Origin of the sequence: uncultured Aquimarina sp. (assembly GCF_947492115.1) — a bacterium.
In the GTDB taxonomy this organism is placed as follows: domain Bacteria; phylum Bacteroidota; class Bacteroidia; order Flavobacteriales; family Flavobacteriaceae; genus Aquimarina.
Genome location: NZ_CANLMM010000008.1, coordinates 1 through 115,343 on the forward strand (window position 1 = coordinate 1; position 115,343 = coordinate 115,343).

Annotated in this window: 97 protein-coding genes and 1 tRNA gene (1 of these 98 running past the window's edge); 51 read left to right on the forward strand and 47 right to left on the reverse strand. The window is 32.9% G+C overall.

The annotated features are described in order from the left end of the window. The 9 genes from Q1A73_RS19850 to Q1A73_RS19890 all read left to right on the forward strand — a co-directional run. The coding region (locus Q1A73_RS19850) for a gliding motility-associated C-terminal domain-containing protein (RefSeq protein WP_299609198.1) at nucleotides 1-3,036 on the forward strand (3,036 nt) is incomplete at its 5' end. Between the two features lie 53 nt (nucleotides 3,037-3,089). Next, nucleotides 3,090-4,046, forward strand: a complete 957-nt coding sequence (locus tag Q1A73_RS19855) for a type IX secretion system membrane protein PorP/SprF (RefSeq protein WP_299609201.1) — start codon at nucleotides 3,090-3,092, stop codon at nucleotides 4,044-4,046. Between the two features lie 76 nt (nucleotides 4,047-4,122). After that, a complete protein-coding gene (locus Q1A73_RS19860; RefSeq protein ID WP_299609203.1) occupies nucleotides 4,123-6,081 on the forward strand; it encodes an OmpA family protein in 1,959 nt (652 codons plus the stop codon). 172 nt (nucleotides 6,082-6,253) lie between these two features. Beyond that, entirely contained in the window at nucleotides 6,254-6,772 is a 519-nt protein-coding gene (gene idi / locus Q1A73_RS19865) for an isopentenyl-diphosphate Delta-isomerase (RefSeq protein WP_299609205.1), read from the forward strand. Beyond that, nucleotides 6,769-7,179 carry a 6-carboxytetrahydropterin synthase gene (locus Q1A73_RS19870; RefSeq protein WP_299609207.1) on the forward strand — a complete coding sequence of 137 codons (411 nt, stop codon included), beginning with the start codon at nucleotides 6,769-6,771 and terminating at the stop codon, nucleotides 7,177-7,179. The genes idi and Q1A73_RS19870 overlap by 4 nt, the downstream gene beginning before the upstream one ends. A 6-nt stretch (nucleotides 7,180-7,185) precedes the next feature. Beyond that, nucleotides 7,186-7,647 carry a peroxiredoxin gene (locus Q1A73_RS19875; RefSeq protein WP_299609209.1) on the forward strand — a complete coding sequence of 154 codons (462 nt, stop codon included), beginning with the start codon at nucleotides 7,186-7,188 and terminating at the stop codon, nucleotides 7,645-7,647. Next, nucleotides 7,640-8,617 (forward strand): type I phosphomannose isomerase catalytic subunit, encoded by a 978-nt coding sequence (locus tag Q1A73_RS19880; protein ID WP_299609211.1) that lies wholly within the window; start codon nucleotides 7,640-7,642, stop codon nucleotides 8,615-8,617. Before Q1A73_RS19875 ends, Q1A73_RS19880 begins: the two co-directional genes overlap by 8 nt. A 57-nt stretch (nucleotides 8,618-8,674) precedes the next feature. After that, nucleotides 8,675-8,941: a hypothetical protein gene (locus Q1A73_RS19885; protein ID WP_299609213.1), complete on the forward strand. Its 267-nt coding sequence runs from the start codon at nucleotides 8,675-8,677 to the stop codon at nucleotides 8,939-8,941. Nucleotides 8,942-8,998: 57 nt separating this feature from the next. Continuing rightward, a tRNA-Thr gene (locus Q1A73_RS19890) sits at nucleotides 8,999-9,072 on the forward strand. A 294-nt stretch (nucleotides 9,073-9,366) separates the two neighbouring features. Here the strand turns inward: Q1A73_RS19890 and Q1A73_RS19895 are convergent. The 6 genes from Q1A73_RS19895 to Q1A73_RS19920 all read right to left on the reverse strand — a co-directional run bounded on the left by Q1A73_RS19895 (nucleotide 9,367) and on the right by Q1A73_RS19920 (nucleotide 15,591). Then, complete coding sequence (locus Q1A73_RS19895; RefSeq protein WP_299609216.1) at nucleotides 9,367-9,609, reverse strand: hypothetical protein; 243 nt, start codon at nucleotides 9,607-9,609, stop codon at nucleotides 9,367-9,369. A 124-nt stretch (nucleotides 9,610-9,733) separates the two neighbouring features. Next, the gene (locus tag Q1A73_RS19900; RefSeq protein ID WP_299609219.1) at nucleotides 9,734-10,471 is read right to left on the reverse strand and encodes a DUF4369 domain-containing protein; all 738 of its coding nucleotides are present in this window, start codon (nucleotides 10,469-10,471) and stop codon (nucleotides 9,734-9,736) included. A gap of 58 nt (nucleotides 10,472-10,529) precedes the next feature. Next, nucleotides 10,530-11,834: a DUF819 family protein gene (locus tag Q1A73_RS19905; protein ID WP_299609222.1), complete on the reverse strand. Its 1,305-nt coding sequence runs from the start codon at nucleotides 11,832-11,834 to the stop codon at nucleotides 10,530-10,532. Nucleotides 11,835-11,906: 72 nt separating this feature from the next. Beyond that, entirely contained in the window at nucleotides 11,907-13,802 is a 1,896-nt protein-coding gene (locus tag Q1A73_RS19910; RefSeq protein WP_299609224.1) for a peptidase M61, read from the reverse strand. Nucleotides 13,803-13,807: 5 nt separating this feature from the next. Then, entirely contained in the window at nucleotides 13,808-14,614 is an 807-nt protein-coding gene (locus Q1A73_RS19915) for a Cof-type HAD-IIB family hydrolase (protein WP_299609227.1), read from the reverse strand. 41 nt (nucleotides 14,615-14,655) lie between these two features. Continuing rightward, on the reverse strand, nucleotides 14,656-15,591 hold the full coding sequence (locus Q1A73_RS19920) for an alpha/beta hydrolase (protein WP_299609229.1): 936 nt from the start codon (nucleotides 15,589-15,591) through the stop codon (nucleotides 14,656-14,658). A gap of 153 nt (nucleotides 15,592-15,744) precedes the next feature. Between Q1A73_RS19920 and Q1A73_RS19925 the strand changes: the two genes are divergently transcribed. Further along, nucleotides 15,745-16,527, forward strand: a complete 783-nt coding sequence (locus tag Q1A73_RS19925; RefSeq protein WP_299609231.1) for a S1/P1 nuclease — start codon at nucleotides 15,745-15,747, stop codon at nucleotides 16,525-16,527. 4 nt (nucleotides 16,528-16,531) lie between these two features. On the opposite strand, the gene Q1A73_RS19930 is transcribed toward Q1A73_RS19925, so the two are convergent. Beyond that, a complete protein-coding gene (locus tag Q1A73_RS19930; RefSeq protein WP_299609234.1) occupies nucleotides 16,532-17,395 on the reverse strand; it encodes an AraC family transcriptional regulator in 864 nt (287 codons plus the stop codon). Nucleotides 17,396-17,601: 206 nt separating this feature from the next. Here Q1A73_RS19930 and Q1A73_RS19935 point away from each other — a divergent pair, with 206 nt between their 5' ends. Further along, nucleotides 17,602-18,015, forward strand: a complete 414-nt coding sequence (locus Q1A73_RS19935; RefSeq protein WP_299609236.1) for a DoxX family membrane protein — start codon at nucleotides 17,602-17,604, stop codon at nucleotides 18,013-18,015. A gap of 44 nt (nucleotides 18,016-18,059) precedes the next feature. Here the strand turns inward: Q1A73_RS19935 and Q1A73_RS19940 are convergent, their stop codons facing one another. The 3 genes from Q1A73_RS19940 to Q1A73_RS19950 are packed head-to-tail and all read right to left on the reverse strand — an operon-like array spanning nucleotide 18,060 to nucleotide 19,483. Then, on the reverse strand, nucleotides 18,060-18,662 hold the full coding sequence (locus Q1A73_RS19940; protein ID WP_299609239.1) for an alpha-ketoglutarate-dependent dioxygenase AlkB: 603 nt from the start codon (nucleotides 18,660-18,662) through the stop codon (nucleotides 18,060-18,062). A 12-nt stretch (nucleotides 18,663-18,674) separates the two neighbouring features. Beyond that, on the reverse strand, nucleotides 18,675-19,022 hold the full coding sequence (locus tag Q1A73_RS19945; RefSeq protein WP_299609242.1) for a hypothetical protein: 348 nt from the start codon (nucleotides 19,020-19,022) through the stop codon (nucleotides 18,675-18,677). After that, nucleotides 19,022-19,483, reverse strand: coding sequence for a hypothetical protein (locus Q1A73_RS19950; protein WP_299609244.1), 462 nt, complete (start codon nucleotides 19,481-19,483; stop codon nucleotides 19,022-19,024). Before Q1A73_RS19950 ends, Q1A73_RS19945 begins: the two co-directional genes overlap by 1 nt. A 273-nt stretch (nucleotides 19,484-19,756) precedes the next feature. On the opposite strand from Q1A73_RS19950, the gene Q1A73_RS19955 reads away from it, so the two are divergent. Next, nucleotides 19,757-20,974, forward strand: coding sequence for a M12 family metallopeptidase (locus tag Q1A73_RS19955; RefSeq protein WP_299609247.1), 1,218 nt, complete (start codon nucleotides 19,757-19,759; stop codon nucleotides 20,972-20,974). A 77-nt stretch (nucleotides 20,975-21,051) separates the two neighbouring features. Here the strand turns inward: Q1A73_RS19955 and Q1A73_RS19960 are convergent, their stop codons facing one another. Beyond that, on the reverse strand, nucleotides 21,052-21,900 hold the full coding sequence (locus Q1A73_RS19960; protein ID WP_299609250.1) for a DUF6503 family protein: 849 nt from the start codon (nucleotides 21,898-21,900) through the stop codon (nucleotides 21,052-21,054). Between the two features lie 244 nt (nucleotides 21,901-22,144). Here Q1A73_RS19960 and Q1A73_RS19965 point away from each other — a divergent pair, with 244 nt between their 5' ends. Next, nucleotides 22,145-24,421 (forward strand): S9 family peptidase, encoded by a 2,277-nt coding sequence (locus tag Q1A73_RS19965; protein WP_299609662.1) that lies wholly within the window; start codon nucleotides 22,145-22,147, stop codon nucleotides 24,419-24,421. Between the two features lie 116 nt (nucleotides 24,422-24,537). Here the strand turns inward: Q1A73_RS19965 and Q1A73_RS19970 are convergent, their stop codons facing one another. Beyond that, nucleotides 24,538-27,813, reverse strand: a complete 3,276-nt coding sequence (locus Q1A73_RS19970; protein WP_299609253.1) for a DUF2723 domain-containing protein — start codon at nucleotides 27,811-27,813, stop codon at nucleotides 24,538-24,540. Nucleotides 27,814-28,332: 519 nt separating this feature from the next. Here Q1A73_RS19970 and Q1A73_RS19975 point away from each other — a divergent pair. After that, a complete protein-coding gene (locus tag Q1A73_RS19975) occupies nucleotides 28,333-28,683 on the forward strand; it encodes a hypothetical protein (RefSeq protein ID WP_299609256.1) in 351 nt (116 codons plus the stop codon). Between the two features lie 163 nt (nucleotides 28,684-28,846). Here Q1A73_RS19975 and Q1A73_RS19980 read toward each other — a convergent pair whose 3' ends face one another. Then, entirely contained in the window at nucleotides 28,847-29,833 is a 987-nt protein-coding gene (locus tag Q1A73_RS19980) for a response regulator transcription factor (protein WP_299609258.1), read from the reverse strand. Between the two features lie 138 nt (nucleotides 29,834-29,971). Beyond that, nucleotides 29,972-31,858, reverse strand: coding sequence for a molecular chaperone HtpG (htpG, locus tag Q1A73_RS19985; RefSeq protein ID WP_299609260.1), 1,887 nt, complete (start codon nucleotides 31,856-31,858; stop codon nucleotides 29,972-29,974). Nucleotides 31,859-32,112: 254 nt separating this feature from the next. On the opposite strand from htpG, the gene Q1A73_RS19990 reads away from it, so the two are divergent. From Q1A73_RS19990 to Q1A73_RS20000, 3 genes are all read left to right on the forward strand, one after another. After that, nucleotides 32,113-32,778 (forward strand): TetR family transcriptional regulator C-terminal domain-containing protein, encoded by a 666-nt coding sequence (locus Q1A73_RS19990; RefSeq protein WP_299609262.1) that lies wholly within the window; start codon nucleotides 32,113-32,115, stop codon nucleotides 32,776-32,778. Between the two features lie 36 nt (nucleotides 32,779-32,814). Beyond that, nucleotides 32,815-34,122 (forward strand): AarF/UbiB family protein, encoded by a 1,308-nt coding sequence (locus Q1A73_RS19995; protein ID WP_299609264.1) that lies wholly within the window; start codon nucleotides 32,815-32,817, stop codon nucleotides 34,120-34,122. 765 nt (nucleotides 34,123-34,887) lie between these two features. Further along, nucleotides 34,888-35,898: a beta-ketoacyl-ACP synthase III gene (locus tag Q1A73_RS20000; protein ID WP_299609266.1), complete on the forward strand. Its 1,011-nt coding sequence runs from the start codon at nucleotides 34,888-34,890 to the stop codon at nucleotides 35,896-35,898. A gap of 266 nt (nucleotides 35,899-36,164) precedes the next feature. Here the strand turns inward: Q1A73_RS20000 and Q1A73_RS20005 are convergent, their stop codons facing one another. Continuing rightward, on the reverse strand, nucleotides 36,165-38,585 hold the full coding sequence (locus tag Q1A73_RS20005) for a TonB-dependent receptor (RefSeq protein WP_299609269.1): 2,421 nt from the start codon (nucleotides 38,583-38,585) through the stop codon (nucleotides 36,165-36,167). A gap of 424 nt (nucleotides 38,586-39,009) precedes the next feature. On the opposite strand from Q1A73_RS20005, the gene Q1A73_RS20010 reads away from it, so the two are divergent. Continuing rightward, nucleotides 39,010-39,375 (forward strand): CoA-binding protein, encoded by a 366-nt coding sequence (locus Q1A73_RS20010; RefSeq protein ID WP_299609272.1) that lies wholly within the window; start codon nucleotides 39,010-39,012, stop codon nucleotides 39,373-39,375. Here the strand turns inward: Q1A73_RS20010 and Q1A73_RS20015 are convergent. Both Q1A73_RS20015 and Q1A73_RS20020 read right to left on the reverse strand, forming a co-directional pair. Further along, nucleotides 39,352-40,791 (reverse strand): sodium:solute symporter, encoded by a 1,440-nt coding sequence (locus Q1A73_RS20015; protein WP_299609274.1) that lies wholly within the window; start codon nucleotides 40,789-40,791, stop codon nucleotides 39,352-39,354. The two genes, Q1A73_RS20010 and Q1A73_RS20015, sit on opposite strands and share 24 nt — an antisense overlap. A gap of 69 nt (nucleotides 40,792-40,860) precedes the next feature. After that, nucleotides 40,861-41,547: an ABC transporter ATP-binding protein gene (locus Q1A73_RS20020; protein WP_299609276.1), complete on the reverse strand. Its 687-nt coding sequence runs from the start codon at nucleotides 41,545-41,547 to the stop codon at nucleotides 40,861-40,863. A 298-nt stretch (nucleotides 41,548-41,845) separates the two neighbouring features. Between Q1A73_RS20020 and Q1A73_RS20025 the strand changes: the two genes are divergently transcribed. Continuing rightward, complete coding sequence (locus tag Q1A73_RS20025) at nucleotides 41,846-42,430, forward strand: hypothetical protein (protein WP_299609279.1); 585 nt, start codon at nucleotides 41,846-41,848, stop codon at nucleotides 42,428-42,430. Here the strand turns inward: Q1A73_RS20025 and Q1A73_RS20030 are convergent. The 6 genes from Q1A73_RS20030 to Q1A73_RS20055 all read right to left on the reverse strand — a co-directional run bounded on the left by Q1A73_RS20030 (nucleotide 42,420) and on the right by Q1A73_RS20055 (nucleotide 51,140). Further along, nucleotides 42,420-42,911, reverse strand: coding sequence for a hypothetical protein (locus tag Q1A73_RS20030; RefSeq protein ID WP_299609281.1), 492 nt, complete (start codon nucleotides 42,909-42,911; stop codon nucleotides 42,420-42,422). The two genes, Q1A73_RS20025 and Q1A73_RS20030, sit on opposite strands and share 11 nt — an antisense overlap. 105 nt (nucleotides 42,912-43,016) lie before the next feature. After that, nucleotides 43,017-44,882: an ABC-F family ATP-binding cassette domain-containing protein gene (locus tag Q1A73_RS20035; protein ID WP_299609284.1), complete on the reverse strand. Its 1,866-nt coding sequence runs from the start codon at nucleotides 44,880-44,882 to the stop codon at nucleotides 43,017-43,019. A gap of 171 nt (nucleotides 44,883-45,053) precedes the next feature. After that, nucleotides 45,054-45,560, reverse strand: a complete 507-nt coding sequence (locus tag Q1A73_RS20040) for a hypothetical protein (RefSeq protein ID WP_299609287.1) — start codon at nucleotides 45,558-45,560, stop codon at nucleotides 45,054-45,056. A gap of 676 nt (nucleotides 45,561-46,236) precedes the next feature. After that, nucleotides 46,237-47,892 carry a T9SS type A sorting domain-containing protein gene (locus tag Q1A73_RS20045; RefSeq protein WP_299609290.1) on the reverse strand — a complete coding sequence of 552 codons (1,656 nt, stop codon included), beginning with the start codon at nucleotides 47,890-47,892 and terminating at the stop codon, nucleotides 46,237-46,239. Between the two features lie 476 nt (nucleotides 47,893-48,368). Further along, nucleotides 48,369-49,961, reverse strand: a complete 1,593-nt coding sequence (gene lnt, locus Q1A73_RS20050; protein WP_299609293.1) for an apolipoprotein N-acyltransferase — start codon at nucleotides 49,959-49,961, stop codon at nucleotides 48,369-48,371. Between the two features lie 90 nt (nucleotides 49,962-50,051). Continuing rightward, the gene (locus Q1A73_RS20055) at nucleotides 50,052-51,140 is read right to left on the reverse strand and encodes a PorV/PorQ family protein (protein ID WP_299609296.1); all 1,089 of its coding nucleotides are present in this window, start codon (nucleotides 51,138-51,140) and stop codon (nucleotides 50,052-50,054) included. 126 nt (nucleotides 51,141-51,266) lie between these two features. Here Q1A73_RS20055 and Q1A73_RS20060 point away from each other — a divergent pair, with 126 nt between their 5' ends. From Q1A73_RS20060 to Q1A73_RS20075, 4 genes are read left to right on the forward strand one after another with little or no spacing between them, the layout of a single operon-like run. Continuing rightward, nucleotides 51,267-52,025 carry a CDP-alcohol phosphatidyltransferase family protein gene (locus tag Q1A73_RS20060; RefSeq protein ID WP_299609299.1) on the forward strand — a complete coding sequence of 253 codons (759 nt, stop codon included), beginning with the start codon at nucleotides 51,267-51,269 and terminating at the stop codon, nucleotides 52,023-52,025. A 13-nt stretch (nucleotides 52,026-52,038) separates the two neighbouring features. After that, entirely contained in the window at nucleotides 52,039-52,584 is a 546-nt protein-coding gene (locus tag Q1A73_RS20065) for a hypothetical protein (RefSeq protein WP_299609301.1), read from the forward strand. Between the two features lie 13 nt (nucleotides 52,585-52,597). After that, nucleotides 52,598-55,069 carry a DUF3160 domain-containing protein gene (locus Q1A73_RS20070; protein WP_299609303.1) on the forward strand — a complete coding sequence of 824 codons (2,472 nt, stop codon included), beginning with the start codon at nucleotides 52,598-52,600 and terminating at the stop codon, nucleotides 55,067-55,069. Next, the gene (locus Q1A73_RS20075) at nucleotides 55,063-56,013 is read left to right on the forward strand and encodes a CapA family protein (protein ID WP_299609305.1); all 951 of its coding nucleotides are present in this window, start codon (nucleotides 55,063-55,065) and stop codon (nucleotides 56,011-56,013) included. Before Q1A73_RS20070 ends, Q1A73_RS20075 begins: the two co-directional genes overlap by 7 nt. Before the next feature lie 12 nt (nucleotides 56,014-56,025). Here Q1A73_RS20075 and lptB read toward each other — a convergent pair whose 3' ends face one another. The 4 genes from lptB to Q1A73_RS20095 all read right to left on the reverse strand — a co-directional run bounded on the left by lptB (nucleotide 56,026) and on the right by Q1A73_RS20095 (nucleotide 58,988). Further along, a complete protein-coding gene (gene lptB / locus Q1A73_RS20080) occupies nucleotides 56,026-56,772 on the reverse strand; it encodes an LPS export ABC transporter ATP-binding protein (RefSeq protein WP_299609308.1) in 747 nt (248 codons plus the stop codon). Between the two features lie 67 nt (nucleotides 56,773-56,839). Further along, entirely contained in the window at nucleotides 56,840-57,190 is a 351-nt protein-coding gene (locus Q1A73_RS20085) for a carboxymuconolactone decarboxylase family protein (RefSeq protein WP_299609310.1), read from the reverse strand. Continuing rightward, a complete protein-coding gene (tatC, locus tag Q1A73_RS20090; protein ID WP_299609312.1) occupies nucleotides 57,187-58,023 on the reverse strand; it encodes a twin-arginine translocase subunit TatC in 837 nt (278 codons plus the stop codon). Before tatC ends, Q1A73_RS20085 begins: the two co-directional genes overlap by 4 nt. Beyond that, nucleotides 58,023-58,988 (reverse strand): KpsF/GutQ family sugar-phosphate isomerase, encoded by a 966-nt coding sequence (locus tag Q1A73_RS20095; RefSeq protein WP_299609315.1) that lies wholly within the window; start codon nucleotides 58,986-58,988, stop codon nucleotides 58,023-58,025. Before Q1A73_RS20095 ends, tatC begins: the two co-directional genes overlap by 1 nt. Before the next feature lie 233 nt (nucleotides 58,989-59,221). Here Q1A73_RS20095 and Q1A73_RS20100 point away from each other — a divergent pair, with 233 nt between their 5' ends. Then, nucleotides 59,222-61,426: an ATP-dependent DNA helicase RecQ gene (locus Q1A73_RS20100; protein ID WP_299609317.1), complete on the forward strand. Its 2,205-nt coding sequence runs from the start codon at nucleotides 59,222-59,224 to the stop codon at nucleotides 61,424-61,426. 86 nt (nucleotides 61,427-61,512) lie between these two features. On the opposite strand, the gene Q1A73_RS20105 is transcribed toward Q1A73_RS20100, so the two are convergent. The 5 genes from Q1A73_RS20105 to Q1A73_RS20125 form a co-directional block, all read right to left on the reverse strand. Then, complete coding sequence (locus Q1A73_RS20105; RefSeq protein WP_299609319.1) at nucleotides 61,513-62,718, reverse strand: hypothetical protein; 1,206 nt, start codon at nucleotides 62,716-62,718, stop codon at nucleotides 61,513-61,515. A 349-nt stretch (nucleotides 62,719-63,067) separates the two neighbouring features. Next, nucleotides 63,068-63,277: a hypothetical protein gene (locus Q1A73_RS20110; RefSeq protein ID WP_299609322.1), complete on the reverse strand. Its 210-nt coding sequence runs from the start codon at nucleotides 63,275-63,277 to the stop codon at nucleotides 63,068-63,070. 163 nt (nucleotides 63,278-63,440) lie between these two features. Continuing rightward, nucleotides 63,441-66,164 (reverse strand): CHAT domain-containing protein, encoded by a 2,724-nt coding sequence (locus Q1A73_RS20115; RefSeq protein WP_299609325.1) that lies wholly within the window; start codon nucleotides 66,162-66,164, stop codon nucleotides 63,441-63,443. Continuing rightward, nucleotides 66,161-68,893, reverse strand: a complete 2,733-nt coding sequence (locus Q1A73_RS20120) for a CHAT domain-containing protein (RefSeq protein WP_299609327.1) — start codon at nucleotides 68,891-68,893, stop codon at nucleotides 66,161-66,163. Before Q1A73_RS20120 ends, Q1A73_RS20115 begins: the two co-directional genes overlap by 4 nt. 62 nt (nucleotides 68,894-68,955) lie before the next feature. Continuing rightward, a complete protein-coding gene (locus Q1A73_RS20125) occupies nucleotides 68,956-69,519 on the reverse strand; it encodes a hypothetical protein (protein WP_299609330.1) in 564 nt (187 codons plus the stop codon). Between the two features lie 101 nt (nucleotides 69,520-69,620). Here Q1A73_RS20125 and Q1A73_RS20130 point away from each other — a divergent pair, with 101 nt between their 5' ends. The 5 genes from Q1A73_RS20130 (at nucleotide 69,621) to Q1A73_RS20150 (ending at nucleotide 73,653) form a co-directional block, all read left to right on the forward strand. Beyond that, nucleotides 69,621-70,187, forward strand: a complete 567-nt coding sequence (locus Q1A73_RS20130) for an RNA polymerase sigma factor (protein ID WP_299609333.1) — start codon at nucleotides 69,621-69,623, stop codon at nucleotides 70,185-70,187. Continuing rightward, the gene (locus Q1A73_RS20135) at nucleotides 70,184-70,981 is read left to right on the forward strand and encodes a hypothetical protein (protein ID WP_299609336.1); all 798 of its coding nucleotides are present in this window, start codon (nucleotides 70,184-70,186) and stop codon (nucleotides 70,979-70,981) included. Before Q1A73_RS20130 ends, Q1A73_RS20135 begins: the two co-directional genes overlap by 4 nt. Nucleotides 70,982-71,128: 147 nt before the next feature. After that, nucleotides 71,129-72,061, forward strand: coding sequence for a peptidylprolyl isomerase (locus tag Q1A73_RS20140; RefSeq protein ID WP_299609338.1), 933 nt, complete (start codon nucleotides 71,129-71,131; stop codon nucleotides 72,059-72,061). A 339-nt stretch (nucleotides 72,062-72,400) separates the two neighbouring features. Next, nucleotides 72,401-73,126 (forward strand): hypothetical protein, encoded by a 726-nt coding sequence (locus tag Q1A73_RS20145; RefSeq protein ID WP_299609341.1) that lies wholly within the window; start codon nucleotides 72,401-72,403, stop codon nucleotides 73,124-73,126. 5 nt (nucleotides 73,127-73,131) lie between these two features. Next, nucleotides 73,132-73,653 carry a YfiT family bacillithiol transferase gene (locus tag Q1A73_RS20150; protein ID WP_299609343.1) on the forward strand — a complete coding sequence of 174 codons (522 nt, stop codon included), beginning with the start codon at nucleotides 73,132-73,134 and terminating at the stop codon, nucleotides 73,651-73,653. Nucleotides 73,654-73,663: 10 nt separating this feature from the next. Here Q1A73_RS20150 and Q1A73_RS20155 read toward each other — a convergent pair whose 3' ends face one another. After that, on the reverse strand, nucleotides 73,664-74,221 hold the full coding sequence (locus tag Q1A73_RS20155) for a thioredoxin family protein (protein WP_299609345.1): 558 nt from the start codon (nucleotides 74,219-74,221) through the stop codon (nucleotides 73,664-73,666). A gap of 91 nt (nucleotides 74,222-74,312) precedes the next feature. On the opposite strand from Q1A73_RS20155, the gene Q1A73_RS20160 reads away from it, so the two are divergent. Both Q1A73_RS20160 and Q1A73_RS20165 read left to right on the forward strand, forming a co-directional pair. Beyond that, the gene (locus Q1A73_RS20160; RefSeq protein ID WP_299609347.1) at nucleotides 74,313-74,777 is read left to right on the forward strand and encodes an Mpo1-like protein; all 465 of its coding nucleotides are present in this window, start codon (nucleotides 74,313-74,315) and stop codon (nucleotides 74,775-74,777) included. A gap of 1 nt (nucleotide 74,778) precedes the next feature. Beyond that, nucleotides 74,779-75,645, forward strand: coding sequence for an alpha/beta hydrolase (locus Q1A73_RS20165; RefSeq protein ID WP_299609349.1), 867 nt, complete (start codon nucleotides 74,779-74,781; stop codon nucleotides 75,643-75,645). A 148-nt stretch (nucleotides 75,646-75,793) separates the two neighbouring features. On the opposite strand, the gene Q1A73_RS20170 is transcribed toward Q1A73_RS20165, so the two are convergent. The 3 genes from Q1A73_RS20170 to Q1A73_RS20180 form a co-directional block, all read right to left on the reverse strand. Then, nucleotides 75,794-78,307: a M14 family metallopeptidase gene (locus Q1A73_RS20170; RefSeq protein ID WP_299609351.1), complete on the reverse strand. Its 2,514-nt coding sequence runs from the start codon at nucleotides 78,305-78,307 to the stop codon at nucleotides 75,794-75,796. A gap of 102 nt (nucleotides 78,308-78,409) precedes the next feature. Then, nucleotides 78,410-78,802, reverse strand: coding sequence for a PUR family DNA/RNA-binding protein (locus Q1A73_RS20175; RefSeq protein WP_299609354.1), 393 nt, complete (start codon nucleotides 78,800-78,802; stop codon nucleotides 78,410-78,412). Between the two features lie 78 nt (nucleotides 78,803-78,880). Continuing rightward, nucleotides 78,881-80,638: an ABC transporter ATP-binding protein gene (locus Q1A73_RS20180; RefSeq protein ID WP_299609357.1), complete on the reverse strand. Its 1,758-nt coding sequence runs from the start codon at nucleotides 80,636-80,638 to the stop codon at nucleotides 78,881-78,883. Nucleotides 80,639-80,778: 140 nt separating this feature from the next. On the opposite strand from Q1A73_RS20180, the gene Q1A73_RS20185 reads away from it, so the two are divergent. The 4 genes from Q1A73_RS20185 (at nucleotide 80,779) to yajC (ending at nucleotide 83,785) form a co-directional block, all read left to right on the forward strand. Continuing rightward, nucleotides 80,779-81,876 (forward strand): Glu/Leu/Phe/Val dehydrogenase, encoded by a 1,098-nt coding sequence (locus Q1A73_RS20185; protein WP_299609359.1) that lies wholly within the window; start codon nucleotides 80,779-80,781, stop codon nucleotides 81,874-81,876. Between the two features lie 163 nt (nucleotides 81,877-82,039). Further along, a complete protein-coding gene (gene nusB, locus Q1A73_RS20190) occupies nucleotides 82,040-82,951 on the forward strand; it encodes a transcription antitermination factor NusB (protein ID WP_299609362.1) in 912 nt (303 codons plus the stop codon). Nucleotides 82,952-83,000: 49 nt separating this feature from the next. After that, complete coding sequence (locus tag Q1A73_RS20195; RefSeq protein ID WP_219009918.1) at nucleotides 83,001-83,480, forward strand: DUF1573 domain-containing protein; 480 nt, start codon at nucleotides 83,001-83,003, stop codon at nucleotides 83,478-83,480. Between the two features lie 5 nt (nucleotides 83,481-83,485). Next, nucleotides 83,486-83,785: a preprotein translocase subunit YajC gene (gene yajC / locus Q1A73_RS20200; protein WP_299609368.1), complete on the forward strand. Its 300-nt coding sequence runs from the start codon at nucleotides 83,486-83,488 to the stop codon at nucleotides 83,783-83,785. 69 nt (nucleotides 83,786-83,854) lie between these two features. On the opposite strand, the gene Q1A73_RS20205 is transcribed toward yajC, so the two are convergent. The 4 genes from Q1A73_RS20205 to Q1A73_RS20220 all read right to left on the reverse strand — a co-directional run bounded on the left by Q1A73_RS20205 (nucleotide 83,855) and on the right by Q1A73_RS20220 (nucleotide 89,168). Further along, entirely contained in the window at nucleotides 83,855-84,733 is an 879-nt protein-coding gene (locus Q1A73_RS20205; protein ID WP_299609371.1) for a mechanosensitive ion channel domain-containing protein, read from the reverse strand. Nucleotides 84,734-84,859: 126 nt separating this feature from the next. Then, a complete protein-coding gene (gene pepT / locus Q1A73_RS20210; RefSeq protein ID WP_299609374.1) occupies nucleotides 84,860-86,098 on the reverse strand; it encodes a peptidase T in 1,239 nt (412 codons plus the stop codon). 149 nt (nucleotides 86,099-86,247) lie between these two features. Next, entirely contained in the window at nucleotides 86,248-86,997 is a 750-nt protein-coding gene (locus Q1A73_RS20215; RefSeq protein WP_299609377.1) for an HmuY family protein, read from the reverse strand. Nucleotides 86,998-87,008: 11 nt separating this feature from the next. Then, nucleotides 87,009-89,168, reverse strand: coding sequence for a TonB-dependent receptor (locus tag Q1A73_RS20220; protein WP_299609379.1), 2,160 nt, complete (start codon nucleotides 89,166-89,168; stop codon nucleotides 87,009-87,011). A gap of 116 nt (nucleotides 89,169-89,284) precedes the next feature. On the opposite strand from Q1A73_RS20220, the gene Q1A73_RS20225 reads away from it, so the two are divergent. The 5 genes from Q1A73_RS20225 (at nucleotide 89,285) to Q1A73_RS20245 (ending at nucleotide 95,586) form a co-directional block, all read left to right on the forward strand. Then, nucleotides 89,285-90,196, forward strand: coding sequence for a DUF6607 family protein (locus Q1A73_RS20225; protein WP_299609382.1), 912 nt, complete (start codon nucleotides 89,285-89,287; stop codon nucleotides 90,194-90,196). 1 nt (nucleotide 90,197) lies between these two features. Continuing rightward, a complete protein-coding gene (locus Q1A73_RS20230) occupies nucleotides 90,198-91,694 on the forward strand; it encodes an ankyrin repeat domain-containing protein (RefSeq protein ID WP_299609384.1) in 1,497 nt (498 codons plus the stop codon). A 45-nt stretch (nucleotides 91,695-91,739) separates the two neighbouring features. After that, the gene (locus Q1A73_RS20235; RefSeq protein WP_299609387.1) at nucleotides 91,740-92,228 is read left to right on the forward strand and encodes a DUF2271 domain-containing protein; all 489 of its coding nucleotides are present in this window, start codon (nucleotides 91,740-91,742) and stop codon (nucleotides 92,226-92,228) included. 12 nt (nucleotides 92,229-92,240) lie between these two features. Next, nucleotides 92,241-94,427 (forward strand): PepSY domain-containing protein, encoded by a 2,187-nt coding sequence (locus tag Q1A73_RS20240; protein WP_299609390.1) that lies wholly within the window; start codon nucleotides 92,241-92,243, stop codon nucleotides 94,425-94,427. A gap of 121 nt (nucleotides 94,428-94,548) precedes the next feature. Then, nucleotides 94,549-95,586, forward strand: coding sequence for a quinone-dependent dihydroorotate dehydrogenase (locus Q1A73_RS20245; protein WP_299609393.1), 1,038 nt, complete (start codon nucleotides 94,549-94,551; stop codon nucleotides 95,584-95,586). Between the two features lie 4 nt (nucleotides 95,587-95,590). On the opposite strand, the gene Q1A73_RS20250 is transcribed toward Q1A73_RS20245, so the two are convergent. Then, entirely contained in the window at nucleotides 95,591-96,505 is a 915-nt protein-coding gene (locus tag Q1A73_RS20250; protein ID WP_299609395.1) for a spondin domain-containing protein, read from the reverse strand. 134 nt (nucleotides 96,506-96,639) lie between these two features. Here Q1A73_RS20250 and Q1A73_RS20255 point away from each other — a divergent pair, with 134 nt between their 5' ends. From Q1A73_RS20255 to Q1A73_RS20290, 8 genes are all read left to right on the forward strand, one after another. Further along, complete coding sequence (locus Q1A73_RS20255; RefSeq protein WP_299609398.1) at nucleotides 96,640-97,266, forward strand: LysE family translocator; 627 nt, start codon at nucleotides 96,640-96,642, stop codon at nucleotides 97,264-97,266. Between the two features lie 49 nt (nucleotides 97,267-97,315). Then, nucleotides 97,316-98,182, forward strand: a complete 867-nt coding sequence (locus Q1A73_RS20260) for a hydroxymethylglutaryl-CoA lyase (RefSeq protein ID WP_299609400.1) — start codon at nucleotides 97,316-97,318, stop codon at nucleotides 98,180-98,182. Nucleotides 98,183-98,201: 19 nt separating this feature from the next. Further along, a complete protein-coding gene (locus Q1A73_RS20265; RefSeq protein ID WP_299609402.1) occupies nucleotides 98,202-98,660 on the forward strand; it encodes a heme-binding domain-containing protein in 459 nt (152 codons plus the stop codon). Nucleotides 98,661-98,819: 159 nt separating this feature from the next. Beyond that, nucleotides 98,820-100,052: a DUF4856 domain-containing protein gene (locus Q1A73_RS20270; RefSeq protein WP_299609405.1), complete on the forward strand. Its 1,233-nt coding sequence runs from the start codon at nucleotides 98,820-98,822 to the stop codon at nucleotides 100,050-100,052. Nucleotides 100,053-100,151: 99 nt separating this feature from the next. Then, nucleotides 100,152-101,267 (forward strand): imelysin family protein, encoded by a 1,116-nt coding sequence (locus tag Q1A73_RS20275; protein WP_299609408.1) that lies wholly within the window; start codon nucleotides 100,152-100,154, stop codon nucleotides 101,265-101,267. Nucleotides 101,268-101,285: 18 nt separating this feature from the next. Continuing rightward, on the forward strand, nucleotides 101,286-102,647 hold the full coding sequence (locus Q1A73_RS20280) for an HTTM domain-containing protein (RefSeq protein WP_299609411.1): 1,362 nt from the start codon (nucleotides 101,286-101,288) through the stop codon (nucleotides 102,645-102,647). Continuing rightward, complete coding sequence (locus Q1A73_RS20285) at nucleotides 102,628-105,099, forward strand: TonB-dependent receptor (RefSeq protein WP_299609414.1); 2,472 nt, start codon at nucleotides 102,628-102,630, stop codon at nucleotides 105,097-105,099. The genes Q1A73_RS20280 and Q1A73_RS20285 overlap by 20 nt, the downstream gene beginning before the upstream one ends. A gap of 96 nt (nucleotides 105,100-105,195) precedes the next feature. Beyond that, a complete protein-coding gene (locus tag Q1A73_RS20290; RefSeq protein WP_299609418.1) occupies nucleotides 105,196-105,708 on the forward strand; it encodes a PAS domain-containing protein in 513 nt (170 codons plus the stop codon). Between the two features lie 149 nt (nucleotides 105,709-105,857). Here Q1A73_RS20290 and Q1A73_RS20295 read toward each other — a convergent pair whose 3' ends face one another. Next, a complete protein-coding gene (locus tag Q1A73_RS20295) occupies nucleotides 105,858-109,106 on the reverse strand; it encodes a S41 family peptidase (RefSeq protein ID WP_299609420.1) in 3,249 nt (1,082 codons plus the stop codon). Between the two features lie 320 nt (nucleotides 109,107-109,426). Between Q1A73_RS20295 and Q1A73_RS20300 the strand changes: the two genes are divergently transcribed. Further along, nucleotides 109,427-109,759 carry a hypothetical protein gene (locus Q1A73_RS20300; protein ID WP_299609423.1) on the forward strand — a complete coding sequence of 111 codons (333 nt, stop codon included), beginning with the start codon at nucleotides 109,427-109,429 and terminating at the stop codon, nucleotides 109,757-109,759. Nucleotides 109,760-109,808: 49 nt separating this feature from the next. Here Q1A73_RS20300 and Q1A73_RS20305 read toward each other — a convergent pair whose 3' ends face one another. Together Q1A73_RS20305 and Q1A73_RS20310 are read right to left on the reverse strand one after the other, a co-directional pair. After that, nucleotides 109,809-111,416 carry a class I SAM-dependent methyltransferase gene (locus Q1A73_RS20305; protein ID WP_299609425.1) on the reverse strand — a complete coding sequence of 536 codons (1,608 nt, stop codon included), beginning with the start codon at nucleotides 111,414-111,416 and terminating at the stop codon, nucleotides 109,809-109,811. An 89-nt stretch (nucleotides 111,417-111,505) separates the two neighbouring features. After that, nucleotides 111,506-111,763, reverse strand: coding sequence for a DUF1456 family protein (locus Q1A73_RS20310; RefSeq protein WP_299609428.1), 258 nt, complete (start codon nucleotides 111,761-111,763; stop codon nucleotides 111,506-111,508). Between the two features lie 104 nt (nucleotides 111,764-111,867). Between Q1A73_RS20310 and Q1A73_RS20315 the strand changes: the two genes are divergently transcribed. Both Q1A73_RS20315 and Q1A73_RS20320 read left to right on the forward strand, forming a co-directional pair. Further along, complete coding sequence (locus Q1A73_RS20315) at nucleotides 111,868-112,269, forward strand: TerB family tellurite resistance protein (RefSeq protein ID WP_299609431.1); 402 nt, start codon at nucleotides 111,868-111,870, stop codon at nucleotides 112,267-112,269. A 209-nt stretch (nucleotides 112,270-112,478) separates the two neighbouring features. After that, nucleotides 112,479-112,910, forward strand: a complete 432-nt coding sequence (locus tag Q1A73_RS20320) for an Hsp20/alpha crystallin family protein (RefSeq protein ID WP_299609434.1) — start codon at nucleotides 112,479-112,481, stop codon at nucleotides 112,908-112,910. A gap of 70 nt (nucleotides 112,911-112,980) precedes the next feature. On the opposite strand, the gene Q1A73_RS20325 is transcribed toward Q1A73_RS20320, so the two are convergent. The 3 genes from Q1A73_RS20325 to Q1A73_RS20335 all read right to left on the reverse strand — a co-directional run. Next, nucleotides 112,981-113,451 carry a hypothetical protein gene (locus Q1A73_RS20325; protein ID WP_299609437.1) on the reverse strand — a complete coding sequence of 157 codons (471 nt, stop codon included), beginning with the start codon at nucleotides 113,449-113,451 and terminating at the stop codon, nucleotides 112,981-112,983. A 232-nt stretch (nucleotides 113,452-113,683) separates the two neighbouring features. Continuing rightward, nucleotides 113,684-114,319 carry a DUF2306 domain-containing protein gene (locus Q1A73_RS20330; RefSeq protein WP_299609439.1) on the reverse strand — a complete coding sequence of 212 codons (636 nt, stop codon included), beginning with the start codon at nucleotides 114,317-114,319 and terminating at the stop codon, nucleotides 113,684-113,686. 1 nt (nucleotide 114,320) lies between these two features. Continuing rightward, nucleotides 114,321-115,343, reverse strand: partial view of an aldehyde reductase gene (locus Q1A73_RS20335; protein WP_299609441.1) — the 3' portion only. It continues 3 nt past the right edge of the window; only the last 1,023 of its 1,026 coding nucleotides appear in the window; the start codon falls outside the window, past its right edge — the gene reads right to left on this strand; the stop codon is at nucleotides 114,321-114,323.

Sequence of the window (115,343 nt, forward strand, 5' to 3'; positions counted from 1 at the left end):
GGTAATGTTACATTAACCGATATTGAGATAGAGGATGCGAATGCAGATGCGGGAAGTATTGTAGGCAGTCCGATAGCAAGTTTATTACCAGGAGCAAGTCTAACGGTTACAGCAAATCAAACAATTACACAGGCAGATATTGATGCAGGCTTTATAGAGAACAGTGCTACAGCTACAGGAGATAGTCCAAGTGGTACGGATGATGTAACAGATGTATCTGATGCAGGCGATGAGAGTGTTGAGACACCAAATGGGGATGGAAGTACAGATTCAGATCCTACCAATGACCCAACAGTTACTACGATTACTGCTGATCCAAGTTTGAGTGTTATCAAGACAGTTAGAGTAGCAGGAAGCGCCTTGAATGATGTTATTGAGTATGATATTGTAGTGACTAATGCAGGAAATGTTACATTAACCGATATTGAGATCACTGATGATAATGCAGATGTGGGAAGTATTGTAGGCAGTCCGATAGCGAGTTTAGCCCCAGGTGCTAGTGTAACAATTACAGCAAATCAAACGATTACCCAAGCAGATATCGATGCAGGATTTATTGAGAACAGTGCTACAGCTACAGGAGATAGTCCTCTAGGAGGTCCGGATGATGTAACAGATGTATCCGATGCAGGTGATGAGACTGTTGAGACACCAAATGGAGATGGCACGACCGATGGAGAGACGGATAACGATCCAACGGTTACAGATCTTACGGCAGATCCAAGTCTAAGCGTTATCAAGACAGTTAGGGTAGCAGGAAGTGCCTTAAATGATGTTATCGAGTATGATATTGTAGTGACCAATACAGGTAATGTTACTTTGACAGATATTGAGATAGAGGATGCGAATGCAGATGCAGGAAGTATCGTAGGCAGTCCAATAGCGAGTTTAGCACCAGGCGCTAGTGTAACAGTGACAGCAAATCAAACGATTACTCAGGCAGATATCGATGCAGGATTTATAGAGAACAGTGCTACTGCTATAGGAGATAGTCCAAGTGGTACGGATGATGTAACAGATGTATCCGATGCAGGCGATGAGACTGTTGAGACACCAAATGGAGATGGAACGACCGATGGAGAGACCGATAACGACCCAACAGTTACAGATCTTACGGCAGATCCAAGTCTAAGCGTTATCAAGACAATTAGAGTAGCAGGAAGTGCCTTAAATGATGTTATCGAGTATGATATTGTAGTGACCAATACAGGTAATGTTACATTAACAGATATTGAGATCACTGATGATAATGCAGATGCAGGAAGTATCGTAGGCAGTCCGATAGCGAGTTTAGCACCAGGCGCTAGTGTAACAGTGACAGCAAATCAAACGATTACCCAAGCAGATATTGATGCAGGCTTTATAGAGAACAGTGCTACAGCTACTGGGGATAGTCCAAGTGGTACGGATGATGTAACAGATGTATCCGATGCAGGGGATGAGACTGTTGAGACACCAAATGGAGATGGCACGACCGATGGAGAGACGGATAACGATCCAACAGTTACAGATTTGACAGCCGATCCAAGTCTAAGCGTTATCAAGACGGTTAGGGTAGCAGGAAGCGCATTGAATGATGTTATCGAGTATGATATTGTAGTGACCAATACAGGTAATGTTACATTAACCGATATTGAGATAGAGGATGCGAATGCAGATGCGGGAAGTATTGTAGGCAGTCCGATAACAAGTTTAGCACCAGGTGCTAGTGTAACAGTGACAGCAAATCAAACGATTACCCAAGCAGATATGGATGCAGGCTTTATAGAGAACAGTGCTACAGCTACAGGAGATAGTCCAAGTGGTACGGATGATGTAACAGATGTATCCGATGCAGGCGATGAGACTGTTGAGACACCAAATGGAGATGGCACGACCGATGGAGAGACGGATAACGATCCAACAGTTACAGATCTTATAGCTGATCCTGATTTAACATTAGTTAAAACTGGTGTAGCTAATGGTTCAAATGTTGGAGATGTTATTACCTATACATTCACTGTTACCAATACAGGTAATGTAACGGTAAGTAATATTTTTATCGATGATATTCTTACTGGAAGCACTAATCTAACTATTACACCATCTACATTGGCACCAGGAGAACAAGGTACTGCACAGGCAACATATGTAATTACACAAGTTGATATTAATAACGGAGAAGTTATAAATAGCGCTACTGTGATAGGAGAAGATCCAAATGGAGATGATGTGATCGATATTTCAGATAATGGAGATGAATTAGTAGATGATAATGGAGATAATGATCCAACCAATGATGAGACGATTACCGAGATTGATCAGTTACCTAATTTAGCACTTACTAAAACAGGTATCTATGTAGATGTAAATGATGATGGTCTTCCTAATGTTGGAGATGAGATTCAGTACACTTTTACAGTAGAGAACACAGGTAATGTAGATATCACCAATATTGTATTATCAGATCCATTACCAGGAATTGTTATAACTGGCGGTCCTATTGATTTAGCAGTAGGAGAGATTGATATGACCACATTTACAGCTACCTACGTGTTAACGGCAGAAGATGTTCTTTCAGGAGAAGTAATCAATCAGGCTACAGTAACAGGTCAAGATCCAAATGGAGATGATGTGGTTGATGTTTCTGATGATCCTACCAATACAACAGATGTTGATACCGATGGTGATGGAGATGCAGAGGATGAAACTGTTACAATTATCGAAGGAGTGTTTACAGATCCTGATGATCCAATTACTATCTATACTGGTATTAGTCCAAATGGTGATGGTATAAATGATGAGTTTATCATTGTAGGATTAGATAGCTTCCCAGATAATACGTTAAGGATTTACAACAGATGGGGTGTTCAAGTATTCGAAGAAGATGGATATATGCAACCAGGAGTGGAATTATTTACAGGAATTAGTAACGGAAGAGTTACCATAGCTCAGAATAATAAACTACCTGTAGGAACATATTACTATGTTTTAGAATACATAAATTCAAGAGGAGAAAATACGTATAAAGCAGGTTACTTGTATATTAACAGATAAATTTATATTTGGAATAGTATATTTGTTATTCCCTAAATCAAATATTGATACTTATGAATAGACTATTAACAATATTTATGCTGATTGCATTTGGTTTGGTTTCGAACTATGCTACGGCTCAGCAAGATGCACAATATACCCAGTATATGTATAATACGATAAGCGTAAACCCTGCATATGCAGGTAGCCGAGGTGTTATGAGTATTATGGGGTTGCATCGTAGTCAATGGGTTGGATTGGATGGAGCCCCAAGAACACAAACCTTAACGTTAAACACTCCAATAGGAGATAATAATCGAGTTGGGTTAGGGTTCTCTATCGTAAATGATGAAATTGGACCTACAGATGAAACCTACTTTGATATTGATTTCTCCTACACGATTCCTACTTCGGATACAGGAAAATTAAGTTTTGGATTAAAAGCGGGAGGGCATTTACTAAATGTAGATTTCCAAAGATTGTCACAGTTCGAAATTAATGACCCGAATTTTGAGAATAATATCGATAATAAATTTAGTCCAAATGTGGGTGTTGGAATCTATTATCATACAGATAAGTTTTATGCTGGATTGAGTGCTCCTAATTTATTAGAGACAAATCATTTCGATGAAGATGCTACAGTAAATAGTAATGATTCATCAACATTTATTGCAGAAGAACGTATTAATTATTATTTGATAACAGGATACGTTTTTGAGCTAAATGATAATCTAAAATTTAAACCAGCATTATTATCTAAATTAGTATTTGGAGCTCCTTTACAGGTAGATCTATCGGCTAATTTCTTGTTATATGATAAATTAACATTAGGAGCAGCTTACAGATGGAGTGCGGCTTTTAGTGCCATGGCTGGTTTCCAGATTTCAGATTCTTTAATGATTGGATTTGCATATGATAAAGAATCGACCGAATTAGGAAGAACACAATTTAATGATGGAAGTTATGAAGTAATGCTACGTTTTGAATTGTTTAGAAAATATAATAGAATGCTAACACCTCGTTTCTTTTAAAACCTTAATTAGATCAATCTTCAGAACTGTAGTAAAGTTTTAGAACGATTTTTTACTAAAATACAACCAAAATAAAATGAAGGGAATATTACACAAGTTATTAGTTGTTTTTGTCGGAGTTTCATTTTTGAGTGCTACTCAAGCCCAGGATAGAAAGTTGAAATCTGCACAAAGTCAATATGATAAATATGAATATATAGACGCACAGGAAACCTATTTAAAAGTTGTTAAAAAAGGATATAAAAGTGCTGATCTTTACAAAAACCTTGGAAATAGCTATTATTTCAATAGTCAATTTGAAGAAGCTTCAAAATGGTATGAAGAGTTAGTGAAAAATTATCCTAGCGAAGTTGAGCCAGAATATTATTTCAGATATGCGCAGACTTTAAAGTCAGTAGGACGATACGATGATGCCGATGTATATATGAAAAAGTTTGCAGAAACAAGTTCTGATGATCAAAGAGCTCAATTATTTCAGGATGAACCCAATTATTTGAAACGAATTGATTTTCAGTCTGGAAGATTTGAAATAGAAAATTCATCTGTAAATTCTTCGTTTACAGACTTTGGTTCTGCATTTTTTGGACGATTTATTGTATTTAGTTCTTCCAGAGATACGCTTTTGTTTAAGAAAAGTGTGCATCAATGGAATGAGGAGCCCTTCTTGGATTTATATAGAGCAGAATACAATCCTACTAATGGAGAGTTGTCAGAGATAGAAAAGTTTGATAGTAAACTTAATACCAAGTTTCATGAGTCTACACCTATTTTTTCAAAAGATGGAAATACAGTGTATTTTACAAGAAATAATTATGACGGTAGACGATATGGAAATGATAAGAAAGGAACAAATCGTTTAAAAATTTATCGTTCTTACAAGAATACCCAGGGAGGTTGGACTACACCTCAAAATTTATCCATAAACAGTGACGAGTATTCTACTGCTCATCCGGCGTTAAGTGTTGATGAAAAAATATTGTATTTTTCATCGGATATGCCTGGTGGAGAAGGACAATCTGATATTTACCAGGTATCAATCAATGCAGATGGAGGTTTAGGAGAACCTAAAAATTTAGGAAATCGAATCAATACAGAAGGTAAAGAAACATTTCCTTTCATTAGTTCAAATAATGATTTATACTTCGCCTCAGATGGTCATATTGGATTAGGAGGTTTAGATGTGTATGTTACCAGATTAAATCCACAAACAGATGAGGAGAAGCTGGTTGTTAATATAGGCAAGCCAGTAAATGGTCCAGATGATGATTTTGCATTTATTGTAGATGATGAATCTAAAAGAGGATATTTTTCATCTAATAGAGATGGAGGAAGAGGAAAAGACGATATTTATAGTTTTCTACAGCTGGAGGATCTTAAGAGTTTCTGTGAGATTACTATCGCAGGCGTTGTAAAAGATAAGGATACTGAAGAATTATTAACAGGTGCAAAAGTTTCTATCTACGATAGTAGTAATAATTTATTAGAAAGTTTCATTGTCGGAGATGATGCAGCATATTCTCATGTTGTAAAATGTAGTTCCAAGTACTTTGTGAGAGCAGAAAAAGAGGAATACACAACGATTGAAAAGTTAGTAGAAACACCAGGAAAAACAGAAACGTTGGATGTTCCACTATTACTAGAGAAGAAAGTGAAGACAGCTAATGTTGGAGATGACTTGGCTAAAGTATTATCATTAAATCCAATTTATTTTGATTTTGATCAATCTTATATACGTGCCGATGCGGCGGTAGAATTGGCTAAAGTGATTGAAGTAATGAATCAATATCCTGATATGAAAATCGACGTGAGATCACATACAGATAGTCATGGAGACGATGCTTATAATATGTGGTTATCAGAGCAAAGAGCGAAATCTACGGTGAAATATATGATCTCTAAAGGAATTTCAGCGGATAGATTAACAAGTAAAGGGTATGGAGAGACACAACTCGTAAATGATTGTGGAAACGATTCTAACTGTACCAAAGCAGAATATCAACTTAGTAGACGAAGTGAATTTATTATTGTTAAGTAATATATAATAGCCCTATATAAATCAATAATAGATTTTCAGTTTACAAAAAACACCTTACTAGTTTAAGGTGTTTTTTCATTTTAAATCTTAAACAATAGTTTATTTTTTGTCAAAAAAAAGATAGATTATGAATTGCTTTTATGATTTTGTAGCTTTGAGCCAATACTAAGAAATGGAAGAAGAAAAAGTCATTTTAGTGAATGAAAATGATGAGCAATTAGGGTTAATGCCTAAGCTCGAAGCCCACGAAAAAGCATTATTACATAGAGCATTCTCGGTTTTTGTTTTGAACGATAAAAAAGAAGTAATGCTTCAACAAAGAGCTCATCATAAATATCATTCACCAGGACTATGGACAAACACTTGCTGTAGTCATCAAAGAGAAGGAGAAAACAATATCGAGGCTGGAACCCGAAGATTGCAAGAAGAAATGGGATTTGTAACTCCTTTAAAGGAAACAATTTCGTTTATTTATAAAGCTCCATTTGATAATGGTCTTACGGAGCATGAATTAGATCACGTATTGATAGGACATTATGAAAATGATCCTGTAATTAACCCAGAAGAAGTAGCAGATTGGAAATGGATGTCAATTGCCGATATTAAAAAAGATATAGCAACCAATCCAGAAAGCTATACAGCGTGGTTTAAGATCATTTTTGATAAGTTTTATGAATATATAAGGTTATGAGGATAAAAGCCTGTAGAAAAGCTCATTTTAATGCAGCACATCGACTGTATAGAAAAGATTGGAGCGAGGAGAAAAACAATCAGATTTTTGGAAAGTGTAGTAATCCCCATTTTCATGGTCACAATTATGAATTAATAGTGGCTGTTATTGGTGACATAGATCCCGAAACCGGTTATTTGATCGATCTTAAAGTATTAAAAGATCATATTAAGACGGAAGTAGAAGATTATATGGATCATAAAAATCTTAACGAAGAAGTAGAAGAATTTAAAAATTTAAATCCTACTGCAGAAAATATTGCTGTCGTAATTTGGAATCGACTTCGTAAAAAGCTAAATTTAAAATACGATATCGAAGTAACACTTTTCGAAACCCCACGTAATTATGTAATATATAATGGCAAATAGTAACCTATGGGTTTGCAATTAGGGGATAAAATACCTGAATTTACGGCTAGTAAAGATGATGGAGAATATTTCCATAGCAATGTAATTATAGGAAAAACACCATGTGTAATCTATTTCTATCCGAAGAACTTTACTCCAGGATGTATTAAAGAAGCTTGTGACTTCAGAGATAGTTATGAAGATTTCAAACAAGAAGGAGTCGAAGTAATCGGTATTAGTTCTGATAGTGTAAAATCACACGAAAGATTTAAAAATAGATATAAATTACCCTTTATTTTTTTGTCAGATAGGAAAGGTGAATTAAGAAAACTTTTTGGAGTTAAACCTAGTTTGTTCGGATTGCTGCCAGGAAGGGAAACTTATGTAATTGACCAAAACGGTATCATTAAACTAAAGTTTAATAGTTCTAGCGCATCAAAACATATGAAAGAAGCGTTGAGGATAGTAAAAGCTATTACAAATGGATAAAGACTCACTTTACATATTGAAATTTGAGCCTATATTAAAAGAGAAAATATGGGGAGGTTCTAAATTAAATACAATTCTTGGTAAACAAGAACAAGGTGACCATATTGGCGAAAGTTGGGAGGTAAGTGATGTTGAAGATAATTATTCTGTAGTGTCTAATGGACATTTTAAGGGAAAAACACTAAAAGAATTATTAGAAGTCTATTCAAAAAGGATATTAGGAGAAAAGAACTTTAATCGTTTTGGTACTAAATTTCCGTTATTGATCAAGTTTATTGATGCAAAAGAAGATCTTTCTGTGCAATTGCATCCCGATGATGAATTGGCCAAGGTAAAACATGATTCATTTGGTAAAACCGAAATGTGGTATGTGCTCCAAGCCGATCGAGATTCTAATTTAATTATAGGTTTTGACAAGCAAGTAAGTCCGGAAGAATATGAAAAGAGTGTAGCAGATAAAACGATCAAAGAATTACTGCATTATGAACCTGTTACTACAGGAGATACTTTTTTTGTATATGCTGGTTTAATCCATGCAATAGGAAAAGGAGTATTATTAGCAGAAATTCAACAAACATCTGATATCACCTATCGTATTTATGATTGGGATCGTACAGATGCTGCTGGGAATTATAGAGAGCTACATCAGGAAGACGCATTAGAGGCTATAGATTTTTCTACTGATAGGGAATCTAAGGTTCAGTATTCTTCTAAAAAAAATGAAATAACCTCATTGGTAGCGTGTCCATACTTTATAACAAATCTTATCGATATAGATCAGAAAAAAGTAATAACGCATGAGACATTAGATTCTTTTGTGATTTATATGTGTGTTGCTGGTAGTGCAGAGATTATTCAAAATGAACAAAAGATGAAAATAAATGTTGGAGAAACGATTTTGGTGCCTGCGGAAATACAAGAAATAGAAGTAGTGTCTAAAGAAGCAAAATTTTTGCAAACCTATATTTAGAATAAAAACCATTTGATTAATGGTCGAAAAGACTAATTTTGTACAAAATTTATAATAATGGCAAATAAAAGAAATCTCAAAAAAGATATTAACTACGTATTAGGAGATATTATAGAAGAAGTTTATATCTGGGAGGAAGGTAATCCTGATAAGGATAAAAAAGCAGGTGAGGAGATCATAGATGAAGCTATCAACTCTTTTGATACATTGATGACGAGAGTTAGTGATAGATCCATAGAAAATCCTGCTCAGCATTTTAAATCAATTCGAGAAGATTTAGAAAAAACAGCGAAGTCTTTAGCTGAAAAAGTAAATTCGTTATAATTTTTTTAAAAAAGTATTTGCAAATTTGATTACAGAAATTATATTTGCAACCGCTTTGCCGATATAGCTCAGCTGGCTAGAGCAGCTGATTTGTAATCAGCAGGTCGTGGGTTCGAGTCCCTCTATCGGCTCTTTAAGTGCAAATCCTAATTTCTTTATGAAGTTAGGATTTTTTTGTTTGCGAAATTTTTAAGGGACGAGAAGCCTGTCCTGAGCACAGTCGAAGGGAGTCCCTCTATCGGCTCTTTAAGTGTAAATCTTGATTTCTAATGAAGTCAGGATTTTTTTATATCTAAGAATAATAAGGAGTTACAAAAGGTTAAAAGCATTTTTCTATAAGATTTTATGGATTTTTATAAAACAACAAAACCCCAAACTTAGTTAAAAGTCTGGAGTCTTTTTACCAAAATAGGTTCTTCTAAATCTTAAATACAGCAAGTGTAATAAGGAGGAATAGGAGAAGTAGGATTAGCTGGATGAAAATAACATCCAGGAATATAGGTCGCACCACATACTGGATTATTAACTAAATCGGTTGTTGTACAACAAGCTAATGCTGGATCACAGCATCTGCTTCCACCTGGACGTAAACCTCCTCCTAAAATTGATTCTTGCTCTTTTTTACCTAGTTTTTGAGCCCCGTTTAGATTTAAAATCTTTTTTAACATGATTTAAAGAGTTAATTGTTAGTTAGTTAAGGTAACTAAAAAAGCTCTAAATCAATTGTGGTAATAAAGTTAAATACCTAAGGTATAATTGTAATTCTAGTGCAGAAAACTAAAAGAGCTAAGGTTAGTTTGGCGATTTCTTAGTTCTTTGGGCTTCTTTAGCTTTTCGCTCATCTAAATATTCGGTAAGTTGTTTTCCATAAAGCGATTTTTTTACTTTTGGAGATAAAGAATTTACCACAGTATCTAGATACTTTATATTAGCATCAAAAACTTCATGAAGTGTAACGTAAGGAGCTACCTCTAACTTTCGATTATTAATTGCAAAATTGATAGTGTAAAGATACTTTTGTCGTAATAAGTTTTTATAAGCAATATCATTTTCAGCTAGTTTCTCTTCGTCATTTTGCTTTTTGGCTTCATAATCTTCTTTAATGATTCTAAGATTCCTGTCCTTAAATCTCTTATTCATTTTGTTGTATTCTACCAATTTGGTTTGGTTTTTACCACCTGCGATGATAGCGTCCTTTTCAAAACCATTTAAAGAAGTGTTAATGGTAATTTGGCCAGGTTCTGCGAAGAAATCAATTCTATCATTGTACTGACTCCCATCGTGTTTGTCTAAAAATAAATAATGAATTTCTGGTTCTTCAACATTAGTTTGAAATGCGAATTGTGGATCCCCTTCAATAACTAAAGAATCTAGGTTTATTAAAATCGTATCTTGTATCTTTTGTAGATATAAAGTTCCTTTTTTTAGTCCTTTTACGGTACCAGAGATTGAAACGTTTCCTTCTTTTTTAGGGGTGCTACAAGAGAAAAATAAAATGCTTAAAAGCAAAATAACAGAAATTCGTTGCATTAAGGTTTTTTTAATTTTAAAAATGGTGTACAAAGATGCTATAAATTCAATTGAAAAACTAACTTCCCGAAGCAATTTGCATCAATATTGTACATAGAATTGCTCCATAGGTTCCTACTACATATCCAAAAACTGCTAATAATACACCTACAGTAGCAAGTGAAGGGTGAAAAGCAGCGGCAACGACTGGTGCAGAAGCTGCGCCTCCTACGTTTGCCTGACTACCAACAGCCAGAAAGAAGTAAGGGGCTTTGATAAGTTTGGCGACTCCTATTAGTAGTAGAGCGTGTATCGTCATCCAAACCAATCCAATAGCAATAAGACCTGGATTTTCTAAAATCATACCTAAATCCATTTTCATACCTATAGTAGCAACAAGAATATAAATAAAGATACTACCAATTTTGCTTGCTCCAGCTCCTTCATATTTTTTGGCTTTAGTGTAAGAAAGTAAAATTCCAATGGCCGTAGCAATAGTAATCATCCAGAAAAACTGTGAGGTAAAAGATGATAAGGCAGAACTTTTATCATTAAAAATTTCAAAATTGCTAGATAAAAACTTCGAAATTCCTCCTGCTCCCCAATGAGCTAAGCCAACGGTTGTAAAAGCTATGGAAAGCATGATGATATAATCTGTTAATGTAGGGTTGCGGTTTACACTCTCGGCATAACAGGATACTTTTTCTTTTAATGATTCAATAGCACTACTATCTGCTTTTAGCCATCGATCGATTTTTGCACTTTTGCCAATTCCGATTAATAAAATTGCCATCCAAAGATTCGCTACGACAATATCTACCAGTACCATGCCACCATATTTGTCAGGATTATATTCATAGATTTCTAGCATGGCAGCTTGGTTAGCTCCACCACCAATCCAACTACCTGCAAGTGTAGACAATCCTCTCCATACGGCATCAAAACCTGCTCCTCCAACGGTGTCAGGAGAAATTAATGAAATTAGTAATATTGCTAGCGGCCCTCCAATAATAATACCCACAGTTCCTGTGGCAAACATGATTAATGCTTTTGGTCCTAAATTAAATATTCCTTTTAAATCGATGCTTAGTGTCATTAGGACTAAGGAGGCAGGTAATAGGTACCTGCTCGCAATGTAATAGACATTAGAAGATTTTTCTACGATCTCACCATTTGCATCAAGCTCTTTCCACTCTGGAGAAATAATTCCTAAAGAGTTAAAAATAGCAGGTAATAAGTAGCATAATAAAAGTGCAGGAACGATCTTATAAAAACCTTGCCAAAAGCCCGTTTTAATCGAGGATGTGTAAAATACCAAACCAAGGCATAATAGTAAGATTCCAAAAACAATAGTGTCGTTAGTGAAAAAAGGAATATTTTCCATAGAGTGAGTTCATTTTATGAGATGTGTTGCAAAATACAATTTTTGAAATTAACACAAAGATATAGTATCACTCTAGTCGTTAATCCAACTTTTTAAGGTAGAAATTTGTTGGGTGGTTGCATTTGGATTTTCCTTTAGAATCACTTTCTCTATTGTTGGCGTAATTACTTTAGAATTAAATTTAAGTACTTGATTATTCCGTTCTATAGTAAATAAAATGTCATCTCCAACTTTCCACCTGTTAGAATCGCTAAACAGATCATAGATGTTTTTAATCGAATATTCTTTTGTATTAATTCCTAGTAAGATATCATTCTTTTTAATGCCTACTTTTCTAAGAAAGTTACTTCGTTCTGCACCTTCGGTGAATATAACTTTTTTTGTGCTTTCAGATCCTTTAATAAAAGGCTCTTGTTCATGAATGAAATAACCTGAAGGGATTTCTACTGAATTATAAATTAAACCAACTTTTTTAAGGTAAAACCCATAATCGATAGGTATGTTATTGATCACGTGAGCATTTAAAAAATCAGCAACTTCTGGATATGACACTTCTTTAATAATATCAATTAACTCATCATCTTTAAAAGGTTTTTCACTACCAAACCTGCCTGATAATCCTTTAATCAAATCTAAAATGCCATAAGCTCCAGAACTTTTTTCGCGCATTATAATATCAATACACATGGAGATGAGTGCACCTTTTTCATACACGTTCCGATAATTTTCTAAGTAAGGGCTTTGTAATATGTTTTTACTCATTTCGGCAAAAGAGTGAGTATCATCAAAGTTTTTAGAGTTATTAATTTTTTCAAGTATTCTTTCGAAAAATACTTCTTTACCGATAAGAGCCTGATTTATTTGAAATAATAAAGAGAAATATTCCGTAGTTCCTTCATATAGCCATAAATGCTTGGACATTTTAGGAGTGTTGTAATCAAAATCATGTATTTCTTCAGAATGAATACTTAACGGTGTTACAATATGAAAAAACTCATGAGAAACAACATCGGTTAATGATTCGTCTAATTTTTCTAAAGGAATAGATTCTGGTAACACGACTACAGTAGAAGTATTATGTTCTAAAGCACCAAAACCTTTTGCATCACCATTTTTAGCAGTAGAAAGATACAGTAAAACACTATATTTTTTTGTGGTGTTGATATAGCCAAGAAAGTTCTTTTGGGCTCGTATCATTCTTTCCATTTGAGGCATCAGCTGTGCCGCTCGGTGAACTCTGTTGGGAGAGTATACGCTTAATAAAACCTCTATTTCATTAATGTTAAAAGTTACTCGATCTGGAACAGTATACATAATAGGAGAATCTGCCAAATCTGCATATCTTTTAAAAATAAAAAGATCCGTATCGTAGGTTGCCCCTTTTGGAGGATCTTTTGGTAAATATTCTGATAAAGAAGTTGAGGCTTCCATATCAATAGGGTGTTTAATGAAGAGATTATATTTTTTCTCTTTCATTTTATCAAAATATCCAATGAATGCATATAGATTAAGGATAAAATTTTCATTCGGAGAAATATTCGTTCCTGTAGGAGAAAAAACCTGATGAGTTTCTTCAATATCAAAAGTGTCATTTACCAGATAGGTAATCTTTCTTAAGGAATTAGAGTTGTTAATTTTCCATCTATTATCACCAAGTTTTTCGACATCAAGTTGATTATCATCAATATCAAAAGCTTTGAATTGTTCTACATATTTTCCATAATTATTATTTTGATAAGTACCAGGAACAATTTTTGGTAAATAATAACTAATAGTATCGGTTTCTATATTACTTATCTTTAACTCAACTTGAATTTTATCTTCAATGATATTTACTAAATCCAATGAAGCAATAACTGGAGTAACATCCAGTTTTACTGTTGGCTCTACAGATTTACAACCAATAGCAATTACGAATAGCAAATAGCAGAGAACAAACGCTCTAATTGATTTAATTTTTCTTAGCACAAGTATTAGATATGGTTTTTAATATAGGTTGCTACTCCATCTTCTTTTCCGGATAAAGTAACTACATCAGCAATTTTTAGCGTCTCAGGCTTGGCATTTGCGACTGCGACTCCAGTGCCAACAGCTTTGATCATAGCAATATCGTTATAATTATCACCAAAAGCTACAGCGTCTGATAGAGAAATTTTGAAATGAGTATCCAATAACAATTCAATCGCTGTTAATTTTGAAATACTTTTATGAGCAATTTCTATATAAGTAGGTTTGGATCTATAAAGATGTAAGGAATTACTATAGTTGCTTTCTAAAAAATGATAAGCTTCATCAATGTACTTTTCCTCGCCCATACACATGATTTTATGAGCACCTTTATTTTCTGCCTTCCAATTGTCAATAACTTCTTTGGTTGGTTTTACTACAGGATTTACTTTGGTATTTTGAGCTTCTCTATTTGCCCAAAAATCCATAGACGGAACAAACCAATCATCGTTATGGTATAGACTTATATGAAAAGAATTTTCATTATTAAAATTGTGTAATTCATGAATGACTTCAGGGGCTATAAATGTTGAATGAATAGGTTTGTTATCAACCAATATAAGACCGCCATTATAGCAAATTAAGGGCAAGTGAGTAATGTCTAACTCTTTTTGCAAATGAGTCATGGCACTCGGCATTCTTGAGGAAATCAGTATTACAGGAACCTTGTCTTTAATTCTTTTTATTTCTGAAATAGTAAAATCTGAAAGCTCTCTTTCTGCATTTAACAGCGTACCGTCAATGTCAGAAAAAACAATACTAGGTGAATTCAATTCTGAAGGATTAGGTTAGCGATTCTTTTTTCTAAAGGTAGCTATTTTTTTGCGAAACTTGCAATAGCTGTTGTCACTTCAGGCATAATTTCTAGCCAATATTCGTTGTAAGATTTATGATTTTCTAGCCTACTTCCCTTTATTTTACGTAGAATATGGTTCATATTTTCTATAAGAACATATTCGGCATTAGGAACAGCTTCTTTTAATTTTTCCGCTTCAGAAACTTCTACCTGAAGGTCTTTGTCACCTTGCAGAATGAGTATAGGAATGTCTAAATTTTTGATTTCTTCAGAAGGAGTGTATTTTAACCAAGACTTCATAAATGGTTGTAGTTGATACCCAAAGATGGATTCTAGAGCTGGATCGTAATTCATTGCTCTTCCTTTTTCCTTAAGGTCAGAAAAAGCTACAGCCGCACTTTTATCTAGACCAGGAGCTTGTTTTTCTAGTTGCTGCACAACAATTTGATCAATAGATTGTGCATTTCCTGCAATAGAAATAAAACCATCCACATTATTTTTTGCTGCAATCATACCTATTAGAGATCCTTGTCCATGCCCAGCGATAATGATTTTGGTATAATTTCCATTTTTTTGAAAATAGGATACTACCGCAGCAGCATCTTCTATAAAATGATCTATCGATATTTCGTTTTCACGTATGCCGAAAGCATCAATTTTAAAAAGCCGTTTATCATATCGATACGAAGCTACACCTTGCTTTGCCAATTGAGTGGCTAATAATTTGAACGCATCATTTTTAGACATTCGATCATTTCCCTCTCTATTAATAGCTCCCGCATCCATTATAAAAATCACTAATGGAACCTTGTCATCTGAGTATGGTGTAGCTAAAGTACCTTCGATAAAACGATTGACTCTAACAACAGCAGAATTATATTCTTTTTCTTCTTTCTCTTGCGCTAAACAAATAGTAGTTAAAGCTATTAGAAAAATTGAAAATCGTACTTTCATATATCAAGGGGTTTACAACACTATATTTATGAAACGACAAAAATGTTGCCATATTTTGGATATAGATTCTTTTGATAAAATATTCTGAGTTAAACGAGACATTTAACGATTCACTAACATACCCTTTTTTATCTTTGTGGCAAAATTCAATACATGATTGTTCGATACATTACATTTTTATTTATATTACTTATTTCATACAATATCCAAGCAAATACTGACGATTGGGGAAAAACTGGACATAGGGTTACGGGACAAATTGCAGAAAAATATCTTACCAAAAAAGCTAAAAGGAACATTGATAAATTACTGAAAGGACATGGTCTGGCATTTGTTTCGGTTTATGCGGATGAAATAAAAAGTGATGATCAATACAAAGGATATAGTCCATGGCATTATGTTAATTTTCCTTTTGGTAAGAAATACGGAGAAGAGACTCCAAGTAAGTATGGAGATTTAATAAAAGGAATTGAAAAATGTGTAGCAATATTAAAGGACGAAAATACTTCCGAAAAAGAAAAGGAATTTCATCTTAAATTGTTAGTTCATTTCGTAGGTGATTTGCACCAACCGTTGCACGTTGGTAAAGGTGAGGATAAAGGAGGGAATGATATTCAAGTTCGTTGGTTTAGAGATGGTTCTAATCTCCATAGAGTTTGGGATAGCGAGATGATTGATTACTATGGTATGAGTTATACCGAACTTGCAGATAATGCAGATGAATTGTCTTTGTCCCAAATATCAGCCATCGAAAAAGGAGATGTGCTCGATTGGATTTATGAATCCCAAAACTTGGCAAAACAAGTATATGGATCGGCTAATGTGGGCGAAAAATTAGGGTACAAATATATGTACAACTATTTTCCAATAGTAAGATCACAATTACAAAAAGGTGGAATTCGATTAGCCAAAATGTTAAATGATATTTTTGGGTAAACTCTTACTCACTTAATGTTGTTAAGTCTTTTCGATACTGTTTAGGAGACATAGAAAAATATTTCTTAAAAGTTTTTGTAAGATGACTTTCATCAGTATATCCTAATTGGTATGCGATCTCTGCAATGGTAAATTCTGTATTTTGTAATCGGTACTCTACCAGTTTCATTTTGTATTTGGTAACATATTGGTGAATAGATTCTCCAGTAGCTTTCTTAAAATAGGTGCTGATAGAACTTTGAGACATATTAAATTTATCCGCCATATAACTGATCTTTGTTAAATCATTGTCATATACGTTTTGTCTAATATGACTTAAGATTTGATCAATTCTAGAATCTGTTATGGATACGTTTCTTTCATGACTGCTATATTTAGCAGAAATATTACGAACGATAATACTTAAAATTGTACTGATCGCATTAGAGATAATTTCTTGATAATAAATCTTTTCATTTTTAAACTCCTCCATCACTACATTATGAATATCCCATATGATATTTCTGTCTTCTTCATGAGTTATCACATCACCTGGGATGATATTAGGATGATGTAAGAGTTGCTCAATTCTTTGTAGCCAGTATTTCCTATCGGGTAAGTTGACTTTACTGGAAAATAAAAGCTCGGTAAATTTGAAATGAGTAAATCCAGAATGTTTTTCAATTTCGAAATGATGTGTGTCTTCAGGAGCTAATAGAAAAATATCATTTTTCTTATAACGAAATCTTATACCATTTATAGTATGATACCCACTTCCTTTTTCTACAAAAATAATCTCAAAATAGTTGTGATTATGTGGTTCCGCTTCCCATTTATCAAATGCATATTGATGTACAACAAAAGTTTCATGTAAGGTATATCGATTCATTATCAGTGCTTTCTTTTGTTTTAAAGTTACAAAAATAAAATCAAACAATATAGTGATTTTGTACTTGTATTTTTAGTTTAAATTATTCAATTGTATTGATATTTAAGGGGTTATGTTTTAATTGTACAAGTTGTTTGCTAAATTTTACAAGTTGTTTTTTGCACTTGAGATATATTTTTGTTGCCCAATTTTTCACACAAATGCATATGAAGTTTAAAGTATATCTATATATGATATCAAGGGTGCTTTTTGGTCTCTATTTGGTAGTTCATTCCGTTTATAACGTTTTTATATATTCAGAATTTCTAAAAGAAATAAATACTTATTTCGAATATACAGAGTGGTTTACGCATCCGCTGATTGAATCCCTTGCTCCATTGGTTCCTTTTGAAGAGTTTATATTAGGGATGTTTTTGGTACTTGGAATTTTTACTAAAGAAGTCCTGATATGTGCGTTATTATTGTTTTCTTTTATATCACTTTTCTTATTGGATGCTAATTTTCCGTTTTTGGCTATAATGCATGCGATGTTTTTTGTGATAACCTTAATCTTATTGAAGAACAACAATTATAATATTAAGTCGATGGATTATCATAGAGATTTGTATAATTCTATATGATCATTCTATAAAACGAAGTGTAGCCGATTTTTATAAATCCAAATTTATTTGATAATCCGAAACGTAAGATTAATTCTAGGTTTTTGTATTTTCTTGGATTTCGGAAGTTGATGTAACCAGTTTTCTTGTGTTTTTCCTTTCATTATTAGCAAACTTCCATGTTGGAGTAATATTTTTTGCTTTAGGTCTTTTGTTTTGTGTTTAAAATGAAACCACCTTTCTTCCCCTAAACTAACCGAGGCTATTGTTGGTTCTTTTCCTAATTCTTTTTCGTTATCAGAATGCCAACCATTACTGTCTTGGCCATCTCGATATAAATTAAGCAAACAGGTAGTAAAATGTTCAGAGGTTATCTGTTCGACCTTTTTTTTAATAATCAGTAGCTCGTTTGTAAATTGATGAGGTTGCATGGTGATATTGGAATACGAATATGTGTTGTTATTATTGGCATATAAAGCAGTAAGACGAGGTTGTGGATATACTTTGCCAAAAACTTTGATATCATCTTGTTGCCATTGTATAGTGGTGCTGAGTATTTCAAATAAACTATCTGCTTCATTTTTGTCAAAAAAGCTCGGATAGTAATGCGCCTCACCATCAGGTAGTGTAATTGGGATATGTTGGTTTTGATGGGTAAAAAGATCCAAATTAAATATGTTTTAGGTATATGAATACGCCCAATATATTAAACCAAATTGAAGTAATAATCGTAAAACAAGAATTGTTTTAGGCAATCCAAGACCTGCTTTTTGATGCACCAGCATATGAATATGTACAGGAAAAAACAAAATAAGCATTGTAACAATTCCCCATGCTGCTGCAGATTTTGTTGTTATAAATAATAACCCAATTCCTGCTGCGATTTCGGTTAAACCACTTAAGTAAACAAGTTGTCTGTGATAGGGAATATACAAAGGCATGACTCTCATAAAAGCTTTAGGTTTTACGAAATGAAAAATACCTGCAAGAATAAAAATACCGGATAAAAGAAATAAATGCCAACTCATTAAAAACCTGTAGTTTTTTCTTTTCCAGCACTACTCAATGCGAAATCTTTACTCCTTGTCATTTTTTTGATAAAACCAACTTTTCTAAATCTTAAAGCACTCCAATCTTCGTCAATAGCCACCTGTCTAACGGCTTCCAAATTGTAATCCCCTAAAACACCCCATCCATGATCTCTTGTGATTTCAGAACTGTATTTTTTGGAACTTTTTTTAGGGTATGCAAACCACAATACCGCATCACCAACTAATTTTGGATATACAGTTTCTATACGATTTTCAATCTGTTTTTTTTCAGTGACAAATACTAAAGCAAAATCAACTTCGGATACTTGAATTAAAGATTCCTTTACTGTAACATCTTTCAAACAATCTAATTCTTTGCAGAAACCTTCTGGCTCGTTTAATATTAAAATTTCATCAAGAGAAGGAGGAAGTTGAAGTTTTTTAAATAAAGGAGTCATGAGAAAGAATTTTAATTTATATCTGCTAATTTGTGTGCTATCTAAAGATACAAAAAAATAAGATTAGTGAGATAGATTTTAACGTGTCATATATGCAGATTGGGTTCAATTGTTAGGGCAATGATAGTAAGATAAATGTTAGATGTAAAAACGAATACTTATTTATAGGACTCGGTTTTATACGGTTAGAAAACACTTAGTATTTTACGGTTAAAAAAATCAATTGGAATCCATACCATTGTATAAACTTTTATACCTAACACAAACTCAACCATGAAAAAATATTTCTCATTATTTGCGGGATTGTTTCTTATTTCCACAAGCATATTTGTTATTTCCTGTGAATCTCAGGAATTAGAATCAATCGATCAACAAAATCTATTTGAAGATTTCATACTCGAACAAGCATATCCCAAAGAAACTGGAGAATTAATTCAGATTTTGTTAGAAGGAGAAGAAGTAGAGGTAGAAAGTGTAAATAAGCATTACATTTTAGAAGGAGATATCAAGGTTTTACCATCAGAAACAGACAAAGGTGTTGGTAGAGTAGGAGGTAGATGGCCTAACAATACAGTGTATTATGCTATCCAAAGTGGAATGCCTAATCAAGCTCGTATTACGAATGCAATTGCCCATTGGGAGTCTAAAACCGCACTAAGGTTTGTGAAACGTACTAACGAGACCAATTATGTATACTTTAGAAATGGATCAGGTTGTTCTTCTTACGTTGGCCGAATTGGAGGTCGACAAGAGATTACATTAGCTAATGGTTGCTCTACCGGAAATACAATTCATGAAATTGGTCACGCTATTGGATTATGGCATGAACAAAGTAGAAAAGATAGAGATCAGTACATTCAAATTCTTTTTGAAAATATACAAGATGGAAGAGAATTTAATTTCAGAACATATACAGAACAAGGACAAGATGGAAATGAATATACTTCTAGTTTAGATTTAGGAAGTATTATGATGTATGGTTCTTACGCATTTTCTAAGAATGGACAACCAACTATTACAAGACTTAATGGAAGTACATATAATGCGCAAAGAAATGGATTGTCTAATAGTGATGTAGATGGAATTAATAAGATGTACCCTCCAAGTACTGCTGCCGGAATCATTACATTAAAAGGAAACAATAATCAGTATGTAAGTAGTGAAAACGGAAGTAATCCTATGAATTGTAATAGAACAACTATAGGATCTTGGGAAAAGTTTGAAGTTATTACTCTAAGCGGAGGAAAAGTTGCACTAAAAGGTAATAATGGTAAATATGTGAGTAGCGAAAATGGAGGAAAACCAATTACTTGTAATAGGTCTCAAGTTGGTGCTTGGGAACAATTTACCTTGGAAAATGTTGGTGGAAATACCTATGCGTTAAAAGGCAATAATGGAAAATATATAAGTTCTGAAAACGGAACAAAACCAATGACCTGTAATAGAACAGCTATAGGGTCTTGGGAACAATTTGTGATATCCGGATTGTAGACTGACTGTGTGAACTGGATTATGTAAGTGGAAAAACACCGCCATGTGAGCGGTGTTTTTTTTATGTATTGAAACGGTTATTCAATAATCTTAGAGTTTCCAGGATCATCAAATAAATTTCCTTCATCTTCAATAAAAGTAATGTTAGAAATGGTAGCTTCTCCCAATTTGTCTGTCATTCCTTTTTCAGCAGTCCAACCATAAAACTCCCATGCAGTAGCAAATAGAATACCATCTACAGGTTTAAAATCTTTATATTGTATCGCATGAGGATCTGCTTCGGCCTTAGAAATATCTCCATCACTTCCAAAGGTTACAATATAAGCTGCTGCTTGTAGTAACTTAGCATCTGGATCTGCGTAGATTACGTACCAATCATCAGGAGCATCTCCAATACCATCTTCAAAAGTAAGCTTGGCAGTACTATGGGTTTTGTCTCCTAGCTTACGATCTTCTTGCATTTCCCATTTCGTGCCAGGATCACTGAATTTATAAGGGAACCCAAAAAAGTAAGTCCAGGTAAACATATCAAATCGTGCTCCTTGATCATTAGCATCTGCGGGATACAAGAATACTTTTTCACCATCATACACTAGGGTACTATTATCTTTTTTGTCAATTCTAATTTTTGAAGAGTTGGTAAGCATCGTAATCTTTCCTTCCAAGTGTTCCTTACCATTAAATAGAATTTTGATATCAAAACTTATGGCTTTGTGTTTTAGGAATTTTTCTTTTTTGTGAGCTTTTTCGATACTCTTAATAAAATGGTCAGTGATAGATAAAGCTCCATCTCCAATTCCTCCATCAGCTTCTACAGGAATTTGTTCTATTTCTTCTTTTACTTCAGGAACTACTTTTTCTTCCTTTTTTTTCTGATCACATGCCAATAGACAAAGGGTTATCAGAGCCAATGATATTCTTTTCATAGTAAGGTTATTTGTGTTTATAATCTAAAATAGTAAAAGCGCATCTAGTACTATAATCTTTATGAAAATTGTAACAGATATTATGATTTACCGTCTAGGTATTTTGAAATTAAATTTTGTTAATTTTTTTAAATAATGTAACAAAATTACCTTATCGATTACTAATTCCGTATATCTAAATAATTATCATCAATCTAATAAAAATCACATGAAACAATTATCAAAGAATTTTTTGAGTATCTGTATGGTCATGCTTTGTATGGCATTTACTCAAATATACGGTCAGGATGCAGTAGGAACTTGGAAAGGTAAATTATCTGTACAAGGAACGGAAGTACCTTTAGTATTTCATATTGAAGAGAAAGAAGGAGCACTTTCTTCTACGATGGATAGTCCTTCGCAAGGAGCTTCTGGAATTCCAATGGATTCCACAGTTTTTGAAAACAATCAATTAACTTTGATCTTCAAACAAGCAGGGATTAAATATATAGCATCTCTGGAGAATAGTAAATTAAAAGGAACTTTTTATCAAGGCGGAATGGAACTACCATTAGAAATGGAAAAATCAGAGAAAACGATACCTGGAAACCCATCATTGGTTTCTTCAGATTCGGAATTAGAAAAAATGGCAAATTTGGATCAAGGCAATTATAAGTATTCTGTAGAGGATTATTTTGCAAAACCAAAAGCTAGAAGTTTTCAATTTTCTCCAAATGGAAAATATCTTTCTTATCGAGAGAAAGATGATAACAGTAAAAATCATGTATACGTAAAGGATATCGCAACTGATAAAGTAACACGTGTTATAGAAGAAAAAGAAGAATTAATACGTGGATACGGTTGGGCAAACAATGAGCGATTAGTATATGTTATGGATAAAGGTGGAAATGAAGATTACCATCTTTTTGCAGCAAACATAGACGGAACCGATCAGAAAGAATTAACTCCTTATGAAGGTGTTCAGGTAAATATATTAGAAGGTTTAAAAGAGGATAAAGATCATATGATTATCTCTATGAATAAAAATAATAAACAAATCTTTGAGCCTTATAAAATTAATATTGTTACAGGAGAGATTAAGCAATTATTTACCAATGACGATGCTGCAAATCCAATAGCAGGCTATAGTTTTGATAAGGGTGGTAATCTACGAGGATATGGAAAGATAAGAGATGGAGTAAATGTAGATTTCTATTACGCTAAAGAAGATGGGAAATATGAAGTGCTTAAGCAAATGAATTGGAAAGATACTTTTTCTATCCTAAACTATGATTATTCTACAGATAACCCTCATGATGCGTATGTGGTATCTAACTTAGAAACAGACAAGTCACAAATCTATTTATACGACTTAAAAAAAGACAAAGTAATCAAGAAGTTATTCTCTAATGATAAATATGATGTCTCTAATCTTTCTTTATCTAGAAAAAGGGGATATGAATTAGATTATTTCTCTTATCAGGGAGAAAAGAGAGTAGTAGTACCAGTAAGTGATTATTATAAAAAATTACACTCAAAAATCACTAAAAAATTTCCTGATCACCAATATTCAATAGCAGGAAAGACGGATGATGAAGATAAGTATTTGATCTTCTTACAAAGTGATAAGTTATATGGAGTGTATTACTCTTATGATGCTAAGAAAGATACCTTTAAGCTATTGTATAATTTAATGCCTCAGCTAAAGGAGAACGATATGGCAGAAATGCGTCCAATTACTTTTAAGAGTAGAGACGGTTTAACAATTCATGGATATATTACATTGCCTAAAGAAGCTATCCAAGGAAAAAAAGTACCATTGGTAGTTAATCCTCATGGAGGACCACAAGGTATTAGAGATTCTTGGGGATTCAATCCAGAATCACAATTATTCGCAAGTAGAGGATATGCAACATTGCAAGTAAACTTTAGAATTTCTGGAGGATATGGTAGAGAGTTTTTAGAAACAGGATTCAAACAGATCGGTAGAAAAGCGATGGATGATGTAGAAGATGGATTGCAATACGTTATTGATCAAGGATGGGTAGATAAAGATAAAGTTGCTATTTACGGTGGTAGTCATGGTGGATACGCAGTACTACGAGGATTAACAAAAACACCAGATTTATATGCTTGTGGAGTAGATTATGTAGGAGTATCTAACTTATTTACATTCATGAAAACAATTCCACCATATTGGAAACCATATTTAAAAATTATCAAAGAAATCTGGTATGATGAGGATGTAGCTGAAGAAAAAGCAATTATGGAAGAAGTATCTCCGGTGTATCAAATCGATAAGATCAAAAAACCTTTGTTTGTGGTACAAGGAGCTAACGATCCTAGAGTAAATATAGATGAGTCTGATCAGATCGTAAAAGCATTACGTGATAAAGGATTTGATGTTCCATATATGGTAAAATATGATGAAGGCCATGGTTTTGCAAAAGAAGAAAATTCTATAGCGATGTATAAAGCTATGATGGGATTCTATGCAAAGCATATTGGTAAAAAGGAAACAACAAAACCTGTAAAGGGTTAGTTGGATTCATTTCTTAGAAGAACGGGACTTATTATCTTCTACGAAATATATCAAAACCTCCTGAAAACTTGGGTCAGGAGGTTTTTTTATTACCTTAAATCAAATACATTCTGGATTTACTCCACTTCCTGTTCTAATCCTAATTCTTTTAATAAATCCTCACTGTTTTCTGGTTCCGAATCGGGTTTAGGCAATTCTTGTTTTGCAAAAAATCGAGGAAAAAGATTGATATACCGATTAAAAGTGTCAATTTCCTGATCGATAAGGTCATCATCTTTGTTCGTAACTAATGTATCTATAAGATCTCTGTAATAGGTTACGTTATCCATTATGTTTTCGAAATGTTCATACTGTTTTTCATAAGATAAACCAGAAAAATAGATTAATTGTTCTTGGTATTTGGTTGCTACCTGTTTCCATAATGATCTTGCTTTTTCTGTCTTGTCAATCTGATAATAATTATGAATAAAATCATGAAGTGGTGTATAGTATTCGTAGAATTCTAAAGGAAATTTTTCCAGTCCAAGATCTAAGATTTCTTCAGCTTTCTCGGTTTGATTTTCCCTAATTAACTGCTCTGCCAGTCTGCTTAGATTTGTTCTGTATGAAATGCCATTGCGTCTGGTTTCGGTATCATGATAAATCCCTGCACTATCTCCGTTTCCCCAATCCCAGTTCATCACATTTTTATACATAACTTCTGTATTCACTCTACCTAATTGATATGGATTCGAAGGATTTACTTTAGTCTTAATCGGTACTAGTTTATACGTCATACCGTCTAGTTGTAGATAATCTTTCATCCATATATAATCATCATCGCCAAAACTACCTCCTGTGAAATAGATAGGACGCTCCCAATCGTTATTGGCTATGATATCTAACATCACTAATCTATGTTTTGGAATATAACCACCTTTTAAATGAATATCGATATAAGGCACAATCTTATCTGCATCTTCCTTAGAAACGATACCATTTTTAAGGACTTTTTCTTTATCAACAGGAATCCTAATGTTTTTAGTAGGAAAGGTAGATACTGTTTTTCCATTCATAAGTTCACCCTTTGTTCTCGGATCATTAGAGGTTATCCATCGCATCCAGTTTTTAATATGCATCGTATCTTTAGTAACCTCTTTGAAATAAATTACATCATTGTTGCCATAGGCATAAAATGAATGCTCTAATCCCGAAGGAACAGGTTTCCCTTCATAAGCAGCTTTTTTCATCTGATCAACGTACCAATCGGTAGCTAAAAGATTTGTAATGAGAATACGAATATCGGTACGGTATCCTTCTATTTCTTGCAAATACCATAAAGGGAAGCTATCGTTATCTCCAATAGAAAATAGAATTGCGTCTTTCTGACAAGATGATAAATACGTTTGTGCAGAACCCTTGGCGGTATATCTATTAGAACGATCGTGGTCATCCCAGTTCTGAGCGATTAATATTGCTGGAGCGCCTAACAATGAAATGATAATTGCTACATAGGAAGCACGCTTGGAGTGTATATAGTTTTTAAGTAGATCAAAAAGAGCAAAAACTCCAAATGAAATCCATATAGCAAATACATAAAAAGAACCTACTAAGGCATAATCTCGTTCTCTCGGTTCAAAAGGTCTTTCGTTTAAATAGATCTTTAGTGATAAACCAGTAAACAAAAAGAATATGAATAATACCCAAAACATTTTTTTATCAGTTCGAAATTGAAAAACAATTCCTAATAACCCTAAAATTAAAGGTAGAAAATAGTAGGTGTTTCTTGCTTTATTATTCGCAGCATCAGAAGGTAAATTGTCCTGAGAACCAAGATGAAACTTGTCGATAAAATCAATACCACTAAGCCAATTACCATGTAAATCAGTTAATCGTCCTTGTACATCATCTTGTCTACCAACAAAATTCCACATAAAATATCTCAAATACATATAATTGATCTGATATTGAAATAGATAAGATACATTGTCCCAAAAAGAAGGAGGTTGTATGTCTAAAAACTGACCAAATGATTCTAAAAATTTATGATAGTCATTATTATCTAACTCTCCAGAAGCATATTTTTTTCTGAAATCGATAACAGTTTCGATGAGTTCTTGTTCATCCTGAAATTCTGTTTTTATGGAGAACTCTAATGGCCCACTAAAGATCATATAATTACGAATGTGCTCTGTACTCCACATTCTTGGTAATAGAGTCTTATGCGTATTATCTAAGTTTTGTCTGGCATTTTTCCAGTCATTTACGATAATGTATTTTCCAGAAGAGGTATCTTTTTCATATTTAGGCTTATCATCTAAATAAGGTTCATTCTCGTCGAGATTTCCATAGATCTCAGAAAATTGTGGACCATAGAAAAGATGTGTCTTTGGGTATTGTTCTAGATTATAATAGGCGAGTAGTTCTCGAGCATTATTCGGATTATTTTCATTAATTACAGTGCCACTATTAGCTCGCACCGGAATCATTAACCAGCTAGAAAAACCAATTAAAATGAATGCCAAGCATAATAATGATGTATTTAATAAAGGATATGCTTTCTTTCGAGTATATCTCAATCCTGAATAAAAAAGTACAAGGATGCTTATAACAGATAATATAGTTCCAGAATGAAAAGGAAGTCCAATAGTATTTACAAAAAATATTTCTACAAAACTGATGTAGGTCAGTGTGTAGGGAATGAACAATTTGAAAATGAAAAGTAATACCGCTATTACAATGAGATTAGCAATAATAAAATTCTTTATGGTAATACTTTTATAATTTTTAAAATAGTAAAGCATGCCTATCGCAGGAATAGAAAGTAGTCCCATAAAATGTATTCCAAATGATAATCCTATAACAAATGCAATTAGAATGATCCATTTATTTCCTTTTGGAGTATGCATATCACGTTTCCATAATAAACCTAAGTAAAACATAACAGATAGTATTAGTGTGGCCATTGCATACACTTCGGCCTCTACCGCATTGAACCAAAAGCTATCTGTAAAAGCAAAACCTAAGGATCCCACTATAGCACTACCTAAAATATTAAAGGGTGTATTTCTTGTATTGCTATTTATGGTGGAAGCTAAATCTCTTAGAAGTATAGTGATTGACCAAAACATGAACAATATGGTAAATGCACTGGCTAATGCGGATGTAAGATTAAGAGTATAGGCAATCTGTTTTGGGTTGGTAGCAAAGACAGAAGCAAAGGCACCGATCATCTGAAATAGGGGAGCACCAGGCGGATGTCCAATTTGTAATTTTGAAGAAGTTGCTATATACTCTCCTACATCCCAGAAACTATTGGTGGGTTCTACAGTTTTGATATATACTCCTAAAGAAATTGTAAAAACTAACCAACCTAATAATAAGTTCCATTTTTTAAACCGATTGATCTGCATCTGATTTGATTGTTTCTCTTTTTTAAAGTCAAATGAAATCTAAAAATTGGATGAATCGAAAGAATGATGGTCGTAAAAAGGAACTAGTACCGGTATGATTTTATGAGAAATTCCAGTAAACAAAGGGTTTATAAGATGTGAAACAAGAGTAGCAAAAGAATGCCAATCTCAATAACAAACTTTTTGATGTAGGTTATTTAAAGATTACAACCCTCTGTATTTATCTAAGGAATAAATTTTTTATTTAGTAATTACGTATTAATTATTTCTTAAAATGTGTTTTATATCGATTATTATAGTTTAAATACTGTTTTATAGGTGGTTTAAGTAATTTTATACCGTTAAAAATCCTACAAAATGATAAAAATTACGTGTATTTTGTACGGTAAAACCGTAAATTTTGTGTATTTCATCGATTTAAAAAACCACTTTGTCTAAAAGTTTTTAAAAGATTTTATAGAGAGGTTTTTTCGACTTAAATTTACATCAGTTAATCAAAGTAACTTAAGCCCCAATACTATGAAAGCTATCTTCTTTACCATCGCAGTTTTATTTTCTACTCTTACTATTACAGCACAAGATGTTGCTACTAATGAAGTTAACACATCTATCGAAAATGTAAAAAGTACTAAAACTGATTTTTTCAAAGCATTGGTAAAAGCGAATGACTTTGATATTGCAATTAAAGAAGTAAAGAAAGAAGTTGCTACTAATAAGAATACTACTAAAACTGAATTTTATAAGAGCTTATTAGAAAAAAATGGTTTTACTACAGATATTAGAAAAACTACTAGATTAACTAATGTAATCGATACAAATAAAAATACTCAAATAACTCAAAAAAATACAGTGGCTAGTTTATTACCATAATTTAGAGGTCTAAGAAATAGAATATAACTCATAGTAAAAAACTCCTTCTAATCGAAGGAGTTTTTCTTTTCATATGTTTTTATGTATATCATAAACGTATTCTCAATTGTAAGGAATCTATTTAAGTAGAATGGTTTCCAGAAGAAAGTAATATTGGTTCGACTTATTTGTTTTTTATTAATAGTTCTTTTCTGCTCGTAATATTTAATTTGCTGTAAATATTAGAAATATGAGTTTTCACCGTATTTACACTAATAAAAAGTTCATTTGCAATTTCCTTGTTGGTTTTTCCGGAAAGAATAAGCTCTTTAATAGTGTTTTCCTGTTTGCTTAATGATGAGGTAATAATGGTATTTTGTGCTTTTCTTCTTTTACGTAACACCAAGAAAATAAGGCTCCCAATTATTAATATAGCAATACCGTTTAGTAACATACTAACAGAATATTTTTGTTCAGCTTCTTCTTTGTAAACTAAAGAAAGCTTATTCTCTAAGTATAAAAATAAAGCAGGATCAATCTCACTAGATTTTAGTTCTTTTAAAAGACTTGTGTAATAGGAAGTGTTTTCCATAATGTCTTTATCCAGAAGTTTCTTATCATCCAGCTTTTTGATGCTAATTAGTTTTACTAACAAGATTTGAAGTGAATCTTTAATATATCCCTTTGTTCTAAGAAGATACTGGTCAGTATCAAAGCCATCATGTAAAGTGTCAAATTTAGATTCGAATTTCTTCAGTTGTTGCCATTCTTTGTCAGCCTTGTTATTCGTGGTATATGTTTCAAAAGGAGAAGATCCTTTTTCAAAATGTATAGAATCGTTTTTAGATAAAATGAATAATTTAGAGTCTTTGTTTTGTTTATTGGTAGTAGATGCTGCTACAGGTTCTAGTTGTATTTTGTATAAATGGTCTTTAGAGGAAAACCATTTTTGATCAAAAGAAAAATACCCTTGATCAGAAATGTTAGTAGAAGCTATTCTAGTGTATGAATAACTTTTGTCAGTATCATTTAAATCTACTTTACTTAGGTGAATTTTTTGTTCTACATCTTTATTATTTTCCAGAGGGATATAACCAGAGACGATGTCTTGCGCAATCCCTTGAAAAGCAATAGAAAGTATTGTTAAAAAAAGAAAAAACCTGTTATTCATTTGTTTCTGTAATCTTTATAAAGAAAATGATATGGTAAAAATACTAAAATATGAAATATCCAGATTTGGATAATAAAAAACCGCTTCAATTTCTGAAGCGGTTTCAATTACATGCTAAAAGAAGATAAACGCTTTTGTTTATTTAATCATTTCAAAACTACGCTTGATAAATTCTGTCAGTTCTTCACCTTTCAGTAAATTTTGAGATAATCTAGCAAGGTCTAAGGATTGTTTGATAAGACGTTCCTTCTTTTTATCTGTTTTAGTATCTTTTATCTGACTGATCAAATCATGATTGGTGTTTACGATCAGATTATACATCTCTGGCATATTACCAAACATATTCATTCCTCCGCCACCAGTTTGCTGCATTTCTTTCATACGACGCATAAATTCTGGCTGGGTAATCATAAATGGAGAAGCGTTACTATCCATTGCTTCTAGCTGTACTGTATAGGTAGAAGTAGGGATAACCTTTTCTAAATCTGTTTTTAAGGTTTCTTTTTCTTCATCAGAAAGTTTAGAAATGGTTTCTTCGTCTTTTTTGATAAGATTATCGATGTGATCACCATCTACACGAACAAAAGAAATGTTTTCTTTACTAGTTTCTAGTTTTTGAATTAGATGAGAAACAATAGGTGAGTCTAGTAATAGAACTTCGTATCCTTTATCTTTTGCAGCAGCAATATAAGCGTGTTGCGCATCTTTATCAGAAGCATACAGGACTACTAGCTTATTGTCTTTGTCTGTCTGATTATCTTTTATTTTCTCTTGTAATTCTTCAAAGGTTAGGTACGTGTCATCTACGGTTGGGTATAAAGCAAATTTATCCGCTTTTTCGAAGAATTTTTCTTCTGATAACATTCCGTATTCGATCACTACTTTGATATCGTTCCATTTCTTTTCAAAGTCTTCTCTATCATTTTTAAATAGAGAATTTAATTTATCTGCTACCTTTCTGGTGATATAGCTAGAGATCTTTTTTACAGCACCATCAGCTTGTAAATATGATCTAGAAACATTTAATGGAATATCTGGAGAATCAATCACACCACGTAACATAGTAAGGAATTCAGGTACTATACCTTCTACATTGTCTGTTACAAATACCTGGTTTTGATATAACTGAATTCTATCTTTTTGCATATTCATATCCTGCCCAAGCTTCGGGAAATACAATATTCCTGTTAGATTGAAAGGATAATCTACATTTAAATGAATGTTAAATAATGGCTCCTCGAATTGCATAGGATACAATTCTCGGTAAAAGCTTTTATAGTCTTCATCCTTTAAATCTGTTGGTTGTTTAGTCCAAGCTGGATTTGGATTGTTGATGATATTATCCACCTCTTGAGTAGGTGCTGGATCTTCTTCTTTAGCATCCTCTGGTTTTGGTAAGGTTTCAGTTTTTGTTCCAAATTTGATTGGAATAGGCATAAACTTATTGTACTTCACCAAAAGTTCGCTTATTCTGCTATCCTCAAGAAATTCAGACTCTTCTTCGCCAATATGTAAGATGATTTCAGTTCCTCTTTCGGTTTTATCATGTGCTTCTAAAGAATAGGTTGGAGAACCATCACAAGTCCAGTGAGCAGCAGGCTCATCTTTATAAGATTTTGTAATGATTTCTACTTTATCAGCTACCATAAAAGCCGAGTAAAAACCTAATCCAAAATGACCTATAATACCAGAATCTTTGGCACTATCCTTATATTTTTCTAAGAACTCCTCCGCACCAGAAAAAGCAACCTGATTGATATATTTTTCTACCTCTTCAGCAGTCATACCAATTCCCTGGTCAATAATATGTAGTTGTTTATTCTCTTTATCAATCTTTATTTCAATTCTTGGGTCACCATATTCAATTTTGGCTTCACCAATATTGGTTAGATGCTTTAACTTTAATGTTGCATCTGTTGCATTAGATATTAATTCTCGTAAAAAAATCTCGTGATCTGAATACAAGAATTTCTTAATCAAAGGAAAAATGTTTTCAACCGATACATTAATACTTCCTGTTGCCATTTTTTTATGTTTTAATTTTTATTATCACTATTGTGTCTCTCCATAGACAAAAAAAGTACCAATCCTATATTGCTGACAAACTGACATTATGATCAAATTATCCATAAGACGTAAGGATAATAATTGAATTGCGTCTACTTAAATATTAGAACTTTAAGTTTCATTTTTTATGAAACAACTTTAACAATTTTTTTGTTTAGGTTTTTTTAAAAAAAGTTAAACAATGACTATCTTTACTCTGTAAATTAATAGATATGGCATCATCCAGTAAAAAACAAACCGTAGACAGTCAGTACATCATAACTAAGTATATGAATTATGTTTTAGAGCATGATACATACCCTAAGTCGGTGTATAAATTTTGTAAAGAGTCAAAAATAAAAGAAGAAGAGTTTTATGAGTTCTTTGGTAGTTTGGATAGTGTAAACAAAGGAATTTGGAATACGTTCTTTAGCACTACTATAGACGCGATGAACAATAATAAAGAGTACGCTCATTTATCTAGTAAGGATAAAATGCTGACGTTCTTTTTTACGTTTTTTGAAATGTTGACATTGAACAGAAGTTACGTGCTATTAGCGCTACAATACCATAATATGCCTCTTAAGAATTTAACTCAGTTAAAAGGACTAAGAATGCATATCAAACATTTCGCCAAGGAATTGATCGAAACGGATAATGATGAAAAGTTATTTAAAATAGCTAAAAATCCAGTTTCCGTGTATTCAGAAGGAGCTTGGTTGCAATTTTTATTCTTATTAAAATTTTGGATGGATGATGAATCTGCTGGTTTCGAGAAAACCGATATTGCTATCGAGAAATCAGTGAATACCATATTTGATTTATTTGATAATACACCGCTAACCAGTGTTTTAGATTTGGGGAAATTCCTCTGGAAAGAAAAAGCCATGTGGAATTAATAGTTGAAAGTAAGATTGTAGATAGAGAAAAGGAATATGAAGACAATTGATAAAATACCCACTTCCAAACTAGGTAGAACCACAGAATTGGTAAAGACTGGTGTAAAAGTAGGAGGGAATTATCTGAAATATTATAGTAAAAAAGCGATAAACCCTAACATTACTAGAGATAAACTAAATGAAGATAATGCCGCTGATATTTATGACGGACTAAAAAATTTAAAAGGTAGCGCATTGAAAGTAGCGCAGATGCTTTCTATGGAGAAAAACATATTGCCGGATGCTTATGTTGAAAAATTTTCGCTATCACAGTTTAGTGTTCCGCCATTATCAGCTCCTTTAGTAAGAAAGACATTTAAGAAATATCACGGAAAATATCCGGAAGATTTATATGATACGTTTGCAACTCAATCTGTTAATGCCGCCAGTATCGGACAGGTACATAAGGCCGCTAAAGACGGGAAAAAACTTGCTGTGAAAATTCAATATCCTGGAGTTGCAGACAGCATAAGTTCTGATTTGGCGATGGTAAAACCTATCGCCATCAGGATGTTTAATTTAAAAGGGAAAGATTCTGATAAGTATTTTCAGGAGTTAGAAGGGAAATTACTAGAGGAAACTGATTACGTATTGGAAGTAAAGCAAAGTAAAGAGATTACAAATGCCTGCGCTAAAATTGAAAATCTAAAGTTCCCAAAGTATTACGAAGATTTATCTAGTAAGCGAATCATTACGATGGATTGGATGGATGGAGAGCATCTTAGTGAGTTTGCAAAACATAACGAGGATCAAGAAAAAGCCAATAGAATTGGACAAGCTCTTTGGGATTTTTATATGTATCAAATGCATATCCTGAAAGCTGTGCATGCGGACCCACATCCTGGTAATTTCTTGGTAGATAAAGAGGGAAATCTGATCGCAATAGATTTTGGATGTGTAAAGAAAGTACCGTTGGAGTTTTATACTCCTTATTTTGAATTAGCTGAAAGAGAAAATATTAATAATCCAGAATTCTTTGCTCAAAAGATGTTTGAACTCGAAATACTCCGAGAAGATGATTCTGAAGAAGAGAAGAAATTCTTCTCGGAGCTATTTTATGAGATGTTAAGTTTATTTACAAAACCATTTAATGAAGAAGTTTTTGACTTCGCAGATCAAGAGTTTTGGGATAAGATAACAGAGTTAAGTGAAAAATATTCTAAAGATACAGAGCTTAGGAAAATGAATGGAAATAGAGGAAGTAAGCATTTCCTATATATCAACAGAACATTCTTTGGGTTGTATAACTTATTACACGATTTAAAAGCAACAATTCGTGTGAAAAATTTTGAAAAGTACCTTTAGTCAGTTGCTAAGACTGGCTTTGGTTTGTTTATTTATTGGTTAGGTTGTTAGAAAGGCATGCTGTGGTTGGCGTGCCTTTCGCTTTTTTAAAAGAAAACATTTTACTAGTATAAACACTTTTATAGAGTTTATGCGTCATTCATCGAAAAAAAGAAAATTTCCACAAAGAAGTCGCTCTTAACAAATTTTCTGTTTATCTAATTTTATACCTGACAATACTTATTTGCTTTAACCACAAATTAGGTATTACAAACGATAAATCAGATCGGGAAAAAGAATAGAGATATGAATGTGCAGTCGATATATAATACCAAAAGAATAGATACTTTAGAAACTACGTTTTCCGTGTATCTTAATCAAAGATTAAATGTTATTTATATCGATTTGCATAGGAATGATGCTAACGTTTTTTATAAGATCTATAACAGAAAAAGAAAGCTCGTAAAAGAAAAATACAATCTTTCTCAGAGAAACACTTTATCTCTTCATTCTTTTCCCACTGATTTATATATCATCGAGGTTAGTGATGGCATACATAAAGTTGTGAAAACTATTTTGAAACTTACATAAGTACTATCGTTTTCCAAAAAAGCTCTAATCGTTTTTAATGATACGATGAGAGAAAATATTTGTTATGCATGCATACAATAAGCTTGTACTTTCTTTTATCAAAAACGTAAGAATACATATCTTGCCCTGCAGTTTTTTTAAACTGAATAGTAATAATTAATTATTACGCACAATACACACTCAATATTATAATATATGTATACTTCAAGAGTAACAGGATTAGGGAGTTATGTTCCTGAAAATGTTGTAACTAATGACGATCTGTCGAAAATAATGGATACAAATGATGCTTGGATTCAAGAGCGTACAGGTATTAAAGAAAGACGTCATATAAAAAAGGGAGATGGTAATAGTACTTCTATAATGGGAGTAAAAGCAGCAAAAATTGCTTTAGAAAGAGCAAACCTAACGAAGGATGATATAGATTTTATCATTTTTGCCACATTAAGTCCTGATATGTATTTCCCCGGAGGAGGCGTTAGAGTTCAGGATATGATGGATATGAATACAATTCCAGCTTTGGATGTTAGAAATCAATGTAGTGGTTTTGTATATGCTGTATCCGTAGCGGATCAGTTTATCAAAACTGGAATGTACAAAAATGTACTGATTATTGGAAGTGAGAATCATAGTGGAGGTTTGGATATGACAACAAGAGGTAGAGCAGTATCTGTTATTTTTGGTGATGGTGCCGGAGCTATGGTTTTATCTAGAAATGAAAAAGAAGATGGTAGTGGAGTATTATCTACGCATTTACATAGCGAAGGAGCGCATGCTAAAGAATTGTCGTTAGAAGGGCCAAGTACTGAACATTGGGTGCCTGAGATTATAGAAAAGAATGATCAGGAGAATATCACGTATTATCCATATATGAATGGACAGTTTGTTTTTAAGAATGCGGTAGTACGTTTTTCTGAAGTTATTAACGAAGGCTTACAACAAAATAACTTATCTCCATCGGATATAGATATGCTTATTCCGCATCAGGCGAATCTTAGAATTTCTCAGTTTGTACAAAAGCAGTTTAGATTATCTGATGATCAAGTGTATAATAATATTCAACGATATGGTAATACAACGGCTGCTTCGATCCCAATTGCACTTACAGAAGCCTGGGAAGAAGGAAAGATTAAAGAAGGTGATGTTGTCGTTTTAGCAGCTTTCGGAAGTGGATTTACATGGGGTAGTGCTGTTATAAAATGGTAACCTGATCAAACGACTGTATAAAATAAAATCGCGAAACTCATGGTTTCGCGATTTTTTGTTTTACCGGGTTATTTTTTTCTTTAAAGGCTAATTCAAATAAATTATAACCATAATGGTACTATAATAGACGTAACATATTGCATAGTGTTACAAAAACATTATAATTTTTACAATTATTTAACTTAGCAGGCTTTAATTTTGAAGATATTTAAATTTAACAAAAAATGTAGACATTCTTTAAAGAATTAACAAAATAATTAATTTTTCTAGAGTATTCCTCCACCAGATTTTTCATTTGAATCTCTTCGTTTTCTTCTCACTTTTCGATTTTTTCCACTACCAAAACGATAGGATAGTCCTAAAAATACGGTTTGTGTTTCCCCTTGGAATTGTCCATTTTGTTCAAAAGGAAAATCTCCAGAGAATCTAAAACGCATGGTGTTAAAGATATCGTTGAAATTAATGCTAGCCGTACCTTTTCCACCCAAGAAATTATATCGTGCACCAGTGTTTACGAAATAAAATGGTTTTGTTTTAAACTGTATTCCTTCTTGCTCACCACGATAGAATCCAAATATCTGAAAGGTCAAATTTTTAGTCGCCTTAAAATTGTTATTTATTCTGAAGTTGTATACCACTGCATCAACCTCGCTAGAAACTTGTACAATTTCATCTACTCCATTTACTTCTACAACATCTTCTACAATACCTTTTTGAGTTTGCGCATACAAATCAAAACTAGCATTAAAATTCCACCATTTTGTCGGTCGGTAGTTACTAGAAATTTCGATTCCATACGCAGAGTTGTTATCAAAATTCTCAAACGTAAGAATTTGTCCTTCTTCAACTGTTGGATCTGCTAATAGCGTTTGATTAATTTCATCATTGATAAGGCGATAAAATGTACCTGCAGTTATAGATCCTCCTGTCAATTTACGAGTGTAGTTAAACTCGATAGAATTTGTAAATTGAGGGTCTAATTCCGGATTTCCTCTAGAGGTAATTCTAGGAGTGCTCCACTCTCTTATTGGGTTTACCTGATTTAATCCTGGTCGGTCTACACGTCTGCTATAACTTAGTTGATAGGAATTTTTTTCACCAGGCGTATATGTTAGATAGGCTGAAGGGTACACAGTAAAAATATCATCTTCAAACACTTTTACATCGTTAAAAATAGCTTCTACTTGATAACTTTCTAATCGCGCACCTAGTTGATATGACCATTTCTCATAATTTTTACCATAAGTCGCATATAAAGCATGAATGTCTCTATCATAACGATATTTAGAATCATCAAATAGAGTAGATCTGTACTCATTATCGGTACGTCTTATACGTCCTTCATATCCTAACTCTAGCTTTGCTTTTTCTGATAGTGGGTTTACGTAATCTAGGTTGATAGTGGTATTTGTTCTTTCGTTATTTAATATATCATTATAATCTGGAGTAGCGCCGCCAGCAAAATTGAAATCATCATCACTATCGCCTTCAAAAACATTATAATCTACTTCTAATTCAATATTATGCCCTTCTTTCTCAAAGTCGTGTTTAAAATCAAAATTATAAGTAGAACCAAGGTTATCACTATCATTAATCAAGTTTTGGAATATGTTGTTTTCTGGATTATCGAGAAAGTCTATATCTGTAGTACCATTAATATTTCCATCAAATAAATTTTGATTTGTATATAACGATATGGTGTTCTTGTCATTAATATAGTAGTCAAAGCCTACCTTGAAAAGGTGAGATTTGTTATTATCTAAAAAACGAAAATCAGTTCTATAGTTTTGATCACCTCTAAAAATGAAACCTTGTTGTCGATTCTTTGTAATATTGGCTCCGTAATTTCCATAAACGTTTATTTTTCCACTTCGGTAATTCAGATCGATTGAGCTATTAAATCGCGCATTTTGATCCCAGTTTACACCCAAGTTGATGTTCCCGTTAAAACCAATATTAGCATTTTTACGTAGTACTATATTAATGATACCACTCATACCTTCGGGATTATATTTTGCCGATGGATTGGTTATTAATTCTACGGATTTAATCGATGTTGAAGGAATTTGTTTTAATAATTGAGTAGGAGAAATGTTTGTTGGTTTTCCGTCAATTAGTATCTGTACATTGGGGTTTCCACGTAGTGCGATATTCCCATCTTGATCTACATTAACTGATGGAATATTTTGCATAATTTCTGCAGCAGTACCACCAGTAGTCGTAAGGTCTTTTCCTATGTTTACTACCTTACGATCTATTTTTTGTTCGATCGTTGTGCGTTCTGCAATTATGGTAACATCATCCAGTGCTTGTGCTTCCTCTTCTAAGGAGATAACTCCTACATTAACATCTTTGTTCTTTCTAGATATTTCTATAGGTTGTGTATAACTGGTATATCCAATGAATTGTACTTTTAGTGTATAATTTCCATTAGGAATATCAGGAATAAGAAAAGTTCCATCTTCTTTTGTAATTCCTCCACTAACTAATTTATTAGCTCCGTCATTTACTACTATTGTTGCATAAGGAATTGGTTGTTTAAGGTTTTTATCGATTACTGTTCCCGAAATAGTACCAACAACTATACTGTTGCTAGGTTGAGCGGTAATCAAAGAACAGCTTATTAATAAAATAAATAAGAATACATTACGGGTGGTTTGCCTAATAGGTAGGTTGTTTTTTTTCATATTAAATGTGTTTTGATTGATGTATGCAAAACAATGTACTGGGTATTGCATAATATCAGTGCATTTGTTTTCCCTTTTTTACGTTGATTAAACGTATATCTGTATGACGATGTAACCTAAAATCTGTTACACAAAATATTTCTTTTAACAATTAATTATATAACCAAAGACCGCTCCTGGATAAGGAGCGGTCTTCTTATAATAATCAAATAGTAACACTAACCATCAACTATGAATAAAATTTGATTATTAAGTAACTAACTAACTAAATTTATGAAAAATCATATTTCTTTATCTATAAGACGTGCAGTACAAGTCTTATGTTACACCTGTTTTTTGTTTTTAACATTTTAGGGTTTATTTTTAACGTTTGCAGACCGTAATCGCTATGAATTAACGTTATTTTGCGACTAAAATCATGCTTATGAAGGGAAAAAAGACCTTAGTGTTGGGAGCTTCGCTTAAACCAGATAGATATTCTAATTTGGCAATACATCGATTGGTGAATTATGATCAGGCAGTGGTAGCAATTGGATTGCGATCTGGCGAGGTAGCAGGAATTACTATTCATACATCTCTGATGGCATTTGAGAATATACATACGGTAACCCTATACCTAAATCCTACCAGACAAAAGCAGTATTATGATTATATTATTGGTCTTTCTCCAGAAAGAGTGATTTTTAACCCAGGAACTGAAAATCCAGAGTTTTATGATATACTGCAAGAAGCAGGTATTGATGTTGAAGTTGCCTGTACTTTAGTATTACTTTCTACGGATCAGTACTAAACCTAAAAAGGTTAATAAGCCATTAAGAATTAAAATAAAGAACCCAAATTCGAAACCAAACCATTTGGCACTATTGATACTAATAATGTAAGATAGTATGGGTGATAGAATTGCAATGATAGGAACAAATCTATCTTTGACATTCATTTTAGTAAATAAACCAAAAGCATAAAGTCCCAAAAGTGGACCATAGGTATATCCAGCAAAAACAAATAACTTAGCAATAACGCTTTCATCTTTGATTACGTATTTAAAAGCTATGATCACTAATATTAATAATAAAGAAAATAGAATGTGATATTGTTTTCTCGCTTTTATTTGATCTTCAGGATTTAGTTTTTTTTCTATATCCATGATATCAATACTAAAAGAAGTGGTTAACGAAGTTAGTGCACTATCAGCACTACTGTAGGCTGCGGCAATTAATCCTAAAACAAAGAAAATCGCAATCCCAATTCCTAATCCACTCTGAGTTGCAATAATGGGGAAAAGTTGATCCTTATGAGCATCAATTCCATGTTGTCCCGCATATTGAGTTAATAATAAGCCTAAGCCCAGAAATACAAAATTGACTATAGTCAGAACTATAGTAAACCAAAACATGTTTTTTTGAGCATCTTTTAAGTTTCTGCAAGTAAGATTTTTTTGCATCATATCCTGATCCAAACCTGTCATAACAATGGCTATAAAAGCACCAGAAATAAATTGTTTTACAAAATGATCTCCACTTTTAAAATCATCAAAAAAGAAAATTTTAGAAAGGTCACTGTCTAAAACATACCCTATTAAACTAGTACCATCAATTCCTAAATCACTAGCGACGTAGTATACAGCAACCCCTACTGCAATTAGCATAAATAAGGTTTGTAATGTATCTGTCCAAACGATGGTTTTGATACCTGATTTAAAGGTGTAAAGCCAAATTAGAAGTATAGTGATAATCACAGTAATCCAAAATGGAATCCCAATACTATCAAACATAATAACTTGTAGAACATTTGCTACTAGAAATAACCTAAAACTAGCACCCACAATTCTGGATATAAGAAAAAAAGATGCTCCAGTTTTATAGGAAGACCTTCCAAAACGTTCTTCTAGATAGGTATAAATAGAAGTTAAATTTAGTTTATAATAGAGTGGTAGTAGTACTGTACCAATTACAGCATACCCAACGATATACCCTAATACAACTTGCATGTAGCTAAATTGCGAAGCTTCAACCCAACCTGGTACAGAAATAAAAGTAACACCGCTTAGTGATGCTCCAATCATTCCAAAAGCAACTATATACCATGGCGATTGGCGATTGGCTTTAAAAAAAGCGTCGTTTCCCGAATTCTTTCCTGTGAAATATGAGATTAAAAGAAGTACACCAAAATATCCGGCGATTAGAAAAAGAATATGTATCGGTTGCATAGAGTATTCAAATTAGTAAAACACCAAAATACGAATTAATCTATGACAATATCAATCTTAAACTACAAACTATCTATTTCTGGTATCGCTTTCGATCATGCCATCACGTAATCGAATGACTCTATGTGCATGAGCGGCAACTTCTTCTTCGTGAGTAACTAGGATTACCGTATTTCCAGCAGCATGAATATCATCAAATAACTGCATGATTTCCAACGAGGTTTTCGAATCTAGGTTTCCTGTTGGTTCATCTGCCAGTATAATAGAAGGTTTATTTACCAGTGCTCTACCTACAGCAACTCTTTGTCGCTGCCCTCCAGATAATTGATTGGGTTTGTGATCCATTCGATCAGCTAGGCCTACGTCTGTCAATACTTCTTCTGCTCTGGCATTTCTATCCTTTTTAGAAGTACCTGCATAAATCATGGGTAATGCAACATTATCTAAAGCGGTTGTTCGCGGTAATAAATTAAATGTTTGAAATACAAAACCTATCTCCTTATTTCTAATTTCTGCTAATTCGTCATCAGTCATTTTACTCACATCATTTCCATTAAGGTTATACGTACCATCGGTAGGGGTGTCCAAACACCCCAAAAGGTTCATAAGTGTCGATTTTCCGGATCCAGAAGGTCCCATAATTGCTATATAATCTCCTCTTTTAACTTCTAGATCAATACCTTTGAGTACATACACTGTTTCTTGGCCTAGTTGAAAATTTCTAATGATACCTTTAATATCGATAACGTTTTCCATGTGATGCTTTAATTATAGCGTAAGATACGATTTTAGCCTATATGACGTACGATCAATAAATTTGTTACAATAAAATAGATTTAATTATCAGAGTTTTCTGGGATATGATGATTCCATCCCGTTCTTTTTAATTTAAGAGGCTTTAAAAATGAAGGAATTTTTAGTTATTTGGGTGTTGTTTTTATGGTAGATTAGTGCTATCTTTAAGAGATAAGATCAACATCTTAAAATAAGGGATATAGTATTTGGAAATATGTAAATAGAAAGTCTGTTTGCATTAATCTCTAAATATACCAATATGTCTTTACACAACCCACCAAGTAAGAATACTACCGAAAACCAAATTGTACTTTCCAAAGAATTTGTAAGTTCTAAAAAGAGTCTTTATCATTTTGTCACTCATATAAACCATGATTTTATGTTATGGAATGACAACGAAAGAACAGATTCCTTTTCTGATGCTCAAAATCCTATTTTGCAAATTGATATTCCCAAGATCATCCAAAAAAGATTTTGGTTACAATTATATACTAAAACAAATACTTACCTGATTAGCCAATGTTTAACCTCGGAAAGAGAATGGAAATGGGTGACTACAACCTTCAAAGTAAGAAGAAATGAAGACAATGAGATTTTGAATTATTTAATTGAGAGAAACATACCTTCTAAACGTGCAATCAGTAATATCGGTTCATTGTACAAAAAACTAGTAAATATCGAAACAACCATGGGAGTGGAGGTAGCAAATAACTATTTTAATAAATTTCTTTTGGAAAAAAATAAAACATATGACCAGTACATGAAAGAATTATGTTTATCTACAGATAGGACTATGTTAAAAGTGAACTATCATAAAAATAATGCTATTCCTTCTATTTCCTAATGATAAAATGCTCTTTTGCTTGTTCGGTTCTAAAAAATACAAATCCTAGTGAATAGGTATCTATAGTTACAGTTACTTTTGGATGCTTTTTTATGGTGTTCCAGAGGTCGAAATTTTGTTTGGTATATCGGATGGAATTTATAAGTAATAAAGAGTCATTATGTGTGCTTTTTATTATGGTATTTAATACATCCATATTTGATGTAAAGTAATCAATGTCCAAAAATACCAAATCGAACACTATATCATTCTGAAAAGAAGTATACGTAAATATCTTATTGTCTTCTGATATAATTTGGGCAATAATATCTGGTTTTTTCTTGAGGACAAGCGCTTTTTTATAATCTAAATAGGGAATAGTGCGATTTAATAGTTTGGCAGAATTTAGATTAATACCAACATTTGAGTTTTTATTTATAATTGATTGTATTTTTCCATAAGATTTTCTTTTAGTCCGATTATAAAAACATTTGGTTACCAAGCTGTAAACAAAGGGTGAATGAACCCCATGTTGATTTGTAGATTTTACTAAAAAAAGAAAGTAAGATTTAATTTTGAATAGCATGCTTACAATAAATAAGATGTGTTATTCCATTTTTTCGGATAACTCTAGCCAACGCATTTCTTTTTCTTCTATGCTATCAATAATATCTTTTAGTTTAGCAGATTCCTCATTGATTTTATCTTCATCTAAATTACCACTCGAAAATAATTCTTCTATCTCCTTTTTTTGTAACTCCAGTTTTTTAAGATCACGTTCTATACGACTATACTCTTTCTGCTCGTTATAGGATAGAGCGCTTTTATTGTCTTTTTTCCAAGAAGTCTTTGGTTTTGATGCTGGATCATCTGTTTTAACTTTTTCTGGAAGTCTGCTGTTTTCATAAACTCTATAGTCGGAGTAATTTCCAGGGAAATCTTCGATAACTCCTTTGCCTCTAAATACAAACAAATGATCCACAATTTTATCCATAAAGTAACGATCGTGAGAAACCACTATCAAACATCCAGGAAAATCCAAAAGGAAATTCTCTAATACGTTTAAGGTTACGATATCAAGATCATTTGTAGGTTCATCAAGGATTAAGAAGTTTGGATTTTGGATAAGAACAGTACATAAATATAGTCTTTTCCTTTCTCCTCCACTTAGTTTTTCTACAAAATCATATTGCTTTTTACGATCGAATAAAAAACGCTCTAATAATTGTTGTGCAGAAATTTGACGTCCTTTTTTCAAAGGAATGTAATCACCAAACTCTCTAATCACATCAATTACTTTTTGCCCTTCTTTTATGGTAATACCTCTTTGTGTATAGTACCCGAATTTTACAGTTTCGCCAATTACTATTTTACCTTGATCGGGAGTAATGGCACCAGTAATCATATTAAGAAAGGTAGATTTGCCAGTTCCATTTTTACCAATAATCCCAACACGTTCACCTTTTTTGAAAACGTATTCATACTTATCTAGAAGAACAAGATCGTCGAATTTTTTGGAAACTTTATGGATTTCCAGAATCTTGCTTCCCAGACGTTCCATATTGATTTCTAATTGTACCTCATGATCATTTCTTCTTTTATGAGCACGTTCTTTGATTTCATAAAAATCGTCAATACGGGATTTAGATTTGGTAGTACGCGCTTTGGGTTGGCGTCTCATCCAATCTAATTCTTTTTTGTAAAGTTGTTTAGCTTTATTGGTTTCTATTTCTTCATTCGCTATTCTAGCTTCTTTGTTCTGTAGATAATAGGCATAATTACCTTTGTAGCTATATAATCTTCCGTTTTCTAATTCTACAATTTCATTACAAACATTTTCTAGAAAATAACGATCATGAGTAACCATAAAAAGAGTAAAATTCTCTTTGGCAAAGTATTCTTCTAACCATTCGATCATTTCTAGATCTAAATGGTTTGTAGGTTCATCAAGATATAATAACTCAGGTTTGCTAAGTAAGATATTCGCTAAAGCTAATCTCTTTTTCTGCCCACCAGATAGTTGACTAACTTTTTGCTGTAGGTTTTCTAGTTTTAGTTTAAAGAGTATCTGCTTGTATTGTGTTTCAAAATCCCAGGCATTTAAAGCATCCATTTGTTCAAAAGCTTTTTGGTAAGCTTCTGTATCATCTGGATTTTGTAATGCTTTCTCGTACGCATTAATAACACGTAAGGTATCATTATCTGAAGCAAAAATAGTTTGTTCTATAGTAAGATTAGGATCTAAATTGGGCTCTTGAGGTAGAAAAGCTACTTTCAGATTTTTTCGATATACGACCTGACCTTCATCTGGTTCTTCATCTCCTGCAACAATATTTAGTAAGGACGTTTTACCAGTTCCATTTTTAGCTACAAAACCAATTTTTTGCCCTTCATTAATTCCGAACGATATGTTGTTAAATAGCACTCGTTCTCCAAAAGATTTTGCAATATTTTCTACTGATACGTAATTCACAAGCTTTTTTTTAAAGATGCTAAGGTACAAAGTTGGTATATAATAAGTCTATTTGGATTTAAGTTTCTTGATAGATTACAGCAAGTATTCTAGATGATTTAGGAAGTCTAAAGAAAGCAAAAAGAGTGTGAAGATTTAAATTTCACACTCTTTTTTTTGAAAAATAGCTTATCAATTAACTCTGCTTAAACCAACTTCTGCGGATACAGTAACTTTACAGTTAGAAACCGTTACACAACAGCAGTTACAAAGACCCCATTGATCTGCATAGCATCCACAGGTCCCGAATTCTACATCACATTCTATGCTAACTCCGATTCCAGCGGCTAGTACAATATTGTTTGGGTCAAGATTGTTTAGAAAAGGAGCATGGTGGTAGGTTTCGGTTAACTCTTTTAATCTTTCAGAATGTTTGAAGTTTCTATCTACAATACTTTCTTTCATCACAGAAACCACTTTGTGTTCTTTAAAATAAGGCACCTTTCTAGTGTGTTTAAAAATAGCTGCCGAGGTATAGATTCCATCATTTGCTTTAAGATCATTGTAAGATCCGTCATCAAAAAACGATGTGTTATCAAATGTTACCGTATCCAGCATGGGCTCCTCTTCAGAAAAATTTACAAAAACCAATTCTCTCACATATTCTTTTTCAGAAATACTTCTAATTCTAGATTCCAATAAGGCAACATTTTCTTTAAAAAAAGAAGATTCTCTCTCTTCAAAATTTACTGTTTCTGAAGATTTTTTCTGATCAACATCTGTAATGTTGAGGTTATCCTTGGTGCAGGATAATAATGTAAATAAACAACCTAATATTGTGGTGTAAATCTGTATTTTTTTTCATGTTACTTTGTCTTAAATATTACCTACTCTATCTATAAGCTTTTCGGTTTTCGCTTTTTAAAAATTGTTGTTTGAATTATAATTTTGGGTGATCAGCCAAATAATAAACAATTGTTTATTTGTACAGAGGAGTAATAACAAATGAAAATGTTACCCAGACAATTCTGTTTTTTTTTGAAAAGGTGAAATATCAACCGTAAAGAATGTCAAGAAGTTTGAAAACTATTCTCCTACTACAATAGAGTTTTCTATATTTTTTTGAAGAGTTAACATGTAATAACAATGAGGGGTATTATACGGGTTTCTTGTTGGATAGTATTGTATGGTTCAAGGGCGAGCTGTAAAAGAATGAATTAGGAAATTCTTAAGTGATCAAATGCGTTGTATTAGAAAACGGAAATAATTAAAAAATTAACATGACTTTTATCTAGTGAAAATAATTTTATATGTAAAAGGCATGAAGTGATAACTTCATGCCTTGGTAGTTATTAAAAAAAATATATTAGAGAATTTATTGCACTACTATTTTTTTAATTCCTTTTTTGTTGTTTACTGTAATATTTATAAAGTAAATCCCATTAGTGAGTTGCGATATGTCTAACACATTTTCTTCAGAATCTTTGGAGAATACCAAACTTCCTAAGGTATCATATATTTTTACTTTTTTATAACCTAGATTCCCCGCAATATTTAGGACACCATTTGCTGGTATAGGATATACCGAAAAATCTAAACCATTATCAAAATCAGGAGTACTTAATAAATTACAATCTTCTGAAAATTGGGCATCTGCATCCTTGTTCCACGAGGCATATTTTCCGATCCTGTTAGCAGCGTCTATTTCATTGTCCACTTCGATACAGGTCAATTGACTGTTTGCGGTTAGTATTACAAAACTTGGGTTGGTAAGGGAACCGTTCTTTAGATTAACCTTTTCTAGCTGTGTTGCAGCACTAATACGAACTTCTTGTAAATTTGTATTTTTAGAAAGGTCAATTGATGTAAATAGATTCGTATTTGCACGAATGTCTTTAAGGTTGTTATTTCCAGAAACATCTAAGTTATCCAATAGGTTAGACGAACAATCTAAAACTTCCAATTGGTTTAGTCCGCTAATATCTAGGTTTTGAATAAGATTTTTTTGTATGTCCAGTTCCTTTAGTGAAGTAGGGAGTTGGTTAGCGGTAATTGTAGAGATGTTATTGTCATAGCAGATTAATTTTTCTAATGCGATAAATTCCTGTAGACCAGTTAGTTCATTAATTCCGTCTGAGTTAAACTCCAATTCTTTTACATTAAGGATATTCGCTTTGGGAATTAATCCGTCTTTTAAACTTCTTTTGGTATCAAAACTACTAAGGGCTATTTCTAAATTAGGGTCTGGTATCAAAACATATTTTTCTGTAATATCTTTAGTACAATCTTCTGTATAATAGAAACGGTTATCCGCATTCCATCGGACGTATGTTCCCAAGTCATCCATGGCCATAATTTCATTGTCGACGGTTATGCAGAATAAATCTGGATTTCTAATAGCATTCATTTCTTGTAAGATATCGTTGTTCCCATTTTTTAAATTTAAGGAATGCAACATATTTTCTAAAACGTATACCTCCGTTAAAGCAGGGTTGGCGGAAAGATCAAGGGATGATAGACTATTGTTTCTAAGGGTCAACCGTTCAATTTTAGGATTGGAAGAAAGATTGATCTCGGTTAACTTATTGTATGACATTTCCAATCTTTTAATATTTACATTATTGGAGAGATCAATGGAGTTGATGTTGTTGTTGGTTAACAAGAGGATTTCGAGTTTGGTATTCTGCGATATGTCGATGACTGATATATTACAATTGGTCAAGGCTAGGTTGATAAGATTAGAATTATTAGAGAAATCAAAAATAATTAATGGGTTGTTTTGAATTGTTAATGTTTCTAAAGCTTCAAACCCTTCTATACCAGTTAGGTTTGATATACCCTTGTCTACAAGAGATAATCGCTTTAAGGATTTGATATTGGTTGTTGGTATTTTTCCGTCACCTTCTATATCGTCCAGACCTTGTTCCGCTAATGCAATTTCGAAATTGGAATCTGGTATGTCCGTATATTGAGCGAACATTTGGCTAAAACTTATAAAGATCAGTAATAAAAATAACGATATTTGTTTCATAATTTTTTGCTTTGGTTTGTTTCATATGGTTTATGAGTAAAAATTTAGTATATAATAACTACATTTTTATATTATACTTTATGTATTGAAAGGAAATAGTAGCTATAACGCTATTTGATTAACCTAACTACAAATAGTTGTCAATATTTATACTTAATTTATAACTGTAAACTGTATGATTTTCAATTAATGGTTGTTTTAAATTTTTGTTGTTTTAATTTTGAGTAATTTTTTGCTTTATGCATTGCCTTGTAAATTCTTTTTTTAGTGATTTTTTTCAAGTTTAATCTAACTAAGGGTATGATTATCTTTGTTTTTGTATCAAACTAAAATAGGTAAATTTTATGTCAGCAATTTCAAAGTCAAAGTGTTATTTATAATTTTATGTATATAAACAAGTAAATATTACTAAACCCTACTTTTTTTTAAAACAAAAATTATGATTTAAGTTTTTGAAAATTAATTTTATTGAATTGTTAGTTGTGCAGATTGGTTTTGCCTCTTCGTCTTGTTACCGAGAATAGAAAAATAAAAATCATAAGAAAAATAGCAACTCTTGCTAGATAGTCGCCAGCTCTAACATAGAAAGTGATTTTTTTATTGGTAGTAAGAGTACCTTTTAATACTCCTTGCTGGTTATATGGTAAAGACGAGTCAATATTTCCAGTTTGGTTAATAATTGCAGAAATACCAGTGTTTGCACTACGGGCAATACTTCTTCTTGTTTCTATTGCTCTTAATTTAGCATAAGCCAAATGTTGTTGATGACCTTGTGTTACGCCCCACCAAGCATCATTGGTGATAATTGCTAAGAAATCCGCATTATTTCTTACATAACCTGTAACAAATTCTCCGTAAACGCTTTCATAACAAATAATTGGAGCGGCACCTAGTCCTTCTTTTGTGAAAAAGACTTCTCTGTCTGGTTGGGTAGTTTTCTTAGCTACAGTACCTCCTAAATCAATCATAGCATCACCAACAATTGGTTTAAAAACGCTTTGATATGGAAAATTCTCTACACCCACTACTAATTTACTTTTATGATATAACTCATCTGTACCATCAGGCCTTACTAAAAAGGCAGAATTATAGTCATCATAAAACACACCGCTTTTATGTTCATTTGTTTGTGGACGAACTTGAGCTGGATCTCTAAAAACATCTAATAAGGAAATTCCGGATAGAAAATTAGCTTTTGGATAATTTTGAACAATTGCACTAGCAGTCTTTTTTGCAATAGAATTCTTAAATGTTTTTAATCGATTATTATCAGCAAAAACGGTTTCTGGTGCGATAATAAAATCTGTGTTTTCCGTTATTTCTTTTTGAGAAAGAGAAGTTAACAATGCACCCACACGATCATCGCTAGTATTATATTTTTCGGTGTAGGGGTTTATGTTTGGTTGTAGAATAACAACTTCCACCTCTTTACCATCTTCTTCATAGGTTTTTAGAATAATAAAAGAAATTATTATTGGTATGATAATGATCAATCCATTTCTAAGACCTGCTTTGTATAAAATTGTCTTGTCTTTATGTTCTAGAAAAAGTAGTATACTTTTGTAAAGACCTATGTTTACAACCCATATCCAAAGGGTTCCTCCAAAAGTTCCGGTGTATTCATACCATTGTATCCATGAAGTAAAATTGGCAAATCCATTTCCTAAGTTAAGCCAAGGCCAGGAAAACTGCCATTGTAGATGAAGGTATTCAAAACTCATCCATATGCAAATAAGAAAGATAGTTCCAATAAAGAAAGAGGCTCTTCTTGCCACAATGTGATATAAAAGAAATACCAATGCCATTATAAGCGTATTTACAATTTCTGCAAACCACATTCCAAATGGAGTAGAATTATAGATCCACCATGTGGTAATCATATTCCAAATAAATAGCGATAGAAAAGCAAATCCAAATACTTGTGATTTATGATACTTGTTTGATCGGACTTTGTATTCAACAATTAATAAAGGAACAAAACCAAAAAAGAGAAATAACGGGAAACCATAAGTAGGCCAACCAATAGCAAGCAATAAGCCTGATAAAATGACAAGTAATATGTTCTTCATAAAAGATGTAATGTCTTAGAAACGAAATTAAACTTATTTCGTTACAAAACTGAAACCCTAAGCTAAAAAAATGTTATGATAGTATAAAGGCTATCTAAAAAGACTCCAATCTACTTTTATAGAAAATACATTAGAATAAATCGCAGCACTTTGATCGCCGATGTCTGTGAGTGCATAATCTACCTGTATGCCTTTATATTGAAAACCAATTCCAAAATTTGGTTGAAAACCTACGTTGTCGGATCCATCAAATTGCTCAATATTTTGGAAATTACCTACACCTCCTCGCAGGTAAACGATTTTAGCATAATCTAATTCAAAACCAAAAGCCGGAGTAACACTAATTGCAGAAGATGAAATAATATCATTTGTTTCAGCAAAACGCACATTCATATCTAATTCTGTATTTAGACCAAATTTTGTTCCTATATCAAATTTTCTGGCAGCTCCGAATTGAAGTTTAGGAATCGTTATTTCTGTAGTTTCAGGTAATTCTTGATCTCTTATCTGTGGGATTTGATCTTCATCAGGAATACCATCTCCGTTAAGATCGCCAATAGCAAATTCTTCAACACTCCAGGCATTAAAAGTTGTGGTGATATCTCTAACCATCACTCCAAATTGCCAGTTGTTCTTTTGATATTGTAAAGCAGCATCGAAACCGAATCCCCAAGAAGAGGCAAAATCTCCAATAATACGTCGGATTACTTTAGCATTAGCACCATAACTGAGACCTTCTATGGGTAGCTTTCTCGAATATGAAAATGTGAAGGCATAATCTGCCGCGGAGAATAAATTAATTCTTGTATAATCAATGTTACCATCTGCATCAACCAAGCTAGTAGTATCAAGAATATCATCAACCCCAAAACGAATTAAAGAAAATGCAATAGCACTTTTTTCGTCTAAAGGCATACCAAAAGCTAAGTAGTCGTAATTAGCAATATTAGCGAAGTATGCAGCATGCATAAAGGAAACCTGATTGTCTTCTAAATTGATCAATCCAGCAGGATTCCAATATCCAGAATTCACATCACCAGAAGTAGCAACAACAGCATTGGCCATACCTAACGCTCCAGCATCTACACCAATATTCAAAAATTCATTGGAATATTTTCGAGTTTGAGCTGAAGAGAAAAACACAGACAAACTAAACAATGCGATTATAATTCTTTTCAATCCTAGCAATTTTTGACAAATATCTTACTATTTTTCAACATTATAAACTTTATTTACGATTTCATATTGTGTAGCCCTTGTTAATAGACGGAAATAGTTTGCTATTTTTACACAAAATTTATCCATATGAAGCTGAAAAAGCAAATTCCTAATATCATTACCCTTCTTAATCTTTTGTGTGGCTGTATTGCTACAATTTTTGCTGTTCAGGGAGATTTAGAGCCGGCTGCTTTATTTGTAGTGCTTGGGATAGGATTTGATTTTTTTGATGGATTAGCGGCTAGGTTACTAAAAGTACAAAGTGAACTTGGATTACAATTAGATTCACTAGCCGATATGGTAACAAGTGGATTAGTACCAGGTATTGTAATGTTTCAATTGATGGCAAAAGTATATAATGTCTCTTCAGATCAAGTGCTAAGATATCAGGTTTATGATGAAGATTTTATAGAAGGTTATGTAGAGTTTTTACCTATTTTAGGCTTGCTTATTACGTTGGCTTCAGCATATCGATTAGCAAAGTTTAATATCGATACGAGACAGACGACTTCATTTATTGGATTACCAACTCCTGCTAACACTTTGTTAATTATTAGTTTGCCTTTAATTCTTAGTTTCAACTCTGCGGAATGGATTGCTGATGTTATTTTGAATCAATGGTTTTTAATAGGTCTCACATTGGTGAGTTGTTACTTACTTAATGCCGAAATTCCATTATTTGCATTAAAGTTTAAAACATGGGGTTTTCAGGAGAATAAAATTAGATATGCTTTCTTAGTAATAACGATTTTGTTGTTGGCATTTCTTCAATTCACCGCGATACCAGTAGTCATATTGCTGTATGTTTTGATGTCTTTGATTTTTAAGGAAGGAAGTACAGTCTAGATTCCGTATTATCATGAGAAACCATATTGGGTTTTACTTTTTGTTGTTCGTAAGCTTGCTTATTCTTAGCTGTTCGGATACCACCAAAACTGCCTTCAAAACGGGAGAGCATACTATTACTCTGGTAAAAGAACATGATTCACTGTATTATGTGCAGATTGCTTCCGATTCTTTAGTTGATAATTGGGAATTACCGTATCCAGTATATCAGTTTACGCATGGAGATGTAGATGGTAACGGAAAAGACGATATATTAGTGGGAGTAATAAAGACCACAAGATTTGATTCTATAAAACGAAAACGTCTTTTTATTTTCAAAAATTACAAAGGATATGTTCGACCATTATGGTTAGGTTCTCGTTTAAGTAAACCTTTAGTAGATTTTGATTTTATAGAAACTCAGGAAGGAAACTTTATTAGAAGTATTGAAAAAGAACAAAGTGGTAACGTGCTTATCGCAGAATATAAATGGAAACGTTTTGGACTGGAATTTACAAAATATCTGTATAGAGAAATAGATAGCGCAAAGGCCATACAAATACTAAGAAATAAAAGTTAGCAACTTAAAAACTATGAAAAAACAATTATTGTTGATCAGTGTATTTTTAATTCTCATCGCGTGTGGAAGTGATACAAAAACAAACAAACAAAATGATCCCGTATCGACATCTAATGAGATAGAGGAGACAACTCTAGAAGAGGAAGAAACTAAGAAAATTGATAATCCTGTTATAGTAAATGGAAAGCTAGATATAGAAAAATTAGGAGAAGATGTGGATTTGCAGATGGATATTTCTTCATTAACCCTGTACGAAATAAGAGTATTACGCAACAGTTTTGCGGCAAAACAAGGATATTGTTTTATGAAAGGTGATCTCAGGTACACTTTTGAAGCTACAAGTTGGTATAATGAGAGAATGGAAAGTAGGTATTGGGCAGAAGAAGGAGGAGAAGATATTGAGCCCATTTCATACTCATCTCAAGAAACAGTTTTTATCGAAAAGTTAAAAAAGCGAGAAGAAGAGTTAAAAACTAAAAATCTCTTAGACCAAGGAAATAGAAAGGTGGCGAATATTGATAATATTGTAAATCTTTTTCAATTAGAAAAGCCTGCTCCTGAGTTGATGGAGATGTTAGCTAAAAATGGATTTGCGATTGTTCCTAATTCGAATATTCAGTTTTTTCATTTGTATGAACAGAATGATTATGCGGAGTTCCCAAATTTTGTGACTACGGATATGTATATGCAATTGTTTCACATGTATTTTGGGTTTATACTTAAGAAAATTGAAGAAGAACAATTTATTCCGATCCTATCAGAAATTTGCCAAAACATGATTAAGGATATGCAAAGTTTAGCTGAAACTTCTTCTGGTGAAGCTTTTAGTGAAATGGCAAAGTTTAATCAGACGTATTATGCAATTGCATATACATTATTAACCGATGAGAGGGTTGAAGTTCCTTCTGGATATGAACAACATTATGAGAATGAATTATTGGCTGTTAAAAGCGCAAAAGATAAGATTTCTGAGTTTTTAGAATTTACTGAAGTTCAGTTTCCATACAGTTTGTTTAAACCAAGAGGGCACTACACTAGAACAGGGGCTTTAAAACGTTATTTCTGTGCAATGATGTGGTTGCAATCCGCTCCTTTTTGTCTCAATAACGATCTTCAGTTTAAAAGAGCTTTGGTAAATGCTGCCGCTCTTGGTAATAGTTCTAATTTCGGGAAAGAGACATTAAAGAAATATAAAGCAATCATGGAGCCTATAGACTTCATTATTGGACAAGCAGATAATGTATCTTTCTTAGATTTAGCTGAGTTGTTAGAAAAAGAAGAGCTTCCTTTGGAAGCTATTTTACAAGATACTGAGCGTATAGAAAACCTTAAAGTCGAAGTAAATAAGATTGCGGATATCAAAGATAAAATAAGATCTGGTGGAGGTAGTTGTAAGATAAAAATCAACTTTATACCACAACGATATGTTTCTGATAATGATGTGCTTCAAAATTTGGTGGATTTGAAAAGTGAAGTTTCCAAACGTGCTTACCCACAAGGATTAGATGTAATGGCTGCTTTTGGTAGTAAAGCTGCAGAAGATCTATTGATTAATGAATTAAAAGAAGGAGAGAAGTGGGAAGAATATCCTGGATTGTTAACTAAGATGCAAGAAGAAATGAGTTCCATAGATTTTGGAACTACTGTTTATACAAAGTGGATTCAGAGTTTATTAGAGCTTCAAAAAGCTAATGATAGTTATCCTTATTTCATGCAAACTCCAGAATGGAACAAGAAAAATTTAAATGCTTCTTTAGCTTCTTGGGCAGAATTAAAGCATGATTCTATTTTATATGCAGAACAACCAATGGCTGCAGAGTGCGGAGATGGAGAGGGAGTTCCAAGTCCTTATACAGTTGGATATGTAGAACCTAATATTGGCTACTGGAACACTGTAATCGAATTAATTGATCTTACTAAATCGGTATTGGAAAGAAATGAACTTTTGGATTCAAATATTTCTAGAATTACCACTAGCTTAAGAGAGAACGCAGAGTTTTTATTATCTGCAAGTAAAAAAGAACTAGCAGGAAAGAAGCTATCTATTCAGGAGTATGGTCAGATAGAAATCATAGGTAGTACATTCGAATGGATTACACTAGATTTGGTAAAGCAAAAAGATCAGTATTTAGACGGATGGCATAATGTACAAGGACCTGATAAATCTGTCGCTGTCGTAGCAGATGTATATACAGCGAATAGTGGGAACAATCCCGATAAGGGGATTTTACATGTGGCTACGGGTAATGTAAATGATTTGTATGTGTTAGTGGAGATAGAAGGGTATTTGCATATCACAAAAGGAGCGGTATTTGGATATCACGAATTTCATCTTCCTCTTGGAAATCGTTTAACCGACGAAGAATGGCAGGATATGATAGATAAGAATCAAGCTAAAGGGATTCCTGAATGGATGAAAGCTATTATTGTTCCAATTCCTGCTCCAAAAACAAATGAGAAAATATTCTATAGTTCGGGATGTTAAAAAAAATAAAGCATCTCAGGAGAGTGCAATTTTCTTTTAGATTTATAATCGTAGCTTTAGGAATCCTGGTTTCTTTTTCTTCTTGCGATTCGGATGATGAAACTACGATAGTTTTTGTTGGAGATTTGTTATTAGATCGTGGAGTGAGGACAAGGGTTGAACATTTGGGAATGGATACTCTGTTTCATGAATCGATAGATAGCGTTTTTGCAAAGAGCGATGTGGTTATCGCTAATTTAGAATGTCCAGCTACCAAAATAGAAGAACCTATTCATAAGAAATTTATTTTCAGAGCGGAACCGGATTGGTTGTTTGCGCTAAAAAAACATGGGATCACTCATTTGAATATGGCAAATAACCATTCTATGGATCAAGGTAGAAATGGTTTGGTAGAAACAGAACGGAATATTATAAATGCTGGTTTAATTCCTTTGGGATATGGGAAGCATACCCAAGAAGCATGTAAACCAATATTGATTACCTCAAATCCTAGAAATGTATATTTGTTATCTTCTCTTCAGGTTCCTTCAGAAAATTGGACATTTTTAGAAGATAAGCCTTGTGTTTGCGAAGATTCTTTTGATGAGATTTCTGATAAGATTCATGACATAAAGAAAGATAATTCAGAAGCGGTAGTAATTGTTCAGTTGCATTGGGGAGCGGAACATACAAAAGTTCCACTGATATCACAAAAGCAGCAAGCATATAGTTTAATCGATGCTGGAGCGGATGTCATTATTGGTCATCATCCACATACCATACAAACGATAGAAGTTTACAAAGAAAAACCTATTTACTATAGTATCGGTAATTTTATTTTTGATCAGCATAATCCTATAAATTCTAAGGGATTGTTAGTTCAATTAAAAATAGGGAAGCAACACATTTCAGTTTCAGATATGGAATTTGAAATCAAAAAATGTAGTCCAAGGCTTATAGATTAGTCTTATATACAACTAGGAATCGAAATCTATTTTCTTTTTTCTAAGCTCGAAATTTTGACCAAGATAAACTTTACGAACCATTTCATCTTCAGCCAGTTCTTCAGGAATTCCAGCTTTTAGAATACTTCCTTCGAACATAAGGTAGGTTCTGTCAGTAATTGCTAAAGTTTCTTGTACGTTATGATCCGTAATTAGAATACCAATATTTTTATTTTTTAACTGGGCTACAATTCGTTGAATATCTTCTACAGCAACTGGATCTACCCCAGCAAATGGTTCATCCAATAAAATAAAATTAGGATCTGTTGCTAAGGCTCTAGCTATTTCTGTTCTTCTTCGTTCTCCACCACTTAATAAATCTCCTCTGTTCTTACGAATATGACCTAAACCAAATTCTTCAATTAGAGATTCCATTTTGTGCAACTGTTCTTTTTTGGAGAGTTTTGTTAACTGTAAAACACTAAGGATATTATCTTCGATACTCAATTTTCTAAAAACAGAAGCTTCTTGTGCTAGATAACCAATCCCATTCTGAGCACGTTTATACATCGGAAACTTTGTAATATCAGTACTATCAAGTGATATTTTTCCTCCATTTGGTTTTACCAATCCTACAATCATATAGAATGAAGTTGTTTTACCAGCTCCATTAGGACCTAATAAACCTACGATTTCTCCTTGATTTACTTCCAGAGAAATCCCTTTTACTACTTTTCTTCCTTTATATGATTTTATTAAGTTGTCTGCTGTTAACTTCATATTCTGAATGACTTCTTTCTATATTGGATGTTGCTAAAATAAGCGAATAAATTGACTAAGAGCAATGTTATGAGTTTTGCTCCTCTAAAGCATCCCAAAATTCATATGCTTTTCGTAAATGTGGTATAACAATGGTTCCTCCAACTAAAGTCGCAATACTTAAAGATTCTACCACTTCTTCTTTGGTTAAACCTTCTTTATAACAGGTTTCTAAATGATATTTTATACAGTCATCACATCTAAGTACAGTAGATGCCACTAAACCTAAAAGCTCTTTTGTTTTTACATCCAATGCACCCTCCATGTAAGCATTGGTGTCTAAATTGAAGATTCTTTTAATAATCTTATTGTTATCTTCTAGAATTCGAGAGTTCATTTTCTCTCTATATTCATTGAAATCGTCTACTATGGTACTCATTTGGTTTGCGGAATTAATTTTTTGTTTTGTCTTTTGACCACTATTTTAGAAATAATAATACTTACTTCGTATAAAATCAATATTGGAATTGCTACAATCACCTGACTCGCAATATCAGGAGGAGTGATTACAGCGGATAAAATCAATACAATTACTAATGCGAATTTTCTGTATTTCTTTAAAAATTGAGGAGTGACAAGCCCAACTTTGGTAAGAAAAAACATAATAACAGGCAGTTCGAATATCAATCCACAAGCAATCACCGAAGCTCTTACTAAGGCGATGTAGCTATCAATATCAAACTCATTTAATACTTCTGCACTCACCTGATACCCTCCTAAAAAGTTAATTGATAATGGAGTGATAATATAATATCCAAAAAGTACACCTAGAAAAAATAGACAAGAGCAGATAATGATGAACCCCTTAGAGTATTTTCTTTCTTTGTCATATAATGCAGGAGCAATAAACTTCCAAAATTCGTATAATACATATGGGAAAGCTGCTATAAAACCAGCAGTAATAGATGTCCAGATATGTACCGAGAACTGCCCGGCTACTTTTCTACTTTGTACACTAAATGGTAACTCTTGGAAACATAAACTTTCATCTAAACCTAAAAGTTTAGAAAGATTGCAAAGCCCTTTGTAAGTAGGGAAATCTGGTTTTTTTGGACCAAAAATTAGTACATCAAAAATAAATTCTTTAGCAATAAATGCTACAATTGCTGCTATCAGAACGGCTACGGTAGCTCTTATTAAATGCCATCTCAATTCTTCAAGATGATCCAGAAAAGACATGGATTGTGGATCTTTTGTTATCTTCTTTCCCATTATAGTATTCCTTCTCTCATTAGGTCATGAATATGTAAAAGGCCAGCATAGTTGCCTTGTTCTTCTGCTAATAATTGTGATATTCCGTATTCTTCTAGACGATCAAGAGCGTCTACTGCCATCGCATCGATATCAATACGCTTAGGATTAGGAGACATAATATCCTTAGCAGTTAATCCTGCAAAAGAAGTATTTGTGGTTAACATTCTTCTTAAATCTCCATCCGTGATAATACCTATGATCTTATTATTGTCGGTAACGGCTGTGGCACCTAATCTCTTTTCGGTCATTTCTACGATTACTGAATTGATATCAGAGTCTGGACCTACTTCCGGTTTTTCGTTTTTAGAAACGATATCTTGTACTCTTAGGTATAATTTCTTGCCCAATGCGCCTCCTGGATGATATTTTGCAAAATCCTTGCTAGAGAAACCCTTAAGGTGTAATAAAGATACCGCTACGGCATCACCCATAACTAATTGCGCGGTGGTACTTGTAGTTGGTGCTAGATTATTAGGACAGGCTTCTTTTTCTACATATGCGTGTAGTACAAAATCAGCTTCTTTTCCTAAGAAAGACTCCTTGTTTGAAGTAATGCCAATTAAAGTATTGTTAAAGTTTTTAATTAGGGGAACTAGCACCTTTATTTCAGGAGTATTTCCACTTTTAGAAATACAAATAACCACATCATCTTTCAGGATATTACCCAAATCTCCGTGAATAGCATCTGCAGCGTGCATAAATACAGCGGGAGTTCCCGTAGAATTCATGGTAGCTACTATTTTTGAAGCAATTATGGCGCTTTTTCCGATCCCAGTAATGATTACTCGTCCATTAGAATTATGAATGGTATTCACGGCTTCAGCAAATTCCTTGTCGATAAGTTGTTCTAGATGTGCAATGGCTCTAGCTTCTTCATTAATAGTTTGTTGCGCGAAGGAAATAATCGTATCGAGGGTGTTCAAAATTTATAAAATTTGCGTGTTATAAATAAAGATTTTAGTATCTTTAATTATGCAAAGGTATAGAATACCTTATGAATATTAAATAATGCTGAAAAAAAGCTTTCTAAATTTTAGTTTGCTTATCTTTGGTAACTTTTTAAAAAAGAACAATCCACTAAATCTGAATTGGGGAAAAAGGTTTATGTGATAGAATTATTTTTAATTTAATTGGTATATAAAAGTTTGACAATTTAATGAGTTTGAACAAAACTGACTTACAAGGAGCTTTAAAAAAGTACTTTGGGTTTAGTCAATTTAGAGGATTGCAGGAAAAGGTGATAGAAAGTATTTTAAACAAAGAGAATACTTTTGTAATCATGCCTACAGGTGGTGGAAAATCCCTTTGCTACCAACTTCCTGCCTTAATGTGCGAAGGAACAGCAATTGTAGTATCTCCGTTAATCGCATTAATGAAAAATCAAGTAGACGCCATTCGTAGTATTTCTTCCGAAGAAGGGATTGCGCATGTGTTAAATTCGTCCTTAAACAAATCTGAAGTAAAAAGAGTAAAAAGTGATATCGTTAACGGAGTTACTAAGTTACTTTATGTTGCTCCAGAATCATTAACCAAAGAAGAATATGTAGACTTCTTAAGGGAACAAAAAATTTCTTTCTTGGCGGTAGATGAAGCACATTGTATTAGCGAGTGGGGACACGATTTCAGACCAGAATACAGAAATCTTAGAAATATTATCAAAAGAATAGGAGAGGATATCCCCATTATAGGATTAACCGCCACAGCTACTCCCAAAGTACAAGAAGACATTCTTAAGAACCTTGGTATGAGTAATGCGCAGACCTTTAAGGCCTCTTTTAATAGACCTAATCTTTTTTACGAAATACGTCCAAAAACTAAGAACGTCGATGCTGATATCATTCGTTTTGTAAAGCAAAATAGTGGTAAAAGTGGTATTGTATATTGCTTAAGCAGAAAGCGCGTAGAAGAGTTAGCTCAGACCTTAGAAGTGAATGGAGTAAAAGCAGTTCCTTATCACGCAGGTTTAGATGCCAAGACTAGAGCAAAACATCAAGATATGTTCCTTATGGAAGATGTGGATGTAGTGGTAGCAACGATTGCTTTTGGGATGGGGATTGATAAACCAGATGTTCGTTTTGTGATTCATCATGATATCCCTAAAAGTATCGAAAGTTATTATCAGGAAACTGGTCGTGCTGGACGTGATGGAGGAGAAGGACATTGTTTAGCTTATTATGCCTATAAAGATATCGAAAAGCTAGAAAAGTTCATGAGTGGAAAACCTGTTGCCGAACAGGAAATTGGTCATGCTCTATTACAGGAGGTGGTTGCTTTTGCAGAAACTTCTATTTCCAGACGTAAATTTATTCTGCATTATTTCGGAGAAGAATTCGATGAGATAACAGGAGAAGGAGCGGATATGGACGATAATGTTCGTAACCCTAAAAAGAAGCACGAAGCAAAAGATGAGGTACAACTCTTATTAAAAGTTGTAATTAAAACCGGAGAAATATATAAGTCTAAAGATCTTGTAAATACACTCATTGGGAAAAGTAATGCTCTTATTATTTCTCATAAAACCCATGAACAGCCATTCTTTGGAACTGGAAAATCAAAAGAAGATAAGTACTGGATGGCATTGATACGACAAGTGTTGGTTTCTGGATATTTGCGAAAAGACATAGAGACGTATGGAGTGATACGTATCACCAAAGAAGGAAGAGAATTTATCGAGTCGCCTGTTAGTTTTATGATGACAGAAGATCACGTGTATGATGAAACCAAGGATGATTCTATAATTACCGCAGCGAAATCAGGAGGAAAAGGAGGAACAGACGAGCAATTGGTTGGAATGCTTAAAGACCTAAGGAAAAAGGTTGCAAAGAAACTAGGAGTGCCTCCATTTGTGGTATTTCAAGATCCTTCTTTAGAGGATATGGCACTTAAATACCCTATAAGTATTGAAGAATTAGGAAATGTGCATGGAGTAGGAGAGGGAAAAGCTAAGAAATACGGAAAAGAATTTGTAGCGCTTATCGCTAAATATGTGGAAGAAAACGATATTATGCGTCCTGATGATTTTGTGGTAAAGAGTACTGGAGCAAATAGCGGGATCAAACTATATATTATTCAGAATGTAGATAGAAAATTGCCATTAGATGATATTGCTGCTGCTAAAGGAATGGACATGCCAGATTTTATAAAAGAAATGGAAGCGATTGTCTACAGTGGTACAAAACTAAATATCAGTTATTGGATAGATGAAATATTAGACGAAGATCAGCAGGAAGAAATACATGAGTATTTTATTGAAGCTGAAAGTGATAAAATTGATACAGCCATCGAAGAATTTGATGGAGATTATGATGATGAGGAGTTGAGATTGTATCGAATTAAATTTATCAGTGAAGTAGCAAATTAGAAGATTAAATTTTATATAAGTAAAAAAAGGATTATACTAATTGTATAATCCTTTTTTGTTTTTTTATTTTATGATTGTTTTTGTGCCTAAAAAATATTGAAAGAAACATAAAGACTAGAAGTAGTAAGCTCTGAATCTGGTATTGCAGTACTTTTAGAAATGTTTTTGGGAGAGTATTGTCTGAATCCAATCTTTAAACGACCAGATCCAATACCACCTCCATAAAAATAATCTGTGGTTGTGTTTTCTAATTCATTCTCCATAAATTGAGTAGCTTCTGTGCCGATATTAAAATCTACAGTAAGTCCTCCTTCCAGGAAGAGCTCAAATTTAGGACTCAAATAAATATGGAATCTTGGTCCTACAGCAACGTTAATACTTTTATAATCTAATTCGAATTCACTGTTAGAAATAGCAAAATCCCTACCATCCATTGTAAATGCTTTATAGGTAGATTCTAAAAAGAAACTTAAATCTACTTTAGAAAACGGAATAAAGGTTTCTATAAAGACTCCATAACGAGGAGCAAATACATCATCATAATTTACATCGCCTGCAGGACCAGCAATAGAACCATGAGTAAATCCTGTTAGATCAACTGCAGCGACCACACCAATTCTTGTTTGGTTAATTTTTTTACGGATGATATATTCAATTTTATTGCCTTTGCATTCATTATATTTTTTAAAATATCGTTTAAGATCTCCTTGCGTATAGGTTAATTTAGAAGGATCTTGATCTCCACATTTTATTTTTTTAGCTAATTGTTCTTGGTAGGTGTTATTTTCCTGAGGAATTACTTTTTTTCCTGGTTTTTTGCTTTCATCAGGAGTATAGAAAACCTTGTATAATAACAGTTCTGGGTATACTGTCTCAGGATTGGTATAGAAAAAACGATGCACGTCGTTTTTTGAGTATTGATACAGCGTTGTTTTACTTTTTAAGATGGTTCTTAAAAAAATCTTTTTATAGGTAAGATCTGGATCTTTGTATTTGGTAGACTTTCCTACGGTATCTCCGTTAAGATCAAATTGTAAAATGTACCTTTTGTAAACGTAATCTTCTCCAACCCCAAATTCTTTTATGTTTTCGATGGTAGCAGTTTTAGAACTAGAAGAAATGTTTTTTTTCCATTGGAATTCCGTTGGGTTGGTTCTCCATGGAAGTTTTTTGATTAAGCATTCTGTACGTTTTCCGTTATTATCTACAAAATAACCCGCTTCATAAATGCTCTGTGCCTGCATAGTGGTTATAAAAAATAAACCAACTACAATACTAAGTAAAGATTTCATGTGTGTGACGATCTGAGTTTGCGCAACTACAAATATAGCTTTTTTGGAAAAAATCCGATCCGTTCGGTTAAAAATAACTTTTAATTAGTTAAGTAAGTTGTGTTATCTTATTCTAAATAGAAATACACTAAATGATCTTGTTATTAAAATAGTGATAACTAATACGAATAGAGTGGTTGTTATAGGGAATGATAGCGTAAAGTTATAGAGTTATCAGATGTCATTTTGTGAGATATAGTTCTTTTTTTAAATGCTATAGAGATATGATGTGTAGAATAAGAAAATAGAGAGAATAATTGATTATGCTATTATTCTCTCCATTTTTGTATGATTTGTTTAATAATTTAGATTAATGACAGATCATACATGAAGTACCACCTAGCCATACTCCGCCAACTTGTTTACAAAACAATTGATTAGTAAAATAATTGATTCTTCCACCAGTATCCCCACAAGGATGCTCCTCTACTAGTATTGGTATGTCACCTCCTTTAATAGATTTTTGCTGTTGTTTGTTTACTTTTTGTACTCCGTTTACTTTTAAAATGTCTTGTAACATAATTTTTAGTTTTAATTTTAAAAAAACCCGAACATTTATAGACATTCAGGCGCTATGTCTACAAAGACGTTCCTTAGAAAATGAATTGTTACTATCGTTTTTTCTTTTTTATAGAAAAATTAACAGATTTTTTTCACAATCGAATTTTTGGAGGCACTAACGATTATCTTGTTTTTTTAACTAAGAAATACACCAAACACAAAAGTAGTACTGCAACTAATCCGATCCACAGCATCCATAAATCATTAGATTGTGGCAACAATGTTCCTGTATCTCCGATAAGGATCATCGATGCCCAATAGTGTGGTGATGCTTCTGCATCGGTATTGCTTTGTAGATAATTTAGTTTTGCCGTTCTTAAGGCTGCTGATTTGGTTTGTCCTTCGCTTAGGTTTTTATAAAAATCAGCTGTGATCGTAGCAGTAGCTTTATCATTGGTACTCCATAAAGATGGAATGACCGTATTAGCACCAGATTTAAAAAAACCTCTGGCAAGACTCAAAACACCTTCGCCACGGCTTATTTTTCCTAAAGATGTATTGCATGCACTTAATACTACCAACTCTGCCTGACTTTGCAATAAATTAAGTTCTAAATCCGTGAGTTTCGAATTTCTAAACGCAATCCATGGTGCAATAGAGTCCGATGCATCTGCATGTGTAGCAAGATGTAGGATTTTATAATCTTTGATCTTTTTAATAAAGTTTTCTTTGGTAGCTTCTTGATCCAATAATAAATCTCCATTATAAAATGCATTCGCCGCCGTAATCTCTTTGTTACTGTTTTGTAAAGGTGTAAGTTCTTGTTTGAAGTTTACAGGTGCAATACCCAAAAAATCCTGCGCTGCTGTTCTGGATATCTTAGCATTTTGCTGTTGGAAGGTAAGTGAAAAAGCATAATCAATTTCGCAATCTTCGATGAGATAAGTATTATTATCTAGATTAGTTACCAAGGCTTCAAAAGGAATCATACCAAGCATGTGATCAGGTATGATAGTTACTTTTTTGCCTTTGAGCACTGCTCTTATTTCTTCTGGAAATAAAGATTTGTAGATATCATTGGATGTTTTTTTATAAGTAATAATATTCTCTGCCGTAGTAAAAGGTTGGTTTAAGAGTTTTCTGAGCGTTTTGATATTATCAATTAAGGTTTTTATATTGGATATCTTAAACATTTTTTGACTATCCTTAGCAAAAACTAGCATATATGCATGAGGAAGTTCTCCTGCTCTTCTCTCTGCCATGGCATATTGAATAATGATTTCATTTTCTGGAACTTCTACTTCTGATAGTTCTAATATTTTGGGTATTTTATTATTAGAAACATCATCAGGATACTTGGCGCTTAAAGAGTCTTTCAATATGCTATATTGTTCTTTTTCTTTATTGAGAAGTTTTATTAAAGAATCCTTGTCTTTATCAATAGCAATTAGCACTTTACTTTGTAAATCTTCTATTGCATTTTTATAGTTAACTTTATTGGATAATATTTTGTGAGGTAACGATGTACTTTGATCATTCATCGTAAACATTAATAAAACTGCCTTGCTTTTTTCCATTAAATAAAAAGCTGTCTCCAAATCATTTGTTTGATGACAAGCTTCTAATCCCATAATATTTATTTCTGATTCTAGATCTCTTGATAATAACTTGGTGTCATAAGAAAAATCTTCAACTGTCATATAGTTAATTAAAGAATCACTTAATCTAACAGTTTTAAGTATTTCTGCGTAAATATCATCATTGTTTTCAAGCTTTACTTGTTTTAAATAGTCAACTATTTTAAAATAGAATAATTCTATGATATCTTCTTTATTATTGGAAGTTTGCAATGATTTAGATTCAGGAGTCCAGGATTCAATAGATCCTTGATAGTTTAAAATATCAGCGAGTGATTTTTGATAGAATTTTTGTGCTAGATTATAGTTTTCTTGTTTGGAAGCTATAAATGCTAATCCTAAAAAATAGGGAGCTCTTAAATCTATACTATCATCTAAATAATCTAAAGATTTTGCGAAACAATTATTAGAAGCCTCAATTTTGTTTAATTCCAAATTCGAAAATCCCATATTAATATAACTTATTCCAATAGATCTTTCGTTATTTAATTCCAATGCCTGTTTTAATGCTTCTTTGAAATAGTGTAGAGCCTTTTCGTGATTAAGGAAGAAATCTCGGGTATACACAGCCCCTAGATTTAGATTTACCGAATATAAATCTATTAATTTCGGTTTCTTTTGAGTTTTAATCAAAGAATCAGCAGCTAATAAGTGATGTAAACTTTTATTAGCATTGTTTACTATTTTTTGGCTAGAATAAGCTTCAGATATTCGAATATGATTTGTTATGATTCTCTTTTTATCCTTTTCTGGATGATATAATTCAAAGGCTTTTGAGTAATGTTCAACTGCTAGATGAGGATCTTCTAGTTTCTTATAAATTACACCTAGTCTTGTATACGATAGTCCATTAAAAATAGTACTTTCCTTTATGTTAAGCATATTTTCATAGGCTTGTATTGCTTTAGTATATTTTTTTTGAATTGTATAATAATTTCCAAGATTCACATAACTTCTTTTTAGTAATTCTGGATTGAAAGGTGCTGCTTTCTTTCGTGCTGCTATTCCTGTTTCTATAATTTCAATACCCTTATCCCATTGATTTTCACGAACCAACCATTTTGCTAATTGATGTGCATCTGATCCTAACTGCGTATAGTTTTTAGTTTTTTTATAATACGTAATTAAAGAATCATATAAATGAATATTACCGTAATCATCTTCCGGATTCAATTGATGAATAGAATCCAAAGCAGATGAAATTTGTTGTGCATTACAAATTAATGTAGTCAACCATAAGAAAAAATAAAGTATAAGATTTCTTATCATACTCGGGTTATTCTTTTGTAAACGTACAAGCTTAATGCAATCGCTGCGATAATCCCAAATCCTAACAAAAACATCCATAAATCATTAGATTGTGGCAACAATGTTCCTGTATCTCCAATAAGGATCATTGATGCCCAATAATGGGGTGATGCTTCTGCATCTGTGTTGTTTTGTAGATAATTTAGTTTTGCAGTCCGTAAAGCTGCCGATTTGGTTTGCCCTTCGCTTAGGTTTTTATAAAAATCAGCAGTGATCGTAGCAATCGCCTTATCATTGGTACTCCATAAAGATGGGATCACGGTATTAGCACCCGATTTAAAAAAACCTCTGGCAAGACTCAGAATACCTTCGCCACGGCTTATTTTTCCTAAAGAGGTATTGCATGCACTTAATACAACTAATTCTGCCTGACTTTGCAATGAATTAAGTTCTAAATCCGTGAGTTTCGAATTTCTAAACGCGATCCATGGAGCTATAGAATCCGAGGCATCTGCGTGCGTAGCGAGATGTAGGATTTTATAATCTTTGATCTTTTTAATAAAGTTTTCTTTGGTAGCTTCTTGATCCAATAATAAATCTCCATTATAAAATGCATTCGCCGCCGTAATCTCTTTGTTACTGTTTTGTAAAGGTGTAAGTTCTTGTTTGAAGTTTACAGGTGCAATACCCAAAAAATCCTGCCCTGCTGTTCTGGATATCTTAGCATTTTGTTGTTGGAAGGTAAGTGAAAAAGCGTAATCAATTTCGCAATCTTCGATGAGATAAGTATTATTATCTAGATTAGTTACCAAGGCTTCAAAAGGAATCATACCAAGCATGTGATCAGGTATGATAGTTACTTTTTTACCTTTGAGCACTGCTCTTATTTCTTCTGGAAATAAAGATTTGTAGATATCATTGGATGTTTTTCTATAGATGGCAATGTCCTCTGCCGTTTTAAAAGGTTGGTTTAATAGTTTTCTGAGGGTTTTGATATCTTCAATTAATATATCGACATTAGAGATCTCAAACATTTTTTGTGTATCCTTAGTAAGTGTCATTACATAGGCATGAGGTAAAGCTCCAGCTGATCTTTCTGCCATAGAATATTGTATGATCACTTCATTTTCTTTAACTGAAACCTCAGAAAGTGGTAAAATTTTTGGGGTTTTACTAGGTTTACTATATTCAGGGTGTATTAGTTCAATAGAATCTTTAAAGCGAGTATATCGTTTTTTTATCTTTTTAATTGTTGTAGTGAATGAATCTTTTTCACTATCTACAGCAAGTAACAGTTCATTTTGTAGTTTTTGGATTCTACGCTCGTAATTTGCTTTTTTAGATGCAACATCCGTAGGTAAAGCTATAATTTGTTGTTGAATATCATTCATTAGTAACACCGCTTTGCTTTTTTCCATCAAATAAAAAGCATCATTTAGGTTATCAGTGTGCAAACAGGCTTCTAAGCCCATATTATGAAATTCAGAACCACTATCCCTTGCTTCTAATTTTGTGTTAAAAGAAACATCCTCTTGGATTATATGGTCTACTAAGGAATCACCTAGTTTTATCATTCTTAATACAGTATCGTATACCTTTAAGTTTTTACCTTGTTTAGCCTGTTTAAGGTAATCACGTTTACTAAGGTATAATAGATTAAGAATAACCTCTTTGTGATTGGAATCTGTAATATCTTTTAAATTTAGATTCCAATTTTTGATATCTTTAATTTTTAAAATTTGTTCAATTGATTTTTTATAGTTCAATTGGGCATCAGAAAATTTCTCTTTTTTAGCATTGGATCGAGCCTTACCTAAATAAGCAATTCCTTTTAAATAATTATTTTTCTGGCTCAAATCAATAGCTTTTGCAAAGTAATCTTCGGATTTTTTAAAGTTTTTAGAAAGTAAATAACAGTTTCCTAAATTAATGTAACAACCTATTATAAATCTTTCATTTTTCATTTCTTGGGCATATTTCAACGCAGTTTCAAGATGAAATATGGCCTTTTTTTGATTTGGAGTATTGGTGTCGTTTAAATAAAAAACTCCTAATTCTAAATGAGGTGTGAATAAATCCGATAAACTCGGTTTTTGAAGAAGGTTCGTTAGCGAATCAGCGGATTTAATGTGATTAAAAAGGACTTTAATGTTAGGATCTTGTTCTTGATAACCATACATTTTTATTTGTCTGTAAACTGAAGCAATCTTATAATGAATTTGAATTAATTTCTTATGATCATTTTTAGTTTGATATATGGATAATGCTTTGGAGAAGTAGTCAATAGATCTAAAGGGATCTTCAAATCTGTTGTAAAGTTCTCCTAGTTGAAAATAAGCAATTTCATTAAAAATTGAAGTTTCTTCCACTGCTATCATACTAATGTATGTTTTCATGGCGTTTTTATATTCCCTTTTTACATTATAGTAGTAACCTAGATTTCCATAACTTCTTTTTAATAATTCAGGATTAAAAGGAACTGCTATTTTTCTTGCTGCTATACCAGTTTTTAATACTTCAATCGTTTTGTCTAATTTACCTTCTCTGGATAGCCATTTGGCTAATTGATGTGCATCCGATCCTAATTGAGTATAATTCTTTGTTTTTTTATAATGAGCAAGTAGAGAGTCGTATAGATGGATATTACCATGATCATCTTCTGGATTTAATTGATGAATAGAATCTAAGGCAAATGATATTTGTTGTCCTGATATAGTTAGAGGTAGTGAAAAATAAAATAAAAAAGCCAAAAGAGACCATAATATTGATCTCTTTTGGTTGATAGTGTTTCTTTTATAAAGTATCCTCATCGCTAATCACAAATTAAGCAGGAGTTTTCATCATTATCAATAATTATGATATCTGTATCCTTCACAAAGATGGGTACGTCTGCGCAATCTCCATACCTCTCAATATCATCGCCAAGGAATAATCCGTCATCCGCTGTTATAGTTTCATCTGGGTTAAGTTCCTCTCTATTTATTGTAGTATTATCCGTTTCTCCTCCTGTTCCTGGAGCTCCACAGCCTTTACAAAGCACAAACCATTCGTCAACATAATCACAACCGTTATCAAAAACTACATAAAAGTCATCGAAAATTTGAGTACCTATGTTGTCTGCATGAGAAACTCTTTGTTGGTAAGTTGTTCCAATAGGATGTCTAACAAAGAATGACGTATACCAATCTATTTCTCCAATGGGTAATATGTCAATTCCCTTTTTAGATTTGCTTCTAAAATGTACTGCATTTTCAGGTATATTGTTTTTTACCTTTGTTGGGCTTTCTTCTAGAAGTACTTCTTCTTGTTCTGTAGAACAGCTTTGTATTCCAATTACAAAAACTGCAACTATCAATAGTAATGTGATTTTTTTCATTTTTAAATGTTTTTTGTTTTCATTATTCATTAGTATATTCCCCGAACCTAATAAATGTTACTACGCGAAAGTAAAAAAAATTTAACGTTAAAGATCTCTTAATGTCTATAAATGAAAAAGATCAACTAAAACTTCTCGTAGCGGGTGATAAAAAAGTTATACAAGATTTGTATGTAAACCAATTCCCCAAAATAAGAAGTTTTATATTAAAGAATAATGGTACCATTAGTGATGCAGAAGATGTTTTTCAGAAAGCTTTGATGCAATTAATTGCCAGATATCGGGTTAAAGAATTCGCTGTTGAAGGTTCGTTTAGTGGGTATTTCTATGTGGCCTGTAGAAATTTATGGCGTAGAGACCTAAATAAACAAAAACGGATAGTAACAAATAATGAGATTGTTGAACGTGATAAAGAAGCAGAAGACTTGACCATGGGAACACTGGAACAGGAAAAATGGGAATTGTTTCAGGAAAAACTAGCCGAGTTATCTGATAACTGTAAGCAATTGTTACAAATGTTTTTTAACAAAGTACCCTATAAAGAAATTGTAGAAAAACTTGGTTACAACAGTGATAATGTGGTAAGACAACGTATTTTTAATTGTAAGTCACAGTTGACAAAATTGATTAAAAAAGATAGTAGATTTAACCAAATCAAAGAATTATGAAGGATTATCCGATAGAAATTGATGATTACCTAAGTGGTAATATGTCAATATCAGAACAACAAGCGTTCGAGGAAAGACTTCGCACAGATGCAGCACTTGCTCAAGAATTTAAATTGCAAAAAGAGATGTTTGCAATGTATGGAAATGAAAGTTGGGCAGAAGGGGATGAAGACATATTAAAGACAGATCAGGCAAAACAATTACAGTCTTTTTTTAAGAGTGATGAAGCTTCAGATATAAAAGCTACCATCAATGAAGTGATCACGGAAAACCGAACCAGTGTAAATTCTAGAAGATTTTGGTTTATTGGTATTGCAGCATCTATTGCGGTATTACTTACAGTTTCTTTATTTGTTTTTAAGGATAGGAATTACGAAGAATTATATGCTTCGTACATACATTTAGATGAAATACCTTCTCTTGTAACCAGAGGAGAGGATGCCCACAAATTATTGGAAGAAGCTCAATTGTTATTCGAAGCTCAAAAATATGAGGAGGCCACTCAATCTTTTTCAGAATACCATCAAAAAGAAGCTACAATAAACCCGTTAAGTTATATTTATAATGGTATTGCTTACATAGAACTGGGTGAATTTGACCGTGCTTTAGTACAGTTTAAGCGGTTGGAAGATTCAAATACTTTGCAGGCTAAAAAGGCAAAATGGTATCGCGCTTTAGTCTTTTTAAAACAAAAAAATAAAACAAAACTTAAACAGACATTGCAAACTATCTTAGATAATAATAGCAATTATAAATATAAAGAAGCACAAGAATTATTGGATATGATTGATTAGCCAATATTTTGTTATATGAGAATGCTTTAAAAGCGTATGAATTCCATAGGATTATGTTGCTAAACAATCGACTGTTTTATAGGATAAAAACTACCTAATTACCTATCTTTGCAGCTCAAATTTTAACAAGCTTAAAAATACGCAGTTATGCAAGACGGATTATACGCAAAATTTAATACTACAAAAGGAAGTATCCTTGTGAACCTAGAGTATAAAAAAACTCCAGGAACGGTTGGAAACTTTGTTGGTTTGGCCGAAGGAAACATGGATAACCAAGCTATTCCACAAGGAAAGCCTTATTACAATGGATTAAAATTTCATAGAGTAATTCCTGATTTTATGATTCAAGGAGGAGATCCACAGGGAACAGGTGCTGGTGGACCTGGTTATAAATTTGATGATGAAATCCATCCAGATTTAAAGCATGATGGACCAGGAGTATTATCTATGGCAAATGCAGGACCAGGAACTAATGGAAGTCAGTTTTTTATAACACATGTAGAAACTGCTTGGTTGGATGGTAAGCATACTGTTTTTGGAAAAGTAGTAGAAGGACAAGATGTTGTGGATACCATTGCACAGGGAGATACTATTGATTCTTTAGAGATTTTGCGAGTAGGAGCAGAAGCAGAAAATTTTAATGCTGTAGAAACTTTCAGACAGTTTAACGGTGCTAAAGCTGAAAGAGAAGCTGCTGCTAAAAAAGCTGCAGAGCAATTACTAGAAGAGGTTGCTGCTGGATTTGATAAAACAGAGAGTGGTTTACGATATAAAATCATTCAAAAAGGAGATGGTGTTCAGGCAGAAAAAGGAAAGACAGTATCCGTACACTACAAAGGAAGTTTGACAGACGGAACTGTTTTTGATTCTTCTTACAAACGCAACCAGCCAATTGATTTTTCATTGGGTATGGGACAAGTAATTCCTGGATGGGATGAAGGAATCTCATTATTACAAGTAGGGGATAAGGCTCGTTTTGTAATACCACCATCATTAGGATATGGAGAGCATGGTGCAGGTGGTGTTATTCCTCCAAATGCTACACTTATATTCGATGTAGAATTGATGGCTGTGAAATAGCATAATTTTTAATAGTTTGACTATAGAAAAACCTCTGAAAATGTATTCAGAGGTTTTTTATTTTCTTCTAGAAAGTTGACTACCCTACATAAAAAAGTCACTTTAACTCATAATTAACACTTGATTTGAAGTGTCAAATGTTAATTTCCTTTCTAAAATTTGGAAGTTTTTCCAAAAAGAGTAAACTTTCCCGTCTATAATTTAGATATTTACAACCCTTTTTGGGATAATAAACCAATAAAGAAACCCCGATTTTGGATAGTTATGAAGTGGATACTAATCGTTTTTTTAACATTTTGTTGTATAAATTACTCTTTTACACAAGATAATAATGAAGCCATGGCAGCTATCAGAGACCAGATAGAAATTATAGATAGCTATATGGAATCTGATGTTTTTTCTCTGGATCCAGAGGAATTTTTAGATCAAATAGCAGATCATGGAGCAGAGCTTAATGGATATTATGAGCATGAACGCCTAAAGAAGATTATTCGTAAGATAGGAATGCCTAATGCGATGGTGATTACTGTGTTCTATTTTTGGAATGATCAACTCATACATGTAAACTACAAACAACGTCAGTATATGGAAACTAAAAATGCTGATGGTCTTGTAGTCATGGATTATTCTAATGCGTTTACCAAATTTGAATCAAAACACTTTTTTGATAAAGGAAGCGAAATCTATAAAGTAGTTTCTGGAAATGCTGTAAAAAATATAAAGCCAGAAGAAACCTTCGTTTCTTATAGTTTGCGAATGAAAGCCTTATTGGATAATAAGTTCAAAAACAGAAATACGTATGAAGCGTTACAAGGGAAATGGGTAAATGTTCAGTTTCCTGATGAGCATATGATTTTTGAAGAAACTATACGTTTTAATTTTAGGGATGGAAAATTTCTGAAACGGTTAAAAGTAAAAATAAAGGATGATGTAATGTATTGTTCCTCTCCAAAAGATCAGTATGTTTATCGATATGAAATCGAATCTTTGAACGCTGTAGAATTGGTAGTAAAAGATTTGCAAGATGCATCTGCAAGTTTAGTTTTTTATAAAAAAATCGAATAAATGCTATGAATCTTCAATACCCTATAGGGCAGTTTGAGTGTCCGTCCAAAATAACAACAGAACATATTACAAATTGGATACAGGATATAGAAGACTTACCAAGTAAAATAGAGACGCTTGTTGCTGATTTTAGCGAACAACAATTAGAAACTCCTTACAGACCAGGGGGCTGGACAGCAAGACAGGTAATTCACCATATTCATGATAGCCATCATAATGGCTATATCCGTTTTAAATGGGCTCTAACCGAGGAGAATCCTGTAATAAAAGCTTATTATGAGGATCGATGGGCAGAATTGTTCGATACCAAATCTGCTCCAATTTATCTCTCGCTAGATATGATTAAAGCATTGCATGCGAAATGGGTGTATTTTTTAAAAGGATTGTCTTCAGAAGATTTAGAGAAATCATTTATTCATCCCGAAGGAGATGTTGTTATCTCGCTAGCAGAAGATATTGGAATCTATGCATGGCATGGTAATCATCACTTGGCACATCTTCAGATTGTTGCGGGAATTGAAATGTAAAAGGTTGTTATTACTGCTTCCATTTTATATTACAGCCTATACTAGGTTTTTGAACTTCGGAAACGGTTGCATTGCGCAATACGGCATCTAAAGCCTGTCTAAGATCACGACCGTTCACTGGAATTCCATTTCCAGGTCTAGAATCGTCTAGCTGACCACGATAGATCAATTTTAATTCTGAATCAAAAAGGTAAAAATCAGGCGTGCAAGCAGCATCATAAGCTTTTGCTACTTCCTGATTTTCATCATATAAATATGGAAACGAATAATTATTTTTCTGTGCGGTTTTCCACATAAATTGCGGAGCATCTTGAGGATAGTTTTCGATATCATTACTACTAATAGCAACAAAACCAAAACCCTGTACCCGATAATCGTTGGCAATTCTTACAATTTCTTCGTTTACATGTATTACAAAAGGACAATGATTGCAAATAAACATGATTACAGTACCTCTTTCACCTTTAATATCATCTAGAGAGGTTGCATTATTAGTAACAGCATCAACAAGGGTAAAATCAGGAGCTATCGTGCCTAATGGAAGCATATTAGAAGGTGTACGTGCCATAATCTTTGTTTTTATGAAGTTTCGAAATTACAATATTATACTTTATAAGTCTAAAAATTATTATCTTAGTTACATTTCAAAATATAAAATTATGAGAACTTTAGAAACTTGGTTTGCGGAGTATGCTGTAAGTCATCAAAATAAAACAAATATCCTTATACATTTTATTTGTGTTCCAGCTATTTATTTTTCGATCGTAGGACTTTTAATGAGTATTCCTAATGGATTTTTAGCTTCTGTAATCCCAGGAAATAACCAGTTTATAGAAAACTGGGCATTTGTAGTATTACTATTTGTGCTGTTCTTTTATGTAAGATTATCAGTAAAAATGGCATTGCAAATTTTGATTTTTTCCGCACTCTGTATCATTGCTAATTATTATATAGGTCAATATGCTCCCTTATGGATGGTTTCTTTAGGGATTTTTGTAGCGGCATGGTTAGGTCAGTTTTACGGACATAAATTAGAAGGGAAAAAGCCTTCTTTTCTTAAGGATCTTCAATTTTTACTGATCGGTCCAGGATGGGTTATCCAAAAAATGTTCGGGAAAAAATAATATGAATTTACAGGATTGGAAGAATTCAGGATTATATTTTACTTATAAAAATCATGAAATTTTCTACAAAAAAGAAGGTAAAGGAGATCCTTTAATTCTAGTTCATGGTTTTCCGACTTCTTCCTGGGATTGGCATAAAATCTGGGATCGTTTAGTTGATAGTTATCAGGTTTATGCAATAGATATGTTAGGCTTTGGTTTTTCATCTAAACCTGAAGAATTTGTTTATACAATAGGTGCTCAGGTAGATATTTGGGAAGCGTTTTTACTTTCTGAAGGGATTTCTTCATTCCATATTTTGGCTCATGACTATGGAGATACGGTGGTTCAGGAAATGTTGGCCAGAACAAGAGAGAAGGATGCGTATCCTTTGAATATTAATTCTGTTTGTTTTTTAAACGGGGGTATGTTTCCCGAAACTAATTTTCCTACACTTACGCAGAAATTATTACTAACACCACTAGGAGGTTTGTTGAAGTATTTTATGGGACGCCATACTTTGGCTAAAAATTTTAAAAAAATATTTGGAAAGAAAACTCAGGTTAGTGAACAAGAAATTGATGACTTTTGGGAAACGATAGCCTATAATTCTGGTAAAAATGTAATCCCAAAGCTTATTAAGTATTTAAAGGAACGAAAGGTTTATAAAATCCGTTGGCGAGAAGCTTTACAATATACAGATATTCCGAAAAGACTAATTAATGGAGGTGTAGATCCGATTTCCGGGAAGCATATGGCAACGTTCTACAAGGAGAATATTGCTGATGCAGATGTGGTAATTTTAGAAACTATTGGGCACTATCCTCAAACAGAAGCTCCTAATGAAGTGTTGCATCATTATTTAGAGTTTAGAAATAGCTTACCGTAACACTTCGTAAAATAAAAGAACTTATTTTTACTATCGAAATATGTATAGTAATATTAAGGTTGTCCAAGTCTAAAAGACTTCATCCGCCAAACGGCACTTAAAAACTGCTCTGTCTAATAGTATTTGTTAGATGAAAATGTGAACGTTATCACATTTCATCACTAAAGAATATAGCATTCATTAGTAATTTATTGGTGCCATACCAAAATGCTCTGAAATTAGTATTGTCTGTAAATAAAATAGTATTTCCTCTACCTAAACTTTGATGTCTAAAGGGAACTGTGCTTGCTAATGAGTCTAAATTCTTCTTACTAATATATCCGCTTAATAAAGGAGATTTGGTATACTGAATGGGATTATTGTAGCTCTGCTTATCAGGTTTGATGAATAATGTAGTATTCCTGAAAAGGGAAATTTTATTATTCTTGTAACCAAAGTTGATAGGATGAGATCTGTCTGTTTTTGCTTCAAAAATAGCACCACCAATTACTTGCGCTCCGAAGAAATCTCTTTGTTGTTCGAAAGAGATATTTTTAGCATCATTTTCAGGTTTAGAAAACTCAATTTTCATGAGCTCATTGTTCTTAAAAAACTGTGCGGCATTTCTATATCCAATGAGAGTTCCTCCATTTCTGATCCAAGTTTTTATTTTGTCGATCACATTCTTACTCATGCTTTGATTCCAGCTGTTTGGGAGAATGATATGAGTATATCTGGATAACCCTCTTCTTTCTAAAGATTCTGTATTTAGTTTTGTAAGCGGGATGTTATAACGTTGGTCCATTACATGCCATATTTCTCCAGCGTCATAAGGTGTAATTCCATTTCCTGTTAACAATGCTATTTTTGGTAAACTTAATGCTCTAAACTGACTACTTCCTAGGTCTATTCCTGAAGTTAAACCGGTTGAAACTCCAGTGATATCCACATGATTTTCTGCGGCTAGCTGTTGTAAAAATGTATGGAGTTCGTCTGCACTTAGTCTTTGATTCTGAATAGGAATCATTATAGTTCCATAGTCGTAGTTCTTGTTTTCTACAGAAAAAGGTGTCATTCCTACCTTAGCTCTTAATCCTTTACGAAGAATCTTATATAAAACCGCTGGAGTATAGTACTCATGCCATTCCATAAGATAGGCATAGTTACTTTTTGCAATTACCGTAGGTTTTCTAAACTCCAAATTTGTAACTTCATTACCTAATTCTGTAGTAGAAGCTCTTTCGCTAAAATCCAAATTAAAAGCTAGTGGGAATGTCCAAGCAGACACATCATAAAATAGACTGTCTTGGAACTTAGTGCGTTTCTCGAACATAGCTTTGATCAAGCGACTTTGCTTTTGATTTTTTGGTACTACATAACTATATCCTTTTTTGAATTTTTTACCATTAGAAGAGATATCATTTTTTAATTCATAAAATGAAACTTGATGTCTTTTTAGGATTTCGGCTAGGTGATATGCAGAGGCTGCATCTTTTTCGTTTCCGAAAAGATAAGCGCCATTTTCTGCTTCTCTGCGCGCGTTAGAGTAGAAGTTTTTTTGATATTGCAATAACTCAGTACGCATAGATTTGGCAGCTTCTAAGGTCGATAACATCGCGGTAAACTGATTTCTAATGGTAAAAGGAAATGTTAGTATTCCGTTGTCACTTTCCTGAGCATGACCACGAGAACTCCCTTGTTCGAATAAAATACCTATTCCTCCATTGATATCAGGAAATGTAGATCCTTTTCCGTAGTAGAAGTCATCAAAATTTTCTTCGGTATAGTATAAAGACCCAATTTTATTTAAAGCATCTGCATGGTAGTTGCCAATTTTCTTTGTGAGTTCCTGATTTAATTTTGGTGTTAATGGATGGGTTCTTGATTGTATTCCTGGTTGAAAGAAAAACGTGCTATTTGTTCCCATCTCATGATGATCCGTTAAGACGTTAGGATACCACTTATGAAAAGTAGCTATTCGAGCTCTAGATTCTGGTAATTGTACAGGCAACCAATCACGATTCATATCAAACCAGTAGTGATTCGTTCTTCCTCCTGGCCATACTTCGCTATATTCTCTATCCTGTGGATCAGGATTAATGTTTTTACTTTTGTTGGTATTCGCCCAATAAGAAAATCGCTGCAAGCCATCAGGGTTAAGAGATGGGTCGAATAAAATAACAACATTTTCTAAGAGCTCATCAATTTTTGGTCCTTGGGCAGCAGCAAGATAATACGCTGCTACTAAACCTGCGTTAGATCCACTTGGTTCATTACCATGAATAGAAAGTCCTTGGTATACAATAGCGGGCATCGATGAGATATCTTTTGTGTTAGAAGTACTTGTTGTAAGTTCTAGATGTTCTTTTCTAATCTTTTCTAAGTTCTGATGGTTTTTCTCTGAAGTAATGGTTAGAAGAATAAGAGGTCTGTCTTCAAAAGTTTTTCCGCGATCTTCAATAGTAATTCTAGATGAAGCTTTTGCTAAACTTTTCATGTACTCCACCAACTTATCATGTGTAACATGCCATTTACCGGGAACGAAACCTAAAATACTCTGTGGAGTGGGAATGTTAGGGTTATAAGATACATCTTTTGGTAAATAATAGTCTAACGAAAGATTTTTTTGAGCAAAAGAAGAAAGTGATAAAATTGAAAAAATGATAGATAAGAAGTACTTCATAGGAATGATATCTGCGATTGTTGAGTTTAATGCTGTCGAAAATAAAAAAAACCGCTTCAGAGATTGAAGCGGTTTGCATAAGTTTAACATAACTTATTGCTCTTATATATCGTCAAAGCTTACATCTGTAAAACTTTCAGTAGAAGCAGTAACTTCTTCATTAACCGAAGCGGATACCGCACTGTGGTCATAAGACTTCTGATAATCTCTTTGATGTCTCTCACTGATTACTTCTTCACCTTTTTCATTAACGATAAAATCGGTCATTTCATTTAATATCTCAGTGAATCCAGCAAAATCTTCTTTGTATAAATAGATCTTGTGCTTTTTGTAATGAAAAGATCCGTCATCGTTAGTGAATTTTTTACTTTCTGTAATAGTAAGATAATAATCCCCTGCTTTTGTCGATCTTACATCAAAGAAATAGGTTCTTCTACCTGCTCTTAAAACTTTTGAGAAAATTTCCTCTTTATCCAACATTTCATTATCGCTCATAATCCTTATTTCTTAATTAATTAGTCTGTTACGATGGAATCAAAAATCCAAAAAAATTGTTAATCGTACAACAAAATATCAAATTTCTTTTTCGCTAAGCTGTTTTAAATACAGTTCTTTGTAGTATCCATCGACCTTTAATAGTTGATTATGAGTACCTTTTTGGATAATTTTTCCTTCGTCTAGTACGATTATTTTATCCGCATTTCTAGCTGTAGAAACACGATGACTTACGATAAAAGTAGTCTTATTTTTAGAAATTCTATGAAGATTATTCAGAATTTCTTCTTCTGTTTCTGTGTCTACTGCAGACAAACAATCATCAAAAAGTAATATCGATGGATCTTTAATAATTGCTCTGGCAATAGATACACGCTGTTTTTGTCCGCCGGATAAAGTTATTCCACGTTCACCTAATACCGTATCATATCCTTTACTGAATTCTACAATGTTTTTATGAACCGCTGAGTTTTTTGCAGCTTGGATCACATCATCATCAGAAGCGTCTGTTTTTCCAAACTTAATATTGTTTCTAATAGAGTCGCTGAATAAAAATGCATCTTGTGGTACATATCCAATCGAGGATCTTAAGTCGATGAGGTTTAATTTTTGAATAGGAGTATTGTCTACTTTTATTTCTCCATGACTTACATCATATAACCTTCCTAATAAATCCAAAATAGTTGATTTTCCAGATCCTGTTTTTCCAATTATTGCAATGGTTTGGCCAGAATTGATAGAAAAGCTAATATTTTTTAAAGCTGTAATATTTGTGTCATCATAAGTAAATGAAACGTCATCAAATACGATATTACCAGTAATTGGTGTCTCGGTAGTTACCGTATTCGTAATTTCTGGTTCTTGGCTTAAGAACTCATTAATTCTTACCTGCGATGCTTCTGCTTGTTGAATAATTGAGGTAACCCAACCAACAGTGGCAACTGGCCAAGTGAGCATATTTACAAAAATGATAAACTCCACAATGATTCCCAGATCTTTTATAGTACCATTAATATACTGTTGACCTCCAATATAGATGACTAAAAGATTACTTACTCCGATAAGAAGTACCATTAATGGGAAAAATAGCGCCTGAACTTTAACCAGATCTATATTTTTTTCTTTACTAGTATTAGATAACTCTGTGAAGTTGGTCAACGTTTGAGTTTCTATTCCATACGCTTTAATGACCGAAATACCGCTAAAAGATTCTTGCGTAAATGTGGTTAGTTTTGATAAATACTGTTGTACGATAGTACTCCGCTTATGAATAGCTACACTAAGTTTATAAATAGAAATAGATAAAATAGGTAATGGCGCTACGGTATATAATGTTAATTGTGGAGCAATTGTAATCATATAGCCAATTACTACTACAAATAATGTTATTGTGTTTACGCTATACATAATCGCGGGACCTACATACATTCTCACTTTGGAAACATCTTCACTAATACGATTCATCAAATCCCCAGTTCGATTTTTTTTGTAAAAATTCAGAGACAAAATTTGATAATGTTCGAATACTTCATTTTTTAAATCGAATTCTATAAATCGAGACACAACGATAAAAGTCTGCCTCATTAAAAATGTAAAGAAAGCTGCAATAAGAACCGAACCAAGAATTAATAAAATGTTAGTAATCAATCCCGATTTTACTTCGTTGATATCCGTAATGCTATGGTTGATATATTGCTCTACTATTTCTACAGAGTCTCCTACAAATTTAGGAACAGCAACTGCAAAAATTCTGGCAATAATGGTAATGAATAAACCGATGATGAGTCGATATTTATATTTCAGGAAGTACTTGTTCAGATGCTGTAATGCACGCATAAAGTATTGATTTTTAGAAACTCAATTATTAACAAATTCTTAAAATTTAACAACAAAAAATTTTAAATTCGTAAAAATACATTATTTTAGCACTCCAATTTTGACTATTATTTAATAATAACATTTTAAAATTTCTGAAAATGATAACTGAAGTGCTTACTGCAAATCAATTAAAAAAAGAAGCTCCAGTATTTGGACAATTGTCTTTTAATGATCACGAACAAGTTGTTTTTTGTCAAGACAAAGATACAGGATTAAAGGCAATAATTGGTGTGCATAACACAATTTTAGGACCTGCTTTGGGAGGTACTAGAATGTATAATTATCAAACAGAATGGGATGCATTAAATGATGTATTACGTTTGTCTAGAGGTATGACCTACAAAGCTGCAATCACTGGTTTAAATCTTGGTGGTGGTAAAGCAGTAATCATCGGAGATCCTAAGACGGTCAAAACACCTGCATTGATGAGACGTTTTGGAGAGTTTGTACATACCTTAGGAGGAAAATACTACACAGCAGAAGATGTTGGAATGGAAACTTCTGATATGGATACTGTTAGAGAAGTTACTCCTTATGTAACAGGTATTTCTGAAGAAAAAGGAGGAGCGGGTAATCCATCACCAGTAACTGCTTATGGGGTGTATATGGGAATGAAAGCATCTGCTAAGTTCGCTTATGGAACAGATAATCTAGAAGGCAAAAAGATATTGGTACAAGGAATAGGTCACGTAGGAGAGGAATTAGTTCGTTTAACTGCAGAAGAAGGTGCTAACGTAATTATTGCAGATATCAATCAAGAACGTTTAGAGCAAGTAAGTGCTGCATACGGAGTTGATATTTACAGAGGACAAGATTTATATGCAGAAGAAGCGGATATCTATGCGCCGTGTGCTTTAGGAGCTACTATAAATAACGATACTATAGATAAGTTAAAAGTAAAAGTGATCGCTGGAGCGGCGAATAATCAATTAGCTACCGAGAATATCCATGGACCTTTATTGCAAGAAAGAGGTATTGTTTATGCTCCTGATTTCTTAATTAATGCAGGAGGTATTATTAATGTATACGCAGAAATAGAAGGGTACGGTAGAGAGCAGATTAAATCTAAAACCGAAAATATTTACAATACTACATTAGATATTTTGAATAAAGCAAAAGCTACAGGGATGACTACGAATGCTGCAGCAATGAGCATTGCTGAAGAAAGAATTGCTTCTAAAAAAAATAGCAAATAATAGTAATCTAAAATTTACAATATAATAATGTAAGTTTTAGAACTTGTAGAATAAAAATAATAGTATTTTTGCAGGGCGAAAGTGAGAACCACTTTCGCCCCCTTTTTATTAATGTTCTTTGTAATTTCTTATGTTAACCAGAAGACATATTCGAGTTAAAGTAATGCAGTCACTCTACGCAATGGAGCAGACGCAAAGTGATAATTTAGATAAAGAAGAAAAGTTTTTACTTTTTAGTATCGATCAGATGTATGATTTATTTCTTATTAACCTGCAACTTTTGGTAGAAATAAGAAAACATGCGGCTGATTTTATAGAAAAAAGTCAGAAAAAACATTTAGCTACTTCAGAAGAGAAAAATCCAAATTTAAAGTTTATTAATAATGAAGTTCTTTTATTGCTAGAAAAGAATCTAGAATTAAAGGAAGCTATGGATCGCAAGAAATTAAATTGTTGGGATCTAGATGACGAGTATGTAAAAATACTTTGGAAAGAAATTAAAAAGAGTGAACTATACTCAGATTACATGAGTACAAAAATGAGCTCTTTTAAAGAGGATAAAGATTTTATTCTTGATGTATTCAAAGAGATTATAGCTCCTAATGAAAAGCTCTACGAATATATAGAGGATCAAAAACTTACCTGGATTGATGATCTACCGCTTATAAATACTGGAATTATTAAAATGCTCAGAAAAATCAAAAAGACACATGATGAGCATATGTCATTACCTAGTCTTTATAAAGATATCGACGACAAAAAATTTGCAAAAGATATTTTTAGAAAAACTGCTTTAAAAGGAGTAGAGTTTGCAAAAGAGATAGAAGGTAAGACCCCAAATTGGGACAAAGACCGAATTGCAGAATTGGATAAAGCAGTGATTAAAATGGCAATTTGTGAGTTTCAAAAGTTTCCGTCAATACCTGTAAAAGTAACAATTAACGAATATTTAGAGATTGCAAAGGAATATAGTACTCCAAAGAGTAGTATATTTATCAATGGAATTCTTGATAAAATATCAAAAGAGTATCAAGAAAACGGTAAATTAAATAAAGTTGGCCGTGGACTTATGTAGTTCAAAAAAAATAGTATTTTTAACCCTCAATTAATTAAAAACCCAAGTAATGAAAAAAGGAATCTTAATTTTGGCTGGTGTTTTTGCTTTGACATTTATGTCTTGTAAAGATAATGCAGCAGAAAAAGTTAAAGAAGAAAATGTAGCAGATGCTGCAGATCGTGATGCAAAAAACACAGATTTTCCTGTAATGACTTTCTCTGAAACAGAGCACGATTTTGGAACTATCAACGAAGGTGATGTTGTAGAGCATACATTTACATTTACAAACACAGGTAAAGCTCCTTTAGTAATTGTAAACGCAAAAGGTAGTTGTGGTTGTACAGTTCCTGAGTGGACTAAAGAACCAGTAGCACCAGGAGCAACAGGATCTATGTTAGTAAAGTTTAACTCTAACGGAAAGCCTAATGCTCAGAACAAACAAGTTACTATTACTGCAAACACTGAAGCAGGAAAAGAAATCCTTAAGATTAAGGCAATGGTAACTCCAAAAGCTAAGCCAGTTAGCGGAACTCCTGTAAGTGAGTAATATTTATGGAAGGATTTGGAGGACAGTTACCTTTTATACTTCTGATATTTGTAGTGATGTATTTTTTTATGATACGTCCACAAATGCAAAAGGCTAAAAAGGAGAAGAAATTTGCTGAAGAACTTAAGAAAGGAGATCGTGTTGTTACAAAAAGCGGTCTTCACGGAAAAGTTTTTGACTTCAGTGAAAAAAATAATGCCGTTATTATCGAAACCGGATCAGGAAAGCTAACATTTGATAAATCTGCCATTTCACTAGAAATGAGTCAGAAATTAAATGCGCCACCTGCAGAAAAGAAAAAATAATAAAGGCTATCGTTAAAAAAAAGCGTCGTACATCTTGTGTACGACGCTTTTTTTATGGGTAATATGTACTTATGATTTCATAGTCACAATACGTTGTGGTAATGGTGCTGCATAGTTAGCATTACCTAATGCCTCAACAATTTTTTGACGTGTATCCCAATATACATCCCAATAATCATCGCAAGTAGAATATGGTAGTGCTAATAGCTCAACTCCATTCGCTCCCAAATTATTAACAGCAACTCTTGGTGCAGGATCATTCATTACTTTTGGATCATTTTTCATTACCTCTAGCACGATTTGTTTTGCCTTTTCGATATCGGTTCCATATTGGATACCAAAAGGCATATCTACTCTTAAGTTACCAATTGTAGTAAGGTTGGTGATTGTTCCTGAAGTAATAGAACCATTAGGAATGATTTCTGTTTTGTTTTGGAACGTTTCTAAGATGGTAACGAAAACCGAAATTTCCTTAACAAAACCTAATTTCCCTCCAGTTTCGATAAGATCTCCTACCTTAAACGGTCGGAAAACTAATAACATTACTCCTGCAGCCATATGTCCTAATGAACCGTTAAAAGCGCCACCAATAGCTAAACCAACGGCCGCTAATAAGGCTGCAAAAGTCGCTGTTGGAATCCCAACGATTCCTGCAATAGAAATAAATAACAGTACCTTTAGTAAGAAATTAACTAAAGTAACTAAGAAAGGTTTTAGTGTGTGATCTACATTACTTTTGTCAAACGCTTTTTTGATGGCTTTCATGATCATCTTTACAATCCAGAGACCAATAATTAGGGCTACAATTCCTCCAACAATTTTTAATCCATATTGACCTACACCTTCTTGTATAGAGTTAAAAAATCCTCCTAAAGAGTCCATAATGGCACCTCCGGTCTCAGTTGTAGCAGATACTGCTGTATCCACTACTTTTTCTGTAGTTTGCATGATTTACGTTTTAAAGTGATTAAATAGTTATCACATAAATCTACTACTATACGAGGTATTTGCTTTTTATTTCGAAATGAGAAAAAAGAGTAAAATCGTCCAAATAATTAAAATATCGACGAAGTACTATTTACGTTCTGCAGTAAGTTGTGCAATCTTTACGATTACTTCTACAGCTTTGATCATACTTTCTACCGGAACATATTCATATCTTCCATGGAAATTATGACCACCAGCAAATATATTAGGGCAAGGTAATCCCATATAGCTCAATTGCGATCCATCGGTTCCCCCGCGGATTGGTTTTATAAGCGGTTTAATTCCCAATGCCTTCATAGCTTCTTCGGCAATATCTACAATATGCATTACAGGTTCCACCTTTTCCTTCATATTATAGTATTGATCTTTTATCTCTACATGGATAACATCTTTTCCATATTGCTTATTAAGCTCATCACCTAGTTTGGACATCATTTCTTTGCGAGCTTCAAAATGCTCCTTATCATGATCTCTAATAATGTAATGTAATTTGGTTTCTTCTACTTCACCATTCATGGTATGAAGATGAAAGAATCCCTCACGACCACTAGTATGTTCTGGAGTTTCCAATCGAGGTAAAGAGTTAATAAAATCCTGAGCGATATACATACTATTAATCATTTTGCCTTTAGCATACCCAGGATGTACTATTTTTCCTTTGATCGTAACTACGGCACCTGCGGCATTAAAATTCTCGTATTCTAATTCACCAATTTGACTACCATCCATTGTATAAGCCCATTCTGCACCAAACTTTTGTACATCAAATTTATGAGCTCCTCTTCCAATTTCTTCATCTGGAGTAAATCCAATACGGATTTTACCATGCTTTATTTCAGGATGTTGGATTAAGTATTCCATAGCAGATACTATTTCTGCAATACCAGCTTTATCATCAGCACCTAATAGAGTAGTACCATCAGTGGTGATTAACGTTTGTCCTTTGTATAGTTTTAAATCTTCAAAATAATCTGGCGATAAAATAATTTCTTCCTCCTTATTCAGTATAATGTCTTTTCCATCGTAATTTTCTATGATCTGCGGATTTACATTCGCTCCTGTAAAATCAGGTGTAGTATCGAAATGAGAAATAAAACCAATAGTAGGTACTTCATGATCTATATTAGAAGGTACTGTCGCCATGATGTACGCATTTTCATCGATAGTGACATCCTCCAAACCAATAGATTTTAATTCTTCCACTAATTTATTCGCAAGATCCCATTGTTTCTCAGAGCTTGGAGTAGTATCGCTGTTAGGATCACTTTCTGTATCTATAGTAACATAACTTATAAATCTATCAATAATATGTTTTTTTGGAATCATAGCGAGGTGTGTTTTTACTTGAAGATTTCAAAAATACGGTATTCTACTAAAAAGTTGTTTCAAAAAAAAGAAAACCTTGTGAACAAGGTTTTCTTTATATAAGCCAAACAATTATAACTTAACAAAAGGGGTATTAACAAATCATAAAATTAGAAGCTAGTTACATTGTTGTTCGGCTGGTAGACATAATTAAATGTGAAATATCTACCTTCATCAGTAAAGGCATCTGGATTGGTAGGTGCATCTTTATAATAGCTGAGAATTTCTACTTTAGCATATTTATTTTCAGATGTTCTAATGACTAAGATTTTCCCCGGTAATGGAGTAATCAAAAATAACGGAGATCCAGAATAATTATACCATCCGTTATCACTTCCTGATGGAATAGCAAGAACGTCTGCTGCATCTTGTGTAAAAAGATTAGTGTCTACAGAGGCGATATCCGTCATGGTTCCAGTAGCAATATAAGCAGCAGCATTTGAAGTTCTGTCTGGTTCATCAGTAGTTCCTTGAGAAACTCCTCCGTTTATTATAATCGTCGTTCCTCTAAAAGCAATATCCCAGTCATCTGCATTTGTAGTGATTTGTCCTGCATCCAAATCATATAAGGTAAACTCTCCAGATATTGGTTGTCCTTGTCCGCCTTCTTGAGGGGCGTGGATATTGTTTGCAGTTGCAGAAACAAGGTCTGCTAATGCTTGGCTGTCATCATTGTCATCTGAATTAGCAACAAATCCATCTGGAGCTGTACATGCAAGTTGTGATGAAGCGGCATTTCCTAGTCCATCGCCATCAGCATCTTCAAAAAAAACAGTCTCTGCACATGATGAGTCGTCATCACTGCTACAAGAAGCAACAATGAAACTAAAAATTAGTAATAAATAAAATCCTCTTTTCATTTTTATACATATTAAAATTGGTAATTAACTCTTACATATCCTCTTATTCCGGGATTTCCTGGGATATTAATATTTTGGTAGTTGAGTACGTTATCCGCACCTGCTTGTATTTCAAATTTTTTAAATAGCCTTTTGCTGGCTGCTATGTTCAGTGTTGCAAAACCATCAACGACAACCGCTTCACTATCGAAAGCATCAAATGTTCCATTACCATTAGTGTCTCCTAGTCCATACGTACTTCTGTAGATGGCACGTGCATTAAGGTTTAAAGTCCATTTTGGTATTTCCCAAAAGACTTTGAGATTTCCATTATGTCTTGATCGATTAAAAAAACCGTAATGATCATCTTCGGAGAGTGCCACGGATGTTAGGTTTTCGTCTCGTACAAATAGTTCTCTGTTTTTTACTTGTCTTTTAATGTCTTTATTAAAAGCGTATAATAGCTGGTAGCCACCACTGATTTCTATATTTTTATGTAAATGATAAGTAGCACTAAATTCTATTCCTTCGGTATAGATTTCATCAAAATTCTGATAGCTAAATACATTTTGTCCGTTCGTTTTTCTAGCAAGCACAAAAGTGTCAATCAGATTTCTAAAGTCATTCCTAAAAAAGTTGAGATCTAATATGAGTTTATTAGATTGTCGATAGTTAAGTCCAATGTTATAACCAATAGAACTTTCAGCTTCGAGATCATTTCCAAAAGGAGCTATTAGTTCATCAACTCTTGCTTGTCCTTGTGCAGATGTTAGATTAGTTCCAAATGCTAATTGTCCTTGATCAAAAAGAGTCTGTAGTTCTTGTGGTACTGTTTTGTAGCCTAAAACTGAATATCCAACAGATGGATTAGTAAAGTTTAGGTACAGTTGTCTAAAATCTGGGGCTTTGAATCCATAACCTGTAGAACCTTTGATAGAAAGGTTGTCAGTTATTTTATAGTTAAAGGCAAACTTTGGACTTACCTGATTACTATATTCTGAGTGATTGTCAAAACGAGCTCCGATGATAATATTTAGGTTTTCTAATGGATTCATGTCGAACTGACTATAGATATACTGAGAATTGAAGCTAACTTCATTTTCAAAAAGACTTCTGTCTAGAAAGTCATATTGATAACCAGCACCAGTGGTTATCGTACCAATATTTCCAATTTTATTATTCGCACGTATTTCACCTCTAAATAGTTTTTGATCAAATAAATTGCTGAAAACTATATCATTAGTTTCAGAATTTCTGCTGATATCTTCCGCGATATAATTAGTATAGTATAACTCATAAGTAGCATCAAACTTTTTAGACCAGTTTTGATCTAATTTGATAAGGGCGTTTATATCTCTTTCTATTGCTTCACCTTCGGCATTTACTATAACTTCTTGTCCATCTGCATCTGTATCGCTAATTGAAAAACCAGAATCTTGTAATTGATCAAAATACCTTCCTGAAGCACTTAATTTTAGGTTGTCATTAATCTCATAATAAAATCGACCATTAAAAGTGTAATTCTCAATTGGATTTATCGTTAAAGAGTTTTCATCATTATCAGGATTAAGAGTGTATCTTCCTCTAGAAAAACGGTTTCCAAACAAAGCATATCGTATTTTACCTTTTTTTTGTTGGAATGATAGATTCATGTCCTGAGCAGTAAAAGATCCAATTCGATAAGATGCTTGTCCTTTCAGTTTTTCGTTTTTAGGTTTTTCTGTAATAATATTAATTACTCCTGCTAAAGCTTCAGATCCGTATAAGCTACTGGTCGGTCCTTTGACCACTTCTATCTGTTTAATATTACCAACGGTTAATCTACTTAGATCAAAATTACCTGAGCTTCTACCCACAAGTGGGACACCATCTAATAATATGAGTGTGTAATCAGAATCTATTCCTTGTATTTGAATGCCTTCAAAACCACTTTCATCATTAGCAAGAACAAGTCCAGTTTGTTCTGCTAGAATATCATTTAAGCGAACACTTCCAGATTGTTTAATAATCTTATCCGAAACTAAAATTACAGGTAGTGGAATAGAAGATAATTGACGTTCTGTCCGCGTAGCAGTCAGAACAACTTCTTCCAGCTTTTCAGTTTTTAAGGAGTCATTTTCTCTAGATAGAGGATCTTCCTGACCGTATGAATTAAAAGATAAAAGTAATATTAAGGTAATGAATTTCTTCATTTATTTAGATTAATTAAAAATAATAATTAGCTTTGCAAATATATAATCTTATTTTAATTGAGTCTAAATAAGAGTAATTAATTTTTTGTTTTTAACCTTTTTAATTATTAATCAAAATGAAAATCAGTCGGTTAGCAGCTATCTTGTCACTATTTATGTCTGGTGTGGTAGTAAGTCAAACAAGTAAAAAAGAAAATGATCTTACCGCAATAAAGTCTATGTGCGGGTGCTATGAAGTGTCTTTTAATTTTGCAGAAACCTTTAGTTACAGTAGTGATTCTTTATATAAACCTTCTAAAGTAAAAGTAACAGGAGGTATAGAATGGGCACAGCTTGTAGTCGATGAAGAAGATAAAATATCTATCCAGCACATCTTACAAGTCGGTAATCCAGCAGAGCCTCATATTGTGAAGCATTGGAGACAAGATTGGGAATATGAAAATCAAGATTTTTATCTATACGATGGGGATAACAATTGGAAATATGTTCAAAAGCCTAAAGAAGATGTAACTGGGCAGTGGTCTCAAAAAGTCTTTCAAGTAGATGATAGCCCTCGTTATGAAGGTTCAGCAAGTTGGGTACATGTTGATGGTAAAAGCTTTTGGGAAAATACAACTCCAGCACCACTGCCAAGAAGAGAATATACTACAAGAAGTGACTATAATGTTACGATCAGAGGAAATCGTCATGAAATCACTGAAACTGGATGGATTCATGATCAGGATAATGCTAAAGTAATACGAGAAAAAAAGAAAGAAGATGTTATTCTTGCCAAAGAAAAAGGATATAATGTTTACAAGCGTGTAGATGATAAACGTTGTGCAGCAGCTGCTAATTGGTGGAAAGAGCATCAAAGTAAATGGGCATTAGTTCGTGGTAAATGGGATGAAGTATTTGCTAGAAATAAGAATTTATCCTTAGAGCTGAAGGTGGAAAACAAGGCACTATATAAGCATTTGTTTACCGAAGATTATACCGCAGAAGCTGATATCAATTCTATTATAGAATCCTTTGTAAAAAAACCATAATATGTATTACAAGTATTGTACGTGCCTTATCCTTGTTTTTGTCTTGACAAAAATGACGGCTCAGCAAAATGTTTTTTTAGATAGAGCTTACTGGAAAGCTAATCCCACTATTGATCAAATAGATAAGGACATTGCGAATGGAAATGATCCCACAGAATTAAATCGATTTGCTTTTGATGCAGTTTCCTGGGCACTAATTGAAAAAGTAGATAATACAACTATAAAATATCTATTGACTAAAAAAGGAAATGATGTAAATAAGAAGACGCATGACGGTCGTACGTATATTTTTTGGGCGATTTATCGAGATAATCTTGAGATGATGCAATATCTTTTGGATAAAGGAGCAAGAACTGATTTCATCGATAGTCATGGATATTCGGTACTAAACTTTGGAGCTGTTACTGGGCAAACAAATACTAAGCTGTATGATTTTTGCATAGCTAACGGAGCAGATCCTTTAAAAGAGAAAAGTAATGACGGAGCTAATCCAATGTTATTAGTGGCTCCATTTTTAGAAGATGACACGTTGATCACTTACTTTCTTGATAAAGGTATTGATCTGCACAGTAAAGATGATAAAGGGAATGGAATCTTTAATTATGCTGCCAAAAAAGGAAATAAGAAACTGTTGGATCTACTCATTCAGAAAGGAGTAACCTATAAAGAATTAAATGACAATGGTGGCAACGCTTTCATATTTGCAAGTCAAGGTACCAGAGGAACTGAAAATAGTCTTGATGTCTATAAATATTTAGAGGCATTGGGAATTCAACCTAATGTAGTAACAAAAGATGGAGTAAATCCATTACATGCTTTAGCTTTTAAAAATAAAGACCTTAATATCTTCAACTATTTTATCGAAAAAGGAGTGGATGTTAATCAGGCAGATAGTAAAGGTGATACTCCTTTTGCTAATGCAGTTTCTCGAAATGATTTCAATAGTATTTCGCATTTGATCAAAAGTGTTAGTAACATAAATCATGCAAATAAAAGCGGAGTAACTCCATTGATGAAAGCTGCTCAAAGAAATTCATTAGAAGTGGTAGATCTATTGCTAAAAAATGGAGCAGATCCAATTTTGAAAGATGTAGAAGGAAATTCATTAGCATATTACGTTGTACAGTCTTACAATGCTAAAAAGCCAGATGAATTTGACAAGAAGATTTCATTGCTTAAAGAAAAAGGAGTGAATTTTACAGAACAGCAAGCAGATGGAGAAACACTATGGCATCTGGCTGTAAAGAAGAACGATCTAAGCTTGCTTAAAAAGATCGCACAATTAGATGTGTCTTTGAATACAAAGAATTCAGATGGAAATACAGCACTCCATTTAGCAGCTATGAAAGCTAAGAATACAGATGTATTGAAGTTCCTATTAGAAAATGGTGCCGATAAGAATATCCAAACCAGTTTTGATGAAACTGTTTTTGATCTGGCATCAGAAAACGAATTATTACAAAAACAAAATATTCAGTTGAACTTCTTACAAGATTAGATCAAAAGAATATTTCAATTAAAATAATAGAGATTAACAGATAATATGGAAAAGATTTTTAAGATATTTCCAATAGCAGTTTTTACAATATTGGCTTTATTTTCTTTTACAAAAGAACCTAATACGACAAACTTAAAATGTATGATTCAGATGGTCAATTATACCGGAGAAGGAGCATATGTTGTAATTTCCCTTATGAAACCAGATGGGTCATATGATCAAACCTTATATGTACAAGGAAAGGACAGTGAATGGTATAGCGATATTACAGAATGGTGGAAGTTTTATGGAAAAAGAAGGCCTGATATCGATGCGATTTCAGGAGCAACAATTGGTGGTGGAGAGAGAACAGTGAGTGTTATTAAAATTCCCAAGGATAAAATCAATGCTGGTTATAAAATCCGTTTTGAAACTGCAGTAGAAGATCAAGAGTATTACAAAGATGACGTGGAATTCGAATTAACCACAGCAACTTTAAAATCTAAAGTAAAAGGAAACGGTTTTATTAGATATGTGAGGATGATGCCTCAATAATATAAAGGAAATATGACGATTTCGATATGGAGATATAGCCATTTAATTTTGGCTATATCTTCTGCTGTTTTTTTATCAATAGCTGCTATTACTGGAATTATTCTGGCTTTAGAGCCTATTTCCAATGCTGCTCAACCTTATGCTATCGAAAATATAGATACTATATCGATTGCAGAAATGGTTGAAGTACTTCAAAAAGAATATGAAGAAGTAATTGATATTGTTGTAGAAGAAGCCAATTTTGTGATAGCTTCTGTAGTTACCAAAAATGGGAAAAATGAAAGAATCTACATAGACCCAAGAACAGGAGAAAAATTAGGAGTTCCAGAAAATAAAGCAGCAATATTCAAATTTGCAACAAATTTGCATCGATCTCTGTTTTTGAAAAGTATTGGTCGGTTTTTTGTTGGGTTAGTTTCTTTATTACTGGTAATTATAGCAATTACAGGAGTCCTTCTTATTTGTAAGAGACAAGGTGGGTTTACACGTTTTTTTTCGAAAGTACACAAAGAGTATTCTAATCAATTCTATCATGTAGTTCTCGGGAGATGGTTTTTAATCACAATACTCATTATAGCTGTCACAGGAGTATATTTATCACTAGAAAAATTTTCTTTATTACCTAAACATTCATCATCTAATCAAGTTCCTATTCTAGAGCATACAGAAGATTCGGCTATTTCTATTGCTGATTTTGAAATTTTTAAGAATATAAAACTTGACGAAGTAAGAAATATACAATTCCCTTTTTCAGATGATATTGAAGATTATTTTACATTAGAATTGATGCATAAGGAACTTATCGTTAATCAGTTTAACGGTCATGTTCTAGTTGATCAACAGTATCCTTTTGTAAAATTGGTCTCGTATTACAGTCTAATATTGCATACAGGAAAAGGAAATGTTTTATGGTCTATCGTGCTGCTTGCTACTAGCGTTGTACTCCTTTTTTTTATGTACTCAGGTTTTTATATGACTATTCAACGTAGAAAAACAAGAAAACTAATTCAGAATGATACAAGTAAAGACTCAAGTGAATATATAATTTTAGTGGGATCCGAAAATGGTTCTACTTATATTTTTGCAGACTTGTTGAGAAATGCATTAACTGTTCTGGGAAAGACGGTATTTGTTTCCGAATTAAACGCTTATGCCACTTATAAACGTGCAAAACATGTTATTGCTATTACGGCTACCTATGGAGAAGGAGAAGCTCCAACGAATGCAAGAAAGTTTAGTCGTTTATTTAAAGAAATAGAGCCTTTGCAACAACTCAAGTTTTCTGTTGTGGGTATGGGATCTTTGGCATATAAAGATTTTTGTAAATATGCAGATGATATTTATAAAATGTTTAGTTCTCACCCTAAATTTACCACCGAAATACCCTTGCAAAAAATAAATAATAAGTCTACTCAGGATTTTAAAGAGTGGATGAAAAAGTGGAGCGATAAAGAAGAAACCTTATTTGATTCTAAAAATTATGAAGAGTATAATATACCGAAATATGATTCTTTCAAGATTGTTGATAAAACGGAAATTAACAAAGACAACACTTTTTTATTAAAACTACGAGCTACTGATCGTTCGATTACTTATAAATCAGGGGATTTGTTAGCAGTTATCCCTAATGAAAGTATAATGGAGAGACTTTATTCCATAGGAAAATTGGATACTGATATTATATTAAGTGTAAAAAAACATGAACGAGGTGTTTGTTCAACATATCTGAGTGCACTTAATATAGGTGATACTCTGAAAGCTAGAGTTCAAATTAATACGAAGTTTCATTTACCCGAAAGAAGTAAAAAGGTCATTTTAATAGCTAATGGTACAGGTGTAGCACCATTTTTAGGGGTGATTCGAAATAGAAACCTTAGAACAGATCTTTTTTGGGGAGTGAGAACAAAGGAATCACTGAATATTTATGACTGTTTTGTAGGGGCAAATATAGCACAATCGGATTCGACTCATATTGCATATTCTAAGGAGAATGAACAACAGTATGTGCAAGATTTGATACATGAAAAAAGAGATGTCGTAATTGATGTTATTAAAAATGAAGGGGTTATTATGATTTGTGGATCTCTAAATATGCAAAAGGGAGTATTCGAACTATTGGAAACTATCTTGGAAAAAGATTCGGAGGTAACACTGGATGATCTTATAGATGATCAAAGATTACTAGTGGATTGTTACTAAAATCATATTCGTATTTTCTTGAGCCTAATACTTGATGGAAATCTAATATCATCACAAAACTTCAATTTTTGTATGCTAGAATTTTTGTAACCCGTATTTTTACAGCCAAAACCATATTGGAATGTATAAAACACTAATTCGTCCAATTCTATTTCAATTCGATCCAGAAAAAGTACACTACTTTACTTTTAGTTTAATAAAATTTATTTCTAGATTTCCTTTTGTTTCTTCCTTAATTCGTTCGCGATATTTTGTAAAGGGCATAGGTCTTCATAGAGAAGTTTTTGGTTTAACATTCAAAAACCCAGTAGGATTAGCAGCAGGGTTTGATAAAAATGCTGTGTTGTATAACGAATTAGCTAATTTTGGTTTTGGTTTTATCGAGATAGGCACAGTTACTCCAAGAGGGCAAGTTGGAAATCCTAAAAAAAGATTGTTTAGATTGAAAGATGATAAAGGGATCATTAATCGAATGGGCTTTAATAATGAAGGACTTGAAGCTGCAATCACTCAATTAAAGAAAAACAAGGGGAAGCTTATTATTGGGGGAAACATAGGTAAAAATACGGATACTGCTCCAGAAGATTATACGAAAGACTATTTGCAATGTTTTGAAGCTTTACATCCTTATGTAGATTATTTTGTTCTAAATGTAAGTTGTCCTAATGTAAGCAGTCATGCCAAACTAAACGATAAGGACTATTTAGTAGAATTGATTGAAGCGGTTCAAAAGAAAAATAAAACTTTTGATTCGCAGAAACCTATTGTATTAAAGATCGCACCAGATCTAAACACAAATCAGTTAGATGAAATTGTGGAACTGGTCCAAGAAACAAAACTAGATGGTGTTATTGCAAGTAATACTTCTGTTTCTAGAGAAGGATTAAAAGTTTCTCAAACAAGACTGGAGGAAATAGGGAACGGAGGTTTAAGTGGACAACCTATTAAAGATAAAAGTACTGCTGTAATCAAATATTTATCAGATAAAAGTAATAGATCATTTCCGATTATTGGAGTAGGAGGAATCCATAACGCTAACGATGCCATAGAAAAAATGGAAGCAGGTGCAAGCTTGGTACAGATCTATACTGGTTTTATTTATGAAGGACCTAAATTGATAAGAGATATCAATAAAGCTGTAATAGCAAAAGGATTATAAAATATTACTTAAGAATAATTTTCTGGGTTTCTATTCGTCCAGCTTCAGTAAATAAACGTACAAGATATATTCCAGAGTTTAGATTAGTTAAATCAAGGTTGATAGTATTGTTGCTGTTTTTGAAATCGTAACGCCTCACTTGTTTCCCAAGTACGTTGTATATCTCAATTTCTTTAATGTTAGATACCTTTCCAGTTAGTATAGATATATTACCGTCACTTGGATTAGGAGAGATTTTTATTTCTTCTTTTTGATTATTGAAGTCTTGAACGTTGAGTTGTTTTTGAGTAAAAACAATGGTTCCAATTCTTTCGTTAATTAAAGGGGTATTCGTGTGATTCACCAAAGAAATAGGTTCGTGTGGATTGGTAGGATTATTATTTAAACTGTAACCATTTCCTTCTTCTGTTCCTGCATCATAAGTAAATAAATCCATGGTAATTTCAGGAATCCATTGTCCTCCATTATCAATTAGAGAAACACTATTTACTGCAATCATCCAATCAGGACTTGGAGCTAACATAGATGCTAAACTTACTAATGGATAATCAGAACTTACTGTAACATCGCTTATTGTAATCGTTCTTTCTGGTCCATTAAAAAATAAATCTGGACCTTCTATAAATTGATCTGCATTATTCGCATTGATAGCAGCATTAACTTCAGATTCAAAAATACTGAAACCTCCAGTTTCCGCTACTTGTTCAATTCCCGGAGTAGCCAAACCTCCCATTTCTAGCAAAGTAATACTGGTGTTATGGGTGGCTCCTACCAATTCTGTAAAGTGAGCACTACCAGGAAGCGTTCCATGTGCTTCCCAATTACTGGTAAAAATAATATCATAGGTAGCTGTTGTAGTCTGACCAAAAGAATAAAAACAAAATAATAAGAAAATAGGTTGGAGTATAAGCTTTTTCATTTGTGTGGATATTGGTTAAAATGATTGTGTTATATATGCTAAACAGTTGAATTAAGAATAACCCTAATTTGTTTTACCGATTATGTATATTTTTGAGATGTCGTTTTTTGAATCAAAAACTTACAGAGTATTCGATGAATTTTGAAATTTTATATGCATTTATCATAGCGACATTCGCGTTATCTATTTCTCCTGGACCAGATAATATTTATGTATTAATGCAAAGTATTGTAAATGGCAAAAAATATGGAATTGCAACTGTGATGGGTTTAATGACAGGATGTTTATTCCATACAACATTAGTTGCTTTTGGGGTTTCTGTGATTATTAAACAAAGCGAAGTCTTATTTTTTGTGATTAAACTGGCGGGAGCATTGTACCTGTTTTTTTTGGCGTATAAAGTTTGGAGAAGTAACGCTTCATTGCAATTCTCTTCAAGCAACATAGAAAAGAAAAGTTTAGGTCAATTATTTAAACAGGGATTTATCATGAACGTATTAAACCCTAAAGTTTCAATTTTCTTTTTAGCTTTCTTTCCAGGTTTTTTATTCAGTGATGAATTAAGTAATGTAATACAGTTTTATGTATTAGGGTTTCTGTTTATTCTGGTGTCCTTTATTGTTTTCGGAGGAATTGCAGTTATGGCGGGTTATATTTCCAATTATATAAAAGGGAGTTCCAAAATTGGAGTGTTTTTAAAATGGATGCAGATTGTAGTCTTTGTTGGAATTGGAATTTTTATCCTGTTTTCTGAAAAATAATCATATTTTTATACTCTTAATTGAATTTCTTTTAGACAGAAGCTCTTAAATGACTGAAAAAGTAAAAATTATTGAATGTCCAAGGGATGCTATGCAAGGCATTAAGGATTTTATTCCAACAGATAAAAAAGTGCAATACATCCAATCTTTATTACGATGTGGATTTGATACGATAGATTTTGGAAGTTTTGTTTCTCCAAAGGCGATCCCCCAGATGGTAGATACTGCAGAAGTACTTTCTAAATTAGATCTTTCAACAACTGAAAGTAAATTACTGGCAATTATAGCTAATGTGCGAGGAGCAAAAGATGCAGTACAGCATAAAGAAATAAATTATCTAGGATATCCTTTTTCTATATCAGAAAATTTTCAAATGCGTAACACGCATAAAACGATTGCACAGTCGGTAGAAACTTTACAAGAAATTCTTAATCTGGCGGATCAGGCTAATAAAAAAGTAGTAGCATATTTGTCTATGGGGTTTGGAAATCCTTATGGAGATCCATGGAATGTAGAAATAGTAGGGGAATGGACAGAAAAGTTGAGTCGTATGGGTGTAAAAATTTTATCGCTTTCCGATACTGTAGGAACCTCTAATCCCGAAACTATTGAGTATTTATACTCTAACTTAATTCCAAAGTATCCGGATATCGAGTTTGGGGCTCATTTACATACAACTCCAACAACATGGTTCGAGAAAGTAGATGCTGCCTATAAATCTGGTTGTCGAAGATTTGATGGCGCAATTCAAGGATTTGGAGGGTGTCCTATGGCAAAAGATGAGCTAACAGGAAATATGCCTACTGAACGAATGTTGTCTTATTTTACTACTGCCAAAGCAGATACGAATATAAAAACAATGAGTTTTGAAGCTTCTCATAATGAAGCAACCAAGATATTTACTAAGTACCATTAACTAACACTAACACACAGAAATGAAAAACATCTTAAAAAAAGTAGGGCTAGCTTTAATTGTTATATTAGTAATTATGCAATTTATTCGTCCTGATAGAAATGAGTCTGGCTATGAATCTGTTGCTTATTTCGAAATTGAAACCAAACCCACTTCGGAGATACAAGAGATTTTAAAGAGTAATTGCTACGATTGCCATAGTAACCAAACTATCTATCCTTGGTATGCTAATATAGCTCCCGTATCATATTGGTTAGCAAATCATATCGAAGAAGGAAAAGAACATTTTAATGTTTCAGAGTGGGAAACATATTCGGATAAAAAGAAGGATCATAAATTAGAAGAGTTGATCGAAGAAGTAGAAGAAGGTGAAATGCCTTTGCCATCTTATACTTGGACTCATGGAAATTTAGAGGATCAAGAAAAAGAGTTGCTAATCAATTGGGTTACAGCACTGCGAAAGAAATATAGTACAGATTAGTATATGCTTTAAAATACTATTAAAATTCCTGCCTAGTTTTACGAAATTGTTAAAACTTTAAATTTATTTAGATTTATTACAAATAAAGTTTGTAGAATATTTCTGTATGGATATATTTGCACCTCATTAACTATTTAAATTAAGTCTAAATAAAAAACAATGAAAATAAAAAATATAGCTAAAGTAATAGGTATAACAGGAGCAGTCTTTTTAGTCTCTTGTTCTTCGGATGATGATAATACTCCGGTTGTTCAGGTAGAAGCACCAGCAACCTATGTTTTTGAACGTGATGGACAAAGTACAGTAAGCTTTAGCGGACAAACTACTAGAATAGCAATGGCAGAAGCTATTATAGGTCAGTTTAAAAATACAACTACTACAGAAGCTATTGTGGATGCGATGTTTGATCATCAGGAAAATGCGGATGATTTCGAGGATGCTGCGCTAAATGCGTCTGATAAGAGTGTAAGAAATAAAACAGCTGCTTCTAGAGACTATTTTTCTTCTAATGCTACAGATGCAGCAGAAATTAAAGCGGATTTTGATGCCTGGATCAAAGGACAGATTGATGAGGTGTTTCCTAATTGGGCAGTAACAGCAACTGCTGGAAATGCTGGTGTTTTGCAAGAAGCTGGTGGAGGATCTGAGCGTTATGTAAATGCGAAAGGTTTAGAATACGATCAAGCTTTTACAAAAAGTTTGATAGGAGCTTTAATGACAGATCAGGCATTAAATAATTATTTAGGTACTGCTGTTTTGGATGAAGCAGATAATATTGCTAATAATGATAATGGAGTAGTAGCTGATGGTCAAGTATATACTACTATGGAACATAAATGGGATGAAGCATATGGGTATCTATACGGTGCGTCTGCAGATCCAGCAAATCCAAACCCAACTATTGGGGATGCGGATAGTTTCCTTAATAAATATATAGGTAGAGTAGAAGGGGATCCCGATTTTGCAGGAATCGCAGCAGAGATTTATGATGCACTTAAATTAGGTAGAGCAGCTATCGTAGCTAAGAATTATACAGTTAGAGATGCACAAGCAGCTATTGTAAAAGAAAAAGTTTCTGAGATTATCGGAATCAGAGCAGTATACTATTTACAGCAAGGTAAAAATGGTCTAGAAGCTGGAACAGTTGATTACGCAAGTGTTTTCCACGATTTATCTGAAGGATTTGGTTTTATCTATAGTCTTCAGTTTACCCAAAATCCTGCTACTAATCAACCTTATTTTAGTAAAACAGAGGTTGAAGTATTGTTGAACCAATTAATGGGAGCGACTAATGGTTTATGGGATGTAACTCCAACAACATTGGATTCATTGTCAGATACTATCGCTGCTAAATTTAGTTTTACAGTTGCTCAAGCAGGTAGTACGAACTAAACAATTCATAAATTATGAAAAAAAGAGGCGAAAGGTGAATAACATTTCGACCTCTTTTTTTACATTTGCACAGATTTATTAAGAATAAATAAAAATAAGATGAGGAAGTATTTGTTTTTGTCAGCGTTCGTGTTAGCTCTTTTTGTAGTTGCCTGTTCGTCTAGTGATGATGAAGGAGGAACTGTTGATAATTTTGATAGAGAAGCGATGTTAGAAAATATAGCAGATAATATTATAGTTCCTGCATATCAAAATTTTTCCTCTGATATGACAGCGCTAAAAACTGCTACATCAGATTTTGTAACTACCACAGATGAAGCTAATCTGGTATCTTTAAGAGAAGCTTGGTTAACAGCATACACTTCATGGCAATCGGTAAGCATGTATGAAATTGGAATGGCTGAAGCTATATCTTTCAGAAATTTCATGAATGTGTACCCAGTAAATACAGCTAATATAGAAAGTAATATCTCCTCTGGTTCTTATGATCTTTCTTCTATTAGCCAGCAGGATGAACAAGGATTTGGTGCTTTAGATTATTTAATAAATGGTGTTTCTGATTCGGATACTAATATCGTTGGAGTTTTTACCGATGCTACTGCAGGTGCTGATTATAAAGAATATCTTACCAATTTAGTAAATAGAATGGATGCATTAACATCTCAGGTGGTTACTGATTGGACTGCCAATTATAGAGATACTTTTGTGAATAATAGCGGATCTTCTGCTACTAGTTCGGTTGATAGAATTGTAAACGATTTTATTTTTCATTATGAAAAGCATCTAAGGGCTGGGAAAGTAGGTATTCCTGCAGGAGTATTTTCTGGATCTCCGCTGGAAGATAGAGTAGAAGGGTTTTATAAGGGAGATATTTCGAAAATGCTATTCAATGCTAATCTGGATGCCCTTCAGGACTTTTTTAACGGAGAGCATTTTACAAGTAGTACAACAGGACAAAGTCTTAAAACGTATTTAGATTTTCTTAATTCCATTAAAGATGGAGAAGATCTAAGTACTTTGATCAATAATCAGTTTAACGTTGCAAGAACGACAGCTACTAATTTAAATAATGATTTCTCTGAACAAGTAAGGACAAATAATAGTTTGATGCTTAATACTTATGATGAATTACAAAAGAACGTTGTATTGATCAAAGTAGATATGCTTCAGGCAATATCGGTTAATGTTGATTTTGTAGATGCCGATGGAGATTAAATTTATCTTCAGTATTGTATGATATATCGACGAAACGAATATTTAAAAAAATATACAGAGGCTGCACCACTTGCAGTCTTTCGTATTTTTTTTGGGTTAATGATGTTGATCAGTATTATTCGTTTTTGGAGTTATGGGTGGATAGATAAATTGTATATCAAGCCTACTTTTTTCTTTTCATACTATGGATTGGATTTTATAAAGCCAATCGGTAATTATACATATCTTATTTTTGGTGTTTGTGCTATAGCTAGTATTTGTGTAATGCTAGGATATCAATATAGAGTAGCAATTATTACCTTTTTTTTAAGTTTTACTTATATAGAGTTGATGGATAAGACCACCTATCTAAATCACTACTATTTTATAAGCATTCTTAGTTTCTTACTAATTTTTTTACCGGCAAATGCATACTATTCACTTGATGCTAAAATAAAAGGAAAGTCTTTTCAGAAAGTACCCGTTTGGACTATAGATGCCTTAAAATTACTGATAGGAATTGTGTATTTCTATGCAGGTTTGGCAAAACTCAATTCGGACTGGTTAGTACGTGCGATGCCTCTTAAAATTTGGCTTCCTTCTAAGTATGACATTCCTTTAATTGGAGATTTAATGCAGCAAGAATGGATGCATTATGTATTTAGTTATTCTGGTGCGATCTATGATCTTACTATTCCATTTCTTTTACTATTTAGAAAAACTAGAGTTGTGGCATTTGGTCTAGTTGTTATTTTTCATGTTTTAACCAGAGTACTTTTTCCGATAGGTATGTTCCCCTATATTATGATTGTTGGAGCTACCATTTTTTTTGGGGCACAAGTACACCATAGAATATTAGGTTGGATATCTAAAATAATGAAGATAAATAAAGACTATTTTGATAGTAATATATCTCTGGTTTTTACTCAAAATAAGACTAAAATAATTACCACTATACTAGGGTTGTTTTTTGTGATTCAATTACTTTTGCCGTTTCGATTTTTACTATATCCAGGAGAACTATTTTGGACCGAAGAAGGGTATCGTTTTTCTTGGAGAGTAATGCTTATGGAAAAAGCAGGATATGCTAATTTTAAAATTGTGAATGCTGAAACAGGCAAACGATTTTATGTGGATAATGATGATTTTTTAACCGCATTTCAGCAAAAACAAATGGCAACCCAGCCTGATTTTATTTTGGAGTATGCGCATTATCTAAAAGCACATTTCGAAAAACAAGGGCACCAAAATGTGCAAATATTTGTAGAAAGTTACGTAGCGCTTAACGGTCGGTTAAGTACTCAATATATCGATCCTAATGTGGATCTGGGAAAACAAAAAGAGTCATTTAAACATAAAACATGGATTATTCCATTTAAGGATGAAATTAAAGGATTGTAAAGTAGTTGTCTTTTTTTTACTTATAACAACTATTGTGTCGGGGCAGTATAGTATTAAAGGGGTTGTAAAAAATCAAAATAACCAACCTGTTCAGGGAGCTGAGGTTTATAATAGATCCAACGGTGATCAAACAGTTACTAGAAGCGATGGTAGTTTTGAACTTAATGATGTAGAACAAGGGGTTTGTTACCTATCTGTTTTTAGCTTTGATTATGAAATTTTAGAAAGACAAATTACCGTTTCTGATAATGTTGAAATTAGTCTGGTTTTACAACCATTAGGAGAAGAATTGTCAGAAGTGGTAATTACGCAACGTAGAGAAAAAGTTTTTGGACTCAAACAATTAAAACCAGTAGAAGGTACGGCTATTTACGCAGGTAAAAAAAGTGAGGTAGTTTTATTAAGTAATGTACAAGGTAATTTAGCATCCAATAATACTAGACAGATTTATGCACAAGTAGCAGGATTGAATATCTATGAAAATAGTGTTGGTGGATTACAGCTAAATATTGGTGGTAGAGGATTGGATCCTAATCGTACTTCTAATTTTAATACACGACAAAATGGATATGATATTAGTGCAGATGTATTAGGCTATCCAGAAAGTTACTACACACCCCCTGCAGAGGCTATTGAGGAAATACAGGTTGTTCGTGGGGCTGCTTCGCTTCAATATGGTACGCAGTTTGGTGGTTTGTTGAATTTTAAAATGAAGAAACCAAATCAGAATAAAAAGATCGAATTGATTTCTCGACAAACATTAGGCTCTTATAATTTGTTTACTAGTTTTAATAGTTTAGGTGGCACCGTTGGTAAGTTTAGTTACTACACTTATTTTAATTACAAAAGAGGAGATGGTTTTAGACCTAATTCCGAGTTTGATTCTAAAAATGTTTATGCGCATTTGGGATATCAATTTTCTGATAGAACTAAATTAATTGGTGAGTTTACGTATTTAGATTATTTAGCGCAGCAACCTGGCGGTTTAACGGATACCCAGTTTAATATAGATCCTACGTTTAGTAATAGAACTAGAAATTGGTTTGATGTTAATTGGAAGTTATTTTCCTTAAAGTTAGAGCATCAATTTTCGGATAAGACGGATTTTAGCATTAATCTATTTGGATTAGATGCGTCTAGATCTGCTGTTGGTTTTAGAGGAATTCCAGGGAGTTTAAATACAAATCCTATTACAGACGTAGATGAAGTAGATGGAGAGGGTAATTTTGTAAACTCCAGAGATCTTATCGTAGACAATTTTAAAAATTGGGGTGCAGAGGCTAGATTGTTAACTAGGTATAGTTTATTGGATACAGAGTCTGTATTCTTAATAGGATCAAAATATTATCAGGCTTTGAATGATTCCAGACAAGGATCTGGAGGACTTGGGTCAGGACCAGATTTTAATTTCCAAGATGAAACTTTTCCAGATTACCCAAATCAATCTTCTTTTGATTTTCCAAATTTAAATGCATCGGTTTTTGGAGAGAACATATTTAAATTTTCAGATAAGTTGTCTCTTACGCCAGGATTTAGATTTGAATATATTAAAACAGAAAGTGAAGGAAGTTTTAATAACGTAATATTTGATAATGCTGGAAATCCAATTTCTAATACAGAAGAAACCGATAATAGAGATTTGGAAAGATCTTTTTTTCTTTTTGGAATAGGATCTAGTTATAAATTAAATAACTCTTTAGAAATATATGCAAATGTATCACAGAATTATAGATCTATTACATTTAGTGATATTAGAGTGGTGAGTCCTACTTTTAGGGTAGATCCTAATATTGGAGATGAAGAAGGGTTTACGGCGGACGTTGGGTTTAGAGGTAGATTAAACAATATGCTATCTTATGATATAAGTGTTTTTGGGTTAGTGTATGATGATAGAATTGGTATTGTGTTTAATGATAGAGCAGAGCGCGTAAGAGGAAATATTGGAGATGCTTTTATTTATGGACTGGAGAGTTTTGTGGATTGGAATATTTGGAATACGTTCTCTGCTGATAATGAGAATTACAGATTGAGTTTGTTTGCTAATACTTCATTAACCACATCCGAGTATACTGCATCGGATCTTGCTGGTGTAGAAGGTAATAAAGTAGAGTTTATACCAGAGGTGAATCTTAAAACAGGATTGAAATTCGGTTACAAGAATTTTCTTTCTAGTCTTCAGTATACTTATGTTTCCGAGCAGTTTACAGATGTTTCTAATGCTTCTGCAGCCTTAGATGGAGACAGTAGAAATGGTATTATAGGAACAATACCAGCATATTCAATTTTAGACCTTTCATTATCATATACCTATAAAATGTTTAAACTAGAAACAGGTATTAATAATCTGTTAGATGAAAGTTATTTTACACAAAGAGCTACTGGATATCCAGGACCAGGAATTATTCCTTCAGAGCCTTTAACTTGGTATGCTACTTTGCAGTTTAAGTGGTAATTTATATAGTATTTAACGTTTGTTTACTTGTATAATTAACTTTTGTTCAATTAATTAATCCTAATTAAATCAATACATTTGCTCAAAACCAACATTATGAAGGAGTTTGAAGGATATGACAACATGATGGCAGAGTATTATACTTCTGTTCCATCTCTTATTTTGCCACTTACGAGTTGGGAATTTTACAGTGAGCACAATTGGTTTTTACAAAATTTTAAAAGCGACCTTGATAATCTAAACAAGATTACTAAGAAATGGGATTTTGAAAATGTATATCATAATGAATTGGTTCATAAAAAATCTGTGATTGTCATTACAAATCCGGATCTTCAAATTGTATATGCTACTCGTAATATAGAGAAGATGAGTGGTTATACTCCAGAAGAAGTGATCGGAAATTCGCCTAAAATGTTTCAAGGGGAGCAAACCGATCATACCATTTCCAAAACTATTCGACAAGCTATAGACAATGAAGAATCTTTTGAAGTATCAATTGTAAATTACAAGAAAGATAGATCTACTTATTTATGTCATATCAAAGGATATCCAGTAAGAGATAAGAAAGGTAGATTGATTAATTATATCGCTTTTGAGCAGGCTGCTTAATATTTCATTTTATTCGGCTTATGCAACCCTCACATTCTTACAGAAATTAAGTTTTATAGAAAAAATGCGAGTTTAAAACAGTCTTTGTTTGTTTTAAACTCACATCAGTAAATTATTATGTTGTCTCTAATTATTGAATTTTATTAATTTTAATTGCTAGCTCTTTTAGGATAAGGAGGTCTTTTGTATTCTTTTGGTGGATTGTTTTTCAACTCTTTTAAAACCACCTCTATCGCTTTCTCTAATTGAGGATCTTTTCCTTTAATTACTTCAGATGGTAATTGATCCACTTCGATATCTGGAGCTACTCCAACATTTTCTACAATAAATCCATCTTCTGTCCAGATGGCAACATTTGGAGCGGTGACACTGGCGCCGTCGATGAATTCTGGAAATCCCAAAACACCAACTAAACCACCCCAAGTTCGTTTACCAACCATTTGTCCAACTTTAAATTTTCTGAACATCCATGGTAACATATCTCCACCAGATCCAGCAGTTTCATCGATGATCATAACTTTAGGCCCTTGAATGGAAGCACTAGGAGTCTTTAGATCCTTACCATATCTAAAATTCCAATGCGATTGGTAAGGGTTTAGTAATAGATTTATATAATAATCTGCTATTTGTCCACCACCATTAAAACGTTCGTCAATGATAATAGCTTTTTTATTTGCCTGCGGAAAGAAATATCTCTTAAAGTATTCATGACCAGCTCCTGCTGTATTAGGAACATAAACATAAGCTACTTGTCCATTGGTGGCCTCATGAACCTTTTTGAGGTTACCTTCCACCCAATCGCGATTTCGTAATCTGTATTCATTTTCTATAGGAGTTACTTTTACTACTCTAGAGTCTTTATAACTAGCATTTGGTCCAACAGTAATTTCAGTGATTTTGTTGGCTGTATTTTCAAAGACGCTAAATAGATTTATAGTACTTTCTACATTTTTTCCGTTTACCGCTAATAAATAATCGCCTTCATTAACTAATACACCAGGTTCTGTTAATGGAGATCTTAAATTAGGATTCCAATTTAAACCACCATAAATTTTCTTGAACCGATATCTGTTATTTTTTATTTCATAATCTGCTCCCAAAAGACCACCAGGAATTCTTTTTGGGTTGTTTAACCTTTCTCCACCTCCTTGGAGTCTATGATGTCCTACAGATAGTTCACTACACATCCATTGTATGACTCTATTAAGATCATTTCTACATGATAAATGTGGTAAAAATTGTTCGTACTTTTTCTTCATACCTTTCCAATCAGAACCATGCATTCCCGGATCATAAAAATAATCTCTATTTATCCTCCAGGCTTCTTCAAATATATTTTTCCATTCCTTAGTTGGATTCATTTTCACCTCTATACCATCAACTTTTAAAATACCTTCTCCAGCTTTTGGTTTTTTTCCTGTGTCTGTGATTCCCCAAGTATCTCTTTTTTGATAAAGCATTTTTTTACCGTTTGCAGAAATAACATAATCGTCCAGATCCATAACTTTAGAATCCTTACGTTCTTTTAGATCATATTGATGAAGGGAAGAAGGTGCGGAACGATCTAATGGGTTCCAAGAAACATATAATATTTTGTGAGCTTCACCAGAATCTAATCCATAATAATTACCAGCTCGTATTGGAAGATCAATGATTCGATTTTGAATACCATCTAGATCAATTTTTAATAATTTTTCTGTCTCTTCACTTTCTGATGAGTTTTCTTCTTCTTTGGATTCTTCTTCGTCACTTTCTTTCGCAAAAGGAGAGATAATATCTTTTCTAAGTGTAGTTAGATAAATGGAGTTTGTAGAATTCATATCCTGATTAGACTGATCAAACCAGTTTACAACAGGTCCAGCATCTGTAGAAGCAAAGAAATAAATATAATCTCCACTAGGATCAAACACTGGATTGGAGGCATTGCTTAATCCATCACTTATAGGATAGGATTTAGAATCTTGTAGATGATATAAAAATACTTGCTCAAAATTAGAATCTATGATTTTTGTATACAAAATCCAATTAGAATCATTCGACCAATCTCCAAATAGGTTTCTAAAAGGACCAGGAACATAATATTCATCGTTGGCAATTTTAGAAACTTTTTTAGAATCAATATCTAAAATGTATAAATTTCTACCATTATCTGAAAAGCTTATTTTTTTGCTATCTGGTGACCAATTGGTGAAAGCATAAAATCCAGTGCCAGGTATTGTAAACTTTTTTAAATCACCTTTACCATCTTGTGATTTAATGTGTAATTCATATTCTCCCGAATTATCTGAGAAATAGGCGATGTGTTTTCCATTTGGAGACCACGCAGGATATTTCTCATGACTTCCAGGGCTTTGGGTTAGATTTCTTGGATCACCTTTACTTTCAGGAACTGTTATGATTTCTCCTCTATAATCAAAAACAGCTCGCTTTCCGGAAGGAGATATTTCTGCAGAACGAACATATCTGGAACCATTTACATAGCGTTCTCGTAATTCTAAAAGATCTGTTGAGATTCCTATTCTTAATTTTGAAACTGCTTTAGTGTTGATGTCATAGGTATGTAGATAGCCAGCTTGTTCAAAAATTATTTTGTTATTCCCTAAATCTGCATTAATAATTGGAAACTGATCAAATTTGGTTAATTGTTCTATGTTTTTGGAACCTACATCGTATGAAAATAAATTAAATTCGCCATTTCGATCACTTAAGAAGAATACGGTGTTATTTACCCACATAGGTTGTACATCGTTACTTCCTCCCTTGGGTTGAGGAATTTTAACAATAGATTTGTCTTTAAACGAAAACAACCAAATATTAGCAGTTGTACCTCCTCTGTAGTTTTTCCATTGCTGAAAACGTTCTCTTATCGGAGTGTACGCCATATACTGACCATCTGGAGAATACGTGGCATGCCAAGCGTTTGGTATTTCTAGCTCATTAGGAAAACCTCCGTTAACTGGAATAGTATAAAGTTTTGAATATCTATTTGTATGAATAGCTCTTTGAGAATTGAATAATATCGAGGAACCATCAGGAGTAAAACCTAAAACCATATCCCTTGTTGGATGCCAAGTGAGTCTTTTCGGAATTCCTCCTTCTATAGGAATGGTAAACACATCGATATTACCATCATATTCTGCATTAAAAGCAATAATCTTACCGTCAGGTGAAAAGACAGGATTGGATTCGATTCCTTTGTCTATAGTTAATCTTCGTGGTTGAGAACCATCTGATTTGGCAATCCAAAGATCTTCTGCATATATAAAAGCAATATGGGATTGACTTATTGCAGGTGTATGCAACATTCTGGTATCTTTAGGATCTGTAGAATAAGATTTAAAGGAACATAAAAACGCTACAAAGAATACTTTGTAAAAAGCTGAATTTAATTTTTTCATGAGTGATGATTGATGATAATTTATGTGATTTGTGAATAACGAATGATGAAATTAAGTTTTTATCAATTGGTTTTTGTTAATCAAAATTTAAAATAATCAAGTTTGCAATTATTTTATAATGTAATTGCTGCAAAATAATAGTTTCATAGGTTTTTAGTGCAGACCCTTTAAGGTCGGTAAAGGATGTGTCTTTGTTAGGTTGAAAATTCCGCAAACTGTTATTCGTTAGTTTGTTAATCTGCTGTTAAAGATGTTTTAGTAGTGTAACAATCTTTGATTTCTGGTCGTCTTATAAACATAAATCAATAAAAACGAATAGAATGAAAAAATTAAATGTTATGCTGTTAGCAGTGGCTTTCGCAATCAGTAGTGTTGCAAGCGCGAGTACAAAACCAACAAAATCAGAAACTAATTTCACAAGCGAAATTAAAGAATTGTTAGAAAATCCATCTTTCAAGGTAGAAGATGAAATCGAAGCTAGCGTTACCTTTACCTTAAACAACAAAGGTGAAATTGTAGTGTTATCTGTAGATTCTGATAGCAATATTGTAGAAGGTTTTATTAAGAGCAGATTAAACTATCAGAAGTTAGAAGCTAAACCTGCAACGGGTGTTAAATTCTATACAATGCCAGTGAGAGTAGTTGCTTCTTAAAAAGTAAATAGTATAAAGTTAAAATCCCGGATTCATCACCCGGGATTTTTTATTTTCCAGTAATATAATGAATACTTACTGTCGCAAGGTCTGAATCCGGAAATTTAGAAAAATAATCCTGATGACTATGCAAACCAACTTCATTTATAATTTTTAGAAAAGAACTTATTTCTAAAATATATTGATCAGAAAAACCATGAGTTGCATCATAAGCAGTAGCGGCAGTTCGTCCTATGTTTTTCGAGGTTAATTCTGGCGGAATTGTATGAAGCTCTATAACAATAAGCCCAAATTTCGCAATATGAGGTTCCCATTTTTTGAAATGATCTTTTAGATTTCTTTCCACATCGTTATTAGATAATAATTTTCCTCTATAAGCAAATGCTCCAGTTGATAGACTTGGATTATCTAACTGAGCGAGAGGTTCGCTCCAAATTCGATTATGATCCAAAAAGGTTCTTACAGAAAGTAAGTCTTTGAGGGCAATTTTATAATTTTCGTTTAGATCTTTTTCTAATAGATCAGGATCACTAATATCACCCCAGATTACCTTGGCCCAGATATCCGCCTGGATGAGGTTTGCTCGTGTGACTTTTAACGCGGCTTTATTATAATCTGCACCTACTAAAAATAAAGGATGATCATCGAGATGTTTCCCTCTTAAGGTTTTGGTAGCAATAATGTCAAAAAGATGAATTAAAAAAGCGCCATTACCACAGCCCATATCTAGAATCCCTTTAGGCTGTTCATCTAGAGGTTTATTAAATAAACGAATAATAATTTCGTCGATCTTTTTAAAATAAGTAGAATGGGCACCGCCGCTTCCCCAGACGTTCATTTCTCGATCTACATGAGTTTCATCGGTATCTTTTTCAGTATTCCATAAAATAGTTGGATCTCCCAATAGCAGTTGATCCATTTGTCGAAACATTGGGATATAAGAAACCGTTACTCCATAGGCAGTTGCTCTTTTAGCAAAAAATAAACCTTTATTGGTAAAAGTGTAATTGTCATTATTTTTACTAAACCATCCTAAATTCGCTAAAAATGTAAGGATCGTATCAAAGCTTTCTGGAAACTTATGGTACTCATCTGCACTGAAGGAAGCTTCCATAAAGTATTTATGAAACATACCTCCCATACCTAAATGAACAATAGTAGGACCAACTAGAATTCCTTCGATGTGTTTTAGGATTTGTTTTTGTATAGTTTTGGTAGTCTCATTTTCGGAAAGTTGAATGTTAAAGGAGTTTTTAAATTCCTGAAATAGATTCTCGAGTTTGCGGAAAGGTTCTAATTCGAATTTTCGATGATGAAACTTTCCTGAATATGCTAGAAGATCGACAACACCTTCGTATAATTTGAAATGTTCAAAGGCTATTTTGGTATTTTCGTTTACAGAAATAAAGGGAATAGTATCTATGATAGTATAGTCTAACCATCCTTGTGAAGATAACATTCTAAGGGCTACATTAATATATCCCGAATTGCCTTTAAAATGTTCTGAGATTTCTACTACTGATAACTTAGAATGATCAAGAATGTAGTCTGTAAGACCATTTTTTAAGAGAGAATACGCTACTGGAGCGATAGTTATTCCGTCTAAATGTCTAAATAATTCTTCTCGGAATGTTTGCTTTTCCTGTTTTGTTAGCATAGATACTTAATTGGTGTATGTTTGAGTTTATTGATAGCATTGAGATACACAAATTAAGCATTTATTTCATAAGTTGCTATTACCTTGTCTTATTTAGAAGAAGGTGGTTTTGGTTTTTTTTCGGGCATAGGACCTCGTAAATGAATAATAAGTCCATTGAGAAAATTACGTAGAATTTGATCTCCACATTCCATATATTTAGGGTGGTTTTCATTTCTAAAAATAGCACCCAATTCGCTTTTGGAAACTTTAAAATCAACCAAAGCACAAATTTTTACGATTTCATCATCACGTAGTTTGTGAGCTACTCGTAATTTCTTAAAAATATCATTGTTTGTTAAACCCATAAGACAAAGGTACTTTTTTAATTGACTTCAAAAAAGATATCCTTCTATGTTTCATAACAAATATGTTTATAAGATATTTGTACTCTTTAAATTTTAGAAAATATATGTATACCAAGGAGGAGAAATTGAGTTTGTTATCAGAGATGATTGAGTTTGCAAAAGCGGATAAAGAAATTAAAGATGAGGAGTATAATTTTATATTGGCAGTAGCTTCGCAATTGAATGTTACCGAAGAGGAAATAGGGTATTTGGTAAGAAACAATGCAGAGAAAAAGAACTTGCAGCCAGAATCCCAGAGAATACTTCAGTTTCATAGGTTGGTGTTGTTAATGAATGTTGATCAGGAAACCAATCCTGCAGAAATAGATAAAATAAGAGAAATGGGATTGCATATGGGATTAAGGGCAGAAGCTATTGATACCGTTTTAAAAGAAATGCATAAGTATCCAAATAAGGTGATTCCTCCGAATGAATTGATTGCTATTTTTTCGAGATTCTATAACTAGAGAGGAAAAATAAACTTCTTATAGCTAACCTTCAGTGATCATCTGAAGGTTTTTTTATGCGGTTTTGTCACAGAAAACAATATAAAATTGACAAAAAGTCAGTTTTGTATATTGCATAAATGACAAAATGACATAAAAAATGTAATGGAATCCATTTTGCTATATACATATCGAATTTAAATCTAGAATAACTTAAAAAATAAAATACAATGAGTTTAATAAAAAGAACAGACAGATTACCATTTATTTTCGATGATATTTTTAATACTGATTGGTTTGGAGGCAGTGTTAACGAACACAAAATAGGATTCAATACACCAGCTGTTAATGTGCAGGAAAATGATAACGAATTTGTTATCGAGTTAGCAGCGCCAGGATTAGTAAAAGAAGATTTTAATATCGAATTAGACAACGAAGTGTTAACGATTTCTTCTGAAAAGAAAAATGAAGTAAAAGAAGAAAAAGATTCTTACACTAGAAAAGAATTTAGTTACAGCACATTTAAGAGATCATTTAATTTACCGGATACTGTTAATGTTACGGAGATTATAGCTTCTTATGATAGTGGAATATTATCGGTAAAACTTCCTAAAAAAGAAGAAGCAAAAGTACAGCCAAAGCGCTTTATAGAAATTTCATAAGTTGTGAGACTTAAGTTAGTTAGTTAATGTTACGTAAAACGCCCTCTAAACTAGAGGGCGTTTTTGGTATTTATAAGCTGTTTCCGTAGTAACAGTCCTGGGATAATGCTTTCGAGTAACTTATCTTGTCTTGTAAATCCATGATAAGATAAATTTCTTTTTTCAATTTGATTTCAACTCTATTTTGCTTCCAATAGATTTTGATATCCTTTGATTTTAAATTTTTAATATAGCTATATTTATTAGCGTAGTTTGTAGTTAATGGCGGAGCATTTCCATTTTTGGTAGCCTCTTGCGGACTTATAGTTATAGATTCGGGATCTACTACAGAACAAAGAAAACCATCAAAATCAATTCCTTGTTTATCTTTGTTTAGTAAGTATACCCAAACAGAATATTCATCTTCTTCTATCATTAAAGTTCTTCCAGAAATAGGATCCGTAGAAGTAATAAATATTCCTTCTACATTGGCAACTAATTTGGTTTTAGGTTCACCAATGGCAAAAACACTGGTAAATAGGGATAGTAAAATTAGTTTCATAGGGGACGTTTTATATTAATACTAATTTATATTCAGCAATTTATTATGCTAAGCCCTAAAATGTAATTATATAAATGTTTGAGTGAGAGATAAATGAGTATGAACAACTCATCTTAATTTGTGAATCACTAAATTACTAAATTAATTATAAAGTTGTATGCCTTGTATGTGTATAATTTTGTGAGATTTTCCCGTAAGATTATGAAGGAAAAATCCTATAAACATTTGAAGATCATAAGTGTATAGATTTGCGAATCGTACTATTTCTAAGATCATTATTACGTATTAGGAAGTGAGAAATTACTAAGTTAGGAACCCAACATAACCAGGAAACAATTTTATACGCAACTATAAAATCACCAAATGATAGCGTAAGTAGAGGTAACCATATTCTTAAAGTAACTGCAGCAAAACAGCATGCAAAGCTATAATACATATATTTTTTATGGGTGTCCATTAACCCTTGTCGAATATGGCTAAATCCAATAAAAGTGAATAGGATCCATAGTACTCCAAGACTAATAAAACCTAACGAAGCTATTATACCACCTGTTGCAAAAAAACCTATATAGATTCCTGCTAAACCACTAAGTAATGCAGATATGACATAGACTCTTCCACAAAAGCGATGTAATTTGATTTTACTTATACGAATTTTTTCACTGAACTGTATCCAACCCGTTAATAGAGCAATTCCGCCAAGTATAATATGAAAATAAAAAGAAATATTCCAAGCGAGATCTAAAAGCAGTTTTGGGTCTTTAGTACTGAGTAGACCAAACTCTCGATGTAGTATAAAATAAGAAGAAGGATATAGACCAATGAGAATACAGCATAGTACAAATAGAATTCTAATACCTTTTTTCATATTACGCTAAACTGAGTTTTATAGCGCTTTCTGCACATGCTAAAATAGCTTCTTTTACAGGTATTGGTTTCCAATCTAACAGTTTAATAGCTTTATTGTTGCTCACCTTTCGTTCAGTACCTAAGTCTATTAAAATAGGTTTGATAGTTTTATCGATATTAGAAAATAGACGAACAGCAAAATCTGGTAAGGTAAATTTAGGAACCTTTTTGTTTGGGTAGTTTTCTCTTAGAATATTAGCCACTTCTTTAAAAGTCATATATCCTGCTGAGCATACAAATCGTTCTCCTGCAGCTTCTGGAGCTTCCAAAGCTTTTATGTGTAAATCCGCTACAGATCTAACATCCACCATATCAAAACCAATTCTTGGAATTGCTGGAGAGCTACCATCTAAAGCTTTAATCACAATATTGGCAGAAGTCCCAAAATCTTTCTCTAGTATCGGTCCTAAAATAGCGCCTGGACATACAGTAGTTAATTCTAATCCACTTGTGTCCTGTTTAATAAATTCCCAAGCAGCTTTTTCTGCAATTGTTTTACTTCTAAAATATGGTGTGGAATCTAACCTGTTATGAATATCTGTCCAGTTGTTTTCATCGAATGTACTTTTCCTGTTGTCTTTATCTTTCCCATAGATAATAGCTCCAGATGATGAGGTAAGAACAACTCTTCTTAATCCATGTTTTGAAGCTGCTTTTAAAATATGTAATGTACCGTTTTTTGCAGGTATAATAAGATCATCCTCGTTTTTGGGGAGTTCTCTAGGAAAAGGAGAAGCGATATGAATAATATCCTGAACTTCGCTAACGAGATCACACCATACTTCTTCATCTAATAAATCAGCCTCAGCGAATTCTAAATTATCAATATATTCGGTGTTTTGGGCTATTACCTTTTTAATCTCTGAAACTCGATCTAAATTCCTTAGTGTACCAATTACTTTATAGCCTTTGTTTAATAATTGGATTGCAGTGTGTGATCCTAAAAAACCAGTTACTCCTGTTAATAATACTTTTTTGGTGTC

Bases quoted from the DNA above. Each gene is read 5' to 3' on its own strand.
- Q1A73_RS19855 (WP_299609201.1), top strand. From the start codon at position 3,090: ATGAATAGACTATTAACAATATTTATGCTGATTGCATTTGGTTTGGTT.
- Q1A73_RS19860 (WP_299609203.1), top strand. From the start codon at position 4,123: ATGAAGGGAATATTACACAAGTTATTAGTTGTTTTTGTCGGAGTTTCA.
- idi (WP_299609205.1), top strand. From the start codon at position 6,254: ATGGAAGAAGAAAAAGTCATTTTAGTGAATGAAAATGATGAGCAATTA.
- Q1A73_RS19870 (WP_299609207.1), top strand. From the start codon at position 6,769: ATGAGGATAAAAGCCTGTAGAAAAGCTCATTTTAATGCAGCACATCGA.
- Q1A73_RS19875 (WP_299609209.1), top strand. From the start codon at position 7,186: ATGGGTTTGCAATTAGGGGATAAAATACCTGAATTTACGGCTAGTAAA.
- Q1A73_RS19880 (WP_299609211.1), top strand. From the start codon at position 7,640: ATGGATAAAGACTCACTTTACATATTGAAATTTGAGCCTATATTAAAA.
- Q1A73_RS19885 (WP_299609213.1), top strand. From the start codon at position 8,675: ATGGCAAATAAAAGAAATCTCAAAAAAGATATTAACTACGTATTAGGA.
- Q1A73_RS19895 (WP_299609216.1), bottom strand. From the start codon at position 9,609: ATGTTAAAAAAGATTTTAAATCTAAACGGGGCTCAAAAACTAGGTAAA.
- Q1A73_RS19900 (WP_299609219.1), bottom strand. From the start codon at position 10,471: ATGCAACGAATTTCTGTTATTTTGCTTTTAAGCATTTTATTTTTCTCT.
- Q1A73_RS19905 (WP_299609222.1), bottom strand. From the start codon at position 11,834: ATGGAAAATATTCCTTTTTTCACTAACGACACTATTGTTTTTGGAATC.
- Q1A73_RS19920 (WP_299609229.1), bottom strand. From the start codon at position 15,591: ATGAAAGTACGATTTTCAATTTTTCTAATAGCTTTAACTACTATTTGT.
- Q1A73_RS19925 (WP_299609231.1), top strand. From the start codon at position 15,745: ATGATTGTTCGATACATTACATTTTTATTTATATTACTTATTTCATAC.
- Q1A73_RS19930 (WP_299609234.1), bottom strand. From the start codon at position 17,395: ATGAATCGATATACCTTACATGAAACTTTTGTTGTACATCAATATGCA.
- Q1A73_RS19935 (WP_299609236.1), top strand. From the start codon at position 17,602: ATGAAGTTTAAAGTATATCTATATATGATATCAAGGGTGCTTTTTGGT.
- Q1A73_RS19945 (WP_299609242.1), bottom strand. From the start codon at position 19,022: ATGAGTTGGCATTTATTTCTTTTATCCGGTATTTTTATTCTTGCAGGT.
- Q1A73_RS19950 (WP_299609244.1), bottom strand. From the start codon at position 19,483: ATGACTCCTTTATTTAAAAAACTTCAACTTCCTCCTTCTCTTGATGAA.
- Q1A73_RS19955 (WP_299609247.1), top strand. From the start codon at position 19,757: ATGAAAAAATATTTCTCATTATTTGCGGGATTGTTTCTTATTTCCACA.
- Q1A73_RS19960 (WP_299609250.1), bottom strand. From the start codon at position 21,900: ATGAAAAGAATATCATTGGCTCTGATAACCCTTTGTCTATTGGCATGT.
- Q1A73_RS19965 (WP_299609662.1), top strand. From the start codon at position 22,145: ATGGTCATGCTTTGTATGGCATTTACTCAAATATACGGTCAGGATGCA.
- Q1A73_RS19970 (WP_299609253.1), bottom strand. From the start codon at position 27,813: ATGCAGATCAATCGGTTTAAAAAATGGAACTTATTATTAGGTTGGTTA.
- Q1A73_RS19975 (WP_299609256.1), top strand. From the start codon at position 28,333: ATGAAAGCTATCTTCTTTACCATCGCAGTTTTATTTTCTACTCTTACT.
- Q1A73_RS19980 (WP_299609258.1), bottom strand. From the start codon at position 29,833: ATGAATAACAGGTTTTTTCTTTTTTTAACAATACTTTCTATTGCTTTT.
- htpG (WP_299609260.1), bottom strand. From the start codon at position 31,858: ATGGCAACAGGAAGTATTAATGTATCGGTTGAAAACATTTTTCCTTTG.
- Q1A73_RS19990 (WP_299609262.1), top strand. From the start codon at position 32,113: ATGGCATCATCCAGTAAAAAACAAACCGTAGACAGTCAGTACATCATA.
- Q1A73_RS19995 (WP_299609264.1), top strand. From the start codon at position 32,815: ATGAAGACAATTGATAAAATACCCACTTCCAAACTAGGTAGAACCACA.
- Q1A73_RS20000 (WP_299609266.1), top strand. From the start codon at position 34,888: ATGTATACTTCAAGAGTAACAGGATTAGGGAGTTATGTTCCTGAAAAT.
- Q1A73_RS20005 (WP_299609269.1), bottom strand. From the start codon at position 38,585: ATGAAAAAAAACAACCTACCTATTAGGCAAACCACCCGTAATGTATTC.
- Q1A73_RS20010 (WP_299609272.1), top strand. From the start codon at position 39,010: ATGAAGGGAAAAAAGACCTTAGTGTTGGGAGCTTCGCTTAAACCAGAT.
- Q1A73_RS20015 (WP_299609274.1), bottom strand. From the start codon at position 40,791: ATGCAACCGATACATATTCTTTTTCTAATCGCCGGATATTTTGGTGTA.
- Q1A73_RS20020 (WP_299609276.1), bottom strand. From the start codon at position 41,547: ATGGAAAACGTTATCGATATTAAAGGTATCATTAGAAATTTTCAACTA.
- Q1A73_RS20025 (WP_299609279.1), top strand. From the start codon at position 41,846: ATGTCTTTACACAACCCACCAAGTAAGAATACTACCGAAAACCAAATT.
- Q1A73_RS20045 (WP_299609290.1), bottom strand. From the start codon at position 47,892: ATGAAACAAATATCGTTATTTTTATTACTGATCTTTATAAGTTTTAGC.
- lnt (WP_299609293.1), bottom strand. From the start codon at position 49,961: ATGAAGAACATATTACTTGTCATTTTATCAGGCTTATTGCTTGCTATT.
- Q1A73_RS20060 (WP_299609299.1), top strand. From the start codon at position 51,267: ATGAAGCTGAAAAAGCAAATTCCTAATATCATTACCCTTCTTAATCTT.
- Q1A73_RS20065 (WP_299609301.1), top strand. From the start codon at position 52,039: ATGAGAAACCATATTGGGTTTTACTTTTTGTTGTTCGTAAGCTTGCTT.
- Q1A73_RS20070 (WP_299609303.1), top strand. From the start codon at position 52,598: ATGAAAAAACAATTATTGTTGATCAGTGTATTTTTAATTCTCATCGCG.
- Q1A73_RS20075 (WP_299609305.1), top strand. From the start codon at position 55,063: ATGTTAAAAAAAATAAAGCATCTCAGGAGAGTGCAATTTTCTTTTAGA.
- lptB (WP_299609308.1), bottom strand. From the start codon at position 56,772: ATGAAGTTAACAGCAGACAACTTAATAAAATCATATAAAGGAAGAAAA.
- Q1A73_RS20085 (WP_299609310.1), bottom strand. From the start codon at position 57,190: ATGAGTACCATAGTAGACGATTTCAATGAATATAGAGAGAAAATGAAC.
- tatC (WP_299609312.1), bottom strand. From the start codon at position 58,023: ATGGGAAAGAAGATAACAAAAGATCCACAATCCATGTCTTTTCTGGAT.
- Q1A73_RS20100 (WP_299609317.1), top strand. From the start codon at position 59,222: ATGAGTTTGAACAAAACTGACTTACAAGGAGCTTTAAAAAAGTACTTT.
- Q1A73_RS20105 (WP_299609319.1), bottom strand. From the start codon at position 62,718: ATGAAATCTTTACTTAGTATTGTAGTTGGTTTATTTTTTATAACCACT.
- Q1A73_RS20110 (WP_299609322.1), bottom strand. From the start codon at position 63,277: ATGTTACAAGACATTTTAAAAGTAAACGGAGTACAAAAAGTAAACAAA.
- Q1A73_RS20115 (WP_299609325.1), bottom strand. From the start codon at position 66,164: ATGATAAGAAATCTTATACTTTATTTTTTCTTATGGTTGACTACATTA.
- Q1A73_RS20125 (WP_299609330.1), bottom strand. From the start codon at position 69,519: ATGAAAAAAATCACATTACTATTGATAGTTGCAGTTTTTGTAATTGGA.
- Q1A73_RS20130 (WP_299609333.1), top strand. From the start codon at position 69,621: ATGTCTATAAATGAAAAAGATCAACTAAAACTTCTCGTAGCGGGTGAT.
- Q1A73_RS20135 (WP_299609336.1), top strand. From the start codon at position 70,184: ATGAAGGATTATCCGATAGAAATTGATGATTACCTAAGTGGTAATATG.
- Q1A73_RS20140 (WP_299609338.1), top strand. From the start codon at position 71,129: ATGCAAGACGGATTATACGCAAAATTTAATACTACAAAAGGAAGTATC.
- Q1A73_RS20145 (WP_299609341.1), top strand. From the start codon at position 72,401: ATGGCAGCTATCAGAGACCAGATAGAAATTATAGATAGCTATATGGAA.
- Q1A73_RS20150 (WP_299609343.1), top strand. From the start codon at position 73,132: ATGAATCTTCAATACCCTATAGGGCAGTTTGAGTGTCCGTCCAAAATA.
- Q1A73_RS20155 (WP_299609345.1), bottom strand. From the start codon at position 74,221: ATGGCACGTACACCTTCTAATATGCTTCCATTAGGCACGATAGCTCCT.
- Q1A73_RS20160 (WP_299609347.1), top strand. From the start codon at position 74,313: ATGAGAACTTTAGAAACTTGGTTTGCGGAGTATGCTGTAAGTCATCAA.
- Q1A73_RS20165 (WP_299609349.1), top strand. From the start codon at position 74,779: ATGAATTTACAGGATTGGAAGAATTCAGGATTATATTTTACTTATAAA.
- Q1A73_RS20170 (WP_299609351.1), bottom strand. From the start codon at position 78,307: ATGAAGTACTTCTTATCTATCATTTTTTCAATTTTATCACTTTCTTCT.
- Q1A73_RS20175 (WP_299609354.1), bottom strand. From the start codon at position 78,802: ATGAGCGATAATGAAATGTTGGATAAAGAGGAAATTTTCTCAAAAGTT.
- Q1A73_RS20180 (WP_299609357.1), bottom strand. From the start codon at position 80,638: ATGCGTGCATTACAGCATCTGAACAAGTACTTCCTGAAATATAAATAT.
- Q1A73_RS20185 (WP_299609359.1), top strand. From the start codon at position 80,779: ATGATAACTGAAGTGCTTACTGCAAATCAATTAAAAAAAGAAGCTCCA.
- nusB (WP_299609362.1), top strand. From the start codon at position 82,040: ATGCAGTCACTCTACGCAATGGAGCAGACGCAAAGTGATAATTTAGAT.
- Q1A73_RS20195 (WP_219009918.1), top strand. From the start codon at position 83,001: ATGAAAAAAGGAATCTTAATTTTGGCTGGTGTTTTTGCTTTGACATTT.
- yajC (WP_299609368.1), top strand. From the start codon at position 83,486: ATGGAAGGATTTGGAGGACAGTTACCTTTTATACTTCTGATATTTGTA.
- Q1A73_RS20205 (WP_299609371.1), bottom strand. From the start codon at position 84,733: ATGCAAACTACAGAAAAAGTAGTGGATACAGCAGTATCTGCTACAACT.
- pepT (WP_299609374.1), bottom strand. From the start codon at position 86,098: ATGATTCCAAAAAAACATATTATTGATAGATTTATAAGTTATGTTACT.
- Q1A73_RS20215 (WP_299609377.1), bottom strand. From the start codon at position 86,997: ATGAAAAGAGGATTTTATTTATTACTAATTTTTAGTTTCATTGTTGCT.
- Q1A73_RS20220 (WP_299609379.1), bottom strand. From the start codon at position 89,168: ATGAAGAAATTCATTACCTTAATATTACTTTTATCTTTTAATTCATAC.
- Q1A73_RS20225 (WP_299609382.1), top strand. From the start codon at position 89,285: ATGAAAATCAGTCGGTTAGCAGCTATCTTGTCACTATTTATGTCTGGT.
- Q1A73_RS20230 (WP_299609384.1), top strand. From the start codon at position 90,198: ATGTATTACAAGTATTGTACGTGCCTTATCCTTGTTTTTGTCTTGACA.
- Q1A73_RS20235 (WP_299609387.1), top strand. From the start codon at position 91,740: ATGGAAAAGATTTTTAAGATATTTCCAATAGCAGTTTTTACAATATTG.
- Q1A73_RS20240 (WP_299609390.1), top strand. From the start codon at position 92,241: ATGACGATTTCGATATGGAGATATAGCCATTTAATTTTGGCTATATCT.
- Q1A73_RS20245 (WP_299609393.1), top strand. From the start codon at position 94,549: ATGTATAAAACACTAATTCGTCCAATTCTATTTCAATTCGATCCAGAA.
- Q1A73_RS20250 (WP_299609395.1), bottom strand. From the start codon at position 96,505: ATGAAAAAGCTTATACTCCAACCTATTTTCTTATTATTTTGTTTTTAT.
- Q1A73_RS20255 (WP_299609398.1), top strand. From the start codon at position 96,640: ATGAATTTTGAAATTTTATATGCATTTATCATAGCGACATTCGCGTTA.
- Q1A73_RS20260 (WP_299609400.1), top strand. From the start codon at position 97,316: ATGACTGAAAAAGTAAAAATTATTGAATGTCCAAGGGATGCTATGCAA.
- Q1A73_RS20265 (WP_299609402.1), top strand. From the start codon at position 98,202: ATGAAAAACATCTTAAAAAAAGTAGGGCTAGCTTTAATTGTTATATTA.
- Q1A73_RS20270 (WP_299609405.1), top strand. From the start codon at position 98,820: ATGAAAATAAAAAATATAGCTAAAGTAATAGGTATAACAGGAGCAGTC.
- Q1A73_RS20275 (WP_299609408.1), top strand. From the start codon at position 100,152: ATGAGGAAGTATTTGTTTTTGTCAGCGTTCGTGTTAGCTCTTTTTGTA.
- Q1A73_RS20280 (WP_299609411.1), top strand. From the start codon at position 101,286: ATGATATATCGACGAAACGAATATTTAAAAAAATATACAGAGGCTGCA.
- Q1A73_RS20285 (WP_299609414.1), top strand. From the start codon at position 102,628: ATGAAATTAAAGGATTGTAAAGTAGTTGTCTTTTTTTTACTTATAACA.
- Q1A73_RS20290 (WP_299609418.1), top strand. From the start codon at position 105,196: ATGAAGGAGTTTGAAGGATATGACAACATGATGGCAGAGTATTATACT.
- Q1A73_RS20295 (WP_299609420.1), bottom strand. From the start codon at position 109,106: ATGAAAAAATTAAATTCAGCTTTTTACAAAGTATTCTTTGTAGCGTTT.
- Q1A73_RS20300 (WP_299609423.1), top strand. From the start codon at position 109,427: ATGAAAAAATTAAATGTTATGCTGTTAGCAGTGGCTTTCGCAATCAGT.
- Q1A73_RS20305 (WP_299609425.1), bottom strand. From the start codon at position 111,416: ATGCTAACAAAACAGGAAAAGCAAACATTCCGAGAAGAATTATTTAGA.
- Q1A73_RS20310 (WP_299609428.1), bottom strand. From the start codon at position 111,763: ATGGGTTTAACAAACAATGATATTTTTAAGAAATTACGAGTAGCTCAC.
- Q1A73_RS20315 (WP_299609431.1), top strand. From the start codon at position 111,868: ATGTATACCAAGGAGGAGAAATTGAGTTTGTTATCAGAGATGATTGAG.
- Q1A73_RS20320 (WP_299609434.1), top strand. From the start codon at position 112,479: ATGAGTTTAATAAAAAGAACAGACAGATTACCATTTATTTTCGATGAT.
- Q1A73_RS20325 (WP_299609437.1), bottom strand. From the start codon at position 113,451: ATGAAACTAATTTTACTATCCCTATTTACCAGTGTTTTTGCCATTGGT.
- Q1A73_RS20330 (WP_299609439.1), bottom strand. From the start codon at position 114,319: ATGAAAAAAGGTATTAGAATTCTATTTGTACTATGCTGTATTCTCATT.